We start from the raw sequence: 115,343 nt of genomic DNA, 5'->3' as shown, positions 1-115,343 counted from the left end.
CGATGAGCAAGTTGCCAGACATAGGGGCGAAACCCCACCCCCTGCACTTTACCTTTTATCCGCAGGCACAGGCCGTTTATCTCCACAGAAACTCCTTAGCATATTCGGCACATTTCCCCACTTATCAACCAGTTAATCACCGGTAGCTGCAAGGCCACATGAGATCCCCAAAGTCATTGGAGTTGCAGGTAGGCAGCAAGTAAGCAAATAGCGAACGCAGCTAACACCCCGCGGCTTCAAGGACGCAGGGGATCAGCAAATGCGGGGTAATGGCTCATCTAGCGGCAAATCTAGTCGGCGCGAGACACCAAATGCGCCGCATAAACGCACTTGTTTATGCTCGGTCACCTGCCCGATAACCGCAGCATCGCGGCCCAGTGGGTGGCGCTGTAATTCAGTTAAAACAGCATCTTGCGCCTCAGGTGAGACTACCAGTACCAGCTTGCCTTCATTGGCAAAGTTGAGTGCGTCCAGCCCCAATAACTCGCAAATACCGCGTACCGCCGGTTTCAGCGGCAAATCCGCTTCATTGATTTCCATGCCACAACCACTGGCGGCGGCAAATTCGTGCAGAATTGCCGTTACGCCGCCGCGAGTAGCATCGCGTAGCGCCCGCACACCGCTAATATGATGCAGGGGGGCAATCAAGGGAGCCAGCAGGGCGCAATCACTGACTAACTCGGCCTCCAGCCCCAAACCTTCGCGTAAATTTAAAATAGTCGCGCCGTGATCGCCCAAGGTGCCGCTGACAATGATCCGATCACCCGCACGGATCATCGCGGTTCCCCATTGGATATCCGCCGGGATCACCCCGATACCGGTGGTATTGATGAAGATCTTATCCGCCGCACCGCGCTGCACCACTTTGGTATCACCGGTCACTATCTGAATTCCCGCCTGCCGCGCCGTGGCCGCCATTGAGTGCACAATGCGCTCCAAATCAACCATCGGCAGCCCTTCTTCCAGAATAAAACCACACGAAAGATAACGCGGCGTTGCGCCACTGACCGCCACATCATTCGCCGTGCCGCACACCGCCAATTTGCCGATGTCTCCGCCGGGGAAGAAAATAGGATCAATCACATAGCTGTCGGTCGATATTGCCAGCCGATCCCCTTGGGCCACCAGATCTGCCAGCGCAATACGCGCCTGATCTTCGCGCTCATTCAGTGCCGGGTTAGAAAACGCCGCCAAAAACAGCGATTCGATCAAGCTCTGCATTGCCCGCCCACCACTGCCGTGTGCCAGGGTAATCTCTTGTTTATTCATTTAGTTGTGACCTGATTGATTGGTTTCGATAACCAATATTTATCATTTGGTATCTAGCGGGGCGACTGCACCGATGGGCACTCCGACGGCTTACGCCGTTACGACCCATTCGGTACATTTCCCCGCAAGTCAGCCTTGTCATCACTCTGATATCAAAAACTATCGGTATTGATGATAGGCAGAGCAAGCCCCTTCGGAGGAAACCATCAGCGCCCCAAATGCATTATCTGGCGTGCATTCGCCACCAAACAGCGGGCATTGATCCGGTTTGCAACGCCCGGTCAGTACATCGCCGCAACGGGATCGCGGGTCATCAGCCACCCGCTGCTGTTGTGGAGTAAAACGCCGCTCAGCATCAAAATCCTGATAAGTCGGGCTAAGTTGCACACCGGAATCGGCTATTTCACCCAACCCGCGCCACTCACTGCGCTCTTTGGTTACAAATACCTCGGCCAGCGCTTGTTGCGCTAGCAGGTTGCCGTTGTCGGGTACAATGCGCCGATATTGATTTTCCACCGCACAACGCCCACTGACCCTCTGCTCCAGCAGCATCACCAACCCTTGTAAAATATCCAGCGGTTCAAAGCCGGTGACCACCAGCGGCTTATTGAATTGGCTGCAAATAAAACCGTACGGCGTGGTGCCAATCACCATGCTGACATGGCCGGGCGCGAGGAAACCGTCAATGCGCACATCCGGCTGTTGTAGCAGGCTGCGCAAGGTAGGAATGATGGTGATGTGCTGGCAGAACACCGTGAAATTGGTTAGGCCCAGCCGTTTGGCTTGTTGCAACGTTAGGGCAGTGGCGGGCATGGTGGTTTCAAAACCGAGGCCGAAAAACACCACTTCGCGATCCGGATGCTGCTGCGCGAGAGTCAGGGCATCCAGTGGCGAGTAAACCACGCGGATATCGGCCCCGCGCCGCTTGGCATCCAGCATCGAGCCATTGCGCCCCGGCACCCGCATGGCGTCGCCGTAAGTGCAGAAAATCACCTGTGGGTGAGCGGCAATTTCCAAACAACTGTCGATGCGGCCCATCGGCAACACACACACCGGGCAACCCGGCCCATGGACAAACTCCAGCCCCTCCGGCAGCAGTTGATCCAGACCAAATTTGAAGATCGCGTGCGTGTGACCACCGCACACTTCCATAATTTGCAACGGCAAGCGCTGTTGATCCGGGATTTGCGGCAATAAGTGTTCGATCCGTTGCAATAATGCACTGACCAGCGCCGGATCGCGGAATTCATCAACGTAGCGCATCATTGGCCCCGTTAGCGACATCATCTAAATCCAGCCCCACCGCCTGCATATGCGCTAAGGCCGCCAGTGTCTGCTGGGCTTCTTCTTCATCCAGTAAGCTCATGGCAAACCCGACATGCACCAACACCCATTGGCCGAGCAAGTCAGCCGGTGATGTGTCGCACACCAACGCGATATTGATTTCGCGTTTTACGCCGCTCACTTCTACCCATGCCAGTTGGTGGATATCTTCTCCCACCGCCACTATTTTGCCGGGTACGCCTAAGCACATCGCTGCGCCTCCAGCCATTCCAGCCACAAATCCATCCCCTCGCCGCTGCTGGCCGACAGCGCAATGACCTGAATTTCAGGATTCACCTGACGGGCATAATGAATGCACTGTTCGATATCAAAATCCAGGTACGGCAGCAGGTCGATTTTATTGATAATCATTAGGGTGGAGGCGGCAAACATATGAGGGTATTTCAGCGGTTTATCTTCACCTTCCGTCACCGAAAGCACCGCCACTTTATGACGTTCGCCAAGATCAAAGCTGGCGGGACACACCAAATTCCCAACGTTTTCAATGAATAGCAGACTGTTATTGCTCAGATTCAAGCGGTGCGCGGCATCATGCACCATCTGCGCATCCAGATGGCAGCCTTTGCCAGTATTGACCTGAATCGCTGGCACACCGGTGGCGCGAATACGTTCGGCATCATGAGTGGTTTGCTGATCACCTTCAATCACCGCGCAGGGCACTTGCCCGGCCAGCAGTTGCAGGGTGGTGGTCAACAAGGTGGTTTTGCCAGAGCCGGGGCTGGAAACCAAATTCAGCGCCAAAATATGTTGCTCGACAAAATGCTCACGATTATGACTGGCTAACTGATTGTTTTTGCTCAGGACGTCCTGCTCGATTTGCAACAAGCGGCGCTGCCCCATGCCCGGTGCATGGCTACCGGCTTCACCCTGCCCATAATGCAGCCCCAGCTTGTCAGCATGAACTTGCGGCGTGAAGGGCTCGGCGGCGGGCGCGTCTGTGTCTTCAGGTTCCGTGGCCACCATCGGCTCCGGCGCTTTACCGTGATAGTGATGGTGAACATCACCCTGATGGTAATAATAATGGTGATGAACAATGACCGGCTGTGTCCCCTTGGCAACATATTTGTGTTTATGTTTATGCTGAATCTTTTGCGTCGGGGCCGCTATTTCGTGATGTTCATGCTGGTGCTGATCATGGTGACCGTCATGATGATGGTGATGACCGTCATGGTGGTCGTGGTGGTGATCATCATGTTGATGATGGTCATCGCCCTCGATCTTTCTCTCGCCGCTGGCGCAACCACAAGTCGTACACATAGGAATTCACTCCTTCAGGATTATTCCACTTCTATCTGTTTTACCTGCAAATGGCTGCCACTCTCTACTTGCAGAGCATGGCTGCCGCAATGCGGGCACCCGGCATCATGCCGGTCAATGGCAACACTGTTGCTGCACTCCCAACACCAGGCCACTGCGGGTAAGTAGCTGAGATGCAATTGGCAATTTTCTGCCAGTGTTTTGCGGCTGGCGGCCCCAAAACTGAAGCGCAAAGCGCTCTCTTCAATACAGGAGAGCGCGCCAATTTCCAGCCAGACCGCGGTTATCCGTGAGGCACCGTTAAGCCGAGCCTGTTTCTCAATCAGCTCCAACGTGCTGAGACACAAACTGATTTCATGCATGCTGGTTCTTTATTTGGCTAACTTTATTAAACAAAGCCCGCCGTCGGGGATTTGCGGGGGCATCGGCATCCGTCACCGGCAGGGATAGCGCCATACGCGCACTTTGCTCCGCCAGTTGTAACGCCCGTTCAGCACTGAGCGAGGTGTCCAGCGGTGACATCAATGAGCGGCTCAGATATTGGCCACCACCGGCTATTTCGCTGACGGTAAAATCCATTTCGCTGACAATAAAACCAATGGTGCCGCAAGGTAGTGCCAGCATCAGGCGCTCCCCCACCGCACGGCGTTGCCAGCTCTGCTGCGGCCCCGGTAAAACCACCAAACTCAGCATCCACGGGGTCAATAATGCGCCAATCCATTGCTGCTCAAATAACTGAAACCCACAGGCGCGCAAGGGAATGTGGTCGCGATAAAAGGGCAAGCCGCGCATCTCATCGGCGGCGATTTGGCCGAATATCTGCTCCAACAGTGCGGCTGGATTTTGTTCATGGCCCACAATCACATCAGACATGGCTTTCTTCTCGCGCCTTAAGGGTGATCCCGCTGCTGCGTAATGCTGTCAGAATCTGTTCCAGTGCCGGTTCAATGGCCCGCGTGACTGTCGGCGTCAGACCGATATTCGGTGCCAGAGATTCCGGCACCACCCCCACCAAAGTTAGCTGGCGCGGGAACTCATCGGTCAGTTGCAGTGCCATCAGCACATCACATAATCCCAACTGATGCGGCGACACCTTGCGGCTGAACATCGCCGGTATTTCTTTATCTCGCAATACCGCGACACTGCCAGGTGGTTGCCCGGTCAGCACCGCATCGGCGACAATCAAATGCTCGCGATTAGCCATAGCTTCCATCAATTCCAGACCGGCGGTTCCGCCATCCAGCACCTCAACCCCCGGCGGGATGTGAAAGCGCTGCTCCAGCGCTTCGACAATCCGCACACCGACAGCTTCATCACTGAGTAATAAATTACCTATACCTAATACCAAAATCCCCATCACAGCACCTTGACTTTGGTCACTTCGTTGCCCGTTGTATCAACAATATGTACAGCACAAGACATACACGGGTCGAATGAGTGAATGGTCCGCACCACTTCGAGTGGTTTGGCAGGATCAGCAACCGGTGTGCCCACCAGCGCTTGCTCGTAAGGCCCCGGTTCATCATTATAATTGCGCGGCCCGGCGTTCCAGGTCGATGGCACCACCGCCTGATAGTTGGCTATTTTGCCATCTTTGATAACCACCCAATGGGACAACATGCCACGCGGGGCTTCTTCAAAACCGACACCACGGATTTCGCCATTCAAAGGGATATCCGGCTTAATAAAAGTTTCGACATCACCGGTGCCAATATTGGTGACCAGCGCCGTCCATTGCTGAGCCAAAGTTTCATGCAGCACACAGCAATGCACCGCCCGACCAATAATGCGCCCCAGAGTTGAGGGTAACTGTTCGGCAGTAATGGCCTGCCCGCTGAGTTTTTGGTAAGCCGCGCCGATGTCAGTGAAATGTTGTTTGGTTGGGGCGTGTCCGGCGGCCAACCCGCACATGAGCCACGCCAGCGGCCCTACCTCCACAGTTTTGCCGTAAAAAGTCGGCGCTTTTACCCACGAATATTTGCCCTCTTCCTGCCAACCGGTGTAATTGGGGTTGGTTTTACCCTCCCACGGGGCCAGCGGCTCGTCGTCCTGATACCAGGCGTGCTTGCCGCTCTCGGCAATACCTTTGATCAAGTAAGGATCATTGTGATTGGTAATCGGGCGGAAGGTGCCGTTTTCCAGATAACCGCCCGGCAGCAGGAAAGTTTCCCCTTTGCGGTCAGTCGGCAGCTCCGGCACGCTAAGGTAGTCATCCGCCCCTTTACCCAGATTGAGCCACCCCGGATAGTGAGCGGCGATCACCGCGGTATCCACTTTATAAACCTGCTCGATAAAGCTGCCTAGCCGGTCAATAAAGGATTTCACCAGCATCAGGCGCTCCAGATTGAGCACACTCGGCATATCCAGATTGATTGGGTTGGCAACGCCACCCACGGCAAGGTTCTGAATATGCGGCGTTTTTCCGCCGAGCACCGCCACAATACGGTTGGCATCGCGCTGGCACTCCAGTGCTTGCAGATAATGCGCTACCGCAATCAGGTTAACCTCTGGCGGCAATGCCATCGCCGGATGGCCCCAGTAGCCGTTAGCAAAAATACCCAGCTGCCCGCTGGCGACCAAATCTTTGATTTTCTGCTGCACGCGGGTAAATTCTTCCGCGCTGTTCAACGGCCAACTGGACAAGCCACTCAGCATGGCCGCCGCTTTTTGCGGTGAAGCTTGCAGCGCCGAGGTGACATCCACCCAGTCCAACGCAGATAGTTGATAAAAATGAACAATATGGTCATGAATACTGTGCGCGGCCAGAATCAGATTGCGAATGTGCTGCGCATTAACTGGCACTTCCATCCCTAACGCATTTTCCACCGCCCGTACCGAAGCAATGGCGTGAATGGTGGTGCATACGCCGCAAATGCGCTGCACAATCATCCAGGCATCGCGCGGATCATTACCTTGTAAAATCTCTTCCATGCCACGCCACATGGTGCCGGAGGACCAGGCTTTTATGACCTTGCCGTCCTCAATTTCGCAGTCGATCCGCAAGTGCCCCTCAATGCGGGTGACGGGATCAATGGTGATGCGTTGGCTCATGCTTTACCTCTGTCTGATTATTCTTATGTAACTGGCCGTGAGCAGGAAGCACCGGCAACAGCCGAATCAATAAAATGTAGGCGCAGACCTCAATGGCGACGAAGCCAATAGAGATCAGGATTTCACTGGTGGTGGGGAAGTAGTTGTAGCCGCCGCCGGGGTTGAAGGCCAATAGCGAGTAATTGAGCCGCCATAGCGCCCCACCCCCCATCATGCATAGCGCGCCGATAAACAATAAGCGGCTGTCTTCTCTGGCTCGCCGAATACGGAAAATCAGTAGCGGCAAGGCCATCAGGACAATTTCAGCCCAGAAAGCTATGGCGTAGCGGTCAAAATGCCACAGATATTCCGTCTTATGACGCACCATCACTTCACCGAGACGTAGCACGATAAACAGCAGTAAAAAGACGTCGATGATGGTGGTTAATCGTGTGAATAATGGCGCTTCATTGGCCCCGCGCCCGCGCAATCCCGCCTGTACCAGCGAGCCTTCAAAAATCACAATCGAGAAGCCCAAAATAGCGGCGGTGAGCAGGGAGAATAGCGGCAACATTTCATAGCTTTGCCATAACGGATGGATCTTGGCACCGGCGGCGATCATTAATGATCCCATTGAAGACTGATGCATGGTCGGCAGCAGCGCACCGAGCGCGATGACAAAAAACATCACTTTGTTCAGCCGCTTAAGAGAGATTTTCCAGCCCAGGCGCTCAAACAGCGCTGGGGCAAACTCCAATGCCATCACCCCGATATAAATGGTCATACAGACGGCGGTTTCGAAGAGCACCGAATTAACATTGAAATGGCCGGGAATAAAGAAGTAAGGCAAGTTCCAGTAGCGCCCCACATCAATGGTGATGGAAAGCCCACCGAGCGCGTAACCAAATAAACTGGCGAGTAGCGCCGGGCGCACCAGCGGGTGATATTCGCCCCGATTGAACACGTAAACCGCCCAGGCCAATGCCCAGCCGCCGCACGCCAAACCGGTGCCGACCAGTAAGTCGAAAGCAATCCAGATGCCCCACGGGAAGCCGCCATTCAAATCACTGACTGACCCTAGCCCGAGCACCAAACGTTTGACAATCAATAGCGCGCACAGCACCACAAAAGGCGCTAACAGCATCACTGGCCAACTGACCAGCCGCCCACCTAATGGGCTGGATTTATGCATCGTCATCTTGACCGTCCTTTTTATCGTGCGGGTCAGTGTCATTGTCTTTGCGCTCATCGCGGGTATTGCGGTGTACCAACGCGGTGACACCGGCCAACAGCGCCAGTGGCAAGATCATGCCCTTGTACAGGGTGTGCTGGACATGCTCAGAGCGTGCGCCGGTCGCCAAATCTGCCAACGGCGGCAAATCCAGTTTCTCGGCCGGAATCCCTGCCAGCACTAATACCTGGGTACCGCCCCCCTCTTTCTCACCGTAAACATGGTGGTCATAATGAGCGACTGGATGTTCATAAGTGTCGTTGGCGCTGAGTGTTTGGCGTGGGAAAAGGTAATTCTCGCCCGGTTTGAGGGTCAGCCGATGTTGTGCCTCTGACAGCAGCTCCTCGCGGGTGCCGAATATCACCGCACCGGTCGGGCAGACCTCGACACAGCCGGGTAAGCCGCCTTTATCCAGCCGCTCGATACCTTTCTGATTGCATAATTCACATTTATGAATCTTGCCAAAGGGATTGTGATAATCATATTTCGGCACATTGAACGGGCACCCGACCATGCAGTAGCGGCAGCCGGTGCAGACATCCGGGTTATAGTGAACAATGCCGGTTTTGGCATCTTTACGCAGCGCACTGACCGGGCAAACCGAAACACAATTCGGATCAACACAGTGCATGCATTGCTTTTTGATATAGGCGTAGCCGTCTTCTAATTGATCTTTATGAATGCCCGCGCCGCTAGTCCAGACCTGAATAATGTTGTTGGTATAGGGGCTGAGTTTGTCATTGTCTGACCACAGGGCTTCGCCGCTGGCATAGCTTTTACCGTGATCAAATAATTCACTATGATTGACCTGCTGGCATTTGCTCACGCACGCCTGACAGCCGACACATAACGTGGAGTCATACAACATGCTCAGCGCGCCGGGGATCGGTGGCCGATTTTGCACCTCGGCTTGGGTGCTGGGCGAAAGCCCCGCCAACAGCACACCGCCGGACGCTAATTTGAAAAAGTGACGTCGGTTCACGGCTATTCCTCCCGCGATGAGTGATCGTCATCTTTGCGGCGCTGTTTCTGTTGCCGCCCCAGTTCACGCACTGTCATCAGGCTAACACCGGCGACCAACCCCACCACGCCGCCCAGCAATGCCGTGGCGGTGGTCGAAATTTCGCCGCCCTCAGGGTTATTAATCAGCGGTTTCTCAGCACGCGGTGTTGGGTTCTCGACATTCGCCAATTGGGCGATGCCTTTGGTGAAGCCGATTCCCTCCTCATTACAGCCATAACAAGGGTGCCCAATACCGACCGGCCAGATCCCGCCACCCACATCGCAGAACTCCAGTGTCGGACAGTTGCCGTAAGTTTCCGGCCCTTTGCAGCCAAGATGATAAAGGCAAAAACCTTGACGATGGCCTTCGTCGCCAAATTGACGAGCAAAACGGCCAGCATCAAAGTGTGGGCGGCGCTCGCAGTTTTCATGGATTAAACGGCCATAAGCAAAAGTCGGGCGATTTTTGCTATCCAGTGCGGGCGGCCGCCCGAAAGTAATGATATGGGCCACTGTCGCCAGGAAGTTATGAGGATTAGGCGGGCAGCCAGGAATATTAATCACGGTTTTGCCCGGCAGCGCCGCTTGCAAACTCACCGCACCGGTCGGGTTGCCCCCCGTCGCGGGAACGCCCCCCCAAGCGGAGCACGAACCAATGGCAATTATGGCCGCCGCATGTTCCGCGGCTTCGCGGATATGCTCGACAATAGGTTTACCCGCCACCATGCAGTAAATCCCACCGTCTTTCAGTGGAATCGACCCATCCACCACCAGCACATATTTCCCTTTGTACTGTTCGATGGCCCGATGTTTATTCTCCTCCGCTTGCTCACCAAATGCCGCAGAGAGCACTTCGTGATACTCCATTGAAATAACACTCAACAGCAGGTTTTCAATGGTCGGGTGAGTGGAACGTAACAGTGATTCGGTACAGCCAGTACATTCCTGAGCACCAATCCAGATAACCGGCGGGCGCTGGGGGGAACTGACGTTGCTGGCAATTTCAGCGGCAGCCTTGCTGCTGAGCCCCATGGTGGCCGCCAATGCGGCACAAAGCTTCATAAAATCACGACGGTTAACGCCATGCTGGGAAAGCATGTTTTTTTCCCCTGTCATTATTATTCTATTGTTTACATACCCGATATTGATGACGGGCATACCCTTATAAAAAACATGGTTTTCTGTTAATAGTTTGTAACTCTGTAACTTTAATTAAGTTGATCTCTATCAATGGAAATTGATTGAATTAATGCGAGGGAAATATCTGTGAACTAAAACCGTTTCAGCAAAACATTTCATTTGCCACGAAATAGAAAATCTGTCAGGAGGAGGTTTGGTGAATGCAGATGGAATTGAATATCATTAACCCAACAATGAAACCAATCCCAGTAACTTTAATTAAATATCAGTTATTTTAGTTAGTTAACTAAAAATGAAAATTCCACATCATATAAAAACGAAACAAAAAAAGACGTAAATATAAACCATAAAGCACAATTAATAATGAATAATACTGCAAAAAAAACTTATCATTATTAAGTCAGATAACAATAAGATTTTTATCAATTTCATTAATTTTAAGGGTTTAAAGTTATTTTTTTCCCCTCTAAATCGGCAAACATTAATGTTACAAAATGGATCAGCCCAGCATAATGTTTAAAAAACGACCAATGTGAATTAATTGCATCTTTTGTATATAAATCAAACTTTTGGTAAATAACTCGTGCTATGATTCATTTGCCGGTCAATATTCAACCGGTTATGCGCTAAAAGGGGTCTATATGATAAAACCATTCATTGTTGTTGCTATCGCCGTCGCCACACTCAGTGGTTGCGCAAATAATAACACCCTTTCGGGCGATACGTTCAGCAGCTCTCAGGCTGGACAGGCTCAAACCGTCACTTACGGTACTCTGGTTTCTGTGCGCCCGGTGACTATTCAGGGCGGTGATGGGAATAACGTCGCCGGTGCTGTCGGTGGGGCTGTTGTCGGTGGCTTCCTCGGTAATACGATAGGTGGCGGTACAGGTCGGCGTCTCGGTACTGCCGCGGGTGCTGTTGCCGGTGGTGTTGTCGGCCAACAAGTGCAGAGCATGATGAACCGCAGTAGCGGAGTTGAATTGGAAGTTCGCCGTGATAACGGAACCACCTTCCTGGTGGTTCAGGCTCAAGGTGTGACTCAGTTCCAACCGGGGCAACGAGTCACCATTGCAACCCATGGTAATACTGTCACTGTCACACCGCGCTAATTTTTGCCGCCCAAACGCCGTGTTTGGGTGCTGCTTTTATTAACATTTAGCGCTGTAAGCAAATTTAAGTGCTGCTTGCAGCCGCCGCGAAGAGGCGAAGCCCATGGAAGGGCTTGATAGCAAACGCATTCAGCTTGTAGCATGACGGGCATAATGTAAAAAACACCGCCCAGCCCTAAAAGCTCGAGGGTAAGCTGGACGGTGAAAAAAAGAACATAACTAGCCCGCTTTCTTTGCGGCAGGCTTCACTACATTCTCTCCGTGGTTCCCAAAGAATTGATATAAGGTGTCTGAAGCCGTTTTGGTTAATACCATAATTTCAATACGGCGGTTTTTTGCCGCAAGGGGTTCAGCCGGGTCCAGTAGCATCTGATCTGCCATTGCGTTAATTTGTAATACTCGCCCCTCAGTTAACCCACCTTTTACTAACGCCTTATGGGCCATCAACGCCCGCTCACCAGAAAGATTCCAGTTGTTGTACATCACTTGGTCACGATAGCGGGAAGCATCGGTATGCCCGGTAATAATGATTTTATTGTCCATTTCATTAAATGCCGGCGCCAACTCAGCCAGTAAACGGCCAAAGAATGGAGTCAGCACTGCACTGCTGCGCTGGAACATATCGCGCTGTTTATCATCCTGAATCAAAATACGCAGCCCTTGTGGCACCACCTCCATTTGCAAGTTGGATTGCGCATCGTAGGCGGATGTAATTTGCATAATGATGCGGGATAACTCTTCCATTTCTTTACGTGATTTATCCACCACATCTTCCAGAGACTGTTCTGGATCCGGCACTTCAACGGCCAAATTACTTTTGGTTTCTTTCGCTTGTTCCTTGCCATCAATGCTGTTAGAGAACTTGCCGCCGCCACTTTTGCTTTTAGAGGGAATAGAAATAAAGGATTGCTGCGAAAAGATGGTTTGCCCATTCAGTTGCGCGACAATTTCTTGCCGCTCTTCCTCCGATACCACCCCGACAATCCATAGCACCATAAACAGCGCCATCATCGCTAAGGTAAAGTCAGCAAAAGCCACTTTCCATGCGCCAGAATGCCCGCCACTGTGCCGTTTTCTGGCGGATCGTTTAATTATGGTGGTTTGCCCACCTCGGGCATGACTTCTCATCACGCGCCTGCCATCATCAACTTGTTAATCCAGGAATCCAGTGTGGCAAAGGTGGGCTTGCTGTCCAGTGGCAGCATCTTCCGACCTGCATCTACCGCCAGTAACGAAGGTTTACCCGCCACATGATTGACCAGCACCATGCGCACACATTCAAAGAACGCCAGCTTCTTTTTCATCTCTTGCTCCATAGCATTAGCCATCGGGTCCATCAGGCAATAACAGATAAACACCCCGAGGAAAGTACCAATCAAGGCTGCCGCCACTTTGATACCAATCAGTGCAATCGAACCATCAATAGACTGCATGGTGATGATAATGCCCAATACCGCAGCACAAATACCAAAGCCGGGCATGGCTTCTGCGGTGCGATGAAAGGAGCGCGATGGTACCAACAGCTCCTCTTCAACTGCCGATAGCTCTTGTTCTAAGATCCCTTCCAATTCGTGCTGATTAATTTTCCCCATCGCCATTAAGCGGAAGTTGTCGGAAATAAACGTCACTAAATGGTGGTCTTGCAAAATAAGCGGATAACGTTGGAATAATGGGCTATTCGCCGGAACTTCAATATGTTCATCAAGGCGCTTTAATCCGCCTTCATCGACCATTTCCAGTAATTCATAGAGCAGCATTAATAATTGCTGCTGAAAATCAGCGGTATATTCACTTTTGCGTGTTACTGCAACAATTTGATACCACATTTCTTTTAATACATAACCTGGATTCGCCAATATCATGGCACCAATTCCGGAACCAAAAATAATAATAATTTCCCCAGGCTGCCAGAAGGAAGATAATATTCCGCCTGACATAATATAGCCGCCAATCACACAGATCATAATGACCAGCAGACCAAATAATTTCTGCATAACACCCTCGATAATTTAAAAAAATGATTTGATTTTTTGTACTAGTTTTTTATTGAGCTGACAAATTCGTGCTTCAGTGAGATCTAAGACCTGAGCAATCTCTTTCATACTCATTTCTTGTTGATAATAAAGATGCAGAATCATTTGCTCTCGCTTCTCAAGTGACGCAATAGCATGGTTCAGATTATCTTCAATAATAATACTTTCTTCTAACTCTCTGCTCTGTAACGCATCAGTCGGCGTGTCTAATGACAGTATCTCGTCCAAACTCTCCATACCGCTGGCACTTTCCAAAAGCAGGTATTCTTGATATTCCTCCGCCGTCAGTTGCAGCGCGGTCGCTATCTCCTCAAAGCTCGGTTCATGGCCCAATTTCTTGGCTAATTGCCGTATTGCCTCATTGGTTTTGTGCGTTTTTTGCCTTAACCGGCGCGGCCGCCAGTCATGTTCTCGCAATTGATCCAGCACCGCACCACGAATTCGATGAACGGCATAAGCAGCAAATTGCCCATCAGGGTGACCATAGCGGCGTAATGCCTCTAATAGCCCCATCAATGCAATTTGCTGCATATCCTCCTTGCCGATAACACTGTCTGCCTGAAATGAAAGTTGTCTGACAATACGTTTTACCAGCGGTAAATACGCTTGTAGATATTTCCCTTCCTCCGCAGGAGTCAGTGCTAAATTATCATTAGTTTCCATTATTGCCATATTGATTATTGGAAGACCATTCGGCTAATCACCACATCATCAAATGGCATTGGCGCATTTAATTTTTCAAAGTCTTTTTTATATTCATTCATCAACTGCCGACGTAAATCGACAATAGACGTATTACGCACGGCTTGATAATCCATATGAGAAAGTAAGTTAACTGTGGCCGATTGAATAACTGGCACCATCGCGATAACTTTCTTAATATCATTATCATCACCAGTTGCCATCCCTAACTCCAGCTGTAGGTAGCGCTCGGTTTTGATATCTTTTAGCGTGATAATCATGTTCTTAATTTCAACAAATTGAACTGATTTATTACCACGTATAAACGATTTACTGATAGCGATGGGTTTATTGTTTAATTTTTCCCAAATGACATCATGATATATTACTACCACGGTAACCAATGCAATTAACAATAACAAGCCCCACACTTTCATTGAAAATGTTTTTTTCTGGGTGTTCATTTATAGTCCTTTATACGGTAATGAGGAGCGTACCATCGTCGGCGCTCATATTCTCTTGAGCCTCAATATGACGTGCTGCCAAAATATCGGCATGCGCCTGTTGGTTTTGCTGCTGTCGTTGCTGTTGTTGTTGCTGGCTATTCGCTGATATTTGCACTTCTACAGCAGCACTGTTTTGTCCGGTTAATGTTTGCCGTAACTCCGCGCAACTCTGTTGCAATGCCCGATAAACATCCCCCTGACTTGCATTGATATGAACCTGTAATTTTCCTCCTTCCATATGCACTGAGATATCAATCTTACCCATATCCGGTGGGTCTAGCCGAATAGTGGCATGTTGTACCTTATTCTCAACCTGCATTTGCAGGCGCTCACCGAGCACATTATGTAACTGTTGCGACCACTCTTTCTGGTTAGCCGCCAATGTCAGTTGGCTCTCCATCCGAGGGGCGGCCACTTCCAGACTGTTATTGGCAATATGACTCAGCGTGGTGGGGATAACCGCACTGATTCCCTCCGGCATAATCCGATTAAGAAGCAAACTTTCCCCTACTGGCACTGCCGGTTGAGCCGTAATATCCAATCGTGGGCTAATCAATTTCAGCAGATTCATCAGTGGTGATGATTTATCTGCTGCAAGTTGATCAGTTATCTGTTGGCTATCAGCCGCAGGTCCAAAAGGTGTAATAACCGCCAGTGGTGCAGTTTGTACCGGCAAGTTCTGCCCATGAAATTGCAGCAATACATCAAGCAATTGCTGATTCTGTTCATCAGTCGGCGACAGCATCCCCGCATCATCCGCCCTCAAATTGCCATCAAATTTCGTGATCAAATCCATCACTACTGACGGCCGTAACGAAATCGGTTGATGGGGTACCCATGCTTGTGACAATACCTCATCAAAACCCACCAAATGATCAGTACCGCCCTCTTCTGCATTGCCCGCGATGGGAGCATTCCCTACATCCGCTGCCAGTTGGCTACCCGCCTGAGCAAAGCCGGTTAATGTAATCACCTTGTCTCCTCTTGTTGTGCCATATCTTCATAAGCGGAAATCGCCATGGTGGCGTAGGCGGTGATGCCCACTTGCGCTGCTCTCTGGCGGGCTATTTCATCTTTTAACTGATGCTTTTGCAGACCACAGCATTCATATGCCCGTTGATACATTTCCTTTAAGCGCTGCATCGCCGATTGCTGTTCCAGTGAGAACGAATTCTCAGACCGTTGTGCCAACCACTGAATAACTCGGCTATCTACGGCCTCTATTTGCTCCCAATCTTGTTGCCCAATCGCCAAGTCTAAGGTGGCAATACACTCATTAATTAACAATAAATCATTCATTAGCTCTCCTTGTTTGCTTCCCAGCCTGAACGCAGAGTGACTAATATCTTTTCCACTTCATCAATATATTCCAAGGACATTTTTATACTGGCGTCATATAACCGATAAACGCAGTGGCTATATAAGCTGGCCGTACTCTTGGCGAGTTCCCCGCCATGAGTAAAATCCAATGAACCGGTCAGTGCATTTAATACATCAATACATTTATTAATGCTTTTGGCCTTATGCTCATAACGTTTAGCTGCAATATGTCCTCTGGCCCGAACTAACTCGTCCATTAAGCCATTGAACATAATTAATACTAATTGCTGTGATGTGGCTGCTGCCGTTTGGATACCAATATCCGCTGACTGATAATCATGAAAGTTCTGATCCAATAACATTAAAATCTCGCCTGCTGATCAAACATATCCATGGTGCTTTGCATCTTATCCATCATTTCATTCAAGCGATTAAATTTGAGTAGATTGGTTTTTAATGCTCGCGCATAACTGTTTTCTAACCCTTCCTTGGTTCTTTCCAGTGATGTTTTGCGCATTGCCAACATCTCTGAACGCACTTTTAACGAACCGTCACTGGCATTTAAATAAGGGTCTAACGCTTTATCCAGCTTATTAATTAGTCCATCGGGGCCGCTCATCAAGTCAGTTATTAGTGTTGGTGAGGTCTTCAGTACTTCTGTTAATTTTTTGCTGTCTAACTTCAAATCACCATTACGGTCAAATGACACCCCAATCATGCCAAGGGTTTTGCCGCCATAGAGTTTGCCGACCAGGCTATTTAAATTTTGCTTTAACGCGGTGGATAATGAATCGCTATTATTATTTGAACTGACCGCAGATTTAGCGCCATTAAAAGCATCGATAAATTTCTTGATTTGCGTTTCTGTTTGCGCCGGTTCGACTTCAATTTTCACTTCCAGCAGGGGGTCACCCACCTTTTGCACTTTAACCAGCTCAAGGGTCACACCATCAATGACTTTATCCAAGGTGTTACTGCTACTTTCTATTTTCAGACCTTTCGATGGGTCGCCGATATACACCACGGAATCTTCAGCGAGGGAAAGTTCTTGTTGGTTTGCGGTGCTAAAAATAGCCGGGCGAGAGCCGTCAAATTCTATTTTATTCGCGGCACCGCTTTTATCACTGGTCAGTAATAATATCTGCTGACCATTACTGCGCACCACTGAAGCAGTGACACCGGGGTTGTCATTCGCGTGATTAATGGCGTGGGCCATATCTGCCAAGGTCTCAACACCTTTCAGCTCGACACTAAAAGATTGACCATTGACAGTTAACCCCAATGGGCTCTGTTCAGCTTTAACACTGGCATCCGTCAAGCCGGTATAGGCCAGTTGATGAGCACTAGCTAATTTCTCAACAAAAAATGAATAAGTGCCTTTAAGCGCTTTTTCATTGGCGCTAATCGTGGCGACTTCTTTTATGCTGGTGCTGGTTTTATTTTTCAGTAAACCTTCTTCGACTTTACTTAAATCCTTTAATGCATCACGAAAAGTACTTAAGCCCGACTTTTGTTTATCCAATGCCGCTTGCTGCGTTTTTAATTGCTGCTCCAGCTTATGTTGCTTTTCTTTTCTTTTGGCGAACAGACCTTGGGTAACCTGTTTGCTCAATGCATCTACATCAATTCCCATTTGCGTTTCCCCGATAATTTGTTTTATGCAACCCACTTCAGGATAGAGCGGTTAATACCCTCAACTATCTACAGTTTAGCAATAGTCGTGCCAACATTTATTTAATTGATTTGTATGGATATTATTTTCATCAAGGAAGGATTTCTTCCTTACTATCCTCAAGAGGAAGCAAATTGCGGCCAAAAAAATACCGCCATAAGCAGCGGTATTTTTGAATCAAAAAATGATTAGAACAACTGTGCAACCATCTGACCCATTTGGGTATTTTTGGACAGTGCTTTAATACCGCTGTTCATCAGCAACATTGCGGTGTTTTGTGCAGTAGAAGCGGCAACGGCATCCGCATTCATAATGGAATCTTTAGCGGCCATATTACCATCACGCATATTGGTCAGGTTGTCGCTGGAATAACCCAGACGGTTAATACCTGCCGCCAGTGATGCGGTGACTGAGCTGTAGTCGTTAATAGCGGTGGTCAATTTAGTAATCGCTACTTTTGCACTGTCAGCCGTGTTTAAATCCAAACCGACCAAACCACCAGACTTGTAGCGACCATCATTCGTTTTCAAATGTTCTACTGCCGCGTCGGCTTTAGCCTGGTCAGACACAAGGCCTTGGTAGGTACCATTGGCAGTATTCCAAGTGACAACAGCAGCATCATAAGCAACTTGGCCAGCAACGCCTACAGCATTAAATGTTTTTTGTGCTGCGTCAAACGTAGCCTTTGCTCCGTCAAATGCACCCTGCGCAGCGGTTACAGCAGCTTTTGCAGTATTTGCAGTATCTTCCACATCAAATAATAGCTTTTCAATCGTGCCCGCAGTAGCAGTAGTATTACCGACTGTACCCGCAGATGAAACGGTATCTCTTAAATCCGTAATTTGAGTAGAAATGTCAATTTTAATCACATCTTCAGCGCTGGCACCGGTCTGGAAGACCAGCTCACCATCTAATTTACCACCAGTTGCAAATAGCTTGCCGTCACCAAAAGTGGATTTCTCCAGCGTAGATTGCAATTCTTCGCCCAGTGACGCAAATTCTGCATTCAGCGCGGCACGGTCTTGAACACCATTGGTGGCGTTCGATGCCTGGGTTGCCAACTCTTTCATACGGTTCAGGATACCGTCGGAACCGGCCAGTGCGCCGTTAGCCGCTTCCAGCATCGCGGAGCTTTGTGAGTTATTACGCAGTGCCACATTCTGGCCAGTGATCGCAGCATTCAGGCCAGCAGCAATTTGTGAACCAGCCGCATCATCTTTTGCACTCAGGATACGCAGGCCAGTAGACAATTGGCTGGTAGACTTGTTGTACATGCTCTGTGATTTGTTCAGTGCTTTAGCAGCGATGAAAGCTTGTGACTGGTCGTTGATGCTTAATCCCATGATAATTTTCTCTATTTGGCGAGAGCTACCTATTAGCTCCCTGCCGGTATCTGAGAAAAGCGTCACCGTCACCTGTAAAATTAAATATGAAATTAAAAAAGATAAAATAGTGAAATGAAATTATATTGGCAAGGTAAAAGGCTAATATTGACACGCGCAGATTAGACGACACTATTAATTTTAAAATTAAATTAATATCCTTTTTTTATGACTATTTATTCAATATTGGTCCTTAAATTATTCAATTCGCTACAATTCCGATACTGCCTCATTTTGTTTGTCTTGCTCATAAACACGTAATTTTATATGATGCGCTCCAGTTTAATGGGGGGGTAAGATAATAAATTTGATAGTACGGCAGCATCCTACAAAAATATTTTAATTGAGATCAGTACTATACGGATAAAAATTTTTACTCTAGGTAGATTTTGGTATGCTATTTATCGTTAATGACTAAATAACCTTAACTTTATAATGGTCATCTGCTTCCTCAGATTATTCCTGCGAACATTAAAATGAAAAAGTGCCAATATATTGTTAATAAATGGTCTATTGACCTCTCATCCGGTTTTATCAGTCATCAGGAAACCGGTGAACAAAAGCGCCTGGGCGAATATCAAGTTAAGCTGCTAAGTGTGCTACTGCAACATTCCGGGCAAATTCTCTCGCGGGATGAACTGACCAATTTAGTCTGGAAACGCCGGGTTATTGGTAATAATAGTTTGCCGAATGCCGTCCACACTTTGCGTGTTGCTTTGGGGGATGATAAAAAGCAGCAGCGTATTATTCAAACCATCCCTAAAATCGGTTATTTATTAGACGCGACTTACTGTGAAATTATTGAAGAAGATGAAGCCCCCCCCCGCGTTAAGTGATGTTGAAAGCGCTGATGACCCATTAATGGTTAATCACAATCTTTCCGAGAATGCCGATCAAACCTTACTTAAGACTGTGGCAGAAAATCGTGAAACGCCGCAAGAAATGAATAATTCATCAGCAGAGGGTGCCGGTTTATCTCATCATCAGCTCTTAAGTACGGATAGCGAATCACCAGAAAAAGTCGCCACCGAGTTACCACCGGTTTCCCCTCCGATTGCAATACTGACAACAAATTCTACCCAGCCCCTCGGAACAGCAAAAAAAACTAAAAAGCTATTCGGTTTACTGGCGATTATCACTATTGGCTGCTGCATAGCACTCTATTTAACCTTTCAAGGGCAGAGTGCCGCAACTTATCAAGCAACAGAACAAGAGCAAGGAACTTATAGCAATATCAGGATGTTTCAGATTGATGACAGCCGTTTTGATAAGCAAAATGCCGACAATCTGTATATCCGGCTAAAAGATACGCTGTATATAATCGATAAAGACCTTAAAATTAAAAATGCACATTTGACTATTTATTACCATATATCCCTGCGGCGGCTGGATTACACTATTTCAGTTGAAACGCAATGTGATAAAAAACAGCTTAATATGACGATTTACCATTGGCGGCAAGACGACAATTTGTTGAATAACGTCATCTATGATGAAACTGAGAGAAAAATAAATGAAATTCCTGCCTGCTAAAATTAGCCCTATTTTGCTGATATGTGGTGTGTCATTTACTGCATTGGCGCTCACACACAGCGATGATATCTCTATGACTCCTCATAGCGAGATGCAAATGGGGTTCTATGACCTGTTATCCCATAAAAAAGAGATCTATGATGTCCGTATTACATCAACCCATGGCGCAGTGATCAGTACAATAACTAACCCCAATGATAATAGATTTATTTTTAAGGGGAAATTCACTGTAGAAGCGGCGAAGAACCAACAAGTTAATTTCAAATATACGCCAATATTCTATAACAACCCAACATCGGGCCGCATGATTGATGGTTTTATGGACTATATGACCCATAACAATATATTTATGACACCGATGACAGTAGCTGGCCAGCCATTACTTTACGGATTGAGTGGAATATTTCTGGATGATAGTAATATGACAAAGGGGAAAGATTAATTTCCCCTATATCCATCATACTTAAAGCTGCATATACGTTGGCTACGTTCGTTACTCAGATCACTTACTGATCGTTGACCTTAAAGTAAATAGACTCATCGGGATTAACTGCTCCTCACTCTACCGGCAGTATAAATGCAGTTCAAATCGTTTCCCGGCCGATTTGTCTCTCACTTACCGCTTTCATGAAACTCGAATTATTTAGGCTATATCTCTTTATCTTGTTAAATAACAAGATTATTTTACAAATAAGTTTTTGACAATGGCACTATGAAGATTACCTTGGCCACTGTGTGATAGCGCGGCATAAGACGGGCGATCAGATAATTGCTTGTCCGCCAATCGCTCCGCAATAAATACGGCGCTATTGGGTTGGATAATACCGGCCATTCCTGCCACTCGTTCACGGGCATTATTCTTGAATTTATTCAGTTGGCGTAATTCGCCAGTAATATGTGTCAATGTCTGTTGTAAATATTCAGTATATTCTTTAGCCATAAATGGCTGACCGACGATCTCCTTGAGCTTATCCGCCAATATACTTTCGGCCTGTAATTCAATAGATTGGAATTTGTCTGCTGGATAACGCGAACCTTCGCCGCGCACAATCAAATGCTGGCTTAATCGCTGCCAGTGTTTCTCATCAATCTGGAATGCCAGTTGACCATCATTATCAAGTTTTCCATGAATGCCCAAACGCCCTAACCCTTTATTAAGTTGCAGCATTTTTTGTTTGGCAGAACTTTGCCCAATAAGTTTGACCGCCACAACACTATTGGCAACATCAGATAATGAAAACAGCAAGGTCTCATCTTCTGACGCCAGCAACAGCTTATTAGCCTCCTTAAAGCTAAAATTAACTTTAGGGCTTTCCTCTAAGGATATATTGAGCTGTCGATCAACTGTATCGCCTGAGACAATTCCTCTTTGTTCCAGCCACGATAATAGTTTCAGCGATTGTTGCTTAATTTCCTTAGGATTATGACTGATAGCCTGTTGAAGGTCTGACAATTGACGTTCAGTCGCTAATAAATAGTGATCCGCCTGCTGTAAACTGGTTAATTGGCTATTAAGTTGCACGTTGTAACGCAAAGGTTCTGTCGAAAGGTAGCCAGACTCTGGAAAAGCAGCCGGTGTGACCCGCGGCTTTAGCGGCTTTATCTGCTGAGATTGTTCAACGCCAATGCGTTTATTAACCGCTAGCCCAGCGGTAACGCCGAGACTAACACTGGAGGATCTTACCTGCATAAATTCCTAACCTAAATATAGTTAAAAAGGGATAGCTGACTTATTTTTGCTTGCATACTATGGGCAATTTTTGTTGATAAAAAATTACTTTGCATAGCAGCATTAACCTGAAATATGTCAATTCCCGCCAAATCCTTTTCCAAATTACCATTCACAATTTCCACGTCATCATGAAGATTAGACAGGTGTTCAAGACGATTTTGTTTAGCGCCTAACTCAGTTAACATACCGCCAATCTTTTTAGCCGCAGTTTCGATGGCCGTCAGATTAGTGCTAATTTCCTGGTTATAAGTAGCCGGTGTAATACTCGAATCAATCATTTTATTGGCCAACTTTTTCAAATTAGTCAATATCTCTAAATCATTCGCAGACGTTGAAAGTGAGCTACTCAGATCAGTATTTTCTTGTAAGGTTATACCATTACCCACTACCGCATCGCGTCGCTCACTGTTACCATTGAAAGTATATTTTTGCGTTGTGCTGTCATACTCAACAGGCTTAATATTACTTTTAGTCCCAGAAAATAAATAATTCCCTTCGGAGTTTTTAGTATTGAGATCAGACATCATCCCATCTAGTAACAAGTTTATTTCACGGCCAAATGTCGCAGACTCTGTTGCAGAATGATTACTATTTTTGGCGGCCAACATTTTATCACGCACCACCAGCAATTGTTTATCTAGAGAATTCAAACTTGCTTCTTGTACAGAATAATTCCCGGACAAACGGACAACATTAATTTTATATTGGCTGACATCTGATTTTGAGTTTTCTAATTGAACCAATTGCATACTGGCAACAGGATCATCTGATATTCTATTAACTCGCTTACCGCTGGTGAGCTGTTCATCTAATTTTGAATATTCAATCGTACGATTTGCCATATTGTCCATCATTATTCTTGACAAACTGGTGTTAGTGACTCTCATTATTTACCCCTATTTTAAATAAATATTTTATATTCAGCGCATTAGTGCCAAAAAGTCAGAGAAAAGCTGCTCACCGATAGAAATTACTTTCATATTGGCCCGATACGCTTTGCTGTACTCTAAAATATTGTTTCCTTCTTCATCGCTATCCACACCACTTAAGCTATCGCGATTTAATATCACGCTATTCAGTACATTTTTAGTCTGTGTAATTGACTGCTTATTATCACTACTGGTAAAGGCAACTTTTCCAACCAATGCCGTATTGGCATCTGAAAAACTGGTTTGTCCGATACCAGAAATAGTGATTGATTTATCTTTCAATGCTAATAATGCATGTAGGTTAGTCGCATTTCCCACATTAGTGGCATTATCCGAAAAACCTAATTCGCTTGGTTTAATATCAGTAACAGATAACATTCCAGCCGGATTGGAAGCATCAAATGAAAATAATGCACTACCGGCCGCCCCCCCTAAATCATAGCCAGCAGCTAACTGGGTATTAACCTCAGTGGTTAATAACTGCGCCATTCCTTGTACAATACTTTCAGTCTCTTTTAACAAACCTTGCTCATAATTATTAATAGAACCGAGGCTAGCACCGCAAGACATATTTATTTTCGTACTATTACCAGCAAAATGGATATCGATCTGTGGCTGTGCGCTGCCAGTATTTAACGCTAATGTGGCTACTGTCTGCCCATTAATTAAGGGCAAGCCGTTTTTCATCGAGATATTATAACCACCATCAGTCCCTTTGGTTACGTTAACATCTACCATTTCGCTTAATTTATTGACGAGTTGATCGCGCTGATCTTGTAATACGTTAGTATTGGTCCCATCAGAACCCAGCTTTACAATTTTTTGGTTATATTCGTTAATACTCTGGGTTAACCCATTAACTTGGCTAATTATCGCGCTTCGCTGAGTAGCAATAACCTGTTTCTGCTCCTGAGCAGATTGATGAAAATAATTAAAATTCAGCGCCAGCGATTTAGCTTCATTCACCACTTGTTCACGATAAGCAGGTGAAGACGGGTTATTTGATCCTAATGACAGACTATTAAAGAATGCTCGCATCCCCGCCGCTAAACCAGTTTCTTTATCACCCAGTGAATGCTCCAGTTTGCTAAGAGCATTTTGAGAGGCGCTAAAATATTGATGATTACTACTCGCTTTCCACCCTTCGCTCACCAAATACTGTTCAGATAAACGTTTAAAAGCATCGACATTAACCCCATTACCGGCGCTGTAAGCATTATTTCCGCCGGTGCTAACCGCACTTTGTTCAGCTCGCTGGCGGCTATAACCCGGCGTATTCACATTAGATAAGTTCATTGCAGCCGCAGAGAGACCGGCTTGAGCCGCCTGTAAGCCAGTTTGTGCAATTTTGGTAAAATTCATGATATTCCCTGCTGTAATCAATTAAATAACAGATACACGTTAGTAGCAAAAAGCGGTCAATCAGCGGCTAAACTTAAATATAAATAGCTGGCCCCTGTGGCTCCAATAACCCAGGGAATAATCAGCCGCGCTATTCCCCACCTAACTGATGAATCAGTAAATGAGCAATGCCACTACTGCGCTGCGAGGCCAGTGTGGACGCCAGCTTGTCATCGTAAAAATCTCGCATCATGCGCTGTTGTTTACTGTTAAACGGGTCATCGTCAGCGGCTAAGGCTTCAGCTGCTTTGCGCATTTGTGCCAGTAAGGTACGCATAAATACCGCCTCAAACTGCACTGCGGCCTGCTCAAGATCCTGTGGCAGGAGTTCGCCGGTAAAGCTCCCCGGCACCACCGGGGCTGATTTACTTATTGCGTCAATCATCTGCCATCCTTAAATTACGACCAGTTCGGCATCCAGTGCACCGGCTTCATGCAAAGCTTGTAAAATAGCCATGATGTCATCAGGCGAAGCCCCTAAACTATTGATGGTGTTAACGATACTGCGCAACCGAGTCCCCGTAGGGACGATAACCATTTGATTGCGTCCTTTGGTCACTTCAATGTCACTTTCTGGCGTAGTGACGGTTTTCCCCCCGCCAAGCACATTAGGTTGGCTGACATTTTTCTTCTCACGGATACTAACCGTCAGATTACCGTGCGAAACGGCGGCAGAGTGCACCCTGACACCTTCTCCAATTACCACAGTCCCGGTTCGGGCATTGAAAACCACCCGTGGCGACTGCTTACCGGCATTGATTTGCACATCTTCCAACAAAGACATAAAGGCCACCCGTGCCCCCGCATCTTGTGGTGCATTGACCATCACGTTAGTGGCACTTTGCGCCACCGCGGTGTTAGAGCCAAAAGCACGGTTCAGTGCCAATGCCACATTGTTGGCTGACTTAAAACTCGGCCGTTTCAGGTTAAGCACCACCTGACTGTTGCTCTGGAAATCACTCGGAATTTCGCGCTCAATACTGCCGCCATTGGGAATGCGCCCCACCGTTGCGGTATTGACCGTCACACTGGAACCACTATTCGCTTCGGCTTTCATCCCCCCGACAATCACGTTTCCCTGTGCCAATGCATACACTTCGCCATCGGCACCGCGCAGCTGGGTTAATAGCAGAGTGCCGCCGCGCAAGCTTTTGGCATCACCAATTGATGATACGGTGATATCAATAGATTGGCCGCGCGCATAACCCGGTGGCAGGGTAGCGCTAATCGCCACCGCCGCCACGTTCTTCACTTTAGGATCCATTTTCTCTGGCAGTTGCACACCAAACTGGCGCAGCATGTTGGCCATTGATTGGCCGGTAAATTTCACCTGATTTTTATCACCCGAGCCATCAAGCCCTACCACCAGGCTGTAACCCACCAGTTGGTTGCCACGCACCCCTTGGATATCCACCAATGACCCCAGTGGTTGTGCTATCGCGGCGGGCAGAACGCACCACAATCCAAGCAGCACAAAATAACGTCGTAACATGTTGATTCCTGTTAGATAGGGAATAATGGATGGTTAAAGAAGCGCGTTAACCAACCGGCTGAGTTGGCATCACTGAGCGCACCGCGACCGGCATAGGAAATACGTGCATTGGCGATACGCTGAGAGGAAACAGAATTATCCCGCTCAACATCATCAGCCCGGACTAATCCAGTCACACGCATATATTCATCGCCCTGATTGAGAGTCAGCCACTTTTCGCCACGAATCACCAACACCCCGTTAGGCAATACCTGATGTACTGCCACTGTTATCGAGCCACGCAGCATATTTTGTTGGGCGGAAGTGGCGCTGCCGTCAAAATCACGCTTACCGGATATTGAACCCCCGAGCTTGTTCAGCTTTTTCCCCAATATCTCGGGGATACCCAAGCTCATGTCGTTCTTTTTGCCAAAGTTGGTTTTAGCCTGCTTACTCGATTGAGTGGATTCATCCAACTTGACCGTCAAAATATCGCCAATCCGATAGGCACGCCGGTCCTGCAATAACGACCAGTTGTAAGCGGGCTGAAACAGCCCACCGCCCTCCTTAACCGTGGTGGGCTGTATCAAATTAGCCGGTGGTGCAAAAGCAACATCGTCTTTATGCACCAGCAGTGCCGGAGTTTCACAACCGCTCAACGCCAGCACCACAGGTGTTAATAGTAAAAACCTTTTCATTCATCATTCACTTTTCAACTAGGATGCTGATATACCCAAACAAATTGGAGTTACAGTTTTTGGGTGACAAACTTCAGCATATCGTCGGCAGCAGAGACCATTTTGGCGTTCATCTCATAAGCGCGTTGCACTGTTATCATGTCGACCATTTCTTCAACAACTTGCACATTGGAGCCTTCCAATGATCCATGCTCCAACTGACCGAATGCTTCCTCACCTGGCACCCCCTCCACCGCGGTGCCACTGGCGACCGTCTCTTTATACATATTGCCGCCCACCGCCTCTAAACCGGCCGGATTAACAAAATTGACCAGCGTTATCTGCCCTAACTCAGCGGGCTCCGCCTCGCCTCCCAGACGGGCAGTGACCGTGCCGTCTTTACCGATCGCCAAATCATTGGCACCCGCTGGCAACTCAATTTGTGGAATAAGCGGCATACCTTGAGCATTGGTCAGCACACCATCAGCATTGATGGATAAATTGCCTGCGCGGGTGTATGCCAAACCGCCATCGGCCGTTTCAATTTGGAAAAAACCCTGACCGGCGATAGCGACATCAAATTCGCCTTTGGTGACTTTAATATTGCCGACAGTGAATTGTTTCTGGGTTCCCACCACTTTGACGCCGCTACCAAATTGAATGCCATTCGGCGTGGCGGTATTTTGGTTCAGTGGTGAACCAGGCGAGCGCTGGTTTTGATAAAACAAATCTTCAAACACCACACGGTCGCGTTTAAAGCCGTCGGTATTCACGTTTGCCAGATTGTTGGAGATGGCGTTCATTTTGGCATCTTGTGCTGCCAGGCCGGTTTTACTGATCCATAAGGCTGGATTCATAATTACTGCTCCCTAATTTCTCTATTCATGAGTAACGAACCATGAAATAACGATCCATGAAATAATGTGGTGCTGAAAACGGCATTAGCTGCCACGGATAATCCGGTTACCGGATTGCGCCAATTCTTCTGCCACTTTCATCATTTTGATTTGCGCTTCAAACTGGCGGCTGAGGGAAATACTGGCGGTCATTTCGCTGATAGCGGAAATATTGCTGCTTTCCAAGTGCTTACTCACCAGTTGAACATTCTCGTCTCGTGCTGCAGCACCCCGGCGGTTGACCAATAAGCCACGGTTATTTTTGCTCAATTGATTAGTGGGGATATCCACCAGCTTAATGCGATCAACTTCCGCCGGTGTCTTGATACCGCCATCTTGCGGGATAATGGCAATAGTGCCGTCATCGGCGACCGACACCGAAGAGTAAGGTGGCAACACAATAGGGCCGCCATCGCCTAATACCGCTAATCCATTGATAGTTAAATCGCCGTCCGGGCCAACTGCCATCTGGCCATTACGGGTGTAAACCTCGCGGCCACCACTGAGCACCGCAATCAACCCACGGTCTTTAATGGCAATATCCAATTCACGGCCAGTTTCTTGCAAACTCCCTGCCGTCATATCAACACCGGCGTTTTGGCTGAGCACCGCTACGCGGCTGTTATAACCGCCGCCCGGTACCTGAGTCGCCGTCGCGCGTTCCAGATCTGCCCGAAACCCTTGCGTATTGACGTTAGCCAGGTTATTGGAGTGAATCTGTTGTTGTGTCAGGCTGCGATTGGCCCCGCTGACAGCGGTATAGAGAAGTTTGTCCATTACAACACCTGGAACAGCGCGTTCATCATGCTGTCATTGGTACTAATGATTTTGGTATTCGCCTGGTAATTACGTTGTGCCGTCATCAAACCGACCAATTCAGCGGTTAAATCAACATTGGAAGCTTCCAATGCACCCACTTCGATGCCGCCTAATAACCCTGTACCTGGCGCACCCAATAGTGCTGCGCCCGACTTACTGGTGGCACTCCAAGTGGTGCCATTCTGCGCAGCTAAACCATTAGCATTAGCGAAATTAGCCAATGCTAATTTGCCTTGCAGCATCCGCTCGCCATTACTAAAAGTGGCGAAAACCGAGCCATCGCTTTCAACACGCTCACCGTTTTTAGTGCCCGCGGTGTAACCATTACTTTTATTCACAGTAGGCAAAAACGCAGATTGGAACTGAGTCGTGCCGGTGTAATTGATATCAATACTGAAGTTATCGGCACCGGCGGGGCTATAAGTACCCGAGATATTTTGGGTATTACCGCTCGTTAATACACCTGATGTGTCAAACTTGAGATCGTGCGAACCCGTTTTAAGCACGCTATCAAGGGCGGTGTGCACCTTCCACTCACTTGGAGCTGAACTTTTTACAAAATATTGCGTTAATAAATGTTCACGTCCCAAGGAATCATAAGCTGTCGAGGTGGACATATAGTTGTACGAATCTTCATTGCTCGGGCTGAATATCCGGTTGGTGGGAGGGGTGTCACTGGCGGGCAAGTTAGCCATAAAGTCTAGTTTGCTGCTCGCTTTGGCGGGCAAACCAGAGGTGCTTATCTTCAAATCACCAATAGTGCCAGTTTGTATATTGCCGGTGGCATCAGCAGAATAACCTTGCAATTTCATGCCACTGGCATTGACTAATAAACCATTATTATCCGTGGTGAACATCCCAGCACGGGTGTATGCCTCATCACCGTTGCTATTTTTCACCACAAAAAAGCCGTTACCTGAAATTGCCAAATCCATTGCGTTGCCGGTTCGGTCAATCGAACCTTCTTTTCTGATACTTTGCGAAGTTCCACTGACGCCCACACCTAATGGCTGCGATTGAGCATACATAGAAGAAAACTCAGTTCGGCCCGACTTAAAACCTTTGGTGGCCGAGTTGGCAATATTGTTACTGATGGTGTTCAGCTGTTCAGTCACCGCACTCAGGCCCGTATTGGCAATACTAAAACTCATAAAATAATTCTCTTATAAAATAATGGGTTATTGGGGGATCTACCGCTATGGCGTTAAGCACCAAACTGTTTGATTTTGTGGTAAGGCACATCGCCAATACCGGCGATATTTAATTGCGCTGCACCGCCGCGCTGTGGAATACGCACATTGTTAACGACACCGACTAATTCCAACGGAATGAATTTTTCCGCACTGCTACTGACCGCACTGAGTTTATAGTGACCTGGTTTGAGATTTTGCTTCGTCGGATCGATGGCGAAATCGATACTGCCAGCAGATTGCTCACCCAGATTGATGCGATGCTCCTGCCCCAAGTCATCCGTCAAATGAATCACCAGCGGTGATGCGGCATGTTGTAATTCCAATCGGCCATTTTGAATTTGCGTATCCAATTCAACGTCATCACTTTCCACCATCACCTGTTGCCCCACCAGATTGGCGGTCGCTATAGACTGCATCCTCTCCATCTGCACGGTGTTACTCTTCAACATCTTGGCCATGTTTTCAGTGGATTGAACCTGCGAAAGCTGTGCCATTTGGCTGACAAACTCGGTACCATCCATCGGATTCAGTGGGTCCTGATTCTGAATCTGGGCCACCAACAACGTCATAAACTGGTTATTCAGTTCGTCACCATTAGGCAGGACATCCTGACGGGGACTGACCGCACCAGATTTTGAATTTAACTCACTGTTTTCAATGTAATTACTCATAATTAGCGCTCTCCGAGCTTTAAGACACTTTGCTGCATACTTTTGACACTGTTGAGTACTTCAACATTAGTCTCAAAGCTGCGTGATGCCGACATCATGTCAGCCATCTCAGACACCACATTGACTGCCGGATAAAAGACATAACCTTGCGGGTTAGCCAGCGGATGATTAGGTTCATATCGCTGCACCGTCTCCCTCACTTCAACGACATCCAATACCTGTACTTGCGCCCCATTGACTCCACGAGGATTAGCCGCACTGCGAGGTGAATAAACCGCAGAAAATATCGGGCTGCGTGCTTTATAAGCCTCTGCCGCCGAAGCCGCAGGTGAGTCCGCATTCGCCAGATTACTGGCGATGGTATTGAGCCTGATGGTCTGGGCGGTCATGGCTGAACCTGATATCCGATAAATATTGTTAAAAGACATCCCTATTTCCCTTCAATTGCCTGTTTTAGGCCGACCAACTTCATATTGAGGAATGACAAACTGGTTTGATAATCGAGAGCATTTTTTGAAAACTCTGCCTGCTCGACATTCAATGCCACCGTATTGCCATCTTGTGAGGGTTGATACGGCAACCGGTACTTCATTTGAGGTGAGAGCCTTTGAGAAGTCGCTATCCCGACGCTCCCCTGTTTTGCCCGTTGCATTTCAGCGCCGAAATCAATATCTTTAGCCTGAAAGTTTGGCGTATTCACATTGGCCAGATTGGCCGATAGCAGTTCTGCTCTGGTAAGTCGAAGCTGCATCGCCGCAGGGTGAACCCCTAATGCTTTCTGAAAATCAATGCCCACAAAACACATCCTAATTTGATGTTAAAACACGAGTTTGCACTCACGAACACTCACACTAATGCAAACAACGTGCCAGGTTTATAACATCATGATTAGAAACATATTTTTATTATTCTCTTCGCCTAACGGGAAACACAATTTCCTCTCATTACGGCCCTTGCTCATCCGCTTATCATGCCGGTGGTTCCCGCTGTCTATTGGCCTGATTGCCCTGTATGCAGGAGCAGCAAATAGCGCTGAAACTCACGCTCGAAAACAGATTTATACACAGGCATTACACTCAGCCAGCGCTGACATTAGCCAAACTGCCAAAAATAAAAACTGGCAGGGCTATACGGTAAAAATGAATATTTTTATTCCGTCAGAAGTGAGCCGATATAAATTATGCCGGGGTGATGTCAGGGTGACGGCCCCCGCCAGTGGGCAGCGCGATATCTCGCGTTTACGTTATGACATTAGTTGCACTGATGACCTGGGCTGGGAAGTGTCTGTCACGGTAAAACCCGATATTTATCTGCCGGTTTGGGTGGCAAAAAGTACCCTTGAGCGCGGTAAATTGGTGGCACCTGACGATATTGAATTGAAGAAAAAGAATATTTCGACGGCGCAGGGTGGCTATATTACCAACCCCGATGAGATAGTCGGGCTAACGGTTAAACGCCGCATCCGTGGGTTGCAAGTCGTGACACCCTCCCAATTGGAACAGCCGGTATTAGTGACCCGTGGTCAGCAGGTATTAATGATTGCTGAGCAAGAAGGTATTGAAGCTCGCATGTTAGGTGAGGCGCTGAAAAATGGCCGCAAAGGGGAGCTCATAAAAGTGAAAAATCTCAGCAGCAAACGCACCGTTACCGCCATAGTTGACGATATCGCCAGAGTCAGAATGTTGGGGATTGCCAGCAGTTAAAGTGAAAACACCTTAAATTAAGTTTTGGCTGGGCTGTGACGCTATATCAGGTTGTGAAGGTATGTTCACATTGATATAGACAGACCTAAAATCGTCTTCCATTAACTGACTATAAGGTGACTTCAAATGGAAATTAACGCGCATCGCCGGCAGATAATGGTTGCCGCCCCGGCCGCTAAAACAGAAAATTCCCAAGCTATTCAGGCTATTGCTCCAGTACGATCTGTGGTTAGCACGACACAACATGCTGCATCGGCAGGTGAGTTGCATGCCAAATTACAAAAAATGCCCGAAGTGGATAGCGAACGCGTCGCTATGGCTAAAGCGGATATTCAGGCCGATAAAATCAAACTGAATACCGCCGATATCGCCAGGGCGATGCTGAACTTTCACAGGAGTTAAGGAAATTATGCAGCCGGTAAAAAACAGTCAGCAGCAGAGCACTCAGCAGTTGTTGGTGGCGATTCAGGAAGATCGCAAACGCTATATTGCCTTGGAAAAGTTATTGGTAAAACAGCGCGAGTTGATGATTAACCACAATACTGAAGCTCTGGAAGCGCTCAATCTGCAGTTGATGGAACTGTATAATATGATTGATCAATCTGCCACTGAGCGCCGGCGGCTAATGCAAGATTTACAATTTCCTGCCCATAAAGAAGGTATGCACCAGCTGCTCTCTAGTTTACCGATACATTACCGCGAACATGCTGGCGCATTATGGGCGGACTTGCGTTTACGCGCCGACGCCTGCCGCCAGCAAAACCAGCATAATGGTCTGCTGCTAACCATGCAGATGGACCTCTTGTCTTCATTAACCGAGACCCCGTCAGATTTTTTATATGCGGGCTAAATAAGGTGTTCAGGGAGGGCAAGCAGAGGCTTTGAGAGAAGCTGCGACTCATGGAATAATAGTCGCAGAAATATTATTTATCACTCATTTCAATCCCACTATCATTCTGTAATATGACATTGTTATCGGGTAAATCAGTGCTCTTTATTACAACCTCTTTTTTATTTGGATCAAGCAGCAACCGGGTGACATCAGGCCGAGAATAATGCCCTGCGGGATCGTAAATAAATTTACCCATGGTGATGGACGACAAATCCAATTGTGCATACAAAATCCCCTCTTCGTCGGTCTGAAGTGGTGTGACTAGCAGTTTCCCGTCAGGGCCGAAAATACGGGCATATCCCCCGCCGGTAGATAAGGTTTTTTTCATGTTATTATCAAAGCAAAATAAGGCTACTGCAGCTCTTGATACCGTGGCGCAAGGAACCAGAACGTAACACTGTCCTTCCACCGCATAGACCTGAGAAACCGCGATGTTGACCTCACCAGAGAGAATATGGCTCCCCTCACCTCCCGACAGCGAAAACGCGGGCCACGCAGCAATATGGAGCTGTTCATTCTGCGCATACAGAGCATATTTACTTAACGGTTGAAGATGCTCCCCGCAGCACAGAGAGCCAATATTGCCCAGTGCTGTAGGGCTGACTACCAGACTACTGCCGTCACCTTCCCCGAACAGTACCCTTTCCATACAGGTAGGTTTGAGCTTGCGCCGCGTATAAACCGTTTCCCCCTTATCACTGATTAATACCTGTGCAATATACAAACTAGCAGCATCAAGCTCACTTAATCCAAACGAAATGAAAATATGGTTATCTTTGGCCGCCTGCTGGATCCGCTGATATTCAAGGCTATTAATGATCATCGATTGTTCATGATAACGACGAATAAATGGCGTCATATAGTCCATTGTTCCCAGCCATAAAAACCATGGATAACCTGGGAAAAACAGCTCAGAAAATGCGATAATCTTCGCCCCCTGTCTGGCCGCCTGCGCAATAAGATCGACCGCTTTATTAATGGTGGCATCAAGGTCAAGATAGATGGGAGAAGCTTGAACGACTGCGGCAATATACGCGGTGTTATTCTTATTCATAATAGTTTCCTTCTTTTACAGAAAGGTATAATCATTTATTTGATTATTACTTTACCTCTTAATATATTTCTCATAATTATTAGTTATCCGCCCACTTCAAATAATGGCACTTAGCATAAATACCCCCTTGGGCGGATAAAATAAACCCCCGATGAAATCGTTAATATCGTGGTTATAAGCAGGGTAATAACCGGTATCAGCACTATGACCCTATGCGGGAAACCTTATCCCGCCCGCTGCCGCTGCCAGCATTGCGCAGCCAGGCCATCAGTGTTTTTTTGCTCACGCCGCCCCTGTTCCATCTGACTCTGCTGCTGTTGCTGTGCTAATACCACCGCCACAATCTTTTCCCGACAGGCTTGCTGCTGCAAATGCGTTTGCAACTTGCCCGCTTCAATATTGGCCAATACCTGCTCCTGCTTTTGCCAGTCAATAACGCGCTGAATATTGTGCTTATAGTTGGCGCGGTTAGTCATCAAAGCCGCACCAGACACGGGTATTAATGCAAAATGGGTTAACGATGCTAAAGCATTAATGTTGTTTTGATAACGTTGGCACAGCTGTTTTTGCTGGGCCAATTGACTGGTGGCCTGATTAAGCGCCCGTTGCCGCAACTGTTGTAGCCGTTGCAAGGTATTCATCAGCTTGTCACTCATGATTGGGCCTCAGGTGTTTGAATATCAGATTGTGGATAGAGCGAGTTCAGATGCGCCAGTGTGGCGGGCAGGAGTGAGGGTTGATCGACCTCCTGTCGCAAGAAATCGATAATGGCCGGATAATACTGTACTGCCCGATCTGCCATCGGATCGGCCCCAGCAACATAGCCGCCCAGCGGAATCAAGGGTTTGATCTCCATATAATCGGCATAGCATTGCTTCAGTAAACGGGCAGATTGAACCTGTTCACGGGGTGAGATCTGGCTCATACAGCGGCTGATCGATTGGCCAATATCAATGGCAGGGTAGTGACCGGACTCCGCCAACTGGCGCGATAATACGATGTGACCATCTAATACTGCGCGGGCGCAATCGACGATAGGATCTTGCTGATCATCGCCTTCCGCCAGCACAGTATAAATAGCGGTCATGGTGCCGCTGCCGTAGCTGTTCCCAGCACTTTCGGCCAACCGTGGAATGATACTAAAAGCAGAAGGCGGATAGCCTTTGGTCGCCGGTGGCTCCCCCAATGACAGAGCAATTTCTCGCTGTGCCATGGCATAGCGGGTGAGTGAATCCACCAGCAGTAACACGTCTTTACCTTTATCACGATAATAGGTCGCAACGGAGTGGCAGAGTTCGGTGGCTCTAATGCGCATTAACGGCGATTCATCTGCCGGTGCGGTTATCACCACCGACTTTGCCATACCACAGGCCTGTAAGGAGTTTTCAATAAACTCCTTCACCTCTCGGCCACGCTCGCCAATCAGCCCGACCACCACCACATCTGCCTGGGTATAGCGGGTCATCATGCCCAACAACATACTTTTGCCCACGCCACTGCCCGCCATCAATCCGACCCGTTGGCCTTTGCCAATAGTGAGTAAGCCGTTGATGGCTTTGACCCCCACATCCAATGGCGTGCTAACCGGCTGGCGTTGTAAAGGGTGGATTTGCGGTAATTGCGGTTGCAGCGGAGTCTCTCCACCGAGCAACCCCTTGCCATCAATCGGCTCACCCAAACCATTCACCACTCGACCCAACCAGCTATCACCAATCAGCAGTTCGCCATCCAGTTCACACGGGAATACCCGCGCCCCGCTCATCAGGCCATCCGGTTGCTTAAACGGCATCAGATAAGTGACCTCTCGGTCAAACCCGACCACCTGCGCCTCAATAAAGACGTTTTCAGTGCTCTCGATACGGCAACGCTGGCCAATCGCCAGACGGCAACCGACACTTTCCAGCAAAATCCCATTAACCCGTACTAAGCGTCCAGCGACTCTGGCCAGGTTAATGTTATCTATAGATTTCAATGCATTATCCAGTGCTGCCAGCTCACCCATGGTATTGATCCGGCAGTAAGCTGCTTTTCAATGCTTCAACACACTGATCCAGACGATGTTGGCAACCCACATCAATCTCCGTGGTATCGGTGACCACACGGCATTCACCGCTGGCCATCTCCGGATCGGCTATCAGCCCCCACTGTTTAACTTTCTCCGGCGCAACATCATTGATGCGGCCCAGCTCGGCGGGGTTAAGATAGACTTTCAGTTGCGTGGGAACTGACGGTTGTGCCGCCAGTGCTTCCTCAACTAATGCGAGCAACTGCGCAGGTTGCAGTGCCAATTCACAGCGGATAACCTGACGCGTCACTTTTTCCACTAATTGCACTAGCTCATCGCGACGGCGATTTTCATAACTGCTTAAATAATCATGCATTTTTTCGATGTAGCCGCTAAATGGCTCGATAGCTTCATCAAATCGGTGACTTTCTGATTGTCGCGCTTCTACCCGCCCTTTTTTCAACCCGTCGTCATATCCCAGACGGACACCCTCTTGATATCCTTCCTCTTTTCCCTCAGACAATCCTTTATTAAAACCCTGACTGATCCCTTCCTGAAAACCGTCCATCAGCTGTTTTTGATAGGCCGCCGGATCGAGTGTCATGGTATCGGCGGCTTGTAAGTTCTGGCGGATTTGACGCAATGGCGGGAACTGATGAACCCGTACTTTCGCCCCGCCAAAGCGCAGGCTATTTTTTATCGACATTGCCTTACTCCATGGTCTGTTCAGCAAACAATTGCACCTGGATTTCTCCCGCTTCGGCCAGCGCGCGCACCTGCGCCATTATCTCTTTGCGTATATGCTCTACGCGGCTGACTGGCACCGCCCCCATCCGATTGGTCGCATTTTGCAACTGCTGTATTTGGCGCTTTGGCAGCACGTCATAAATGGCTTGGCGCAGTACCGGCTCAGTGCCTTTCAGCGCTATCGCCCAGTCGCTCATCGGGATATCATCCATCAAGCGTTGCAAAGTGACCTCACTTTGGCGGCTGAGGATAAAGAATTCATACATCTCATCCTTCAGATCATTGAGCACTTCTTCATCACGCTCCCCCAGTTGCTCCAACAACTGCTGCTGGTTGCTGGGAATACGGTTAACGATATTCGCGGCTTGTTTGATCCCCAAAACTTTGGAACCGTGCTCTGACAATACCGCCACGCCGCGCTCAATCAGGCGATCCAGTTCATCCACCACATCGCGGTTGACATCATCGAGCTTGGCAATCCGGTACAACACATCGTCCTGCCGCCCTTTATCCAGGTAGGCCAACACTTCAGCTGCTACATCCGGCGGTAAAAAAGCTAAAAATACCGCCTGTAATTGCAGATGTTCCTGTTCAATCAGCGCCGCCAGTTGTGGTGTCCCGACCCACTGCAAGCGGGTCATCCTATGGCGGATTTCATCACCATAGATGCCATTAATGACACTTTTAGAGATATCACTGCCCAAAGCTTTACTCAGAATGCCTTGCAGATAACTGCGCGATGCGCCGTTGATCCCGCTTTGTTCACGATAATCGACAAAGAAGTCATCCAATGCCTGCCGTGCATGGTTCAATTTGACACCATGCAGGCGAGACATAGTTTGGCTGATACACACCACTTCCTCGCGCGTCAGTTTCTGCATCACCATCGCCGCGGCTTCCTCACCCACACTCAGAAGCAAAATCCCTGCCTGCTCTAAACGGCTGCGTACCGGGGCAGAAGCAGTGGCGCTATCACGCACCATTGCATCATCATTCTGATTGAGGTTTGATTCGTTCATTATTATTAATCCATTGTTTAATGACTTCGGCGACACGTTCAGTTTCTGACTGAGCTAATTGTTGCAAGTGAGCGATTTTGGTATCCAGGCCAGAACCTTGCGGTGGCAGATTGTCATCTTCTTTAAAGGAAGAGGCTGGCAACCTAGATTCTGTTGCTGTGCCGCTTTCACCTGCGGTATTTGTCGCATTCGGGCTATCAGCGTTTTCGGACATCGCCAAAGTAGCGTGCTTATCATCCGGACGTGATAACCGCGCCATCAATGGGCGTACACCGAATAGCAAGAACAGCAGCGACAGTAAGCCAATACCCGCAATTTCCGCCCAACGGAAAGTCGTTGCATCTTGCCACCACGGAATAACAGACTCTTCAATCACTATCGGCGCAGTAAAGGCCAGCATATTCAGGGTCAGGGAGTCACCCCGTTTTACGTCGATACCTGCGGCATCTTCAATTAAGCGCTTCAATTCATTCAGCTGTTCTGCCGTCCATTTATCCAGCGCCGGAGCGGATTTATTCAAAATCACTGCAACCGTCATCTTCTCCAGCTTAAAGCCCGGATGGCGCACATGGCGGATATCACGGTCGTAGGCATACTTACGCTGCGCCTGGCTGCGGCTCATCATGGCCGGCGCATTGGTGTTTCGTGGCTGAGCAGAAGGCTGATTGCTTAATGAACCTGGAATCCCCATCGCCATGTCTTCATTGCCGTTTTCTTGCTGAATATTCTCATCGCTGACACGCGGCTCTGCGCCATAGCGTTCCAGCGTTTCTTCAACACGGCTCAGATCAAGTTGGGTCGCGACACTGATGCGGTAGTTATTGACGCCGACCACGGAGCTAAGCAGATTGGCGATACTCTTCTCGGTGGTGCTCTGCAAATAATGGGCTAATTCAGCCCCACTTTTCACATTTGTCATTCCTTTGCTATTCGCTTGATAGGCTTCTGATAACAGCTCGCCGTGCTGATCAACTACCCGCACATTGGCCGCTTTCATGGCGGGAATACTGCCCGCGACCAACTGGACAATAGCCCCCACCTGCTCGGTTTTCAGCGTTTGACCATATTTCAGGCGCAAAATGACGGACGCACTACTCTCTGAGCGATTGCTGATGGCAAAAGAACTGGCTTCACTCATCCCTAAATGAACCCGGGCATAATCCACAGCGGTTAACGCCATAATGCTCTGTGCCAGTTCCCCCTCCAAACTGCGCTTGTAGCGCACATTCTGAATAAACTGGCTACTGCCGAGCATGGTTTCCTGATCCATCAGCTCATAACCTGTCGGCAATGTGGCAGTAATGCCTTTGGCTGCCAGCAGAATACGCGCTCTGCCCAGTTGATTTTCTGCTACTAATATCTGACCATTATCTGGATTAATACGATAGGCAATCGCCTCGCCATCCAGCACTTCAACGACTTGCGTCACCGGAATATGTTCCTGTGAACCAAACAAGGCGGTATAGCCCTGCGAGCCGCGCCAAAGGCTGAAAATAATCGCACCGGTGACCAAGAGAGCCATCGCGCCCATAAGGATACTTTTTTGATTTTTACCCAACCTAATGGCGGGCAATTGTTGCTTAATTTTATCTAACACCGATTTACCCTACAGCGCAGTATTCATGACTTCGTCGAGTGCAGTGGTAAGTTTATTACGCACCTGCACCATCGCTGAGAAAGCCACACTGGCTTTCTGACTTGCTAGCATCGTGCCGGTTAAATCATCACTGACGCCCATATCCATTGCGGTCTGCTTATCGCTTGCCACATGTTGTAAGTTATCCACACTATTAATCACACCGTTGAACACCCGGGAAAATGAAGGGGAGTTCACCCCGTTAACCTGCGCGAACAAACTACTCCCCGTGGGCTGCGGTAATGCAGTGCTAAACTCAACACGATTACTGGCTATGGCCGCCATCTGTTGCATTTCCGTTATCATCGGCAATTGCATATTTGGCATAGTGATAGCTCCAACTTTATCCATGGTTCTTCCTCTTATGAGTAACACTCAATATCGATACCGTCTTCGCGCATATTAGCCAACCGATAGCGCAAAGCGCGCGGGGTAATACCTAAAAATGCGGCCGTTTTGGATTTACTTCCCTGGTGTCTTTGTAATAAATCCGCGATATATTGGTATTGAGCCAAACGTCCGCGTAATTTAATGTTGCTTTCGCCATGACTGGATTGAATATTGGCAGTAGAAAACACCGGCTTATTTTCTGCCGATTTATTTTCATCTAATGGCCCCTCTGATAGCGGCTCTTCCTTTGTTGCAGACAGGCCTAAATGTGAAATGTCGATAAGCCCATTATTGCTCATAATGATCCCTCGCTGAATAACGTTTTCTAATTCGCGTACATTACCCGGCCAAGAATACGTTTGTAGCTCACACTGCGCTTGCGCAGTAATATTAATTTTCACATCTAAAAAATTACGGTATTTCTTAAAAAAAGCACTCACCAACGGCATAATATCTTCCGGCCTTTCGCGCAGCGGTGAGATATGAATCGGCACCACTGACAAGCGGTAATAGAGATCCTGACGAAAGCGCCCTTCTGCAATCTCAACACTCAAATCTTTATTGGTAGAGGCAATAATACGAATATCTAGCGGGATACGTTTATGTCCACCTAAGCGCTCAACTTCCTGCTCTTGTAATACACGTAATAACTTAACTTGCAAGGCTAATGGCATATCGCCAATTTCATCTAGTAATAATGTACCGCCATTGGCTTGTTCAAATTTACCAGCAACACTGGCAACAGCCCCAGTAAATGCACCTTTTTCATAACCGAATAATATAGCTTCCAGCATACTCTCAGGGATAGCGGCACAATTTACTGCAATATAGGGGGCGCTCTCACCCATTGCTTTATGGTGAATATATTTTGCCACACACTCTTTACCGGTTCCTGTTTCTCCAGTGATTAATACTGGCACATTGAATTCTGCCACCCGACGCGCAAGAGAGAATACACTCACACTGGAGGGTGCATTAGCAACAAAACCATGTTCATTTTTAGATAACACATCCATAGTCATATTCATCATAATGTACTCACTCTCCAGTAAAGCCAACAAATCACATTCAACAGTTAATAACACGACCAACAATGACGTATTATTAAATCTTAATGAAATAAAAATATGCATTCACTTTATTATTTAACAATTAACAAACCAGACAACAGAAAACTGCTGGGTGATAACTATATATTTACTCTTTAAAATAAAGGAGTTAAATAAAAATTAAAAATATTAATCATTTAGAATCATATAGTTAGAGATAAATTATTAATTCAGAAAATAAAAAAGAAATAAATTAATAAAGAAATGCCCATTGTATTGATTTGTAATAGAAGGTTTAATTAACACCCTAAAAAAACATAAGTAACTCACTCATTCCCCATGACCACTGGCGAGTGACGTGAAAAATTAGTCGGACTATGATTTTGGATAAAGCATGAAGCCAAATAAAGCTAAAGTAAGGGTTCACAGCAGTGACTCGCTACCGGAAATAATGACTCTGGACATTAATAAACTTGGGCGTCCTTATCATAAAATACCAAAAATAGTGGGTAGCTATTTTGCTGTAATTGAAAAGCAAGTTAGCCTCTATTTTTTAAGAAAATACAGAATCAATATCACGTTAAAAGATATCAAGTTCAAAACAGATTGCCATTACAATAATTCTCAAACACTCAGTAGCCAAATAGGGAATATTGCCTTTGATATCGACCGCACTCTGCTGCTTAATATTCTTAATGACTACTATGGTTTAACCAAAGAAAAGAGCACTGTTTCCGTCTTGGATAACACACCAAAAACCCAGACAGAAGAGAGACTAAAAAACAAACTAAGCATAGAAATAGCTGATTTGATTCTTAATCAGCCGGTATTTGGTGAGCCATTAGTGATCAAAAACAACAATTCCACACCTATTGTTAGTTGGTCTTATCAGATGGATTTTTTGCTAAAGGATTATGAGAATGTCGGTTTTACATTGCTTATTGATACTCCTAATGTCGACAGATTGCTTAATACATTGCATACCGGAATCAAAGAAGAAAAGAAAACTCAGACATTATCAGTAACCCAATTTAATCAATTGGTAAGCCAATTACCTATTCAGCTTACCAGTCAGTTAAGTTGTAGTGACCTCACATTATTTGATCTGATGGCAATAAAAGAGGGCGATATCATCCCTACTTCTCTACCTGAGCGATTCCCCGTATTTATTGGCAAGCAACCCTTATTTAGCGCTGTCGTTACTGAGAGTCGCGGCAAACTATTTTTATCTGAATTTAATGACAAAACTAATGAGATGAACCATGACTGACCAATCAATTGAACTCAGCAACGATCTAGATTTTAATTTTTCACCACCAGAGAATGAAGTTAATGTGCCATTTTCTGTCCCTACGGCTTCAGTGCCCGCCGTGGATAACAGCCAGCATGAACAGCAACGAAAAATATCGCTGTTCAGTCGTATCCCTGTCACGTTAACACTGGAAGTCGCCTCGGTAGATATTCCACTTTCTGAATTGATGTCAGTGAATAATGATTCAGTAATTGAGTTGGATAAACTGGCCGGTGAACCACTGGATATTAAAATTAATGGCATCATGTTCGGTCAAGCTGAAGTCGTGGTGGTCAATGAGAAATATGGCCTGCGTATTATCAGCTTCAATAGCCAAAGCCTAGGTGAACTCGCTTTATGATCTTGAGTCGCCTGCCAACTATGACAGCTAAAATCATCAGCAGTGGCTTGGTTATTAGCGCATTACTGTATTCCCCTCTTCTCCTTGCGCAGCAGGGGGGGATTACCCTCTTTAGCACGGCACAGACTGCTGCCGGTCAGGATTATAACGTCAAGATTGAAATCCTGATCCTGATGACACTGCTTGGCCTATTGCCCATCATGATGCTGATGATGACCTGTTTTACCCGCTTTATTATTGTACTGGCGATTTTACGTCAGGCACTGGGATTACAGCAAAGTCCCCCCAATAAAGTGCTGACCGGTATTGCGCTAGCACTCACCTTACTGGTGATGCGCCCGGTATGGACTAAGGTCCATCAAGATGCCGTCATCCCCTTTCAGAATGATGAAATCACTTTGCCACAAGCATTGGCCCGCGCGGAAATCCCTCTTAAGAATTATATGCTGGCACAGACCAGCAATAAGTCGCTGGACCAGATGATGGATATTGCTCAAGTCAGCGGCGAGCCGCAACAGCAAGATCTTACCATCGTGACGCCCGCGTATTTGTTGAGTGAATTGAAAACCGCCTTCCAGATTGGCTTTATGATTTATATCCCTTTTTTGGTCATCGATCTGATTGTCGCCAGTATTCTGATGGCAATGGGGATGATGATGCTGTCGCCTCTCATCGTCTCGTTACCCTTTAAATTAATGCTGTTTGTGCTGTGTGATGGCTGGACATTAATTGTCGGGACGCTGACTGCTAGCGTGCAGGGGCTATAGCATGATGACCACTGATATTGCCGGGGACATTATTGCCACAGGGTTGCATCTGGTATTGATCATTTCGGTGGTTGCCATTATTCCCAGTTTATTAACCGGGCTATTGGTCAGCATCTTTCAAGCTACCACACAAATTAATGAGCAAACCCTTAGCTTCCTACCGCGCCTGGTGATGACCATGCTGGTATTAATCTTTGCCGGTAAATGGATGATGACCAAACTGAGTGATTTCACCATCGCTATTTTCCAGCAAGCCGCACAGTTGGTTGGGTAACAGGCAATGGGAATCGATATTCAAACACTCACCACGCCGGTATTTGCACTTTGGCTACCCTTTGTTCGGATTTTAGCATTTTTCCATTTTTGCCCGGTTCTCCAGCATCGCGCTTTTCCCCGTAAAGCGAAGATTGGCACCTCACTGCTGCTGGCGATTTTAATCACCCCAATGCTCAGCCAGCCGGTGACCCTTGGTGAGTTATTATCGATGAATTCACTACTGCTCACCGGCGAACAAATCCTGTGGGGCTGGTTATTTGGCTCCATGATGCAACTGGTTTTTGCCGCCTTACAAGCCGCTGGCCAGATTTTATCAATGAATATGGGTTTAGGCATGGCAGTGATGAATGACCCAACCAGTGGTGCTTCAACCACCGTGATTTCACAAATTATTTTTGTTTTTAGCACACTTATCTTTTTTACGATGAATGGGCATTTGTTGCTGATCACCATCCTGTATAAAAGTTTTATTAGTTGGCCAATGGGCGAAGCTATCAATGATTTCTCCTTACGATCATTGATATTAAGCTTAGGTTGGATCATGTCATCCGCCACACTGCTGGCGCTGCCAACCACCTTTATCATGCTGATCGTGCAAGGATCTTTCGGTTTACTGAACCGAATCTCTCCGACCTTGAACCTTTTTTCTCTGGGATTCCCCATAGGCATGTTGTCCGGCCTGTTGTGCCTACTGCTACTGGCCATCAATGTGCCGGATCATTATCTCAATTTGACCAATGAGATCCTGACGCAGCTTGAACAGATGAAGGTGTACTGATGTCATCGAACAGCGGAGAGAAAAGTGAAAAACCCACCAGCGGTAAGCTGCTGAAAGCGAGAAAGAAAGGGGATATTCCGCGATCTAAAGATGTCACTATGGCGGCCGGATTGGTGACATCATTAGTCACTCTGACGCTATTTTTACCCTATTACAAAGAGTTAATTGGTGAGTCATTTTTGGCGGTTGGCCGTACAGCGGGCAGAATAGATGATCCCGCAGCACTGGAACAATTACTACTAACCAACCTATCGATATTTTTCAAATTTTTGCTCACGTTAACCCCGATCCCACTGGTCAGTATATTGGCAACTTTAGTTCCTAGCGGCTGGAATTTCACACCGGTAAAATTAATCCCGGATTTTAAAAAACTCAGTCCGTTGGCAGGAATTAAAAAGATATTTTCAGCGAGTAATGGCACCGAAGTCCTGAAGATGCTCGGCAAATGCAGCATCGTGCTTTACACCTTATATCTAATGGTCAATAGCTCGCTGGTCGATTTGTTGCGCTTACAAGCATTGCCGCTACAGGAAGCGATTACTGAAGGATTTATTTTATATCACGGCATTTTGGTTTATTTCATCGCCATTATTGTCATTTTTGCCGCGATTGATATTCCACTTAGCAAATATCTTTTCACCAAGAAAATGAAAATGACTAAGCAGGAGGTGAAACTAGAACACAAGAGTAATGATGGTAATCCAGAAATTAAAAATAGGGTTCGTCAGTTACAACGGCAGTTTGCTATGGGACAAATTAATAAAACCGTTCCAAATGCTGATGTTATTATTACTAACCCAACGCATTTTTCAGTAGCATTAAAATATGCTCCGGAGAAAGCCAGTGCGCCTTATATTATCGCAAAGGGGAAGGATGACATTGCATTATACATTCGGACTATAGCTAAAAATAATGATATTGAAATTGTTGAGTTTCCTCCTTTAGCGCGTGCTATTTACCATACTACCAAGGTCAACCAACAGGTTCCAATCCAGCTATATCGCGCCATCGCTCAAGTATTGACGTATGTGATGCAAGTCAAGTCTTGGCGCTCAGGCATGGCTAATAAACCGGTATTAAATACCCACCTTGGTATTCCCAAAGAGATGCAGAAATTCCATGATGAAAAATAAGTTTAGTTATCTTACTCATATATTGAGAGATATGCATGTTACCGTTCCAATATTAATTCTTTGCGTGTTGGCAATGGTTATTTTGCCGCTATCACCTATTGTATTGGATATTTTATTTACCTTTAACATTGTGTTATCTGTATTGGTTTTATTGGTTAGCGTAAACAGTAAACGCCCACTTGATTTTGCAATATTTCCGACTGTACTACTGATTGCGACCTTAATGCGCTTAACATTAAATGTAGCGTCAACACGAGTGGTATTACTCAATGGTCATGAAGGTGTTGGTGCTGCCGGTAAAGTGATTGAAGCTTTTGGTCAAGTGGTGATTGGCGGCAACTTTGTCGTGGGTTTCGTGGTGTTTATCATCCTAATGATCATCAACTTTGTGGTCGTGACAAAAGGTGCCGAGAGAATTTCGGAGGTTTCCGCCCGCTTTACGTTGGACGCGCTACCGGGTAAGCAGATGGCTATTGATGCCGACCTTAATGCCGGATTAATCAATCAGGAACAAGCCCGCCGGCGACGTAAAGAAGTGGCCAGCGAAGCCGACTTCTACGGAGCAATGGATGGTGCATCCAAGTTTGTTCGTGGTGATGCTATCGCCGGTATTATGATTCTGGTGATCAATGTGATCGGCGGCATCTGTATCGGTATTTTCAAATACGATCTCAGTGCTAGCCAGTCATTCCAGCAATATGTATTACTGACCATTGGTGATGGTTTGGTTGCGCAAATTCCTTCACTGTTATTAGCCACCGCAGCGGCAATTATTGTTACCCGGGTAAGTGACGGCGGTGATATGACTGATGAAATTAAAGATCAGTTATTGGCAAAGCCAACCATTTTATATGCTGCAGCATTTGTAATGTTCATTCTCGCCATTGTGCCGGGGATGCCCCATCTTGCCTTTCTCAGTTTCACCGGATTACTCCTGTTCGCCGCTTGGCAGCAAAGTAAAAAAATACAGCAAGCGAATATTGAACCCGATCTTACAACCCTCAGCCAAGCAATTTCAGAAGATAACTCACTCAATATTAATTGGGATAATATACCCGCCGTAGAGCCTATTGGGCTGAATCTTGGCTATAAATTGGTGACACTGGTTGATGAAGCAAAAGGGCGTCCCTTAATTCAGCGATTACGTGGCGTGCGACAAATTATCTCTGAAACCTGCGGAATTATATTACCTGAGGTAAAAGTACGGGAAAATTTTCGCTTAAAGCCCTCTCAGTACTCGATTAATGTCAATGGCGTCAAAGTCGCGGGCGGTGAAGTTTATATTGATAAGCTAATGGCTATTCCTACCACTGAGCAATATGGAGAAATGGATGGTATTTTATCAATAGACCCCACCTATGGCCTGGCGGTAGTGTGGATAGATCCACAAAATAAGGCAAATGCCTTAAACTTTGGCTATCAAATAGTCGATTGCGCCAGTGTAGTGGCAACTCATGTCAATAAAGTGGCGCGCGAGCACCTGCCGGTGTTATTTAATTACGACGATATAACGCAATTACACCAACGGCTTGAGTCATTGTCACCCCGACTGGCAGAAGATTTTGCCGCTGAGTTTAATTTTAGTGAGTTATTAAAAGTCTACCGGCAGTTATTAACTGAAAATGTCTCTCTTAAAGATATTGTGACTATCGCGACCACATTATTAGACAGTGCCAAAATGACGAGAGATTCACTTTTATTAACCTCCGATGTACGGTACGCGTTACGAACCGGGATCGTCAATAGCATCAATGGTGATGATAAGAATCTGTCGGTTTACACCATTAATAACACGCTAGAGAATATGTTGCTTGGCTCACTCAATCAGGCACAGCAAGCAGGAAAAATCGTTCTGGATAATTTCCCTGTCGACCCAAATATTCTGACCCAGTTGCAACAAAATATGCCGATCATCAAAGAACAAATGAAAGCAGAGAATCACCACCCTATTTTGTTGGTCACTCCACAATTACGGCCTTTGATTGCACGCTATGCACGATTATTCTGCAATGGGCTTAACGTATTGTCTTATAACGAAATACCCGATGATATGTCATTGAACGTGATTGGTACGTTAGAATAAAACATTGTTAATTATCATCATAAAAATGGCTACAGTGTCGACACTCATTTCTCGACACCGTAGCCATTTTTTATATGCCTAAAACTTCGCCCCAGATCATGCGTACTGATTCAATTCATCGATTAGGAATAAGAGCACGTCAGCCACTCTTCAGTAACGTTAGCACCTAGGTATATCAGTTATCCATAAAGGTTTGTTGCCATTCAACAATGGTTTTAGGTCTTTTATCTTTGTCTTCAGGCACATTAGTAAAATAATTAACTCGCAGGTTTCCATTCTTATCTGGCGCAACATATGCAGCCCACATCAAGCCGCTACGATTGTACATAATTATTGATGCTCGTTTATTTGCAGCGCCTCGCACCCACGTAGATAATACTTTTGCGCCGCGATTATCCCTGTCTTGGCTATAGATATAAACATTGGCTGAAGCAATAAATTGGGAATAATGTTCACCGACTAAATCACGGAAAATCTTATCATTCTCAGCATCAGTAAAAATACCAATAGAAAGTAAAGTCGGTATTTCGCGTGGATCTTTTTCGGCTCGGACATACTGCCCATCAATAAAGACATCTTTGGGCATTGAGATGCGACACCCCCAACTGCCATTGCTGTGTACCTGTATAGAACCATCTTTTACTGGAATCAGTAATAGCCGACAATTTGCTGTATTTTCAATAAGATCAACCACAGCTAACCCTTCAACCTTACGGGCTTCAGCTCTAAAATTACCGGTATTTTCACCCGACCAGGCACGGCTATCAATACTGAACCCCCACTCTGCAACCCGGGTTATTTTGATAACACCGCCCCGATCATTACCTTTAGTGACATTCCACCATTGACCACGCCAGTCGAAATTTTTATCAATGTCTGACATAGAGGCAATGCCCTGAAAATAAGCTCGCTGGATACAGCTATTACTGGTGCAACTGTTCAGAGATTTTTCCCATGCTTGCCGCTGCTGATAAACTGTTTCAGTGTCATATTTCACTAACATCGCTTGATAAATATCACTGAATGTCTGATCAAGCCAATGAAGATCTTCATCACCGCAAACGGTGTACTCAACCGGTGTTGCTGCTCGCTGGCAGTTTATAGCTAAAGATGAAGATGAGATAATCATCAGCAACAAAAAGAAAACACCGCGAAGATAAACCATATTATTTAGCCCAATGAAAATATATTTTTATTATTAATAAGATAATTTCGAATAGGGTTATTATATCGACTTTATGACTAAAAATCTGTATCTGGCAATAAAAAGCCACCAGACTATGCTGAGTATCCAACACAATCTGATAGCTTATCCATATTATTATTAAGGTAATTATTATATAAAGTTAATATCTCTATGGCACATTCTTAAGCCCTTTCTGGGGTAAATCACCGAGAATAAAATCATGAATGATGTTGTCGAAGTCCTTATCACTGCTAAAACCTAAGGATTTGGCGTAACGCGCATCGAAATTCCCAGGCCAGGAATTCACAATTTTCTCAATGAGCGGATCTTGCTGAACGTTAATTAGATCAGCCACTTCATTACCCGCAATGCGCCGTAATGCATCAATCATTTGTTGCACACGGACAGATAGCCCAGGCAGATTAATCACTCGCCCAGACTTAAGCTGGCTGGCATTCAGTTGGTGCCCATGGATCAGGTTGTTAATCGCCATTTTCGGCGATAACAACCATAAGCGTGTTTGTGGGTTAACCGGACAAATCGCTGCAACCCCCTGTAATGGCTCTCGAATAATGCCGCTGGCAAAGCTAGAAGCGGCACGATTTGGTTTGCCCGGGCGCACCACAATAGTCGGCATTCTCAGGCTACGACCATCAACAAATCCTCGGCGGCTATAATCTGCCAGCAATAAATCATTCAATGCTTTTTGTGTGCCATAGGAACTTTGTGGCGCCCAAACCTGCTCATCTGCTACCACCGCCGGTAACTCACCGCCAAATACTGCCACTGAACTGGTAATAATGACTTTAGGACGGTGCCCCAAGTGGCGCGCCCGTTCTAGTAAACCGCGGGTAGCATCAAAGTTGATGTGCATACCCAGATCAAATTCTTCTTCTGCCTGACTAGAGACGATCGCCGCCAGATGGAAAACCGTGTCAATTTGCTGATCGAAAATACTCGCCAACCATTGTGCGTCAGAGATATCACCACAAAAAACCGCTAACCGCTCATCCGTTATTCCACTCAGCGGCACCACATCACAGGCAATAATTTTGTTGATGCTGCGCTGATGACCTTGGCTGTCCGTCAACGATTCCAGTGTCAGTAAATGTTCTATTAATCGACGCCCCAGAAACCCCGCAGCACCCGTTATCATTATGTTCATGGTCTTATCCTTTTTATTTGCGCAGTTAGCGGTTAACTGTCTTAGCCGGAACTAAAAAGACCAGCCCCGCACCAATAAATAACATGGTGGAAATAATCAACATCCCGATAGTGGTACTTTGCGTCAGATCTTTCAGATATCCCATCATATAAGGGGCAACGAAACCGGCCAGGTTACCCCAAGAGTTAATCAGTGCGATACCCGCAGCAGCGGCAGTCCCCCCAAGGAAGGCGGTCGGTAAGCTCCAGAACAGAGGTAAGGTACTAAGAGCCCCCATAGCGCCTATGGTTAAACCGATCATGGCGATGATGATGTTGTCACTGAAGCTGGCTGAGATAATCATCCCGATCCCCCCCAATGTTGCGGTTAATGCCAAATGCCAGCGCCGTTCCCGCAAGCGGTCGGCACTGCGCGAGACCACAATCATGGTCACAGCCGCTGCTGCATAGGGAATGGCACTCAGTAAGCCAATGGACAGGATATTGGTCACTCCACTGTCTTTAATCAGCGTCGGCAACCAGAAGCCAATGGTGTAAAAACCGGCGATCAGGCAGAAATAAATAAGGGTTAGCAACCAAACTCGCGGTTGCAGGAAAATCTCTTTCAAGCTGCTGTGGACATGATGCTGCGTGTCATTATCGATATTGGTTTGTAAGATTTTTTTCTCTGCGTCGGTTAGCCACTTAGCATGGCCGATCCTGTCCGTCAGTTTAAAAATGACCAAAATACCGATTAATATCGAAGGGATACCTTCCAGAATAAACATCCATTGCCAACCGGCAAAACCGTGGAAACCATTAAAAGAATCCATTATCCAGCCAGATAGCGGTGCACCTATCACCCCAGATAATGGAACAGCGGTGGCGAACAAAGCATACATTCGACCACGGCGGTTAGTCGGGAACCAATAAGAGATATAAAGGATCACCCCCGGATAGAACCCAGCCTCAGCAATCCCTAACAAACAACGCATCACATAAAATGACATCGGCGTGGTGACAAAAGCCATTCCCGCCGAAATAATGCCCCAGGTAATCATGATGCGCGCGATCCACAACCGCGCCCCAACACGATGCAACATCAGGTTGCTGGGAATCTCTAAAAAGAAATAGGCAATAAAGAAGATACCGGCACCAAAACCATACACCGCATCGGAGAATTGTAAGTCATCAGCCATTTGTAACTTAGCGAAACCCACATTCACCCGATCCAGATAAGCCATGACATAGCACAACATCAATAAAGGTAAAATATGCCATGCCGCTTTACGATAGGCATGATTCTCCTCCGGTAACACCTTCGGTATCACTAAAGGTTCGGTCGATAATCCAGACATAGTAGAGCCTCATATTTTAATTATTCGCAGGGAACAGAGGTCAGCCATAATCCTGTCAACTACGGCTGCTGGCGTTGCACATAAATGTTAATTTTAGTTATTTAATGTTTATTAAAGTTAAATCTAAGGGATATATTGAGAAGTAAATGCGATTTAAATCACAATAATTAACATGCAATGATGCATTAAAACACAACAAAATGATTTAAAAGGAATTTTTATTTAATCTTATTCACGGAAAGTAACATCAAGAGCGATAATCGGCAGCAAGTGCCGTTATGAAGAGCAATACCAGAGGGTAAACAGCCAAGTGTGATTCATCCCTCGCAACAAGAAACTATTGCGGTGGGATGTCTCACAAGGAAGCGCTGAGGGATGAAACATGACTTATCAGGCAGACAGCGTTGCGCCGCCGTCTACCACAATATCTTGCATCGTAATATGACTGGCTAAATCTGAGGCCAGAAACACTACGGTGTGGGCAATTTCTTGCGGAGTGGCGATTTTCCCTAACGGGATCCCCAATTTATATTGCTGTGGAAAACCGGCAATCGTCTGCTGCTGAGCATCTTCGCTGCGCCACATGCCGCGCTGCATTGGGGTATCGGTAGATCCGGGGGAGACCACATTGCACCGCACACCGTAGGCCGCTAACTCCAACCCGACACAATGGCTGAAGCTGGTCAATGCAGCTTTAGAAGCACAATAAGCTGACATTTGAATGCGCGGCACATGAGCAGCATTGGAGCTAATAGTCACTACCGCGCCAAAACGCTGCTGTTTGAACTGTGGAATTAACTGGCGCAAGAGATAAAACGTGCCGGAAACATTCACATTAAAACACTGTTGCCAATCTTCGAGACTCAGCGCCTCGGTCTCTGCCAGACGGAGAATCCCAGCACCATTCACCAGAATATCGATACGTGGAACCTGGCTCAATAAATGCTGGCACACCAGTTCCACTTGCTGCGGGTTGCTAATATCCAGTAAAGCCGTGGTGAAAGGAGAGTTTTGCGCCGCCGAAAAGGTTTTATCCAACCCGACGACATCTGCGCCCAGCGCGACAAACTGGCTGGCAATTTGATAGCCAATACCCTGCCCCGCGCCAGTGACCCACACCCGTTTACCGGTAAAATCCATCGGTGTAGCTGGACTGATTGTACGGGTGTTTTTTGCGGATGAAACCTGATTAGCCGCCATTATTCAGCCCCGACCAATGACACATTTTTATCCAGATCGATGAGTTGCGGCTCCAACAGCTTCCACCAACCATTCAAGCTCGGGTTCTTGGCTAACGCGACAAAACTCAGTTCTATACCTTGTTGACGCCACTGTGTGGCTAGCGCCATGATATGCACCGAGCTCAGGCCATAATCGATCAGATTTTCGTTTTCATCGAAATCATCAGCATTCTCATCAATCAGAGCCAATAATTGCTGCTTTAGCTTTTCTTTACTGAAAATGAGTGTGTTTTCGTTCACGTTCGCAACAATTTCATTGGTAAATATCACCCGCCCACTGCGCGTTGCCACATACTTAAGTGCCATCAAATGCTCTTCCAGTGAGAAATCAGCAATAGCATCGGCGACCATAAACGGCTGAATATCTTGCATAAAAGCATCCGTAGCAGTCGTCAGGCAACCGATATGGCCATAAATGCCACAAATAACCAACTGATCACGGCCCTTGTCCGCCATGATTTGGCGTAATGGCGAGCGGTAAAACGCGCTGTATCGCCATTTAACGAGCACTTCATCATCCGTATCCGGTGTCAGTTCTGAAACGACCCGCTGTTTAGCCGGATGATTATTCAAACCCGCGCCCCACATATCATTAAGCAACCCGCGATCCTCAGCACTTTGATGATTAGGCTGAGCAGTATAAATAACGGGTATTCCCTGCTGTTTACAGTAATTTCTCAGTGCAGCGATATTGGCGATAACCTGCTGTATCAAATGGTTATTTTCACCATAAAAGCTCACAAAATAATCCTGCATATCATGGATAAGTAACACGGCACGGGCGGGATTAAACTGCCAATTCACTTTATTCGCCGGAAATTGCCCCACTTTAGGGAGGTCGTAAGCAGAAAGAACCGGAATAGCCATCATAAAATCCTTATTTGCTAAGTGTACTAAGGCGGTCTTGAATATCCTGACGCAACCGTTTTTTATCTATCTTGCCAACAGGAGTCACAGGTAGGTTGGCAACTATTTCAAAACGATCGGGCAATTTGAAATCAGCCACCCCCATCTCACGCAAATATTTACGCAAAGTTACTGGCCGCAAATCGGTATTTGTGACGACAATAAATGCGCAGCTTTTCTCACCCATTATTTCGTCTGGCATAGAAACCAATGCCGCATGAAGAATATCGTTATGGGCCACCAGCAGGTTTTCAATCTCTTCTGCGGCAATCTTTTCACCACCACGGTTAATCTGATCTTTTTCCCGCCCTACTACCCGCAAATAGCCCTCTTCAGTCATCTGTACCAGATCACCGGAATGGTAAAATCCTTCTTTATCAAAGGCATTGGCATTATGGGTTGGACTGCGGTAATAGCCACGGAATGTATAAGGGCCACGAGTCACCAGTGCACCGACCTCTCCGATAGCGACTGGCATCCCATCACTATCCACCACTTTAATTTCGTCATCCTCGCTGATAGGCCGTCCTTGAGTGGTAAACACCAAGTGGTCACTGTCACCAAAGCGGGTGTAATTCACTAACCCTTCCGCCATCCCCAACACCTGCTGCAACTGGCAGCCCAGTATCGGTGGAATACGTCGCGCCAGAGACTCACTGAGTTTTGCGCCCCCTACTTGTAACACCTGCAAACTGGCCAGATCAGCGGCAAAATGCTGTGCAGCTTGTAACCACAGGGCCACAGCGGGAGGAACCAAAGAAGTGAACGTAATTTGGTGGCGCTTAATCAGTGGGAAACAACTCATCGCACTGGGATCTGGGGCCAACACCACACAGCCCCCCACGTAAAATACCCCTAATGCCCCCGGTGAACTGAGCGGGTAATTATGGGCAGCCGGTAAAGCGCAAAGGTAGCGGGTGTGCTCGTCGAGCTGACAAATTTCCGCGCTGGCCCGCACACTGTAGTAATAGTCATTGTGGGTGCGAGGGATCAGTTTTGGTGTCCCGGTGCTGCCCCCAGAAAGCTGGAAAAAAGCCACTTCGTCAGCCGCAGAGGGATGAAATTCGGCAGTTTCATTACCATCCCGATCATTAAATCCCCCCTCGCTATACAACAAGGCCTCCAGCGATTGGGCATAATTTGTGGTTCCTGCCACGATCAGTAATTCCAGCATCGGCATTTTTTTCTGTAGCTCGGCGCAGTAATTCCCTTCGACAAACAGGTTGTGGCTAGCATGAGCAATCAGTAAACGCGGTTGGATCTGTTCAATATAAGCATTTAATTCCAACCGGTTATGACTGAATAATGCATTGACCGGCGCAACACCGATTTTTAATAGTGCAAAGTAAACCAGATAGAATTCAGCACAATTAGGGAGCTGAACCAAGGCGCTATCGCCACGGCGCATGCCCAGATGGGTTAGGCGCACCGCCAACCGCTGAGTTGCCTGCTCGAACTGCGCATAACTGATATGGCGCTCACCACAAATGATGGCCGTCGCCTCCGGCCGCCGCTGGCATTGGCGAGACAAAATCTCCGTCATCGGCTGGTCTGTCCAATAGCCTTTCTCGCGATAGTGACGAGCAAACTCTTCCGGCCAACGGGTAAATTCAATACTCATAGCGGCACTCCTGGCCGGGTGATGGCAATCGCGTTGAGCATGGTGCCCAATTTGGCTTCAGTTTCTGCCCATTCCAGCGCGGGTTGTGAGGCAGCGACAATGCCCGCCCCGGCAAATAGCCGCACTTGTGTTGGGTGTACCGTGGCGCATCGGATAATCACCGCCCATTCACCATTGCCCTGTTCATCGCACCAACCTACAATCCCGCTGAATAATCCCCGCTCAAAAGGCTCTAATTGCTGAATTAACTGGCGGGCTTTTTGCGTCGGTAATCCACACAATGCGGGGGTTGGGTGTAACAGATTCGCCAGCTCTAACACCCGCATCTGTGGGTTTTCCAGCTCGCCACTGATGGCGGAAGATAAGTGCCACAGCGCGGTGGTGCTAAGCAATGAAGGTTGTGAGGGAATATTCAAACTTGAGCAATGTGGCGTCAATAAGCGGCGAACTTCGTCGATAACCAGACGATGCTCATATTGGTCTTTCTCTGAATCCAGTAGTGTCTGGCTAATATCCCAATCATGCTGTGGGTCGGTTTGGCGTTTCGCCGATCCTGCCAACGGATTGGTATAAACCCCAGCCAGATGTTTACGCACCAATAGCTCAGGGCTGGCACCGAGTAATACGCCACCATCCGCAAGCGGCACGCGGAAGTGATGCGCTGTGCTGTTTTGGAGCAGTAAATGATTCATAACCTGATCGCTATCAACCGGGGTATCTGTATCAATTTCCAAAATGCGGGAAAGAACAACTTTATGGATTGCCCCGCACTGACAAGCGGCAACAGCCTCCGCCACAATATGTTTGAACTCATTTTCATCCGGCAAACTGCGACTGGCGAGGGCAGTAACCACCCTACGGCTATCAACACACGCAGCATCCACCAAGGCTTGCCGGTCACAAACCTGATAATGTTCTGGAATAAATAAGCACGATGCCTGACTGGCATCAAAAGGTATTGCCCCGACAATGATAGGCTGTTGTTGCCCGGCATCACGTGCCCGTTGGAACGCTGGTTGTAGGGCTGATTGCAGCGAATTTTCATGGCCAGCACGACTTTGTGCCGCTTGATTAATTCGTTCGAAGATACCCTGAGTTTTGATACTCTGATGTCTTGAAGTAAATAGAAATGTTGAGGATACAGCTGAAAACGGCGAATTAGCGGGCATATCTTCAGAACTGTTATGTTCTTCAGAGCTGCCATGTTCTTCAGAGTTGAAGTACCGCACAAAGACCTCCATCACAATGCAAATGGTAATAATAATTACTATCATTCCCTTTTGTGCGTGGTAAATTACGACCTGGCACTCACATTGTCAATCAATGTAAATGTATTTATTAATAAATCTTATTTATATATCCCCCCAGAACTGGGGCTTAAAATAGAAAGAGAAAATGCCGTTATGTCCTTTGATATCAATTACATTCAGCATAAAAAATGGCGTTCAACATTGACTAAATTGGGTCTTTTTGGCCTTGTTCTCTGCTTGTCTGCCTGTAAACCGGCAGAAGAAACTAAGGATCAACAAGCCCCCTCATCAGGTAGTGAGGGTACAGCTGCATGGACTCGCACCGTAGAAACGGCCAAAGGCCCAGTAGTACTAACACATCCACCCACACGGATTGTGTCCACGAGTATCACCATTACCGGGACTTTACTGGCTATCAATGCTCCGGTGATTGCCAGTGGGGCGACCGTGCCTGACACCACGGTGGCTGATCATCAAGGTTTCTTTACCCAATGGTCAGATGTTGCACAGGCCAAAAAACTGGTGCCAATGTACCAGACAGAGCCAAATGCCGAAGCTGTCGCGGGAATGAATCCGGACTTAATTATTATTTCTGCCACTGGCGGGGATTCGGCGTTGAAGTTGTATGAGCAACTGTCAGCTATAGCTCCCACATTAGTCATTAATTACGATGATAAGAGTTGGCAAGAATTAGCCATCGTGCTGGGGCAAGCAACAGGACACGAGGCCGATGCACAGCAAATTATTGAGAAATTTACTAATCGAATCAATGAAGTAAAGCAGAATATTACGCTACCACCGCAACCGACATCAGCCTTTGTTTATCAAGCGGCGGGCAGCACTGCTAATTTGTGGACCGAGAGTTCCGCGCAGGGAAAACTGTTGCAGGAATTGGGTTTCACACTGGCAGAAGTCCCTGATGCCGTGAAGGGCAACACCAGCATGGGGCACCGCAAAGATATCATCCAACTGGGTGGCGAGAAGCTGGCCGAGGGCCTTAACGGCGAGACTATTTTGCTATTTTCCGGGGATCAACCGGCGATTGACGCCCTGAAAAGTAATAAGTTTTTAGCTCATATCCCAGCAATTGAACATGATCGGGTTTATGCCGCGGGCTATGATACGTTCCGGTTGGATTATTACAGTGCGAGTAATTTATTGGCACGGATCGAGGGGATGTTTAAGACTAAACCTTAATAGTCTTATTTTTTATTAAATGGGTTAGTGCTGGGGCGGCGGATCAGCTTTCGGTTGATAGTCGTTCAGTTATCACTTAATCCCACAGGAGGGCTCGCCGGCCCTCCTGCTCCTGCGGCTTGCGCGAAATATTGCCCTGCGGATAAACCTCCGGCGTCTTTCGGGCTGACCAACCGGAGCACCATCAACCAATCCTATCTATAGCTTAAAAACTAAAACCGCCCTTTCGGTATCACCAATGGCGTATGCGAAACCGGATCATCAATAATCAAACACGGCATACCAAAAACCTGCTCGACTAGATCGGCGGTGATCACTTCGCGCGGTTTACCTTGCGTTACTATCTGCCCATCGCGCATAGCGATAATGTGGGTGGCATAACGGCAAGCATGATTGAGATCATGCAGGACGGCCACTAGCGTATGATTATGTTGTTGATTCAGACTGCTAAATAACTCAAGCAAATCAATTTGATGGGCGATATCTAGATAGGTGGTTGGCTCATCTAACAATAACAATGGTGTTTGTTGCGCCAGCACCATGGCTATCCAAACCCGTTGACGTTGCCCGCCGGATAGCGCATCCACCGACCTGTCCGCCAGTTCACTGACCCCCGTGGCTTGCATGGCATGACTGACGGCCAACCTGTCGGTTTGTGTCCATTGCTGTAACAATTTCTGATGGGGATAGCGGCCTCGCGCGACTAAATCCAGCACACTGATGCCATCCGGAGCTTGCGAACTTTGCGGCAATAAGCCCAAATGGCGCGCAACGTGCCGGGTATCAAGGCTGGCAATATTCTTACCGTCTAAAATCACCTGACCCGCTTGCGGTTTCAGCAAACGGCTCAAGGCGCGCAGCAGTGTCGATTTGCCACAAGCATTGGGGCCGACAATAACGGTAAACTCACCATCAGGAATGGCGACACTCAGGTTCTCGCTGATTATCTTGCCGTCATAACCCAATGTCAGAGCATCGGCCTGTAAACGCGATATAGGTAAGGTGGCAGAGCTAGCATTACTCATGATCGTCCGGACTCTCGGATTAAAAGCCAAATAAGATATAAGCCGCCGATGCTGATGGTGATCACGCCCACGGGCAATTGATTAGGTAAAAATAGGTGCTGAGCGCACAAATCCGCGGCGATCAATAACAATGCCCCCATCAGCGCAGACGCGGTCAACGTCACTGACGATGTGCCCAACAGGCGTTTTGCAATCTGTGGCGCGGCTAATGCAATAAAGGAAATCGGCCCCGCCGCCGCCGTGACCGCTGCCATCAAAATCACACCAATAGCCATCAAGCCCAAACGGGTTTTTTCGACCGGAACGCCCAAAGCGCCCGCCGCATCATCGCCCATTTCCAGCAGCGGCATACGGCGGCTCAATAGCATAGCTATCACCGTGGCGATAATGATGAATATCACCGACGGCAAGCCCTTGGCCCACGTCAGGCCATTGAGCGAACCGGCTCCCCACGCAGCAGCGGTCATCGCTGCCTCTAATGAAGCGGTGATAGTCAGCCAGGTATTGAATGCCGTTAACATGGCACCAATGGCGATGCCGACAATAATCAGCCGAAAGCCCTGAATCCCTTGGCGATAGGCCAACAAATACACCGCGAGGGCAGACAGTAACCCGCCCCCCAGCGCACTACTGGCAACCTCAAAATAGTTGCCGTTGAACAGCGTAATCGCCACCAGTGCACCGGTATAAGCACCGGCGTTAAAGCCGATGATATCTGGGCTACCTAAGGGATTGCGCACTAATGATTGAAATATAGCGCCACTGATACCCAGTGCAGCACCAAAAATCAACGCCATCATGGCGCGGGGCAACCGCCATTGGTTGACGATAATATCCGCTGCACCACTGGCCTGGCCGAATAAGGCTGCAAATACTTGCCCGGAAGAGAGCGGCAAAGTCCCGACCATTAATGCCAGCAAACCCGCCAATAAGCAGGCCAGTAACAGCAAACCGCCAACAATCAAACTACGGGGTTGGATGCGCAGATTTATTGGGCCATCAGGGCGGCCCAATAGCCACGGCGGAGTGGCGGATTTCATAGCGCGGTCATCCTTTTGTTGCGGCGTACCAACCAGATCAACAAGGGCGCGCCAATAAACGCCGTGACAATTGAGACTCGCAATTCACCGGGCACCAGAAAGCGGCCAACAATATCCGATACCAATAACAAAATCGGGGTCATCACCAAGGTGAATGGGAGTATCCAACATTGATTCGGCCCGACAATCCAGCGCGCAATATGCGGCACCATCAAGCCGACAAAGGCAATTGGGCCAACAGCGGCGGTAGCAGCACCGCAGAGTAAGGTCACGGTGACCACTGCCCAAAATTGGGTCTGAGCTATGTGCGCGCCAATTGCGGCGGCTAAATCTTCCCCCATATGCATAGCATTGAGAGGGCGTGCCAGCAACAAGGCAATCACACAGCCGAAAAGAATGGCGGGCGCAACCGCCACGACCACTGACATATCGCGGATATCCAGCGAACCGGCTTGCCAGAAGCGAACGCGATCGTAAACCTGCGGGTGTGTCAGTGATATGCCGCTAGAAATCCCCAGTAATACCGCCCCGATAGCGACACCGGAGAGGGTCAGCCGCAAGGGGTTAACTCGCCCACTGCCCTGTGTTCCTACCCAATACACCACCAGTGTGGTGACCATCGCGCCAATAAACGCAGAAATCATATAGCCATGAATGGCATGAACGCCGAAAACAGTGATGCCAATCACCACGGCAAAGCTGGCCCCAGCATTGACACCCAAAATCCCTGGGTCCGCCAGAGGATTGCGGGTCAATGCTTGAATCACTGCGCCCGATAACCCAAGTGCAGCACCGGCTAGCACACCAATCAAGGTACGGGGTAGGCGGGATTCCAGTATTAAAACGCTGTCGACATTACTGTGTTCGCCCAGCAAACTTTGCCAGACGACAGAGAAAGGGATGGCTTTGGCACCGAGCATTAGGCTGGCAACCATCACGAGCATCAATATAACTATGCTGAGTAACAGCAAAAGTCCCCGACGGGATTGTGCGTTTTCAGCCACAACGGGGCTTGGTTTTAGCTGTTTTGGTAAAGATTGGTTTGGGGAATCAGTCGCTGACATTGTGACTCTTTTTTAACAAACGCCGATTAATTACAAATATTCATTTACAAATGATTGTTATTATCGTTTTGATTATCATTAGTATTTATTTCATGTATTTTAACACGACTTACAATGGGAATGCATTGGCTAAAACCTCTTCCCGGCAAGATTAATGTTCCGTTTGTCACCATGGCAGGTCATTGTTACCTACATTAAAGGATTAAATCATCATGGCAAAATCACCGATTCTTTTGGATTTCAGCCTGTTAAGAGAAAATGCTAATTTTCGAGCCGTATTTTTTGCCCGTTTTATTTCCATTTTAGGGCTGGGAATGCTCACGGTTGCGGTGCCGGTGCAGATACAAATGATGACTGGATCAACCTTGCAAGTGGGGTTGGCCGTCACCTTGGATGGGCTAGGGATGTTTATTGGCCTACTGCTGGGGGGCGTATTAGCGGACAGATTTGATCGACGCAAACTGATTTTATTCGCCCGTTTTACCTGTGGTTTAGGGTTTATTGGCTTAAGTATCAATGCGTTCTCTCTCACACCCTCATTGTGGGTTTTGTATGTTTTAGCGGCCTGGGATGGGTTCTTTGGCGCACTCGGTATGACCGCCTTGATGGCAGCAACCCCCTCACTGGTCGGGCGAGAAAATCTGGCCGCAGCGGGTGGGTTAAGCATGCTGACGGTGCGTTTTGGCTCGGTAATTTCCCCGGCAATTGGTGGCCTGGTGATTGTCTACGGTGGGGTGGGTTGGAACTACGGGATTGCTGCGGTGGGGACGATGTTAACGCTGTTGCCACTGTTAAGTTTGCCCGCAATGAAACCGACGACCAGCCAGCATGAACACCCGTTACGGGCATTGGCGACGGGGATTTCCTTCGTATTGCGGCATAAAGTCGTGGGCTCTGTGGTGTTGCTGGGGACATTGGTCAGCATGATTGGGGCTATTCGTATTTTGTTCCCCGCGCTGGCAGAGAACACCTATCATGTGGGCGCGTCACAGATTGGTTTAATGTACTCGGTGGTGCCACTGGGGGCGACAATCGGCGCCTTTACCAGTGGTTGGGTCAATCAGGTTCACCGCCCTGGAATGGTGCTGATGTACAGTTCTATTGGCGCTTTTTTAGCCATTGGAACATTAGGACTGACCAATAACTTCTATCTGGCCCTGCCCGGTTTGTTGCTATATGGCTATCTGGGGTCTATCAGCGGATTGCTGCAATATACCTTAGTGCAAACTCATACACCGGATGCCTTATTAGGGCGGGTGAACAGCCTATGGAACGTGCAGTTTGTTGCGGGTGAATCATTCGGTGCATTGGGGTTAGGTGTGTTGGCGAAAGTCATGGCCCCGGCGCTTAGCGCCTTGACCTTTGGCATGATCGCGGCCACGGTAGGAGGTGTTATTGCCGTCTGTGGCGGGACATTACGCCGCGCGACCATGGGGGACGAGGTGTCCGATGAGGGGGAAAAGGCCGATCAAGTCGGCGGGTGATAGAGTATTAGATCATTGTTTTGGTTGATATTTGATTTGATGCTCAGGTTCGGTTGATATTCGATTTGGTGCTCAGGTTCGGTTGTTAGATTTTCACGGTTCACTTAATCTCCGATGAACCAACCGCCAAAGGGTGCGGGCGCGCACCCTTGTGGAATCCCGCGCTTCGCACGTATCGCCTGCCCACTACGTGGGTTCCCTCACTCATCATTCCGGCTGACGGACAGCTTTATTCGCATCCCTGCTCATGACGCCTCAACCCACCGTCCATGGCGGGTTGCCTTGCCGACTCTCTTCACTCGGCGGCTCAAATGTGCTTTTAACATCAAGGTCAAAATCATGGTTTTTGGCTTTTGACCTTGAGCGCAATCAGGAATATTACCGACAAAGACGATGGCCCGAGTGAGCGGGCATAGACAAATCTGCCGGAGGGAACTGCAAATAGCAGTGATATTTCGCGCAAGCCGCAGCTGTAGGAGGGCCGGCCTGCCCTCCTGCTCGGTTGAGGCTACTGGGATTAAGTGATAACTGAACAATTATCAACCGAAATATACTCCAATACTCTAACAACCGAACCTGATCACCAAAACCATCCCCCAACTACAATGACCCAATTCCACTAAATACTTTCTGCAAAATAGGCCCCAACACTTTTAATGTCTCCGGCGACATCATCGTGATATGTGAACAATCCAGATGATATGTCCGCAGCTGCTTCACATATGGCCGCCAAATATCTTCGGGAGTTTCACCCGCGGGTAAGGTTTGAGTCGCGACAAATAACGTGGTTTCCCCCTCATAAACCGGTGTTTTAGCCCCTGATAGCAAGCCGACAGAATCGTCGTAGTTTGCCTGAATTTGCGCAAACATCTCTCGCTTCTCTTCCTGCTCGTCCCCTGCTACCGCCATAAATAATGCCCGCTCGCGCTCAACTTCCTCCAATACTTCAGCCTCAATCGGTGCGTTCCAGTCCTGAGTTTCCGGCGGATAGGTATCTAATAGCCCCAAGAAGGCCACTTCCTCACCCTGCGCCTGTAATTTTACCGCCATCGCCTGCGCCACGGTGCCTCCCAGTGAGTATCCCATCAGGTGATAGGGCCCCTGTGGCTGCACCCGGCGTAACGTCGCCAAGTGATGGTCACATAAACTGTCCATATCCTGACAGGTAGCAATGGCCCCATGAGGGCGCGGAGACTGAATTCCCAGCACCGGCCAGCTACCCGGCAAATAACGCGGTAACAAACTGAACTGCCAGGCAAAACCTGAAGCCGGATGGAAACAAAATAGTGGGTTACCGCTGCCATTGCGCAGCGGCAATACTTCACTGAAACCGGCTTTACCCGCCTGTTTATCTGATTGCGGCTGACTCAATGCGGTGGCCAATGCTGCCACCGTCGAGGCCACCATCACCTGCCCCACCGCGACGGGCTGTTGCAGCTCACGGCGCAGGTCAGCCGCTAAGCGCATTGCTAACAAAGAATGCCCGCCAAGTGCGAAGAAATCATCATCCGCACTGACAGATTCTACCCCCAGCAACTGGGCAAATAATCCGGCAATCAGGCTTTCCAAACCGGCTTGTGGGGCGCGCCCACCACTGCCCACCTGATTCACCGGTGCCGGTAATGCCTTGCGATCCAGTTTGCCATTGGCACTCAGTGGGAGAGCACTCAGGCTGACGATAACTACCGGCACCATATGCGCCGGTAAACGTTCACTAAGCTGACTACGCAAAGCCTCCAAATCGATATTTTCTGCCCCGGCAACTGGCACAATATAACCGACCAGCTGACGAGTATCAGCACCGGCCAAGGCCCCTTCTCCCCCCGCCAAGCTGCGGGCATGCACCACCGCTTGCTGGACGGAAGGCAACTCCAATAGCGCGGATTCAATCTCACCTAATTCAATACGTTGCCCACGAATTTTCAGTTGATCGTCACTGCGCCCCAAATATTCTACCGTGCCATCCGGCAGCCAGCGGGCGATATCACCGGTGCGGTACATCCGCTGCCCACGATCATAAGGATCGGCAACAAAACGGCTGGCAGTCAGGTCTGGACGGGCATGGTAACCCTGCGCCAGTTGCACGCCGCATAAGTAGAGATCGCCTGCAATGCCGACCGGGGCTTGCCGCAGCATACTGTCGAGAATACGCAGTTGGGTGTTCCACACCGGCTTGCCGATGGGCACACTGCTGCCGGTCACTCGCGCCAGAGCGTCACCATAGGCCGGTTGATAAGTGACATCCACCGCCGCTTCAGTTGGGCCATATAAATTATGCAATGGAGCAGCAAAAATTTGTTGGTATAGCTCTGATAGCTCGCGCGACAAGGCCTCACCACTGCAAAATACCCGGCGTAAGCTCTGGCAAGGTTGGTGTTGCCCCTGCATGGCGCTGACAAAAGCGGCCAGCATTGAGGGCACAAAGTGAGCGGTAGTGACGCCATAATCCTCTATTAAGCTACGCAGAACTTCTGGGTCACGATGAGCTTCTGGCGGTGCCATGACCAATCTTGCTCCGGTTATCATCGGCCAGAAAAACTCCCACACCGAGACATCAAAACTGCACGGCGTTTTTTGTAATACCACGTCATCGCCGCCCAGCGGATACTCATTTTGCATCCATAACAAGCGGTTAACGATAGCACCATGTGAGACCACCACACCTTTTGGCCGCCCAGTCGAGCCGGAGGTATAAATCAAATAAGCGGGATGGTCTGGTGTTATCTGGACGGCGGGCAACAGCGCCGGTTGATCCTGTACAGACAGCTGATCCAACAGCAAAAGCGGAGCCTGGCCGGTAAAGCGCTCAGCCAATGAGCTGACCGTCATCAGGAGCCGTGGATTGGCATCACTTATCATGTAAGCCAGGCGGTCATCAGGATAGCCGGTATCCAGCGGCAAATAAGCCGCCCCCGCCGCCAAAATAGCCATTAGTGCCAGGCTGAGATTAACTGAACGCGGCAGCGCTACAGCAACCCGGTCACCGGGCTGCACGCCCTGTTGACGTAAATGGGCAGCCAGCAGTTGAACCTGCTGATTAACCTGCTGATAAGTCAGTGTTTCATCTGCATCCAATAAGGCGATAGCTTGGGGGGTCAGCTGTGACTGCTGATTCATCAAATCACATAGCGTCAGCGCAGGTAGGGCAACAGCGGTGTCATTGGCGGCAGCCAACAGTGCTTTCTCATCGGCAGTCAGTAAATTCAGTGCAGATAACGGCAACTCAGGCTGCCAAACCAAATATTCGAGCAACATCACCAAGCGCTGAGCCAGTCTCTGCGGATCGCTGACCGCATCACGGTATTCCAGTTGCAGATGCAACTTCTCGCCCGGCAGCACCAATAGGGTCAGTGGGTAATGGGTATAGCCGCGATTATTCAGTGCATCACACCGCAAACCGTTGAAAGATTTTTGATGCAATTGATTGTTTTCTGTGTAGTTTTCGACCACCAACAAGGTATCAAATAAGGTATTCGCTCCAGCCAGGCGCTGGATCTCCCCCAAGCCCAGACCATCGTGCTCCAGTAATTGGATCTGTTGCTGCTGCAATGCGGCTAACTGCGCTAATAGTGGCAATTGCGGTTGCAATTTCACCCGCACCGGGAGGGTGTTACTGAACAGCCCAACCTGCTGTTCGATACCCTCGATTTCACTAAAACGGCCAGAAACCGGCGAGCCGAATACCACATCATCACGCCCACTGAGCACACCCAATAAGGTTGCCCAAGCCCCTTGCAATAAGGTATTGAGTGTGATGCCCTCACGCCGTTGCAGCTCGGTCAGTGCCGCTTCCAGTTTGCTGTCCAGCGCGATAACCCATTCATGCACCGGGCCTGCGGCATGAGCTTCTGGATACAGAATAGTTGGCACGACACCACGAATAGCCTGTTGCCAGGCCAGCCGTTCTGGTTGCAAGTCACGCGCCGTCATGCGGCGGATTAAATCACCATAACTGACACTCAGCGGCGGCAATTCCGGCGTGTTGCCGTAGAGATGCAGCAAATCATGCAGCAAGATTGCCGATGACCAGCCATCTCCCACCAGATGATGCGCGATGATGATCAACGAATGGCGCTCGGCGCTGTAACGGATCAAAATAGCCATCAGTAAAGGTTTTAATGTCCCTGCCGTCTCACTCATCAGATCCCGTGCCAGCCCTTTGCGCTCCAATTGCTGGGTTTTGGCAATCTGTTGATCCCGTGTCAATGCGCTCAGGTCATATTGCTGCCACGGCCAGCGGCGGGCGCTATCTTGAGTCTGCGGCAGAATTTGTAATGATTCACTGTGCAACTCACTGTCAAAAATAGCCCCCAGTTGCGGGTAGCGCCGCAGTAGGTTTTCCAGTGCATCACGCAAGCACTCAATGTCTAATGCACCTTGAAGGTCAAAACGGCTGATGGCATTGTAATTATTGGCTTCTTGCCCTAACTGAGCATGGAATAGCAAACCTTGCTGGAGCGGCAATACCGGCAGAATATCGGCTATTGGGCCATATTTTTCACCCGCAGCCTGCCACAGTGTTTCTGATAAGGCTACGGTAGCCGCAGAGTGTACCGCCACGGGTGAATCCACCAATGGCTGTAAAGCCAGCGCCATTTTAGCCGGGGTGCGCAAAGCAAAAATCTCTCGCGGAGCCAGGCGGAAACCGGCGCGGCGCAAAGTGCTCCCTAGCGCCATGGCGGAAATACTGTCGCCTCCGAGCTGGAAGAAATCATCTTCCGCCCCAATATTGCCCACACGCAGCAAATTGGCGATAGCATCACACAAAAGCGTTTCCTGCGCAGTCTGTGATGCCCGGCTGCTGAGCTGTTGCTGGTGTTGTGGGGCGGGCAGTGCTTGCCGGTCAATCTTGCCATTGATCGTCAGCGGCATTTCATCCAGCACCATCAGGATCGCGGGCACCATATAATCTGGCAGGGTAACAGCCAGTTGATCCATCAGCCGGGCGTTGAGATCCTCACTATCACGCTGTTGCACATCAGGCACCGTACAGTAACCAATAAGCCGATGGGTTGCGCCGGTAGCTTCGGCGATAACCACCGCGCTACTGACTTCCGGCAAAGCCACCAGCGCATTCTCGACTTCACCCAGTTCAACCCGGAAACCGCGCACCTTTATCTGGTGGTCAGTGCGCCCGACAAAATCCAATTGCCCCTCCGCCGTCCAGCGCATCAAATCACCGCTGCGATACATCACCTCGCCATGACGGAAAGGGTTGGCAACAAAACGCGCCGCCGTTAAATCCGGCCGGTTCAAATAACCACGAGCCAGCCCTTTTCCGGCAATATATAACTCCCCTACCGCGCCAATTGGCACTTTGGTCAGTTGGCTATCGAGCAAATAGACTTCAGTATTTGCTACTGGGCGGCCAATCACCGGCTGCGCCGCCACCTTGGTATTCGCACCAAGAGTATCAATGGTGTATTCCGACGGGCCGTAGAAGTTCACCACATTCAGCTCAGGATGCTGTTTCAGTTGCTCCCACAAACGCGGTGTTGCGGCTTCACCGCCAATCATCATAAAGGCGGGCCGATGACGCCCGGCGTCCAGCAAACCGCTCTCTATCATTTGCGTTAAGAATGACGGGGTAATATCCATGGTGTCGATTGGCGTCTGATCCATCATCTGTACCAATGCATAAGCATCACGGCGCATTTCCTCATCAAAGATAACCATCTCGCAGCCCATCATCATCCAGAACAGCGGTTCCCAAGAAGAATCAAAAGAGAATGAGGCGGTATGCCCTGCGCGCATCCGGCGGGTATTATGCTGCTTAAATTCCGCCATCGCTGGCCCATACAGGTGCGTGCGGTGCGCCACCAGCAAGTTGACTAACCCACCGTGGGTGCTCATCACTCCTTTTGGTCGCCCAGTCGAGCCGGAGGTATAAATCATATAAGCCAGATGGTCGCCGTGCAGGGGGTACCGGCGTTCTGTATCGGTAATGGGCTGAGCAGAGCAAGCCGCACATTCCTGCTGGAAGCGCGATTCATTCAGGCAAACTATGGCTACCAATCCATTGATAGCCAGCGGAGATAGCAAGCTTTCAGTCGATTGATGCGCCAAGAGTAAGCGCGGGCTGGCGTCTTCACACATTAAGGCGAGACGCTCCATTGGGTAATCCAGATCAAGCGGCATGTAAGCTGCTCCACTGGTCAGAACCCCCAAAATGGCCACCAGCGAATCCACAGTTCGCGGAATACCAATCGCGACCACATCATCAGCCCCAATACCTCTGGCGATCAATGTTCGCCCCAGTTGGGCAGCGCGGTCAGAAAGCTGGCGGTAAGTCAGACTTTGCTTGCCACAACTCACCGCAATAGCATCCGGTTGCAGAGTGACCTGCTGCTGGAAAATATCCAACACCGACACCACCCCGGCTGGCAGACTTAATTGCGGGCCTTTAGCCCAACTATCAATGCGTTGTAGCTCTTGCTCTGGCGTCAATATGAGGTCGCCCACCGTGATTTCAGCTTGGGTCGCCAATTGCTGCAACAAGAATTGTATCCGCTCACCATGCTGATGTAAGCAGGCGAGGTCATAGCGCTGCGCATTTGCCAGCATTTCCAACGTCAACTGGCCGTTGTCGAGGTAGAAGTCAAACTCGACATCATCGACCGGACCGGAGGCCAAAGTATGAGTAACACCGGTTATCTCCCCAAAATTCAGGGCGAAATCGAACATTTTAAAATTCAGTACCGGGCCATATAGCGCCCGCTGGGAACCGACCATTCCCAAATCACGCCGCAATTGCTCTGCTTCATAGCGCTGATGTTTGCGCACCGTTTTCAGCTCGCTCGCCACTGCGCGCGCCACATCAACAATGTGCATTTCGCGCCGCAAAGTGACCTGCAACGGCAATACATTCACCACCGGCCCGGTGGCGGTCAAAGCGGCAGATCCCATACGGCGCATAAACGGGCACCCGACCGACAAGCGCATTTCGCCGCTCATACGGGCAAAATAAATCAGCAACAGCGCCATCGCCATCTCTGTGGCGCTCAGCCGTTGCTCTGCGCCCCCCGCCGTTAAAGCGCTAAACAAGTCAGAATCGATATTAATGCGCTGACGTAAGACGCGATTATCCGTTGGTTCGGCCCGGACGGGCGAGTTCATGGGGGCCAGGGAGAGTGCGGCGGGCAAATCCGCCGTATGTTGTTGCCAAAATTGCTTATCGCGTTGCTCGGTTTCTGACCCCACATACGCCAGATATTCACTGACGACCTCGCTAAACCGAGTAAAAGGAGATTCCCCGATAGATTTCCCTTGCAACAATGCGGTGTAAATATCGGCGATACGGCGGGTAATGGCGGTGAAACTAAAGCCATCAAGCAATAAATGATGATAACGCTGATACCAAAGCCATAGCGGCTTCCCATTTTCATCAGGAACACGAATAACCCAATGTCGAGACAGTGGCTCCTCACCATCCACGGGTAACGGGGCATCAGTATCATCCCGCATCAATGTCAGTGCTACCTGTCGCCCATCAGCATGAGAACTGAGATCCAACCACGCCAACTCGGGCATGTCAGCCGCATGACACTGTAAGGGTATGCGCTGCATCGGGCCGTCGTTTCCATCAAAAAAGCGTGCATGAAGCGTATCGGCCTCCGCCAACCCTTGGCTAACAGCGCGGCTAAATAACGCCTGATCCAGCGGCCCCGCCAGTTCAATGTAATGGGCCACGGTAAACATGTTTTTTTGCTGACTTAACTGATCGGCGAACCAAATGCCGGGCTGTGCCGCCACCAAGGGCAGTTCGACAACAGCAACAAGGGAGATTGAATCCTCTGACACGATGGGTATTCCTTTTTTTGGCAACACAGGATTATTGCGGCAAGTGGAGCCGCAATAATCTGATAATTCCTTTAGCCCACGGCCCGCGTTATTGCAGGCCAGCCTCTGCCCGAATCAAACTGGCCGGGCGCATATCGACCCAGTTAGCCTCAAGATATTTCACACAATCGGCCCGGCTTTGCAGGCCATGAACAATCTCCCACCCTGCCGGGATCGCCGTAATTTGGGGCCACAGGCTGTATTGCTGTTGCTCATTGATCAGCACAAAAAAAGGCAGATCTTCATTATCAAACGGGTTGGTGGGTGTTTCTGTTTCATTGTTCATGGCATAAATGTTCATGGCGTAAATATCCTTATTTTGAATCAGAGGAACCTAATAAACAGTGCAATCCATCAATCAAGCCGCCGCGCCAGCACAAGGCGTCGTGGCCCCCTGAATACACTCGATAATGCAGCCGATGCCCGGCCTGTCGCAGTGCTTCACTCATGGCCTCATTGACTTGATAAATCACATCTTCGCGACGGCCCGCTTCCATAAAGATATCTAATGGATGGTCAGCGCCCACACCTTGATAAACCTGTTCTGTCAGCCAGCCCTGCCGCTCGGCAGTCCCGGCAGTCAGTGCTTTGAAATTGTCGACGTCTGGCCACCAAAAGGAACCTGACTGACTCAGCACACAACCAAAACGCTGCGGCCAATGTAATCCGGCATACAGCGAAGCTAACCCGCCAAAACTCTGTCCGGCGACCAGGGTGCGAGAGGCTTTATCAGTGAAAGGTTGCAGCAAGGCCACTTGTGGCAGTAATTCCGTTTGCAGCGCTTGCCAGAAATCCTGATTACAGGGCAATTCCACTGCGCGATGAGGTTGGTCGATGATGTCGATTAAGACATACACACTGGCAGGCAGACGCCCGGCGTCAGTTTCGCTGTCCAGCACGCCAAATATCGATTGTCCATGCGCCCAATATTGACCATCGAGTAAGATAGCCAGCGGCCGCTCAGTCTTATCTTCGGCACCGAGTGTGTGGTAAATCCACACGTTGCGGCTGTTACCGAGCAACGCACTATTCCAGCTAATCCGTTGCAGCCGTTTTGGGTCCGTTGGGAGTTTTTGGCCCGCATCAATGGGCTGCCAGGCCGTCTGGGGCAAAGCATCGGCTAAATGCACCGCCGAAAGTGGTTTCCCGCGATAGCTGTAATGGGGAGCGGTAGGGTTAAACGGATCGTTTTCAGCGAGATCCATCAATGAGAGCCACCAATTGCGCTGCGCTTGACGGCGCTCTTGTGATGTCCCCTCCGGTAAATTCAAACAGTGTTCTTCAACAACAGGAATAAAGCTGTAGCTGCCCCGGAAATCAGATTCCACTTCTGTCTGCCAATACCAAACATTGCTCTGGCCCAAGCGCTGTAGCGTTTCCGGGTTGGGACTGTGGTGATCTGTCACGCCGTTAACATCAATATAGACGCGGCTATAGGCAGTGCCTCCCGCCTTGACTGGCGGCTCTCGCCAGAGAAACGTTAGCTTCACTTTACCCGCAGCGACTGGCTCCACCAGCGGTGTCCCCCACTGCGCAATCTGCTGCCACCATGACTCACTACCAACCAGAGGGTCGGCTAACAAACGCTGGCTATCAAAATGTTCATTTGTCGTGCTCACACTCAATCCTTTTGATTTCATTGCCCAAGTCTCTGTTCACTACACATTAAGGCACCATTCATCAAGCCAATGTATGTCCACAAGCAACCGAGTTAAATATATTTGTAATTATTATATGAATGCAAATAATATTGAGAACCATTAGCATTTGCAATAAGATAGTGCGTATTCTCTCTTGAGTGCCACTTTATTCCCTTAATATGAGTAAGGGCGGTCTGTGGTGTCGAGAAGGAATTGAATGGGCAGAAAGTTTTCTTATCGCCATACCGGATAATAAATAAACCCAATAGATTTCAATAGGTAGGAACGCGGCAAAAGAGATAATCCCGATGAGCTTACGCAAATATGTGATTCGGTTTATTGAGTGCCACCCACTCCCCTGTAATTTGAAAGATGAAAGGTATAAATCCGAATGGACTCCAGCACTTCTATTATTGTGTTTCTAGGTAGGGATAAATCATGTTTGATATTTCAGGCAAGAAGATGCCAGGGAAATTGCCATTCAGGGCAAGCTATGCATCAAAAACCTTATTATTAACCTCTGCACTAACATTAATACCGGTTCTACCGGCTTTCGCGGCGACCACAGCGAAAGAAGCAACAGCGACAAAAGAAGATAAATTAGTGGTGGTTGCCAAAGCAGGTAGCGGGCAACAAGATGATGGCTTCGTCGCTAAAAATAGCTCAACCGGCACCAAGACCGACACCCCGCTGATCCGCACGCCACAATCTGTTTCCGTGATTACCAGCCAGCAAATGCAAGAGCAAGGTGCGACTTCCGTGGCACAAGCATTGCGTTATACCGCTGGTGTTGTGCCGGAATATCGGGGTGGTTCTAACATGAATGACGAAGTTATCATTCGAGGTTTCGGCTACGCACCGCGTTTCCTGGATGGTTTAAGTTATAACTCGCTGGGTGGCGCACGGCGCGGCGGCCAAATTGATCCGTGGCTGCTGGAGCGCGTTGAAGTGGTTCGTGGCCCAGCATCTGTGCTTTACGGCCAAGTCAACCCAGGTGGCCTGATCAATATGGTCAGCAAACGCCCGACAGCCGAAAGTATTCATAAAGTGCAAGTCGGGGCGGGAAATAAGAGTCTGGCAGAAGCCGCCTTTGATTTTGGCGGTGTGTTGGATGATGAGGGTAAAGTTCTCTATCGCCTGAATGGGATTGGCAGAACACAGGATGATGCGGTTAATACCTATAAGCAGGAGCGTTTTGCCATTGCCCCTGCATTGACTTTCATCCCGAATGAAGACACCACTTTTACCTTGCTGACCAGCTATCAGAAAGAACCCAAAGCTGGCTCACGTAACTTCTTACCGGCCATCGGCACGGTGTTTGGCACCCCCTACGGTAAAATACCTTACGATTTCAACGTCAGCGACCCGTCATTTGAGCAGTCTGAACGCGAGCAAACCTCTGTCGGTTATGCCCTCGAGCATTACATCAATGACACCTTTAAATTCCGCCAAAATCTGCGTTACAGCTACAACAAGCAAGATTACAAATATCTGGTCTTTATGGATTTACTGGCTGATAAGCGCACCATGACCCGCCGTCCGCAAATCGAACGGCAGAACACCGGTGAGTTTGCGGTCGACAACCAGTTACAAGCCGACTTCTGGACTGGACAGTTAAATCACACAGTGCTGACCGGGTTAGATTATAAACGCACCCGTATTGATAGCCTGTTCTATATGGGTAAAGTGCTGCCAGCCTACAATTTGGATTGGGTATCCCCCTCTTATGGCCTGAATATCAAGGACAGTGACCTGTCGCTCAATAGCAGTGATTTAACCAAACTCGATCAGGTCGGGGTTTATTTACAAGACCAAATTGAGCTGGATAAGTGGAATTTCTTGTTGTCCGGGCGCTATGACTGGTCGCAGTTAAAAATCATGAACCGTAAAAGTGTCACGCAAGATCAGCAAGACTCCCACGCCTTTACTGGACGGGCTGGCGTGTTGTATGCCTTTGATTCCGGTATCTCGCCCTATGTCAGCTACAGCACCTCATTTGAACCCAACACCGCTAAAGGCGCGCCGGGAACCGGGGCATTGGATCCAAAAACGGCACGTCAGGTTGAGCTAGGGTTGAAATATCAGCCTCCGGGCAGCAGCACCCTGCTGACCACCGCTTTGTATGATTTGCGGCAGAAGAATATCAGCGAATACGACTCAGCACTGGCCTACAGCGTGCCAATTGGTGAAATCCAATCGCAGGGGATAGAAACCCAGTTAAACAGTGAAATTAACGACAATATCAACCTGATCGCCGCTTATACCTACACGAAAGGCAAAGTACGTGAAACCAAGAACGCCGCTGAATTAGGCAAAATGCCATCACGGACACCCAATCATTCTGCCTCACTGTGGGGAATGTATAGCTTTGATAAAGGTGTGGTCGATGGCTTATCTACCGGCGTCGGCGTGCGGTATATCGGCACCAGTTGGGGCGATGGAAAAAACAGCTTTAAAGTCCCGGCGGTAACACTATATGACTGGATGATGCGCTATGAACTGGGGCAAGCACTGCCCGCCATGAAAGGCACCAGTTTGCAGGTTAACGTCAACAACGTGTTCAACAAAGAATATGTGGCCAGTTGCGCACAAATGGCCGCCTGCTTCTATGGCAGTGGCCGTATAGCGACCGCAACAGTCAGTTATTCCTGGTAAGTTTTCACTTTCAGCCGCGCCGGTAGCCCATACTGGCGCATTTTTTGTCTTGGCGGGATAGGAATTGCTTAAAGAAAAGTAAATTTTCGTCCTCTTGCTGCTGTTATTTTAGCAAAAAATCGAATAAATTCAGCCTAATAACATTTTAGAAACCTTTTATTTTATTCCGTGTAACCGGGCAAAACCATTCTAAAAACAGTGAGATAATCCTATACTCGCTAACAGCATTATTTCATCACACCACTGACTCAGGGTAAAAATGCCAGCATTTAAGGGAATATCACAGCTTATGCATCGGACGCGCGCTTGTAAAAAGCGGCTGTGCGGTATGCTGCTGGTGACCTGCTGGTTTTTCCTGAATACCCAACTGGCAATCGCGGGCCATCAGTGTGATATCGCCCCTGCCGACTCGCCGGTTTTTAGTCAGCATCAAGGGCATTTGCAAGCAGACCCGATGCAACAAATGTTGTCGGCGATGGAAATGTCCCACGGCCCGGCGCAAAACTCCCTGTGTGAAAAACATTGTATCCCCGATTCAGTTCAGTCTGACAGCGGGATGCTGGTGTTGGCAGCATTACCAACTCACACTGAGTTAGTGCTGGCGGATCTCCAACAAGCTCCCCGTGTTCATCGCCTCGACTGGCATATGCCGCCCATTGTCGGGCCCCCCACCGAAATCGTTTTCTGCCGATTTAGAGAATAGATCCAGACAGAGTTAACCACATTTTTCAGGCCGCTTTCACGCGGTGTGTTGTGCTAATTCTATTTTGGAGTTATTCCATGAGTTCCTTATTTAATGCTGTATCCACCACTATTAGTGCCTTATTTTTTGCTGTTATTCTTTTCTCTGCCCCCCTGTTTGCCGCTACTCCGTCGATGGCCGACAACATGCCGATGTCCCATAATCATGGGGCCATGATGGCTGAAAACACCGCCACAGACACCAATAGCTACCACTCTAGCGGGCAAATAAAAACCTGGAATGCCAATAGTGTTTCCATCGCCCACGATGCCATTCCGGCCCTAAACTGGCCGCCGATGACCATGACATTCGATCTGCCGAATAATCGGGTTGCCGCCCCCCTCCCGGTCGGCACGCAGGTCACATTCAGCTTCCGCCAGACTGGACAGGGCTATCAGCTCACCGCCATTTCAGCACAACAACCGTAAGGCGGGAGCCATCATGAATCACTTGAATCACCCTCAGCAGGGGCGGCCCACCGCTGCCTTGCGGATAGGATTGATCCGCCTGTTGCTCGCTGCGGCGTTTAGTTTACCCGCCATGGGCTATGCGGCAGACATCACTCTGGAGCAAGCGCTGGTTTCGGCGGAGCGCTATTCAGCCGAGCTATCGGCTAATCAGCATCAGGTTAATGCGCTAGAAAACATGGCCAGTTCTGCCACCCAACTGCCTGATCCCAAACTGAAATTCGGTATTGAAAACCTGCCGGTGGGGGGCAACAATGGCCGCCGCTTTACCCGCGAGGGCATGACCATGCAGCGGATCGGCATCATGCAGGATTATGTAAGCCACGATAAACGGCAAAGAAAGGCCGATACCCTCAGCGCCGAAGCCCGTAAAACCGCAGCGGGCAGCGAAACCATTCGTGCCCGGCTACAAAGGGAAACAGCCCAAGCCTGGCTGGATTTAGCACTCACCGAGCAAGCGGTGACGGATGCCAGGGTTTTAGTGCAAGAAAGCGAAAAACAGGTGGCGCTGCAACGGGCAGGTGTTGCCAGTGGTGGCGCGTTACCCAGCAGTGTGTTGGATGCGCGCCTGACCCTCTCCGCCATGCAAGACAGGTTAACCACCGCACAACGCGATGTGGCTTTGGCGCAAACCCAACTCACCCAATTAACCGGCATCGAGGTTCAGCACGTCAGTGGCACCTTGCCCAAGTTCTCCCGCTTGCCTGCGGATATCAACGTATTGCGCGATGCTATCAAGCAGCACCCGGAAATTCTGCTCGCCAGCCGCGAAGCGGAAGTCGCCAAAGCGCGTTCGGCACAATCTGCTATTGCAGCCATTCCCGATGTTGGCATTGAAGTTTATTACGCCAAACGCGCCGAAGAGTATGAGGATATGGCGGGGGTCATGGTCACTGTCGATTTGCCGCTGTTCCGCTCACAACGTCAGGATAAAGACTATGCCGCCGACGTCTCGCGCTCCATGGAAGCCAATGATCAACTGACATTATTAACCCGCGACCATCGGGCGCAACTCGACACCTTATTGGCACAATATCACGCCACCCAGCAGTTATGGCAGCGACAAACTGACGAGGTTTTACCGCTGCAAAAACAGCGGGTTAACTTGATGATGGCGCAATATCAATCCAATAAAAGTGATTTAAGCAGCGTGTTGGAGGCCCGCCGCGCCTTGCTCGACAGCCAGCTCAATGCCAGCAATGCCGCCAGAGAATTAGCCCGCACCTGGGCCGCCATCCGTTATCTGACCCCGCAGGAGAGCGCACGATGAAAAAGCTATTTAGCCTGACTTTAGTGGCCGTCGCCGTCATCAGCGGCCTCGGCGGTTATCTGCTCGGGAAACCGACAGCAGATTCTACGCCAGCCGCCAGCGCAAACTCTGACGTCACAGCAGAAAGCGGCCGCAAAGTGCTTTATTGGTATGACCCGATGTCCCCCGGACAACGCTTTGATAAACCGGGGAAATCGCCGTTTATGGATATGGAACTGGTGCCGCGCTATGCCGGTGAAACTGTGGAAGATGGCGGCGTGACAATCAGCGCCCGCCAACAGCAAAATCTGGGGGTACGCACCGCGGCGGCAGAAATGCGCACACTTAACTATCGCCTTACCGGCTACGGCACCGTGGCAACTGACGAACGCAGTGTGCAAGTCATTGCGGCGCGGGCAAATGGCATCATCGAGCAATTATATGTGCGCGCCAATCAGCAGCCGGTCACGAAAAATCAACCATTGGCACAGTTATGGGTGCCAGATTGGAGTGCCGCTCAGCAAGAGTATCTGGCTATTCGCCAATTGGGTGACAGCGCATTGACCGCCGCCGCCCGCCAGCGGTTACAACTGCAATTCATGCCGGAAGAGGTGATTCGCAGTGTCGAAAAAAGTGGTCAGCCGCAAACCCGAGTGACTCTGCGCTCCCCGGCCAATGGCTATGTTAATAAACTGGATATCCGCGCCGGTTCGCAAGTGACAGCGACCCAATCACTGTTCGAATTAGCCAGTCTCGATCAGGTGTGGATCTTGGTCGATTACCCACAATCGCAAGCCAGTTTAGTCACGATCGGTAGTGAAATTGCCGCTACCACCGCCAGTTGGCCGGGTGAAACCTTCCACGGCAAAGTCAGCGAGTTATTGCCCAATATGGATCTCGCGACCCGCACCTTAAAAGCACGCATCACCGTGGAAAACCCGCAACAAAAGCTCAAACCGGGGATGTACCTCAATGTGCAATCGGCACAAACTGCCGCGCTTGAGCCGGTGCTGGCTATTCCACAGGAAGCTTTATTGCTGACGGGCAGCCGCAACACCGTGTTGCTAGCGGAAGGAAATGGTCACTTTAAGCCGGTTGAAGTCAGTGCCGGGCAAACTCAGGACGGCTGGGTAGAAATCAAATCTGGGCTGAGTAATGGCCAGCAAGTGGTGACGTCCGGCCAATTCCTGATTGATTCAGAGGCTAGCTTGCAAAGTGCCCTGCCGCAGATGGCTGATACCCCAGAAACCGAAGCGCCCGCAGTGGAAAACACCGCGCAAGCACCGGCCGATATTTACTCAGTACAGGGGGAAGTCAACGCCATTAATGGCACCACAATCACCTTATCTCACGGCCCGATAGCCGCGTTGAAATGGGGCGCGATGACCATGGATTTCCTGCTGCCACCGGGCAAGTTATCACCGGATATCCACGTCGGCAGTGAAGTCAATTTCACCTTTACGCTGAATGAACAAGGCGCGCAGATCCGCCACATCCAGCCGGTAAAAGCTAATAACAGCACGGATATCCATGGGAGCCACTTATGATTGCCGCCATTATCCGTTGGTCGTTGCGTAACCGGCTGTTGGTGCTGCTAGGCGCGGTGATGATGGCGGCCTGGGGAGTTTGGTCACTGCAACAAACCCCGCTGGACGCACTACCGGATCTGTCGGACACACAAGTGATCATTCGCGTCAGTTACCCCGGCAAAGCCCCGCAAGTAGTAGAGGATCAAGTCACTTACCCGCTGACTACCACCATGTTGTCAGTGCCCGGCGCTAAAACTGTGCGCGGCTTTTCTATGTTTGGCGATGCTTACGTTTATGTATTATTTGATGACGGCACAGATCCCTACTGGGCGCGCTCAAGAGTGCTGGAGTATCTCAGCCAGGTGCAATCCACCCTGCCAGCCGAGGCCAAAGCGGCACTGGGGCCGGATGCCACCGGCGTCGGCTGGATTTATGAATATGCATTAATTGATAGAACCGGCAAACACAGTCTGGCCGATTTGCGTGCTTTACAGGATTGGACACTGAAGTTTGAACTGAAAACCGTGCCCAATGTTTCGGAAGTCGCCAGTGTCGGCGGCATGGTGCGCCAATATCAAGTGGTTCTCGACCCGGAAAGAATGCGGGCGCTGAATCTCTCTCATCAACAAATTGCCAGCGCCATTGCCGACAGTAATCAGGAGGGCGGCGGTTCAGTGCTGGAAATGGGGGCCGCCGAATATATGGTGCGCGCCAGCGGTTACCTGAAAACGCTGGATGATTTCAGGAATATCGTGATAACCGTCCGTGAGGGTATTCCGATTTTACTGTCCGATGTTGCCACCGTGCGCATTGGGCCAGAAATGCGGCGCGGTGTAGCTGAACTGAACGGCGAAGGCGAAGTCGCTGGCGGCATCATCGTGATGCGCTACGGCAAAAATGCGCTGGAAACCATCAATGGCGTGAAAGAGAAGCTCCAACAGATTCAGCGCAGTTTGCCCGCTGGAGTAGAAATTGTGCCGGTTTATGACCGCTCGCACCTGATTACTCAGGCCATCGACAGCTTGTCATTTAAGTTGCTGGAAGAGTTTCTAGTGGTCGCGGTTATCTGCTCGCTGTTTCTATTCCACTTCCGCTCGGCACTGGTGGCTATTATCACCCTGCCGCTGGGGATCCTCGGTGCATTTATTGTTATGCACTATCAAGGGGTTAATGCCAATATCATGTCATTGGGCGGCATCGCCATCGCCATTGGTGCCATGGTGGATGCGGCGATCGTCATGATCGAAAATATGCACAAAGTATTGGAACAATGGCGGCGGGATCACCCCGGCCAAACGCCGGTCAGTCAGGATTACTGGCGTATTTCAGAACAAGCGGCCATTGAAGTCGGCCCAGCGCTATTTTGCAGCTTATTGATTATCACTTTGTCATTTATTCCAGTATTTACCTTACAAGCGCAAGAGGGGCGGATGTTTTCCCCACTGGCCTTTACCAAAACCTATGCCATGGCGGTTTCTGCTGGCTTAGCCATCACTTTAGTGCCGGTATTAATGGGCTATTTTATTCGCGGGAAAATTCCTGACGAAAATGCCAACCCGATTAACCGCTGGCTAATTGCGCTTTATCACCCAGTGTTAACTGCCGTGCTGGCACGACCAAAAACCACATTGGCCATTGCGGGTATGCTATTGCTGGCAACGTTATATCCGCTAAGCCGCTTAGGCAGCGAGTTTATGCCCGCGTTGGATGAGGGCGATTTACTGTATATGCCTTCGACCCTGCCGGGGATTTCGGTGCGCGAAGCCAGCCATTTACTGCAACAAACGGATCGCCTGATCAAAACGGTGCCAGAAGTGGATACCGTCTTTGGTAAAGCTGGGCGTGCAGAAACAGCCACCGATCCCGCGCCACTTACCATGATCGAAACCACCATTCGCTTTAAACCCAAAGATCAATGGCGACCCGGCATGACCATGGACAAATTGATCGAGGAACTGGATGCCACTGTTAAGGTCCCCGGTATTGCTAATCTGTGGGTACCGCCGATCCGCAATCGGCTGGACATGCTGTCTACCGGGATCAAAAGCCCGGTGGGGATCAAAGTAAATGGCAAAAATGTGCAGCAAATTGAGCAAGTTGCACAGAAAATTGAGCAGGTAGTGCGCAAAGTGCCGGGCGTAACCTCGGCGTTGTCCGAACGGCTGGCCGGTGGCCGCTATGTGGATATCGATATCGACCGCAAGCGGGCAGCCCGCTATGGTGTTTCAGTCAAAGAACTGCAATCGCTGGTAGAAACCGTGATCGGCGGGCAAAACATTGGCGAAACTATTGAAGGCCGTGAACGCTATCCAATCAATCTGCGTTATCCACGGGAGATCCGCGATTCGCTGCAAAAATTGCGTGATTTACCGGTCGTCACTGCCAGCGGTGGGCAAGTGGCATTATCCGAACTGGCGGATATCAAAGTGACAGAAGGCCCGCCGATGCTGAAAAGTGAAAATGCGCGCTTATCCGACTGGGTTTATGTCGATTTACGTGGGCGAGATTTGAAATCAGCGGTCACGGATATGCAACAGGCCGTCGCTGAGCAAGTCAAACTGCCGGAGGGGGTCTCTCTCAGTTGGTCGGGGCAATTTGAATATCTGGAGCGGGCAACCGCGAAACTGAAAATTGTTCTGCCAGTCACTCTCATGATCATTTTCGTGCTGCTGTATGTCACTTTCAGTAGTGTCCGGGATGCTGCTTTGATAATGGCGACACTGCCTTTCGCGTTGATAGGTGGGGTCTGGTTGCTTTATGGATTGGGCTATAACTTTTCCGTTGCCGCCGCCGTGGGCTTTATCGCGCTGGCGGGAGTGGCTGCCGAGTTCGGTGTGATCATGGTGTTGTATCTGAATCAGGCGGTGAAAAAACATCAGCGACCCGGTATTGCCATGACGGCCAGTGAGATGAGTGCGGCCATTCACGAAGGTGCAGTATTGCGAGTACGGCCAAAGGCGATGACGGTTGCGACCATTATGGCCGGTTTGCTGCCCATTATGTGGGGAGGTGGCACCGGTTCGGAAGTTATGCAGCGAATTGCCGCCCCGATGATCGGTGGGATGGTGAGTGCACCATTACTTTCGATGCTAGTTATTCCGGCGGTGTATATGCTGCTACATAAAAAAGAGAGCAAACAGCAGTAAACCTTAACAAGTATCATCATCGCCCTCAGTTCTGTCTTGCGGGACTGAGGGTTTTCTTATTGATACCTCATAACTTCTCAGAGCGCCCAGTACACCGGAAGGTCAAATTAATCCGATATGCCCCTGCACTGGGAGAAAACCCAGCTTTAACTGGCAATACACCGTGATAATTCAAACGAGATGGCCCGCCCCACACCACCACATCACCTTCGCTCAATAAGACTTTCTGGCATTTAGCCTCACGGGATGCCCCACCAAATTGGAATACGGCAGGTAGCCCCAACGATACTGAGACAATCGGCTGGCGTAAATCCAGCTCATCTTTATCTTGATGCAAAGATAACTTGGCTCCTACCTCATAGCGGTTAATCAAACAGGCATTGGGTTGAAAATGCAGGAAACCGGCTTGCCGCGCAGCAGAAATCGCCAGTGCCATAAAACTTTCGGGCATCGCGGGCCAGCGCATTTCTGTTAACGGATCAATCGGGCTGTAGCGATAACCTCTCGCATCACTGACCCACCCCACTGAACCGCAATTACTCATAGCAACCGACATCCGGTAACCACCTGGGGTAATCAAATGCCGCAAGGGGGCGACGGTGGTAATGGCGGTTACTTCGGCTAACAATGACGGGGCCTGTTCTGATACAAAATGATGCAAAACCAGAGCGCCTGGGGCTAATTCTTCAACCCAAGGCTCATTGGGTAATTGAGAAAACAGATCCATGGTCATAAGGGCCTCACTTTACCTCAGGCGGTGACATAACTAAGAGTAATATAGTTTACTCTAACTCCAACTCAACTTATCACTGCTTCATTTTTTATCGACTCCCTCTCCCTGGATGGCGGAAAAATATTATATTTAATATATTAAAATTAAAAAACATGAATATAATCAAAAAAACAGAAGAATAGTATAATCATATGACAAAGATTAAATAATAAACAAATAAGAAATGATGATAAGTAATAATAGCAAATCACATATTCAGGCTAAATACCTGCTTGTTAAGCTCAATTGCATCGTGCAAGAATACGCCGCGTAGCTATTTAAAGAAATTTGAGGATTAAAATAAACACAGGAAAACAGCGGATTTATAACTCTGACAATAGCTATTACATGGCGTAACTACACTTTCAATGCACACAACATCAAAGAGAAATACTCACTTAGCGTAAGTCTGAGTTACCCAAGACCTTAAAACACTCAAAAAATAAATATACATCTTACACAGGATAGGTAGCCGCCAATATGGAGATAAATGAGATTGTGTTTAAATTAGAAGGAACAGTGCTATTTTCTCCCACACAACGCTGTTTAAATGGCCCTGGTGGTTCAGTGGTAATGTTAACTGAAAATAATCTGAGATTCTTGCAACTGTTGCTTAACGGCGTCACTGAAAAAGAAAAGATTATTAATCAAGTATGGAAAGAACAGCGCGGGGCTGTTAGTGAAAGCAGTTATTATGGGCAACTTTATATGTTGCGTAAGGCATTTCTTCAGGTAGGGCTGAAGGAATCTCTTATTCATACTATTCCCCGAAAAGGCGTCCGTTATACTGGCTCGGTAAGCCAAGTGACCGTTAGCAACGATTCTGATGAACAGCAAAATAATGACGATATTCAGCAGATAACAACGCTCCCTGAACTACCCCAAATAACTACATCTTCTCTACCAGCAGAGAGTGTCACGCCACGAGTTCCGCTAGCAAACAACAAACAAAGCTTTTTGCAAAGTAACGGCTGGAAAAAGTTGATATCTTTACTCGCTTTTTTCTCTTTCTGTTGGCTCTCATTTCTCTCAGTATTAATCATTATTATCTTATTCAATGGGGATACACCAAATCCTTAATCCTCACACTAAAACCAATATGATTTAAAAAGGTAAAATAATGGTAACAAAAAGGATTCCCCCTCCAGAAAGGTATTTAATAGCTACCACTACGAACGAGGCGAATATAAAAAATATCAATTCGAGTAGTAGCGAGATACCTGCTCTGTTCTTAATTTAAAATCGGGAATAATCCCAACACTTTTAACAAGGAAAATAAATAATGATGAACTTAATCACTAAAGGCTACGTCGCTGCACAAGTTAATGCACAAGAATTTATGAAAGATAAACGTGGCACAGTCATTGAATACGTTATGATCATTGCAGTTGCAGCTTTATTACTGTCCTTAGTGAAAACTGATTTGAAGACTATAGTAGAAACAGCGATGACAGATATAAAAGCACTCGTTAAATAAATATAAATTTACCTCATAAGCACGGTAGCCTGATACTATCGTGCTTACTCATATATCAGGGTAGTATATTGGATATCCTTAACGTATTATTAAATACATTTTTAATATTGCAACTACTGTTCGTCTGCTATAGCGATATCCGTCATCGAACTATTAGCAATAATTTTATTATCACTATCGCTATCAATACAGTGGTCTTAGGTTTGGCTACTCATCAAGCGGTTAATATTATTATTCCCCTCAGTGCATTACTAATTGGCTATATCATATTTTATTTCGATCTTATTGGTGGAGGTGATGTCAAGCTAATCACTGTGTTGTTATTTGCACTAACCACAACGCAGTCGCTGAACTTCATTCTCTACACTGCAATTATGGGCGGCGTAGTGATGATAATAGGTATGTTCGTCAATAGGGAGGATATTAAACAGCGCGGAGTTCCTTATGCTGTGGCTATTTCTGCTGGATTTTTATTGTCGTTTGTCATCTAAAATAGCAAACAGATATTTAAACAAAAAAAGGATATTATAATGAATCGTAAGTTTATTTTATTACTTTCGCTTTTAATTGTCGTAGTTGGCATTATAGGCATTCTGATTAATATCGATAATGATGAAAAAAAACCTTATAACTCATCCGAATTGGACAGTGAAAAAGAAGTCAATATAGCATTGGCACAATCAACCCATGACCTCCCCTCAGGAACAATATTAAGAAGACAAGATTACGCCATAAAAAAACTCTCGGTTAAGGAATCAAGTGAATTAGTTGAAAGTAATATATCGAACAGTACCGACATTAACAGCTACTTATTGAAAGAAAATGTTCTCTCTGGATCTTACCTCACTAAAAACATGCTAATTTCACCTAACAGTGATGAGTTTAATCATCTTATTTTAAAAAAAGGTAATGTTATCTATAAATTTAATTTAAAAAAACAAGATGAGTATTTGCTAGATTCATTAAATATTGGGGATTGGCTTTCATTTCAATTGAGAACCCTTGAGACAGATAAGAGAAAGGGCATGGATAATGGAACCACTATTAATAAAAAAGGTATGAACGATAGACAAAGACAAAGTTACTCACTCAGTAAACTCATCCAAAAAATGGAAATAGTAAGAATAAAAAAGTACTCAGAAAGCGAATTATCAGAAATAAACGGTAAGAATCAAAAGACTGAAGAGACGTTATCTGGTTATATAGAGGTCATTATCAACATGCAGGATCTTGATTTAATCTATCTGGCAGAAGCATCCGGTGACATTATTTTGACACCAAGCATTGACGATGAAAAACATAAATCAAAATACTTACATGATATATTGCCAGAGTTGCGTACAATAAGAGAGTTAAGAGGATGAAAGTAGCCAGAACAAAGTATTTAAACCAGAATATACTGTTTTTTCTATTCATTATTATTTCATGTCAAATAGCAGTAAATAGAGCGAATGCCAAACCAGTTTATTTATCTACTGGGGAATCCTACATTATTAAAACACAAGAGGAAATAGATACTGTTTTTGTTTCTGCTGCAGCTATCGCTGACTATGAGTTAGTGGGTAAAAATAGTATTATTGTTTATGCCAAACAGGAAGGGACGGCAGAGTTTATTCTATTCAATCAGAATAATCAGCCTATTAAAAAATCAGCCGTGTTAGTGAATAATACCATTACCGCCGCGAATAAAAGAATACAAATTGAATATCCTGAAAGTGACATTGAAATTAACAAGATAGGCACCAGCTATATCCTGACAGGAATGGCGGAGTCAGAAGAGGCAAAAGATACTATTGTCAGTATCATTGGTGAAGCCATCGGCAGTAAAAAAACAATAGATACTGATAGCCAATATCTTAATACCCCAGAGTATTATGGGATCATCAATAAAATAAAGCTTATGGGTACTAACCAAGTTAATGTGAAATTGACTATTGCAGAAGTCACCAAAGACTTTAGTGAAAACATTGGAGTAGATTGGAGTACTATAGGGGATTTTTCAGGTTCATTTCAATTAGTTAAACTGAACAGTTTAAATAATTTCAGCGCAAGAGGTATTAGCGCATTAGTCCATGCCATTAATGATGACTCCATAGCCCGTGTTTTAGCCGAACCTAATCTATCAGTATTATCAGGAGAAAGTGCCTCATTTTTAGTAGGTGGTGAGATCCCTATGGTTAATACCACGCAAAATAGCACTGTGATTACTTATAAAGAATTTGGCATAAAACTCAATATCGGAGCCAAAGTTAATGAGAAAAAACGCATCCGCATCATGCTGGATGAAGAAGTAAGTAGTATCGATAAAGTGTTTAATATCGATGGAGGAAATGCTTACCCTTCATTCAGGACTCGTAAGGCTGCAACCACCCTGGAACTAGGTGATGGCGAAAGTTTTATTCTAGGGGGTCTGATCAGCAACTCAGAGCGGGAATCGCTGAAAAAAATCCCATTTATAGGTGATATCCCTATTTTAGGCGCATTCTTCCGCAATGCTGAGACTCGGAAAAACCAAACTGAATTGGTCGTTGTGGCTACCGTGAATTTGGTGCGCCCCGTGTCAGAGAGAGAAGTAGAGCTCCCCAATTTCATGCATACCTCAACACTTGAGCGTTTTTTTAACTTTACTCATATCATGGAAGTAAAAAGAGAAAAAATGGCTAAAGAGTTTATACGCAAAGGAGGATTTATAAAATGAAGTTATTAATAATAAGCGGTCTTTTATTATTTTCAAATTATATTTATGCAGGAAGAACAATTGCCCCTCTGGATAATGATCGTGCATCAGTATTAGTAGTAAAAAATAAACCCATTATAAAAAATGCTAACAGATGCAAAGATAATAGATTTAAAATTCAATATAAATCATGCGACTATAATATTAATGATTACCGCACGGATAAAAATAAAAAAATGGGCTGCGCATCAGATATCAATAGAAAAAACTCCAGAGATAATGGTGACATATGCAATTAATCCTCAACAAAGAATTAATCAATAGAAAAGATAATAAAATAAAAAGTAATATTGTGATTGTATCCACTAGAAAATGGGTGATAGAGAAAGTATCTGAAAAAATACGACTGGCCGACATCAACGATATTAAAGAAATTGATAAAGATATTTTTAATTTATCGACAATTAATACTCCTGAAAAAACTGTCGGTTTTATTATTGATATAGGTAATAATGAGGACGTTGAAAAAACATTAAGTTTGATAAAAAGTAATACACCACGAGACTGTTGGTGCGTATTAGTCGGTGATATTGATTCAATTAGTGTCGCACAGAAATTTACTGAACGAGGAATTTTATACTTAAACGTACAATCACAGTCAATTGAACTAACACAACACTTACTCAAAGGCATTCCAATTGAAATGGAAAGAAAAGCTTTTTTTATCAGCATATTAGGATGTAAGGGTGGAATAGGTACCACACTCCTTAGTTATCATTTTTCTTGTGAAATAACTCAAATAAAAAAATCCCCCACTTTGTTATTACAAGGTAATCAAGGGTCTCAAGATCTTGATCTTGTTACAGAGAAAAAGATGACATCAGAGATAAATGAATATCATAAAAACATTGATATTATGCTATGCAAAGGAAACGAGTTAAGTGATATTGATATTAAAATTGGTAGAAAGCATAATTATATTGTGTTTGACCAATCTATCCATAATTCACCAAAGGAAAAACTAACGGGTTACATAGAACACTCTGATTGTATTATTATATTACTCGACAATAGTATGACATCTGTTCGTGTGGCTAAAGATTTCATTGATATTTATGATCGTTTCAAACGAGATAATAGACAAACCACTCGATTAATAGTTTGTTTAAATGAAAGCAGGCCTATAGCAAAAAATATGTTAAATACATCTGACATACAATCTTTATTAGGTCGTAAGATTGACACACAAATACCATATATATCGAAAACAAAAGAGTCATTAGTTGACAAAAATTATTTTGGCAGAAGCAAAGTAAAGATAATTGATTTAGCCAAGAATACATTAGGTATAAATATTCATTTATCAAAAAATGGTAAATCATGGATAAATAAGATAGCAGCATCACTAAAATAAAAAGGGAAAATAAACAGTGAAAGTATCATTGAATACGCAAGAATTAATTAGAGAGAAACTACTAGCCAATATTGATATAGATAAGGTTGAATATCTTGTTGACGATTATAGCAAACTTAGTGAATTACTTTCACAAACACTTGATGATTTATTTAATGATAATGACTATAAGTTAACAACTCAAGATCAGAAAAAAATAATTTCTATAATTGCGGATGAAATTACTGGATTTGGCCCATTAAGAGAACTTATGGAGGATGACTCTATTAGTGATATTATGGTTAATGGCCCCGAAAAAATATTTATTGAACGCTATGGGCTGATCACCTTAACCTCTCGCCGTTTTATTAATAATGCTCAACTGACGGATATTGCCAAACGTTTAATGCAGAGGGCCAATCGGCGTATTGATGAAAGCCGCCCCCTGGCCGATGCACGTTTAATTGATGGTAGTCGCATCAATGTAGCAATAAGCCCTATTACATTGGACGGGACAGTACTTTCGATCCGAAAATTCAGTAGTAACAAACGAAAATTAGAAGACTTGGTCGATATGGGCGCTATGAGCAGTGATATGGCTAATTTTCTGATTATTGCTGCCAGTTGTCGGGTTAATATTATTATCTCTGGAGGAACTGGTTCAGGTAAAACAACATTACTCAATGCACTATCAAAGTATATATCTGAAAATGAAAGGGTGATTACTTTAGAAGATGCAGCAGAACTGAATCTTGAACAACCGCATGTGGTACGGATGGAGACACGACTAGCGGGGTTGGAAAATACCGGACAGATCACAATGCGAGACTTAGTGATTAACTCACTGCGTATGCGCCCTGATCGGATTATTATCGGGGAGTGTCGAGGTGAAGAAACTTTTGAAATGCTTCAGGCAATGAACACCGGTCATAATGGTTCCATGTCAACGCTGCATGCTAATTCCCCCCGAGATGCTGTTGCACGGCTCGAAAGTATGATTATGATGGGCCCGGTTAATATGCCTATATTTACCATTCGTCGTAATATCGCTTCAGCGATCAACCTTATTGTTCAAGTTTCGCGGATGAATGATGGCTCACGAAAATTATGTCACATCAGTGAGATCATGGGAATGGAGGGCGATAATGTTGTATTACAAGATATTTTTTCATTTAAACCCGCTAAAGAACGTGGACAAGAAGGCAAAATTCAAGGGGATTTCGTTAATCATGGCTTACTGAGTCGCTCTTCTGTAAGAATAAATGCCGATATCTATAACTTATCAAATGAATTAAATGGTATTTTTTCTTTGGTGGATAAATGATTTACTACATAATAATATTATCATCAGGTCTACTATTGTTAATATTAAATAACATAAAATGGTTAAAAATAAAAAGATCTGTTATAAAAGAGAAAAGAACAAAGAAAATAAAATCCGACAATGGATATTTTTTTATTGCATTTTCTAAGAGAATACTTAAAGAATGGCTTACTTATTTATCTACAATTCTTAAAGAGAGAAATACATTACACATATTAATCCCGGTAATATACTCAATAGGCATTTATGCAGTTAATTACTTTTGGCTTAATTTCAACACTCTTATTATTTTATTTTTTATAATGATAAGTGTTATATACTTTCAATTGAGGTTGTCAAGAAAAAGACATCACACTCTTTTTAAAAAAGATTTTCCTGAAGCTCTGTTGATGATTAACATGGCAGCGAGTAGCGGTGCCAGTATTAATCAAGTATTAGAACGCTGTGGCCAAGAAATTAGTGGTCCATTAGGGAATGAGTTTAGCCTTATTTGCCGTCGACTGAATGTTGGGGAGTCTCCTGAGGCTGTTTTTTATGATTCTTATCAAAGATTTAAACATCCAGAGTTCTATTTTCTTATTACTATAACTTTACTTAATCTACAGCAAGGTGGGCAGTTAAGAGAGCTAACCAGCCGTTTATCTGAAGTAATTAATAAAAATAAAACTACCGAGCAAAAAAAAGCAGTAATGACTGCACAAGTACGAATGTCAGTAAATATTATATCCATAATGCCTATTGCATTTTCTTTTTTACTTTATTTTCTTGATCCTACTACTATAGAATCCATGTGGGATCACCCTATCGGTAGAATGATATATTACTACATTATCACCAGTGAGATTGTTGGAATTGTTTTAATAAGAAAAATGCTAGGTAAATCGACATGAAAATATTATTGTTTATTATTATACTTGTATTTGGCTGCATCGTTTTCTTTAAAAATAAAAATAAAAATAACAGATTGTCAACTTATAATGCAATAAATAATCAGGAAAGGGTAAATAGTAAAACAAAAAATACCGAAAAAGAAAACTCAAAAGAAAATTATATTTATAATACTATAAGACTACCTTTTTTTTTATATAACATTGCCTATTTTAAGTTGATGATTATAATAATATCTCTGGTAGTAACAGTAGTTTTAACAGCACTAAATTTATTCTCAATCAATCTGAAAAATATTCTTATAGTGGGGGTTATTATGCTTATCATGATGTTATACCTCCCTAAATATATAGTGAAAAATATTATAACTAGCAGAAATAAATCTTTACTAAAGTCGCTTCCATTCTTTATTGATATAACTGCTGCCTGTGTTCAATCCGGGATGACAATTGACAGTTCTCTGAGTTATACAGCAAAAAAATTTGAACTAATTAATGCAGACTTAAGTTTAATTATGCTAAAAGTAACCCGGAGGGCAGAAATTAATGGTTTAGAAAGTGCTATTAAAGAATTCCATCAGTCTTCTACTGAGCTAGAAATAAGAATGTTTTGTAGTGCACTACAATATAGTATCAGTTTTGGGGCCACTGTTTACGAACAACTGATTAAGTTATCTCAAGATATGAGGGAAATGCAGTTATTGGTCACTGAAGAAAAAATAAGTAAATTAACAGCGAAACTGACCATTCCATTATTCTTATTTATTCTTATTCCATTTATTATATTAGTTATATCACCAAGCGTTTTGGAGCTACTTGCATATGAATAAAGAACTTAACACCATAATGATTTTTTTAATTTTTACTTTTATTTTAAGTGGTTGTTCTAATAATAATGTTAGTAATAAAGAATTTTATTATCGTGAAAGTATTTTACTTAAAGCCAATAACCATGCTGGTTTAATTACTTTATATCGCAATAAATTAAAAGTAAAAGAAGATGAATCAATTCGACTAAAACTGGCAAATGCTTACTACCTTACTGGTGATAGTAAGTCCTCTTTATATTACTTGCAACCAATATCCCATAAGGAAAACGCATCAATTTACATGCTACAAGCCAAGAACCTGATCAATAACAATAATAATGACGGGGCTAAAATTGTGGTGAGTAAGTTATTAGCGATTTCACCTAATAATGCAGAAGCCCATAATCTAAATGGCATTATTTTAGCTAATGAGGGTGAAATACATAAATCTGAAATTGCCATTGAAAAATCACGCGCTTTGTTTATTTCTGATGAAATAGCAATGAATAATCTCGCTGTAGTCGCAATGCTTGATGACCGTTACACCGATGCCGTTAGAATATTACTACCAGACTATTTGGCAGGAAAAAGAGGCCGTTTAATGTTACATAATCTGGTATTCTCACTAGTTCAGTTAGGTGATATCCAATATGCTAAAAAAATAATCGTAGCCGAAAAAATGTCTGACAATCCAGACCAGTTAGTATTAGCCCTGAGCCAAGTTGCCAGCCTGCGTCCAGAGAGTTTGACTCGAGAAATAAAATAATGAGTGAAAATATTATGACTTTTTTTCGCTCAAATAGAGGCTCCATTTCGATTGAATTTTCAATATTATTTGTGTTGTTTTTATTTATATTGCTATCAAGTGCTGAGATGGCACGTCTATTTTATATTTCCTCTAACCTAGATTTGGCTGTCTCAGAAGCAACAAAGGCCGCTAAAAACAAAAGCAAGGATGATAGAACAACTTACAATACGATTGTACGACAAAAACTCATCACTCAAACAGGTGTTTTTGGGGCATTTATAACAAATGAAAATATAATTACTCAAGTTGTCTTCAGTAATAGCATTGATGACATCATAAATGATAGCCTTTTCGATAGTATTGGTAATGATATAGGAAATAATCTTAATGAGATTATTTCCGGCGGCAGACATAATGATGATTCACTGCCACTGGCTAAATACACTGTCATCTATTCATATCAACCTATTTTTTTCCCTATCCCCTCTGTTTTTGCCAATACTCTATTAAGACGTGAGGTGATTTTTGTTCAAGAAAATTAATCAAAATGAATTTATTATCAACAATAAAGGGGCTGTAATTCTTGAGCTGGTTTTTATTATTTCAATTATTGCACTATTTATAAAGTTATTATTATCTATGGCTGCATATCAATCTACCGTGGGTAAATTAGATCGTATTTCATATTCTATTGCTGGAATCGTCCGGGAGCGGGCAAGATTATACGACAATGATAATGTATTGACACAGGCACAGGTTGAAAAATTAAAACAGCTAACGGAACAAATGCTATTAAATTCAGGTGCGCATTATAATAATATTGCGATAAAAATAGAAACCTTACATTTTAATGATACTGACTCACCAGACCTAATAGATAAAATTATAGACGAGAGAAATAGTTTGTCACTTAGCGCTGGAACGGTTGCTTGTAACCCCACCCAACCATTGCATGAAATGGATAGCTTATCACCCTATGGGAATACTGGCCGATGGATACCTCTTTATCAGGTGACCTTATGTCTACCGACTATACCTTGGTATAGCACTCTATTTAGCCCCGAAACACCGGCTCCTGCGATCAAATCATCGGCGATTACTATCGGGCGATAACGCGTAATTTATATGATAAAGGCTATTTATTTTGACTAATACAGATATCATTCGTAAGTTTAATCGCCTCACCCAGTTTAAGAAAAATGAACATGGCGCTATCCTAGTGTCTTTCATTATTATATTCCCTTTTTTTATTGCACTTACTTTTATAATTCTTGAAGTTTCAATTTTTTTACAAAAAAAAGCCAAACTATCAGATGCTATTGAGCAAGCCACATTAGCACTAACCGTAGAAAATGATGGAATACCCAATGCGGCTCAACAAACAAAAAACAGGGAATTGGTTTTATCTTATGCTAATGCCTATTTACCCTCTGAGGGGTTTTCAGACCCGATAATTAATATAGATGATAATACCAACTATCTTGGATACAATGCCGCTGTTACTATGACTTATCCTGTCGAATTTTTAGGCCGGAGTCCTCTTACCAACTCCATTAGTAATATACAAACCACAGATAATGGTGAGGCCATAAAAAATAAAACCATAGAAGTCAGTGAGCCGACTGATGTAGTTTTTGTCGCTGACTATTCAGGTTCAATGTTGCTAAGTTTTTCTGATGACGTGAGCATAAAAAATGGCGAACGAATAAATGCCTTAAGATCGGCATTTAGAATATTACATAATACTATTAAAAATAATAGTAATGTTAATACTATAGGTTTTATCCCTTTCGGATCGGGAACAAAAAGAAAAGTTTCAGAAAATGGAGAAAACAAAGAATATTGCCATTTACCTTTTTCACCAAAGATATATAAGCCTAACGGTGATTATCTGTCGGAAAATGCAGAGGCCACAAAGAACGCTTGGACTTTTTTGGATGTAATCGGCGATCATATTGACTATAAAAAGACAATTATGTCAATTACTGAAAATGTACAACCCATTGATATCCCTATGCGTGATATCAAACACAAAGAGATTTGCCTAAGTGGTACAAACTCATACTCACTAGAGAGAGAACAATTTGATTATAGTATAGAAAATATAATAGAAATGGCTCCATTAGGGGGGACGCTAATAAGCTCAGGGATACTCTCGGCTAATAACATATTTAAGGAGACAGCTGATAATGGCCATAAAAAACTAATGATCATTCTTTCAGATGGTATGGATAGCTATAACTCGACAATGTTACCAAATAAAGGATTTTTTATCAGCAAAACACTTATAGATGAAGGAATGTGTGAGATGATTATAAAGAATGGTATTCAAATGGCATTTATTGCCATTGCATATTCACCGGAAAATAATGTAAATGCACCTGAATATATTAACTGGAAACAATGCGTTGGTGAAGATAATTACTACGAAGCTCATAATGCTCATGAGCTGGAACTTGAACTACAACAAGCCGTTAGCGTGTCAGCAACAAGTGAGGTCGGACGTAATACTCCCAAACAATAATCTCCAATCACCAATATCAGGCGCGGTAATAACTACCGCGCCTATTATTGATTATTTTGCGCCACCAGCTTCCATGCCGACTAAACCTACCTTGAGATAACCTGACTTACGCAATGCGTCCATCACACTCATCAGAGTCTCATAATCCACCACTTTATCCGCTTGGAAAAATATGGTGGTTTCTTTGTTCGATTGAGTCACTTTATCCAGCGCAGCCGCCAGTGTATCGCGATCAACCTGCTGATCGCCGACATACAGCTGATTATCAGCTTTCACTGTCAGAAAAACCGGTTTCTCTGGCCGCGGCTGTGGCACCGCTGAAGATGCCGGTAAGTCTACTTTAATATCAACCGTCGCCAAGGGTGCCGCCACCATAAAGATAATCAGCAACACCAGCATGACGTCGATGAAAGGTGTCACGTTAATTTCGTGCAATTCACCACTTTCATCGAGGTTATCGTTCATCCGCATGGCCATAAATCACCCCGCACGCAATTGGTGAGGCTGCTTAGGTGACTTTGCTTCAGCGCTGTTGCTCAAATCAAGATCACGGCTCAGCAATAATAATACCTGTGCAGCAACATCCCCTACCTGAGCGCGATAAGAACCAATAAGGCGAGCAAAGATATTATAGATAACCACTGCAGGAATTGCGGCAACTAAGCCAAGTGCTGTTGCCAGCAAGGCTTCTGCAATACCCGGAGCAACAACAGCCAGGTTGGTCGTCTGTGAGTGAGCAATACCAATAAAGCTGTTCATGATGCCCCAAACCGTACCAAACAACCCGACAAACGGAGAAATAGCACCGATTGTCGCCAGGAAGCCATTACCTTTGCCCATTTGGCGACCAATGGCAGCCACGCGGCGCTCCAGACGAAAAGCAGTACGCTCTTTAATGCCATTGTTATCATCTGATTCTGCCGATAGCAGGCGCTCATTCTGCGCCTCACGCAGCAATAGTCCGCTGATGCTCTCTGGAGAGAAAACCTCTGCTCGCTCAGACGCGGTATCAAGATCAGCGACCGCGCCGATAACTTCGTGTTCTTGCCGTAAACGGCGACGTGCGCGGAATAATTCAGTCCCTTTGGAGAATAAAATAGTCCAGGTCACAATTGAGGCCAATACCAAGCCAATCATTACACCTTTAACCACCACATCAGCATGTTGATACATACCCCAAACTGAGAGGTCCATCGCCAGCCCTTGCGGGGCAGGTTGAATCACCGGTGCTGGCATTGTGGGTGCAACAGCTTCTGCATTAGCAGGGGCTGCTACAGATGTAATTTCCGGTGCAGGTAACGGCGTTGATGTTGCTGTCGTCGTTGGTGTCACAACTGATGCAGCGACTGCGCTACTGTTGCCTGGCGCGGCGAATGCATGACCGGTTAAACCTACCACCAGCAATAATGCCATCGCGCCGTTCATCATTCGGCCTTGCACCAATGATTTATCTTTAATCTTTTTGCCAGCTGTTTTCACGCTGCGCCTCCACCCAATATGCATATCAATTTAAGGACGAAATCAGCTGCCGATCATATCAAACAAATTGGGGATTGATAGTAATTATCATTAGTATTTGCGCCTATTTTTTGAGAAAAAATAAGAATTCCCCTGATATCAGGGACTACGCGGCGTGATCGACGGATCAGCGTTCTGAGCTGTACAGATTGGGTGACACTCTTTGTAAAAATAAAAAAGGATTAATTGCAGAGAGTGCTTTTACATAAAATAGGGCCTCCCCTAACGAGCTCCCCTTAATAAATTTCCTATTTCGTCACTTACACAGCATTTTTCCATGACAAATCTGTGGAAAACAGCGAGTCACCCTCTTTAGTTTTTTTCATGGTGAAAGCTGCCCTCTCATCACAATCATCATGCTAACGTAAGGAATAAATACATCCCAATAATGAATGCTGACCATGGAATAATGGGCATGCTGATAAGAAGGCGGCAAAGCGATTATGTCTGTAAATAAACCCACGACAGAAAAATTGGAAACAATCTTAGTTAGCGCTGGCAGAAGTCAGAAATTCACCCAAGGTTCGGTCAATACAGTCATTCAGCGCGCATCTTCTCTGGTTTTTGAATCAGTGAAAGCCAAAAAGCACGCCACCATTAATCGCGGGAATGGTGCGCTATTTTATGGCCGCAGAGGCACGCTAACCCATTTCTCCTTGCAAGAAGCCATGACAGAACTGGAAGGTGGCGCGGGTTGTGTGCTTTATCCTTGCGGTGCCGCCGCTATCAGCAATGCTATTTTGTCATTTGTTTCCACCGGCGATCATGTGTTGATGACTGGATCGGCCTATGAACCGGCACAAAGTTTTTGCGATAAAATCTTATCGCGCATGAATATCACCACCACTTATTTTGATCCTATGATAGGGACCGAAATAGCCTCGTTGATCACACCGCAAACTAAAGTAGTTTTTCTTGAGTCACCCGGCTCTATCACGATGGAAGTGCAAGATATTCCCGCCATTGTCAAATCCATCCGCGCTGTTTCTCCAGAGATAATCATCATCATGGATAATACGTGGGCGGCTGGCGTACTGTTTAAAGCACTGGATTTTGATATCGATATTTCCATCCAATCAGGTACTAAATATATTATTGGCCATTCCGATGCCATGCTGGGGATTGCTGTCGCCAACTCCCGTTGTTGGGAGCAACTGCGCGAAGACTCTTATCTGATGGGGCAAATGGTGGATGCCGATACCGCCTATCTTGCCAGCCGGGGTTTACGCACCCTGAGTGTGCGTTTAAAGCAGCATGAAAAAAACAGTATCGAAATCGCAAACTGGCTGACTCAACGTCCGGAAGTGGCTGTGGTCTATCACCCTGCACTGCCCGGCTGCAAAGGCCATGAATTCTACAAACGAGATTTCACCGGCTGTAATGGTTTGTTCTCTTTTGAGTTAAAAGAAGAGTTAACGCAACAGCAGTTAGAAGCCTATCTCGACCACTTTACTCATTTCAGCATGGCTTTCTCGTGGGGCGGATTTGAGTCCTTGATTCTGGGCTATCAACCTAAGGATATCAGGGCTATCCGTAAGTATGAGGGCGAGGGAATCAAAGGCACCTTATTCCGTTTACACATTGGCCTGGAAAATGTACAAGATTTGCAGGACGATTTAATGGCTGGGTTTGAACGCATTAAAGCTTCACAGTAGTACTTCTGAGCGATAAGGTTTGTTCATGCGCGGTGATAATCTCCGCGCATTAATCCTCTCTTACACAATATAGTGTCAACGGCGTGTGTGTATATCCTTAAAAATTCTGTTATTGAGGATAAGATCAATGTGGATTAGCGCCATTACCGATACACTAGGTAAAACCTTACAACAATATCCTCACACGATAGGCAAACAGGAACAGAAATGGATGTATTACGCGAAATCCTTCATGCCCTATGGCAGCAGGATTTTAGTAAACTTGCCGACCCGAATGTGATTTGGGTTATTTACGGCATACTTTTTACCACCCTCTTTTTAGAAAATGGTTTACTACCCGCCTCTTTCCTCCCCGGTGATAGCTTGTTGCTATTGGCGGGTGCACTTATTGCCAAAGGTGTCATGGCATTCTTGCCCACCATGATCATCCTGACCGCTGCGGCCAGCTTAGGTTGTTGGCTGAGTTACCTACAAGGGTTGTGGTTGGGAGATACCAAAGTGGTAAAAAGGTGGTTGTTGCAGCTGCCCACTCATTATCGACAACGCGCCCATAATCTGTTTGTTCGCCACGGTCTGGCTGCCCTGATTATTGGCCGTTTTCTGGCTTTTGTCCGGACTTTATTACCCACCTTGGCGGGTATTTCAGGTTTAAATAGCACGCGTTTTCAGTTCTTTAACTGGCTCAGTGGGCTATTATGGGTTGGGAGTGTCGTGGGGTTGGGCTTTGCACTTAGCCATATTCCCCTGGTTAAGCATTATGAAAATCAAGTCATGACCGCGCTGATGATCTTGCCGATTGTTTTATTACTGGTGGGGTTGGTTGGCACACTGGTGTTGGTCTGGTGTAAACGTAAAGGCGTGGCTGAGTAATCTTCTTCGCTCGAACAGCAAAATGGCGCTCAGTGCGCCATTTTGTCTAGATATCGCCTCAGTTAGTGCGTAACTTGGCAACTTCTTCACTGGGAGTGAGGCCGAAATAGCGCTTAAACTCGCGGCTAAATTGTGAAGCACTCTCATACCCTACCTTGTTCGCTGCGGTACTGGCCTTTAGCCCGTCATGTAGCATCATCATTCGCGCACGGTGTAGCCGGTAGGATTTCAAATATTGTAGTGGCGAAGTGTTAGTCACCGCTTTGAAATTATGATGAAACGCGGAAACACTCATGTTCACATCCGCAGCTAATTGTTCAACGTTCAAATTATCTGCAAACTGATTTTCGATACGCCGCAATGTCTTGGTAATTTGATTGAAGTGCCCATGGCGATTAACCAAAGCCTGCAATGCACCACCGCACTGCCCACATAACACGTAGTAGATGATTTCTCTCACAATTTGTGGGCCAAGTACCCTGGCATCACGAGGATTGGCCATCACATCCAGCAGGCGCTCGGTAGCGCATAGCATCTCTTCAGTCAGTGCAGATGAGTTGACACCAGAGGTATTGCCGAAAGGTTTATCGAGTTCGTCATCACCAATATCTATAATTAAATCCTGTAGCATCTGGCTGTCTATATGAATCGAAATCCCGGCCAACGGCACTTCCGGGCTAGCAAACGTTTCACACTCAAAGGGTAACGGCACTGTCAGAATTAGGTAGTTTTTCGGATCATACTGAAACACTTTGCTGCCCAGATAACCCACTTTATGCCCCTGAAATATAATGACCACACTCGGGGTATACATGACGGGTGTGCGCGGTTGATGTACGGTGGAATATAGAATTTTCACCTTTGGTACAGCGCTAGGGGTTAAACCATTGCCCTGCGCCAGACGAGCAATCATCCCAGCCATCTGTGCCTGAATATCAGTAACCTCAACCATTGCACTCTCACCTGCTTCTGTTATCTGAAACGATCTGACATAAATTGTGCATTATTTTGTGGGTTTTCTACAATGATTTGTAGAAATAGGCAAGAGCAAGGCAGAAATGTGCATTGAGGTATAGCCCAAGGTTACCGACAATGACTACCACTGATACAGCGGCAAGCAGCTATTTGCCCACAAGCTATTGCGCCGCAAACTAATCTCTTAGTTCTTATTGTTCCTTACCTAAGCTGGAAGACAAATCATGCAAAATTTTACCCTTCATACCCCCACTAAAGTGTTGTTCGGTACTGGTCAGATAGCGCAACTGAGTAAAGAAATTCCTGCTAATGCTCGTATTTTAATTACCTATGGTGGTGGCAGCATCAAACAAAATGGCGTACTCGATCAAGTTCACCAAGCGCTAAAAGGCTTTGATTACCTAGAGTTTGGCGGCATTGAGCCGAACCCTACTTATGAAACCTTAATGAAAGCCGTTGAGGTTTGCCGAACAGAAAAAATCACCTTCCTGCTCGCTGTTGGCGGCGGTTCAGTATTGGATGGCACTAAATTTATCGCGGCGGCCGTCAATTATCCACAAGACCCATGGCATATTCTGGAAACTACCGGCAGCGATATCAAAGAAGCACTGCCTATGGGTTCAGTGCTGACTTTACCTGCGACGGGTTCTGAAGCTAACAGTGGCGCAGTTATCAGCCGCCGTAGCACCGGTGATAAGCAACATTTCTTCTCGCCTCATGTCCAGCCGCTATTTGCTGTGTTAGACCCAGAAGTGACTTATACCTTACCACCACGCCAGGTGGCTAACGGTGTGGTTGATGCTTTTGTGCATACCATTGAGCAATACCTGACTTATCCAGTGGATGCCAAAGTACAAGATCGTTTTGCTGAAGGTTTGTTGTTAACACTGATTGAAGAAGGCCCGAAAGCCTTGACTGACCCTGAGAATTACAATGTACGCGCCAACATTATGTGGAGCGCCACCATGGCATTAAATGGCCTGATCGGTGCCGGTGTCCCGCAAGACTGGGCGACCCATATGTTAGGCCACGAACTAACAGCGCGTCACGGGCTGGATCATGCACAAACATTGGCAGTGGTATTGCCCGCCCTGTTAGTGGCGAAGAAACAACAAAAACGCGCGAAATTACTGCAATATGCGGAGCGTGTCTGGAATATCCATGAAGGTACTGAGGACCAACGCATTGATGCTGCCATTGAAGCGACCCGTCACTTCTTTGAAAGCATGGGTGTTGCGACTCGTTTATCCGATTACAAACTGGACGGCAGCACCATTCCTGATTTAATCAAAAAATTAGAAGAGCACGGTATGACTGCACTCGGCGAGCATAGTGACATCACTTTGGCCGATAGCAAACGTATCTACGAAGCTGCGGTCTAATAATATAGTTTCGCGGAATACAATGTGATTTTAGCTGAGGAGATCAATATGGCGACGCAACCCATTATCAAATTGCACGATGGAAATCTGATGCCACAACTCGGCCTTGGCGTTTGGCAAGCAAGCATTGAAGAAACACAACTTGCTGTCACCAAGGCACTAGAGGTCGGCTATCGTTCAATCGATACTGCGGCTATTTATAAAAATGAAGAGGGTGTTGGTCAGGCGCTGAAAACAACCAATATCGCCCGTGATGAACTCTTTATTACCACTAAGCTGTGGAATAGCAACCAAAATAATCCGCAACAGGCACTGGAAGAGAGTCTGAAAAAACTTCAGCTCGATTATGTGGATCTCTACCTGATCCACTGGCCAGACCCAGCACAAGACCGCTATGTTAGCGCCTGGCGTGAATTGATCGCCTTGAAAGAACAAGGTTTGATTCGCAGCATTGGCGTCTGTAACTTCCATATCCCTCATTTGCAGCGGTTAATTGATGAAACCGGCGTTGCGCCGACTATCAATCAGATTGAGCTTCATCCCCTGCTCCAACAGCGGCAACTCCATGCCTGGAATGCTACACATCATATTGCGACGGAATCCTGGAGCCCGCTGGCTCAAGGCGGCGACGGCGTTTTCGATCAAGCCGTTATTCGTGAATTAGCGCAAAAATATGGTAAGACTCCAGCGCAGATAGTGATCCGTTGGCATCTGGACAGCGGGCTGATTGTTATTCCGAAATCAGTGACACCGGCGCGCATCAAGGAAAACTTTGAAGTATTTGATTTTAAACTGCACAAAGATGAACTGACGGCAATTTCGAAGTTGGATAGCGGTAAACGACTGGGGCCAGACCCAGATGCTCCCAGGGCCTGACCGCTGATTTATCAGCTTATTAATGATGCTTAGCTTTCCCTCTGGTGACACCAGAGGGTTTATTCACCGGCGCTCTGTTTGTGCCGGTTTTGCTACCTGCGGTCTTGGGCGAGGAACTGCCCGTAGTGGCCTGCGCGGTTTTACTCAAAGGTGCCTTACCCGCAGTAACTTTACCTGCTGAAGCAGCATTTGTGCGGTTACCCGGTTGACGCTGACGAGTGATAGCAGTGTGCTTGGTCAGCGCTGGTGTATGATGACGAAACGCCCGACGTGCTTCACGTTGCTCTTCCAAAGTGGGGGCCGGAACCAAACATTCACGGCGGCTACCAATTAAATGTTGCAGCCCCATATCTTCTAATGCGGTGCGAATCATCGGCCAGTTCGCGGGATCATGATAACGCAGCAATGCCTTATGCAACCGCCGCTGACGATCTCCTTTCGGAACAACGACATCCTCGCTCTTATAATCGACTTTGCTCAGCGGGTTCTTGCCGGTGTAATACATGGTGGTGGAGTTAGCCAGCGGTGATGGGTAGAAGTTCTGCACCTGATCCAAACGGAAGCGGTTTTTCTTCAGCCAAAGAGCCAAATTCACCATATCTTTATCTTCCGTTCCCGGATGGGCGGAGATGAAATACGGAATCAAATATTGCTCTTTACCGGCCTGCTTAGAATAGGTATCAAACAGCTCTTTAAAGCGCTGATAGCTGCCCATTCCCGGCTTCATCATTTTTGAAAGTGGCCCTTCTTCAGTATGTTCCGGGGCTATTTTCAAGTATCCGCCCACATGATGGCTGGCTAGCTCTTTGATATAACGCGGATCTTCTACTGCCAGGTCATAACGAACACCAGACGCAATCAAGATTTTTTTAATCCCTTTCAAATCACGCGCTCGCCGATATAGCGAAATGGTCGGCTCATGATTAGTGTCCATGTGCTGGCAGATTTCAGGGTAAACGCAGGATGCACGGCGGCAGGTTTGCTCAGCTCGTGGCGATTGGCAGCGCAGCATATACATGTTTGCCGTTGGGCCCCCCAGATCAGAGATGATGCCGGTAAAACCTGGGACTTTATCGCGAATTTCTTCTATTTCACGAATAATGGAATCTTCAGAGCGGCTCTGAATAATGCGCCCTTCATGCTCGGTAATTGAACAGAATGAACAGCCACCATAGCAACCGCGCATGATATTGATCGAGAAACGAATCATATCGTAAGCCGGAATAGGCGATTTCCCATAAGACGGGTGCGGCACACGCTGATAAGGCAGAGCAAAAACGCTGTCCATTTCTTCAGTGCTGAGTGGGATAGCCGGCGGGTTAATCCAAATATAGCGGTCACCGTGTTTTTGCATCAAAGCCCGCGCACAACCGGGGTTAGTTTCATGATGTAAAATCCGCGAAGTGTGGGCATACAAGACTTTGTCTGCTTTCACTTTGTCATAGGAGGGCAGCAAGACATAAGTCTTCTCCCATGGTTTGGGTTTAGCGGCCCGCACGGTAATAGGTTTGGCTTCTGGCTCAGGAACACTGTCTGTCGCACACGGCAAATCTTCGCCATAAGGGTTCGGAATAGCTTCAATACGGCCCGGTTTATCCAGCCGAGTAGAATCTACGCCACTCCACCCCGGTAACGGGGTTTTGCGCATCACCACGGTGTTACGCACATCCTGAATATCAGCAATTTTCTCACCCGCAGCCAAGCGGTGTGCTACTTCAACCAGTGGCCGCTCACCATTGCCATACACCAGCATATCGGCTTTGGCATCGACAATCACCGAGCGGCGCACAGTATCAGACCAATAATCATAATGGGCGATACGACGTAAGCTGGCTTCAATTCCGCCCAGCAATACCGGCACGTGGCTATAGGCCTCTTTGCAGCGCTGGCTATACACCAAAGTGGCGCGGTCTGGCCGCTTACCGCTTTGATTATCCGGCGTATAAGCATCGTCATGACGCAACTTGCGATCAGCGGTATAGCGGTTAATCATCGAGTCCATATTGCCCGCGGTGACGCCGAAGAACAGATTCGGTTCCCCCAAGCGCATGAAATCATTTTTATTCGTCCAATCTGGCTGAGCAATGATCCCGACACGGAAGCCCTGAGCCTCCAGCATGCGGCCAATGATAGCCATGCCAAAACTGGGGTGATCGACATAGGCATCACCGGTGATGACAATGATGTCACAGCTGTCCCAGCCCAAGATGTCCATTTCTGCGCGAGACATCGGTAAAAATGGCGCAGTGCCATAGCATTCCGCCCAATAGGGCTGATAAGAAAACAGGTCACGCTCTGGCTGGATCAGGCTGGTACTCATGGCAACACTCTTTGAATTGGGGAAAGTTGAGGTGGTTCGGGTTAAGAAATCATCACCGGGCGGCGATTATACGCATTTATCCATGGAAAGAGGAGGGATAAATCTGTTGATAACATGATTGGCACTATCAATTAGAACAGGATCACCAGACGATTATTCATCGAAACAATTATCTATCGAAACAGTGATCCCATTAATCTTAACCGAGTGTTGGCGCAGCCTGTGTTACCAATTGTCCTGCTGATCCACGATCCGCCATCTCAAGGCTCTGACTGTGGAACAAGAACGGGAAATGCTCGGAAGAAACCTGATTGAAATACACCAGTAACTCCACATCACCATCAATCCAAACTGTATCCTTCCAACCACGATCTTCGGCCATCGCTGGCGCACCATTTACATTTTTCACCAGGAACGAAACACCCTGTATATGAAATGATTGCGGCATGTCAGCATGTATTGTCCAACGTTCCCAAGTACCTTGCTGTGCCTGAGCATCAACCCGATTCATATCCCAGATAACACCATTGATCCCTGGCAAATCATCTCCCAAACGGAAGTCACGAGAACGCACCGCATTACCATCTAAGATCTGATCAGAGAGCAGACGTATTGGTAGATTATCAGTGACTAATGGCAATAAACCGGTCGGTTTTAATGTTAGCACCAAGCTAGAAATCAAAATACTCGATGGCTCAAATAGCCCGCGCAGCCTATCCATAATTCCGGCAGATTCACCCGCCGTAATCGAGACTTCGCTCCCCTGCGACATATCGATAGCCACCTCACGCCGTTCACCCGGCGCTAACGAGAGTTGCTGTACCGCTATCGGCGCAGGCAGGAACCCCTGATCACTGGCGACCACATGCAATGGGCGACCGTCACTCAGTTGCAAGACATAGCGGCGCGCATTGGACGCATTCAATAAACGTAAACGCACCCAACCACGAGAAACTTCAACAAATGGGCTTTGCGCGCCGTTAACTAACAGTGTATCCCCCATAAAGCCCCCATTTGCTGGCGGGTCATATTGTGGAACACCAAAGTTATCCAGCCGTTTATCCTGAATAATAATCGGGAAATCATCAACACCGTAATGGCTTGGTAGTGGCATCGCTTTGCTGACTTCATCTTCCACCAGCCACATACCGGCTAACCCATTGTAAACATGAGGCGCCATCCGGTTAGGTGTATTGGCATGGTACCAGCAGGTTGCCGCAGGTTGCCGTACAGGCAATACCGGTGACCAATCGACACCGGGGGTAATCATACGTGCAGCGCCCCCCATCAATGTGCCCGGAACTTGCAGCCCACTGATAGTCATAGACACCGGCTCAGTCAAACGGTTGCTGTAAATGAGCTTAACATCATCACCGCTGTAAACCCGAACAGTCGGCCCCAGATACATACCGTTGATACCCCACACAGCGGCTTTCTGCTTGCCACTGAATGCCCAATGCGCCCGCTGTAACGTTAAAAACAGCGGTTGTCCACGGCGAGATTCCAGTAAAGGTGGAACAGGTAACGAGGGTTGCTGGGTGCTATTAGCCTGTGCCCTCAATGGCAACGAACCCGCGCCTAGCGCTAAGCCCGTAGCCTGAATGAACTGGCGACGACTGAGTGACATATCTTCTCCGGGAAAACCACAATCAAACCTACTGCAAAATTTTGCCTGACTGCGAATAACGCTGAAGGACGGCAAAACGCTCACGACCAGAGTCGTTTAAATAAAACCCGTCATACTTCAAGCTGCACGTGCGTTAGCTGCACTCAATCACCCGAATCACTTACTTATGTAAGCTCATCGGGATTCATTCGTTTGCCGCCTTCCTGCAACTCGAATTATTTAGGGTATTCTTTATATAGATTATTTTTCAGCTGCTGCCTGCTGGGCAATTTCTGCATCAAGCTGCTCAATTTTAGCCAACATCAGATTACGACAATGCTCCGATAACTCCCGAACGCGATCTTTACCGTAACCGGAGGTATCAACTGGCGGCATGATTTCTACAATAACTTTGCCGTTTGACCAACGGTTTAGCTTGATATTGTTCGTGCTAGACACACAAATTGGCACGATTGGCACACCCGCGGCGATAGCAGCATGGAAAGCACCTGTCTTGAACGGCAGTAAACCGCGCCCACGGCTACGAGTTCCTTCTGGGAACATCCAGATGGAAACATTCTTTTGTTTAACTTGTTCAACTACTTGGGCGATAGTGCCATGCGCCTTAGCACGGTTATCACGATCAATAAGCAGATTACCCGTTAGCCAATATAATGGGCCAAATAAAGGTACCCACAGCAAGCTCTTTTTGCCCACAGTGACAGTACCTGATTGAACAACATTCGACATTGTGACCATATCGTAATTATTTTGATGGTTAGCGATATAAATACACGTGCCATAGTGAGCCGCTTCCTTAGGAATGCGCTGCTCAACCGTAATCCCAAATAATACTGACATCCGGCCAAAAAGATGAGCAAACGTCGCGAGGTTACGCGGATTTCGGGGGCGGAACAGGCAATAAATCGAACCAAACACACACACTAGAAAACAATATAAAACTGCCAATACCGTGCGCAAAATTAATAGCATAACAACCTCTTAAACACTCACTCTTAGATTCGCAATCGGCGCTAGTATAACGGTTTCCAGACAAAACACCGCGCAGATTCCTTACCCTGATCATGCTACGCGACAGCGCGCGCAAATTGCGCACGCTCCCTGTTACATTTACTGGCGACTACTCTTCATTATCTGCTGGTATTACACGCTCTGGCGCATCAACATCAACGCGATCAATACGTTGTAACCCACGAGGCAGTGGTGAACCTTTCCGACCACGTTCGGCTCGGAATTTCTGCAAATCTTCTGGCCGTAAGGTTAACTTACGTTTACCAAAGTGAAGAGTAATTGATGTTTGAGGAGGTAAGACAAACAACCATACCAGCCGATCTTTACCCGCCGCCGCATCCGCAGCAGGGATCGAGACTATCTTATTACCCTTACCTTTTGATAACTCAGGTAAATCTGCTACTGGGAACATCAACATGCGGCCAGCGGCAGTAATGGATAACAGCATGTCATCCGGCCCATATATTTCCAATGGTGGCAATGCCTTGGCATTTTCCGGCAGGGTAATCATGGTTTTGCCAGCACGATTTTTTGCAACCAAATCATTGAAAGTACAAACAAATCCATAACCCGCATCCGATGCCATTAACAATTTCTGGTCATCCGGTGCCATCAATACCTGCTCAATGGTTGCTCCCGGTGGCGGGGTCAACTTACCGGTCAGCGGCTCCCCTTGCCCACGCGCAGACGGCAGTGTCAGCGGATCTAATGCGTAGCTACGACCAGTTGAGTCAATAAACACCACAGGTTGGTTGCTCTTACCGCGAGCCGCAGCACGGAAACTATCACCCGCTTTATAACTTAGCCCACTAGGATCAATATCATGGCCTTTGGCACTGCGCACCCAACCCATTTCAGACAGCACGATAGTCACCGGCTCAGAAGGCACAATATCATGTTCACTCATGGCTTTGGCTTCGCCACGTTCAGTCAGCGGCGAACGGCGATCATCACCATACGCAGCCGCATCAGCCTGAATTTCTTTTTTAATCAGAGTATTAAGCTTACGTTCTGATGCGAGTAATGCCTGTAACTGATCGCGCTCTTTGGCTAACTCATCTTGCTCACCACGGATCTTCACTTCTTCCAGCTTGGCTAAATGGCGGAGTTTCAGCTCGAGGATGGCTTCTGCCTGAGTTTCAGAGATCGCGAAATGCTGCATCAACAGCGGTTTGGGTTCATCTTCGGTGCGGATGATATGAATAACTTCATCAATATTCAGGAAGGCAATCAATAAACCTTCTAAAATATGTAACCGCTTCAATACCTTTTCCAGACGATAATTCAGCCGGTTACGCACAGTTTGGCGTCGGAATACCAACCACTCCGTCAGGATCTCCACCAGCCCTTTCACTGTAGGGCGATGATCCAGACCGATCATATTCATGTTGATGCGATAACTTCTTTCCAGATCCGTGGTAGCGAACAGATGGTTCATCACTTGATCCAAATCGACACGATTGGTTCGCGGAACAATGACCAGCCGAGTCGGATTTTCATGGTCAGATTCATCGCGTAAATCTTCAACCATCGGCAGCTTCTTGGCGCGCATCTGGTTGGCAATCTGTTCCAACACTTTGGCACCCGAAACCTGATGCGGCAGGGCGGTAATCACTGCGCTGCCATCTTCTTTCTTCCATAAGGCCCGCATCCGCACCGAGCCACGACCATTCTGGTAAATTTTACGAATCTCATCACGCGGAGTGATGATTTCAGCTTCCGTCGGGAAATCAGGCCCTTGCACGAACTCCAGCAACTCTTCCAGTGAGGACGTTGGCTTATCAATCAGCGCCAGCACCGCCTGTGCAATTTCGCGCACATTATGGGGGGGAATATCTGTTGCCATGCCCACAGCAATACCGGTGGTACCATTAAGCAAAATATTAGGCAGGCGTGCAGGCAGCATTTTCGGCTCCTGCATGGTGCCGTCAAAATTCGGCACCCAATCAACGGTTCCCTGCCCCAACTCACCCAGCAACACTTCCGCATACTTGGATAAGCGAGATTCGGTATAACGCATTGCCGCAAAGGATTTAGGGTCGTCCGGCGCCCCCCAGTTCCCTTGCCCATCAACCAAGGGATAGCGGTAAGAGAATGGCTGTGCCATCAATACCATAGCTTCATAACACGCGCTGTCGCCATGCGGGTGATATTTACCCAGCACGTCACCTACAGTACGAGCAGATTTTTTGAATTTTGCGCTATTGTTCAGCCCCAGTTCGGACATTGCATAGACAATGCGCCGCTGTACCGGCTTCAAACCATCGCCGATAAACGGCAACGCCCGATCCATGATGACGTACATGGAATAGTTCAGATAGGCGTTTTCAGTAAAGGTGTGCAGCGGTAAGCGTTCTGCACCGTCATGAGTCAAATCACTCATTACTTAATTATCCTCAGACTCTGGAGGCGATCACTGTCAGTCAGCAGATCGGCACCGCAAGTTCATTGTCGATTTCTGCCCGCGATAGTACCTCATCTGCGGGGTGACTGTCACAACCCACAGATAATCTCAATCTTTCAGTCTTGCAACATTATCTTTCAGCCTTGCAACATTGGCCGCCCTTTCTATCAGCGGGGTAACAAAACGATATCATCATGTAGCCTACTGCTTCTCTTCCTTTCATATACTGGCTATGCGCTGGAGTTCCTCCCACTTTTATTCGCTCCCCCGATAGCCATTGCCGGGACGACGGCGTGCAAATCAATACACAGCGACAATATCGGTTTGCTTGCAATAAATGTCGTTTCGCTTGCAATAGAAGTAGGAGAATACCCATGGCATCACCCAACATTCTGCTGTTACGCATCGACAATCGGCTGGTTCACGGCCAGGTTGGCGTAGCATGGTCCTCATCTCTTGGGGCAAACCTGTTATTGGTTGCCGACGACGGCGTCGCGCAGGACAAACTCCAACAACAAATCATGTCAATGACAGCTGAATCCATGGGGTTGGGGATCCGTTTTTTCTCCATCCAAAAAACCATTGATGTCATTGGCAAAGCTTCCGCTGAACAAAAAATTTTTATCGTCTGCCGCACTCCGGATGAAGCTCGCCGCTTGGTAGAGGGCGGGGTTCCCATTCGCGATGTGAATGTCGGGAATATGCATTTTTCGGAGGGCAAACGTCCGCTGACCAAAAAAGTGTATGTCGATGATAATGATTTGGCCAACCTGCATGCAATTCAACAGCATAACGTAAATGTCTTTATTCAGGACACACCGAGTGACGGCAAAGATAAAGTCCAGTAAATAGCCGCCGCATCAGGGTATATCAATCCGCCAGAGCTTAATTCAAGAATGCGGAAGCCGGTAATACCCTGCCCTACAACACCTTTGGTGACGGAATTATTTATGCATGAAATAACAATGATGCAAGGTATTGGGCTGGCAATTATGGCCCTGATTGTTGGGATCGATTTTTGGTTGGAAGCGCTGTATATCTTCCGTCCCCTTATCGTGTGTACCTTAACTGGTGCCATCCTCGGTGATATCCAAACCGGTTTGATTACCGGCGCACTGACTGAACTGGCTTTTACTGGCCTAACTCCAATTGGCGGCACCCAACCCCCCAATCCGGTGCTGGCGGGTATTATGACCACCGTGATTGCCCACAGCACGGGGGTTGATGCGAAAACAGCCATCGGACTCGGTTTGCCCTTTAGCTTCTTAATGCAATATATCATTCTGTTCTATTACTCGGCTTTCTCGTTCTTTATGCAAAAAGCGGATCGTTATGCCGAAGAGGCCGATGGTGCGGCTCTCGGGCGGCTAAATCTATTACTAACCGCCATTGTTGCCGTAACTTACGCCGCAGTGACTTTCCTGTGCGCATATGTCTCTCAAGGTGCGATGCAGAGCCTGGTGCGCTCGATGCCCGTCTGGTTAACCCACGGATTTGAAGTGGCTGGCGGTATCCTGCCTGCGGTTGGTTTTGGCTTGCTATTGAAAGTCATGATGAAAACGCCATTCACCCCTTTCTTCATTATTGGTTTCCTGTTTGTCACCTTTATACCGGTACAAAATCTGTTGCCTGTCGCGCTACTGGGGACAGCTTTCGCTATCTACGAATATTACAACCAACAGAAAAAAGCCGCCCAAGCCGCTGCCGCACCTGAGGAGATGAATGATGGAATCTAATATCTTGCCAACAACAACCGATGTCAGCGCAGAGCCAACCACCAAGTTGACGCGCCGAGATATCACCAAGTTAGGTTTCCGCTCGGCGCTGTTACAGTCAGGTTTTAACTACGAACGGATGCAGGCCACCGGCTTTGCCAGTGCTCAAGCCCCATTATTGAAAAAAATTTATGGCAATGACAAAGCGGCGCTGTCGGCAGCCATGAAAGACAATCTGGAGTTTATCAATACCAATACCAACGCCGTTGGTTTCTTGATGGGGTTATTGATTTCTCTGGAAGAACGCCACGAAAGTCGTGATCTGATAAAAGGGCTGAAAGTGGCATTATTCGGGCCACTGGCAGGTATTGGTGACGCGATTTTCTGGTTCACCTTACTGCCGATTGTCGCCGGGGTTTGCGCCTCTTTTGCCAGTCAGGGCAGTATATTAGGACCTATTATCTTCTTCGTGGTTTATCTGGCGCTATTTTTACTGCGCGTGGTGTGGACTCATCTGGGTTACACCTTGGGGGTAAAAGCCATTGATAAACTGAGGGCCAGTTCGGGGGCTATTTCCAGAGCAGCGACCATCCTCGGTGTGACCGTCGTTGGTGGACTGATTGCTTCATATGTTCATATAACAGTGGCGGCGAAAGTCGCGGTGACAGCGGGACATGAGGTCTCCATTCAGGAGGCATTCTTTGACAAAGTCTTCCCTAACCTACTGCCGATGGTCTACACCTTGCTGATGTATTACTTGCTGCGAGCCAAGAAAGTCAGCCCGGTGACACTCATTCTGGTGACGTTCGTCTTGTCTATCGCGCTGTCATGGCTTGGTGTGTTGTAACTCCGCAATCCGTTTTAATCTTTACTGCGCTGGCTAATTGCCAGCGCCCAAGGACCTTTTATGGTAAGCATTATCATCACGGGCCACGGGCGTTTTGCCAGTGGGTTGTATAGCGCCCTGGAGCAAATCATTGGCCCCCAACAACAGATTATTGCTATCGATTTTCCGGTCGGCATGAGTACTCAACAGTTAGACCAAGCATTACAACAAGCACTGGATGCATTACCTGTGGAGCAGGGAGTCATATTCTTCACCGATTTACTGGGTGGTTCCCCTTTTCGCAGTGCAGTCCAATTGAGTGTGCAGCAACCTCAATTTGAAGTTATTGCTGGCACAAATATGCAGATGCTGGCAGAAACGGTGTTAGATAGAGATGAAATCCCCACTGCGAGCGAGTTTGTCCAGCAAGCACTGGCTGCCGGGAGCAGAGGAATCGTTCATTTTGTGCTTGAGAGTGACACACCAGATAATGAGAGCAATGAGGAACCGGAAGGAATCTAGGAGTAACCCTCTGATATTTTGTGATTTCCCATTTTAAAGAAGGGCACTTCGCCCTTCTGCTCCATGAAAGCCGCAATAATCTAACCTGCAATATCCCTCTATAAACTCAGCCACTTTATTTGATGCGCCACTCTTAAGATTTCACCGCGATTAATGCAGTATTCAACTGTTGCACAGCCTGCTGCGGTGTCTGCTCTGGATGGGTAAAAAAGTAGTTCAGGACGTGGAAAAAAATCTCTTTAGTTTGGGCATCTGTCGCCATTGAATGCGCCATACTTGGCAGCAATTTCCCCGATGCTTCAGCTTGGCGGAATGCTTTGCTCGACTGCTGGGCACAAGAGTCAAAATCCTGCAATGAAACATCCATCCGCGCGGGGATTGAGCCTTTTAATTGATTAAAAGTCACCTGGAACTGCTTATCCATCAGTACGTCAGCTAAATGGCGCTGACCAGAGACCATCACTGGGTTACCGTTTTGCTGCAAAATAGCAAAACTGTCAGTGTTATAAATAAAGTAATCCTGAGTGCCGGGAGCCAACACACATAGAAACTCTTTACCAGGTCGATCACCATCTTGCATCATCTCGCCTTTAGCCCAGTCACCCATAATCATCATCGCAGCTTTGCCGCTGCGCAACATTTCTACCGACTCATGCCACGGACGATTAGCGGCATCTGGGTCAATATATCTTTTAATTTGACGAAACTTTTCCAGCACTAGCATCATCTTTGCGCTCGTAATTGCGCTGCTACGCTGTTCCATAAACACCTGACGGTAGAATTCCCCACCTTCCATGCCTAATAGCAGATTCTCAAACACGGTAGCGTCTTGCCATGCTTGCCCACCATGGGCTAGTGGAATGTATCCCGCAGCTTGTAGCTTATCCGCCACAACAAAAAACTCATCCCAAGTGGTAGGGACAGCTAATTTCAATTTGGCGAATGGTTTGGGGTTAATCCACATCCAATTGATTCGATGTATGTTTACCGGCACAGCGACATATTCATCGTGGTATTTAATATTAGTTTTGAGGGCGGGAGGCAAAACCTGATCCCACTCAATAGTTTGCTCCGGTGTATAAGGGCTGGAGAGAAAACCAAGTCTGGCCCACTCTTCAATAGCTTTCCCCTCAAGCAGAGCAGCCCCTGGCGGGTTACCGGCGATAGCACGGGTTTGCAAAACACTATAGGCGCTCTCTCCCGCGCCACCCGCAATAGCAAAATCCTGCCAATTATCCCCTTTTTCGGCCAGCGCCTGTTTTACCGAGCGTAATGCCGCCTGCTCACTAGACGAAGTCCAATAATGTAAAACTTCCACATTTATTGCAGCAACATGGGTCGTGACCAGCAGTAAAGTAATGACAAATAGCGTCTTCAACATAGTGAATAGACTCAGTTATAGCGTTGTAAACGGACTTCCACTATCAGGCCACTGGAGGGATGATTGTGTAATGTCACTTCCCCACCGTGCGCTCTGGCAATGCTACGTGAAATAGCCAGACCCAATCCGCTGCCACGATTGTCCTGCTGCAAACGATAGTAGGGCTTAAAGACTTTCTCCCACTGATCCTCAGGGATCCCTGGACCAAAATCACGGATAAACAGCATGATGTAATCCCGATGGTCTGATAAAACTATTTCTACCCGCCGACCATAATTCAGCCCATTATCCACGATATTATTCAGTAGGCGTTTAATCGCCAGCGGGCGACCAAAAATGGGGCTGGCTTTACCGGAAACATTGACATTAAGATAGGCATCCATTGTTTTTCTTAGTAAATTCATGATATCTATGGATTCCAAATTCTCATGTAAATCAGTGTCTTTCATACTTTGCAGCGCACCTTTGACCATCATTTCTAAGTCAGCAACATCCTGCTCAAACTTTTTCCCTAATTTGTCATCTTCCAGCATTTCTACCCGTAACCGCAGCCGTGTAAGTGGGGTTTTCAAGTCATGGCTGATAGCAGTAAACAGCATTTCCCGGTTATGCAGATAAGCTCTCAGGCGGCTTTGCATTTGATTAAAAGAGCGGGTAGCCGTAACCAGCTCTGCACTGCCTTCTTCCGGTAAAGGTTCACTGTCCAATGAACTGTTGAGTTCAAGTGCACCATGGGCTAACCGCGCTAATGGTTTTAGCTCACGACGAATCAACCACCAAGTGAAAAGCAGCACCAAGAGCAAGCTACACAAGGTAAAACCCACCTGACGTAAGCTAAATAATGGGCTTTCCAGCTGGTCATAAGGGGGCGGCAGAGGAGCGGCGAGAAATAGCCATTCATTGGTATTAAGTTGTAACTGAATGACTAATACCGGCGCATCTTTGTGGGATGTCGTGATACCAAAGCGCGCCCATGCCGGGGGCAAATTTTCGACCAATACTCCGGCATTAAAAACTTTCAGTTGATCCGCAGGTGTCAACGAAATAATCGCCGCCTGCCGTTCCCCTAGTTGTGTTCGCAGTTCCTGTTTTGCTTGCGAGACAACTGTTTTGGCTGCTTGGCTGCTGAGTAATTGCACTTCGTCCAACACATGATTATTGATCGAAATAAAAAACTGCGATCCCCCTAATGCTAGCTGTTGTTGCAACACCAAATGGCGATAATTATAAGGGAGGGAGGACATAAAGTTGTAACTGGTCAACATGCCCTGCACCAGCCCTTTAATTGTACTTTCCAGGCTGGCCTGATTCCGCAAGCTGAACTGGCGATACCAGATTGAACCAGAGATACTTTCTGCCAGCAACAGGGCGATCACCAGCATACATAGCATGCGGCTCAGCAGTGAACGGGGCCACAGTAGCCGGAACATGTCCTGCAGCCAGCGGATATAACGGCCCGAATCAATATTCACGACTGACATCGCAACAGAGCATGTAGCCCTGATTACGCAGAGTGCGCAGCAGCAAACGCTGGCTATCTTGCAGGCGTTGACGCAAGCGACTGATTTGTACATCAATCCCCCGCTCCAGCGGGTTATTTTCCCGGCGGCGGGTTATTTCAGAAATCTGGTCTCGGTCGAGGATCTGATTCGGATGGCGCAAGAATAGCGAGAGTAAAGTAAACTCAATCCCCGACAAGGGTTCACTCTGCTTTTGCGGATCAATAAGCTCGCGCCGGACTAAATCCAGTTTCCAGCCGTTAAAGCACAAAAAACGCGCCTCCGTGCCAGGACTTTGTACTATTTGATTACGACGTAATAATGCCTTAACCCGCGCCAGTAGCTCACGAGCGCTGAAGGGTTTCGCCAGATAGTCATCTGCACCCAACTCCAGCCCAATCACTTTATCACTTTCATCAGATGCCGCCGTCAGCATGATGATCGGCACCGCCGAGACTTGCCGTGCTTTACGACAAAGGGTGAAGCCATCATCGCCAGGCAGCATGACATCCAAAATGACTAAATCCACGGATTCCTGCTTCAATGTTGCCAGCAAGTGTTCACCATCAGGTAGCGAAAGCACACGAAAATTCGCTTTGGTGAAGTATTCCGTCAGCAAGCTACGGATCTCTTCGTCATCATCAATTACGAGCAAAGTATGAGGGGACATAATGGCGCTGACCTGAGTAAACGAGTGTCGCTGATAGGCAAGCAGTGTACCGCTATAACTCAGTGTGCAGCTATATGAGGCGAGGTTTTAACTACATTCTGCGAGCGGCCTCAAAACTGTTGCCCTGTTGTTTCGGTGATATGAAGTTCAATGCGGGGAGCTTCGCAAGTTTGCAGCTAAAACAGTTTAATTGCGGTGTTTTGTTGCTTACTAAGCA

108 protein-coding genes and 2 pseudogenes (1 of these 110 running past the window's edge) are annotated in these 115,343 nt (G+C 47.2%); 44 read left to right on the top strand and 66 right to left on the bottom strand.

All coding sequences use genetic code 11. The features are described 5' to 3' along the window. The 12 genes and pseudogenes from hypF to hybO form a co-directional block, all read right to left on the bottom strand. Positions 1–86 (bottom strand): annotated as a pseudogene (hypF, locus tag DX162_RS09320) (carbamoyltransferase HypF); it reaches 2,192 nt to the left of the window's first position. 166 nt (positions 87–252) lie between these two features. Continuing rightward, the gene (gene hypE / locus DX162_RS09315; RefSeq protein ID WP_004389969.1) at positions 253–1,269 is read right to left on the bottom strand and encodes a hydrogenase expression/formation protein HypE; all 1,017 of its coding nucleotides are present in this window, start codon (positions 1,267–1,269) and stop codon (positions 253–255) included. A 159-nt stretch (positions 1,270–1,428) separates the two neighbouring features. Beyond that, positions 1,429–2,532, bottom strand: a complete 1,104-nt coding sequence (hypD, locus tag DX162_RS09310) for a hydrogenase formation protein HypD (RefSeq protein ID WP_032819563.1) — start codon at positions 2,530–2,532, stop codon at positions 1,429–1,431. After that, entirely contained in the window at positions 2,519–2,803 is a 285-nt protein-coding gene (gene hybG, locus DX162_RS09305) for a hydrogenase maturation factor HybG (RefSeq protein WP_032819564.1), read from the bottom strand. Before hybG ends, hypD begins: the two co-directional genes overlap by 14 nt. After that, entirely contained in the window at positions 2,794–3,870 is a 1,077-nt protein-coding gene (gene hypB, locus DX162_RS09300; protein WP_004389973.1) for a hydrogenase nickel incorporation protein HypB, read from the bottom strand. Before hypB ends, hybG begins: the two co-directional genes overlap by 10 nt. A 20-nt stretch (positions 3,871–3,890) precedes the next feature. Continuing rightward, positions 3,891–4,232, bottom strand: coding sequence for a hydrogenase maturation nickel metallochaperone HypA (hypA, locus tag DX162_RS09295; protein WP_032819565.1), 342 nt, complete (start codon positions 4,230–4,232; stop codon positions 3,891–3,893). Next, positions 4,225–4,743, bottom strand: coding sequence for a hydrogenase-2 assembly chaperone (gene hybE, locus DX162_RS09290; RefSeq protein WP_032819567.1), 519 nt, complete (start codon positions 4,741–4,743; stop codon positions 4,225–4,227). Before hybE ends, hypA begins: the two co-directional genes overlap by 8 nt. After that, a complete protein-coding gene (locus DX162_RS09285) occupies positions 4,736–5,227 on the bottom strand; it encodes a HyaD/HybD family hydrogenase maturation endopeptidase (RefSeq protein ID WP_032819569.1) in 492 nt (163 codons plus the stop codon). The genes hybE and DX162_RS09285 overlap by 8 nt, the downstream gene beginning before the upstream one ends. Further along, positions 5,227–6,921 (bottom strand): hydrogenase 2 large subunit, encoded by a 1,695-nt coding sequence (gene hybC / locus DX162_RS09280; protein WP_032819570.1) that lies wholly within the window; start codon positions 6,919–6,921, stop codon positions 5,227–5,229. Before hybC ends, DX162_RS09285 begins: the two co-directional genes overlap by 1 nt. Beyond that, positions 6,899–8,098, bottom strand: coding sequence for a Ni/Fe-hydrogenase cytochrome b subunit (gene hybB, locus DX162_RS09275; protein ID WP_032819571.1), 1,200 nt, complete (start codon positions 8,096–8,098; stop codon positions 6,899–6,901). The genes hybC and hybB overlap by 23 nt, the downstream gene beginning before the upstream one ends. Then, positions 8,085–9,113 carry a hydrogenase 2 operon protein HybA gene (gene hybA, locus DX162_RS09270; RefSeq protein ID WP_032819573.1) on the bottom strand — a complete coding sequence of 343 codons (1,029 nt, stop codon included), beginning with the start codon at positions 9,111–9,113 and terminating at the stop codon, positions 8,085–8,087. Before hybA ends, hybB begins: the two co-directional genes overlap by 14 nt. A gap of 2 nt (positions 9,114–9,115) precedes the next feature. Next, the gene (gene hybO / locus DX162_RS09265; protein ID WP_098081085.1) at positions 9,116–10,249 is read right to left on the bottom strand and encodes a hydrogenase 2 small subunit; all 1,134 of its coding nucleotides are present in this window, start codon (positions 10,247–10,249) and stop codon (positions 9,116–9,118) included. 665 nt (positions 10,250–10,914) lie between these two features. On the opposite strand from hybO, the gene DX162_RS09260 reads away from it, so the two are divergent. Further along, positions 10,915–11,382, top strand: coding sequence for an outer membrane lipoprotein (locus tag DX162_RS09260; protein WP_032819574.1), 468 nt, complete (start codon positions 10,915–10,917; stop codon positions 11,380–11,382). Between the two features lie 219 nt (positions 11,383–11,601). On the opposite strand, the gene lafU is transcribed toward DX162_RS09260, so the two are convergent. The 9 genes from lafU to DX162_RS09215 all read right to left on the bottom strand — a co-directional run bounded on the left by lafU (position 11,602) and on the right by DX162_RS09215 (position 18,937). After that, positions 11,602–12,510 carry a putative lateral flagellar export/assembly protein LafU gene (gene lafU, locus DX162_RS09255; RefSeq protein ID WP_004389989.1) on the bottom strand — a complete coding sequence of 303 codons (909 nt, stop codon included), beginning with the start codon at positions 12,508–12,510 and terminating at the stop codon, positions 11,602–11,604. Then, positions 12,510–13,376, bottom strand: coding sequence for a flagellar motor stator protein MotA (gene motA, locus DX162_RS09250; RefSeq protein ID WP_032819576.1), 867 nt, complete (start codon positions 13,374–13,376; stop codon positions 12,510–12,512). The genes lafU and motA overlap by 1 nt, the downstream gene beginning before the upstream one ends. Positions 13,377–13,391: 15 nt before the next feature. Next, positions 13,392–14,078: a FliA/WhiG family RNA polymerase sigma factor gene (locus tag DX162_RS09245; RefSeq protein WP_080548265.1), complete on the bottom strand. Its 687-nt coding sequence runs from the start codon at positions 14,076–14,078 to the stop codon at positions 13,392–13,394. 14 nt (positions 14,079–14,092) lie between these two features. Further along, positions 14,093–14,560, bottom strand: a complete 468-nt coding sequence (locus DX162_RS09240; RefSeq protein WP_004389992.1) for a flagellar basal body-associated FliL family protein — start codon at positions 14,558–14,560, stop codon at positions 14,093–14,095. A gap of 10 nt (positions 14,561–14,570) precedes the next feature. Beyond that, positions 14,571–15,575 (bottom strand): flagellar hook-length control protein FliK, encoded by a 1,005-nt coding sequence (locus DX162_RS09235; RefSeq protein WP_032819577.1) that lies wholly within the window; start codon positions 15,573–15,575, stop codon positions 14,571–14,573. Further along, positions 15,572–15,901: a hypothetical protein gene (locus tag DX162_RS09230; RefSeq protein WP_032819578.1), complete on the bottom strand. Its 330-nt coding sequence runs from the start codon at positions 15,899–15,901 to the stop codon at positions 15,572–15,574. Before DX162_RS09230 ends, DX162_RS09235 begins: the two co-directional genes overlap by 4 nt. Then, entirely contained in the window at positions 15,901–16,284 is a 384-nt protein-coding gene (fliS, locus tag DX162_RS09225) for a flagellar export chaperone FliS (protein ID WP_032819579.1), read from the bottom strand. The genes DX162_RS09230 and fliS overlap by 1 nt, the downstream gene beginning before the upstream one ends. Continuing rightward, positions 16,284–17,555, bottom strand: a complete 1,272-nt coding sequence (fliD, locus tag DX162_RS09220; RefSeq protein ID WP_032819580.1) for a flagellar filament capping protein FliD — start codon at positions 17,553–17,555, stop codon at positions 16,284–16,286. The genes fliS and fliD overlap by 1 nt, the downstream gene beginning before the upstream one ends. Before the next feature lie 227 nt (positions 17,556–17,782). Next, complete coding sequence (locus DX162_RS09215) at positions 17,783–18,937, bottom strand: flagellin N-terminal helical domain-containing protein (RefSeq protein WP_032819581.1); 1,155 nt, start codon at positions 18,935–18,937, stop codon at positions 17,783–17,785. Positions 18,938–19,452: 515 nt separating this feature from the next. Between DX162_RS09215 and DX162_RS09205 the strand changes: the two genes are divergently transcribed. From DX162_RS09205 to DX162_RS09195, 3 genes are read left to right on the top strand one after another with little or no spacing between them, the layout of a single operon-like run. After that, on the top strand, positions 19,453–19,812 hold the full coding sequence (locus tag DX162_RS09205; RefSeq protein ID WP_004389997.1) for a winged helix-turn-helix domain-containing protein: 360 nt from the start codon (positions 19,453–19,455) through the stop codon (positions 19,810–19,812). After that, positions 19,787–20,509 (top strand): hypothetical protein, encoded by a 723-nt coding sequence (locus DX162_RS09200; protein ID WP_098081082.1) that lies wholly within the window; start codon positions 19,787–19,789, stop codon positions 20,507–20,509. The genes DX162_RS09205 and DX162_RS09200 overlap by 26 nt, the downstream gene beginning before the upstream one ends. Continuing rightward, complete coding sequence (locus tag DX162_RS09195) at positions 20,490–20,951, top strand: hypothetical protein (protein WP_032819582.1); 462 nt, start codon at positions 20,490–20,492, stop codon at positions 20,949–20,951. The genes DX162_RS09200 and DX162_RS09195 overlap by 20 nt, the downstream gene beginning before the upstream one ends. 237 nt (positions 20,952–21,188) lie before the next feature. Here the strand turns inward: DX162_RS09195 and DX162_RS09190 are convergent, their stop codons facing one another. From DX162_RS09190 to flgB, 12 genes are all read right to left on the bottom strand, one after another. Further along, positions 21,189–22,199: a hypothetical protein gene (locus DX162_RS09190; RefSeq protein WP_004390010.1), complete on the bottom strand. Its 1,011-nt coding sequence runs from the start codon at positions 22,197–22,199 to the stop codon at positions 21,189–21,191. 11 nt (positions 22,200–22,210) lie between these two features. After that, complete coding sequence (locus DX162_RS09185; RefSeq protein WP_071777592.1) at positions 22,211–23,128, bottom strand: flagellin N-terminal helical domain-containing protein; 918 nt, start codon at positions 23,126–23,128, stop codon at positions 22,211–22,213. 33 nt (positions 23,129–23,161) lie between these two features. Then, a complete protein-coding gene (gene flgK / locus DX162_RS09180) occupies positions 23,162–24,532 on the bottom strand; it encodes a flagellar hook-associated protein FlgK (RefSeq protein WP_032819586.1) in 1,371 nt (456 codons plus the stop codon). 130 nt (positions 24,533–24,662) lie between these two features. Then, positions 24,663–24,956 (bottom strand): rod-binding protein, encoded by a 294-nt coding sequence (locus tag DX162_RS09175; RefSeq protein ID WP_004390014.1) that lies wholly within the window; start codon positions 24,954–24,956, stop codon positions 24,663–24,665. A gap of 9 nt (positions 24,957–24,965) precedes the next feature. Continuing rightward, positions 24,966–26,063, bottom strand: a complete 1,098-nt coding sequence (locus tag DX162_RS09170) for a flagellar basal body P-ring protein FlgI (protein ID WP_004390015.1) — start codon at positions 26,061–26,063, stop codon at positions 24,966–24,968. Between the two features lie 11 nt (positions 26,064–26,074). Next, a complete protein-coding gene (gene flgH, locus DX162_RS09165; protein WP_032819587.1) occupies positions 26,075–26,740 on the bottom strand; it encodes a flagellar basal body L-ring protein FlgH in 666 nt (221 codons plus the stop codon). Positions 26,741–26,790: 50 nt separating this feature from the next. Then, the gene (flgG, locus tag DX162_RS09160; protein WP_004390017.1) at positions 26,791–27,576 is read right to left on the bottom strand and encodes a flagellar basal-body rod protein FlgG; all 786 of its coding nucleotides are present in this window, start codon (positions 27,574–27,576) and stop codon (positions 26,791–26,793) included. Between the two features lie 84 nt (positions 27,577–27,660). Then, positions 27,661–28,392 (bottom strand): flagellar basal-body rod protein FlgF, encoded by a 732-nt coding sequence (flgF, locus tag DX162_RS09155; protein ID WP_032819588.1) that lies wholly within the window; start codon positions 28,390–28,392, stop codon positions 27,661–27,663. Further along, positions 28,392–29,585, bottom strand: a complete 1,194-nt coding sequence (gene flgE, locus DX162_RS09150; RefSeq protein WP_004390018.1) for a flagellar hook protein FlgE — start codon at positions 29,583–29,585, stop codon at positions 28,392–28,394. The genes flgF and flgE overlap by 1 nt, the downstream gene beginning before the upstream one ends. 53 nt (positions 29,586–29,638) lie before the next feature. Further along, positions 29,639–30,298: a flagellar hook assembly protein FlgD gene (flgD, locus tag DX162_RS09145; RefSeq protein ID WP_004390023.1), complete on the bottom strand. Its 660-nt coding sequence runs from the start codon at positions 30,296–30,298 to the stop codon at positions 29,639–29,641. 2 nt (positions 30,299–30,300) lie between these two features. Then, entirely contained in the window at positions 30,301–30,726 is a 426-nt protein-coding gene (gene flgC, locus DX162_RS09140; protein WP_004390025.1) for a flagellar basal body rod protein FlgC, read from the bottom strand. 2 nt (positions 30,727–30,728) lie between these two features. Continuing rightward, complete coding sequence (gene flgB, locus DX162_RS09135) at positions 30,729–31,094, bottom strand: flagellar basal body rod protein FlgB (protein WP_032819589.1); 366 nt, start codon at positions 31,092–31,094, stop codon at positions 30,729–30,731. Positions 31,095–31,182: 88 nt separating this feature from the next. Here flgB and flgA point away from each other — a divergent pair, with 88 nt between their 5' ends. The 3 genes from flgA (at position 31,183) to flgN (ending at position 32,851) form a co-directional block, all read left to right on the top strand. Continuing rightward, complete coding sequence (flgA, locus tag DX162_RS09130) at positions 31,183–32,001, top strand: flagellar basal body P-ring formation chaperone FlgA (protein ID WP_086017127.1); 819 nt, start codon at positions 31,183–31,185, stop codon at positions 31,999–32,001. Between the two features lie 126 nt (positions 32,002–32,127). Continuing rightward, positions 32,128–32,403, top strand: a complete 276-nt coding sequence (flgM, locus tag DX162_RS09125) for a flagellar biosynthesis anti-sigma factor FlgM (protein ID WP_004390030.1) — start codon at positions 32,128–32,130, stop codon at positions 32,401–32,403. Between the two features lie 7 nt (positions 32,404–32,410). Then, positions 32,411–32,851 carry a flagellar protein FlgN gene (flgN, locus tag DX162_RS09120; protein WP_004390032.1) on the top strand — a complete coding sequence of 147 codons (441 nt, stop codon included), beginning with the start codon at positions 32,411–32,413 and terminating at the stop codon, positions 32,849–32,851. Between the two features lie 73 nt (positions 32,852–32,924). On the opposite strand, the gene DX162_RS09115 is transcribed toward flgN, so the two are convergent. From DX162_RS09115 to DX162_RS09080, 9 genes and pseudogenes are all read right to left on the bottom strand, one after another. Continuing rightward, the gene (locus DX162_RS09115) at positions 32,925–33,947 is read right to left on the bottom strand and encodes a carbon-nitrogen hydrolase family protein (protein WP_004390033.1); all 1,023 of its coding nucleotides are present in this window, start codon (positions 33,945–33,947) and stop codon (positions 32,925–32,927) included. 224 nt (positions 33,948–34,171) lie between these two features. Continuing rightward, a complete protein-coding gene (gene fliJ, locus DX162_RS09110; protein ID WP_032819592.1) occupies positions 34,172–34,603 on the bottom strand; it encodes a flagellar export protein FliJ in 432 nt (143 codons plus the stop codon). After that, complete coding sequence (gene fliI / locus DX162_RS09105) at positions 34,600–35,949, bottom strand: flagellar protein export ATPase FliI (RefSeq protein ID WP_032819595.1); 1,350 nt, start codon at positions 35,947–35,949, stop codon at positions 34,600–34,602. The genes fliJ and fliI overlap by 4 nt, the downstream gene beginning before the upstream one ends. After that, positions 35,942–36,658, bottom strand: coding sequence for a flagellar assembly protein FliH (fliH, locus tag DX162_RS09100; RefSeq protein WP_004390044.1), 717 nt, complete (start codon positions 36,656–36,658; stop codon positions 35,942–35,944). Before fliH ends, fliI begins: the two co-directional genes overlap by 8 nt. A gap of 4 nt (positions 36,659–36,662) precedes the next feature. Further along, positions 36,663–37,718, bottom strand: coding sequence for a flagellar motor switch protein FliG (locus DX162_RS09095; protein WP_032819596.1), 1,056 nt, complete (start codon positions 37,716–37,718; stop codon positions 36,663–36,665). After that, complete coding sequence (gene fliF / locus DX162_RS09090) at positions 37,690–39,315, bottom strand: flagellar basal-body MS-ring/collar protein FliF (protein WP_004390047.1); 1,626 nt, start codon at positions 39,313–39,315, stop codon at positions 37,690–37,692. The genes DX162_RS09095 and fliF overlap by 29 nt, the downstream gene beginning before the upstream one ends. 9 nt (positions 39,316–39,324) lie before the next feature. After that, positions 39,325–39,705, bottom strand: a complete 381-nt coding sequence (gene fliE, locus DX162_RS09085) for a flagellar hook-basal body complex protein FliE (protein WP_004390049.1) — start codon at positions 39,703–39,705, stop codon at positions 39,325–39,327. An 11-nt stretch (positions 39,706–39,716) separates the two neighbouring features. Beyond that, positions 39,717–40,043 carry a helix-turn-helix domain-containing protein gene (locus DX162_RS22925; protein ID WP_408642848.1) on the bottom strand — a complete coding sequence of 109 codons (327 nt, stop codon included), beginning with the start codon at positions 40,041–40,043 and terminating at the stop codon, positions 39,717–39,719. Next, positions 40,022–40,775 (bottom strand): annotated as a pseudogene (locus tag DX162_RS09080) (sigma-54 interaction domain-containing protein); the annotation flags it as partial. The gene DX162_RS22925 and the pseudogene DX162_RS09080, both read right to left, overlap by 22 nt. Positions 40,776–41,187: 412 nt before the next feature. On the opposite strand from DX162_RS09080, the gene DX162_RS09075 reads away from it, so the two are divergent. From DX162_RS09075 to DX162_RS09045, 7 genes are read left to right on the top strand one after another with little or no spacing between them, the layout of a single operon-like run. After that, complete coding sequence (locus DX162_RS09075; protein ID WP_004390052.1) at positions 41,188–42,063, top strand: FliM/FliN family flagellar motor switch protein; 876 nt, start codon at positions 41,188–41,190, stop codon at positions 42,061–42,063. Next, on the top strand, positions 42,056–42,445 hold the full coding sequence (gene fliN / locus DX162_RS09070; RefSeq protein WP_032819598.1) for a flagellar motor switch protein FliN: 390 nt from the start codon (positions 42,056–42,058) through the stop codon (positions 42,443–42,445). Before DX162_RS09075 ends, fliN begins: the two co-directional genes overlap by 8 nt. Before the next feature lie 20 nt (positions 42,446–42,465). Further along, a complete protein-coding gene (gene fliP / locus DX162_RS09065; protein WP_004390056.1) occupies positions 42,466–43,212 on the top strand; it encodes a flagellar type III secretion system pore protein FliP in 747 nt (248 codons plus the stop codon). A 1-nt stretch (position 43,213) separates the two neighbouring features. Continuing rightward, positions 43,214–43,486, top strand: a complete 273-nt coding sequence (gene fliQ, locus DX162_RS09060; RefSeq protein WP_004390057.1) for a flagellar biosynthesis protein FliQ — start codon at positions 43,214–43,216, stop codon at positions 43,484–43,486. Positions 43,487–43,492: 6 nt separating this feature from the next. Then, positions 43,493–44,266 (top strand): flagellar biosynthetic protein FliR, encoded by a 774-nt coding sequence (gene fliR / locus DX162_RS09055; RefSeq protein ID WP_032819599.1) that lies wholly within the window; start codon positions 43,493–43,495, stop codon positions 44,264–44,266. Continuing rightward, positions 44,266–45,399 (top strand): flagellar type III secretion system protein FlhB, encoded by a 1,134-nt coding sequence (gene flhB / locus DX162_RS09050; protein WP_004390059.1) that lies wholly within the window; start codon positions 44,266–44,268, stop codon positions 45,397–45,399. Before fliR ends, flhB begins: the two co-directional genes overlap by 1 nt. Further along, entirely contained in the window at positions 45,386–47,482 is a 2,097-nt protein-coding gene (locus DX162_RS09045; protein ID WP_071777593.1) for a flagellar biosynthesis protein FlhA, read from the top strand. Before flhB ends, DX162_RS09045 begins: the two co-directional genes overlap by 14 nt. 175 nt (positions 47,483–47,657) lie before the next feature. Here the strand turns inward: DX162_RS09045 and DX162_RS09040 are convergent, their stop codons facing one another. The 7 genes from DX162_RS09040 to DX162_RS09010 form a co-directional block, all read right to left on the bottom strand. Further along, positions 47,658–48,647 carry a lysozyme inhibitor LprI family protein gene (locus DX162_RS09040; protein WP_004390062.1) on the bottom strand — a complete coding sequence of 330 codons (990 nt, stop codon included), beginning with the start codon at positions 48,645–48,647 and terminating at the stop codon, positions 47,658–47,660. 190 nt (positions 48,648–48,837) lie between these two features. Continuing rightward, complete coding sequence (gene denD / locus DX162_RS09035) at positions 48,838–49,833, bottom strand: D-erythronate dehydrogenase (RefSeq protein WP_032819601.1); 996 nt, start codon at positions 49,831–49,833, stop codon at positions 48,838–48,840. Positions 49,834–49,858: 25 nt separating this feature from the next. Next, positions 49,859–51,169: an MFS transporter gene (locus DX162_RS09030; protein ID WP_032819603.1), complete on the bottom strand. Its 1,311-nt coding sequence runs from the start codon at positions 51,167–51,169 to the stop codon at positions 49,859–49,861. Between the two features lie 390 nt (positions 51,170–51,559). Continuing rightward, the gene (gene dhbA, locus DX162_RS09025) at positions 51,560–52,309 is read right to left on the bottom strand and encodes a 2,3-dihydro-2,3-dihydroxybenzoate dehydrogenase (RefSeq protein WP_032819659.1); all 750 of its coding nucleotides are present in this window, start codon (positions 52,307–52,309) and stop codon (positions 51,560–51,562) included. Positions 52,310–52,368: 59 nt separating this feature from the next. Continuing rightward, complete coding sequence (locus DX162_RS09020) at positions 52,369–53,277, bottom strand: isochorismatase family protein (protein WP_032819604.1); 909 nt, start codon at positions 53,275–53,277, stop codon at positions 52,369–52,371. Positions 53,278–53,287: 10 nt separating this feature from the next. Further along, the gene (locus DX162_RS09015) at positions 53,288–54,937 is read right to left on the bottom strand and encodes a (2,3-dihydroxybenzoyl)adenylate synthase (RefSeq protein ID WP_032819606.1); all 1,650 of its coding nucleotides are present in this window, start codon (positions 54,935–54,937) and stop codon (positions 53,288–53,290) included. Continuing rightward, on the bottom strand, positions 54,934–56,106 hold the full coding sequence (locus DX162_RS09010) for an isochorismate synthase (protein ID WP_004390071.1): 1,173 nt from the start codon (positions 56,104–56,106) through the stop codon (positions 54,934–54,936). Before DX162_RS09010 ends, DX162_RS09015 begins: the two co-directional genes overlap by 4 nt. Before the next feature lie 234 nt (positions 56,107–56,340). On the opposite strand from DX162_RS09010, the gene fepB reads away from it, so the two are divergent. Beyond that, complete coding sequence (gene fepB / locus DX162_RS09005; protein ID WP_032819608.1) at positions 56,341–57,384, top strand: Fe2+-enterobactin ABC transporter substrate-binding protein; 1,044 nt, start codon at positions 56,341–56,343, stop codon at positions 57,382–57,384. A 212-nt stretch (positions 57,385–57,596) separates the two neighbouring features. On the opposite strand, the gene DX162_RS09000 is transcribed toward fepB, so the two are convergent. From DX162_RS09000 to fepD, 3 genes are read right to left on the bottom strand one after another with little or no spacing between them, the layout of a single operon-like run. Further along, complete coding sequence (locus tag DX162_RS09000) at positions 57,597–58,409, bottom strand: ABC transporter ATP-binding protein (protein WP_049559498.1); 813 nt, start codon at positions 58,407–58,409, stop codon at positions 57,597–57,599. Beyond that, complete coding sequence (fepG, locus tag DX162_RS08995) at positions 58,406–59,449, bottom strand: iron-enterobactin ABC transporter permease (protein WP_032819610.1); 1,044 nt, start codon at positions 59,447–59,449, stop codon at positions 58,406–58,408. Before fepG ends, DX162_RS09000 begins: the two co-directional genes overlap by 4 nt. Continuing rightward, the gene (fepD, locus tag DX162_RS08990; protein WP_032819612.1) at positions 59,446–60,513 is read right to left on the bottom strand and encodes a Fe(3+)-siderophore ABC transporter permease; all 1,068 of its coding nucleotides are present in this window, start codon (positions 60,511–60,513) and stop codon (positions 59,446–59,448) included. Before fepD ends, fepG begins: the two co-directional genes overlap by 4 nt. Positions 60,514–60,725: 212 nt before the next feature. Between fepD and entS the strand changes: the two genes are divergently transcribed. Further along, positions 60,726–61,997: an enterobactin transporter EntS gene (gene entS / locus DX162_RS08985; protein ID WP_004390077.1), complete on the top strand. Its 1,272-nt coding sequence runs from the start codon at positions 60,726–60,728 to the stop codon at positions 61,995–61,997. 600 nt (positions 61,998–62,597) lie between these two features. Here entS and DX162_RS08970 read toward each other — a convergent pair. The 3 genes from DX162_RS08970 to fes all read right to left on the bottom strand — a co-directional run bounded on the left by DX162_RS08970 (position 62,598) and on the right by fes (position 71,455). Next, complete coding sequence (locus DX162_RS08970; protein ID WP_004390078.1) at positions 62,598–69,797, bottom strand: non-ribosomal peptide synthetase; 7,200 nt, start codon at positions 69,795–69,797, stop codon at positions 62,598–62,600. Between the two features lie 88 nt (positions 69,798–69,885). Further along, the gene (locus DX162_RS08965) at positions 69,886–70,137 is read right to left on the bottom strand and encodes an MbtH family protein (RefSeq protein ID WP_004390079.1); all 252 of its coding nucleotides are present in this window, start codon (positions 70,135–70,137) and stop codon (positions 69,886–69,888) included. A gap of 13 nt (positions 70,138–70,150) precedes the next feature. After that, on the bottom strand, positions 70,151–71,455 hold the full coding sequence (gene fes / locus DX162_RS08960) for an enterochelin esterase (protein ID WP_032819664.1): 1,305 nt from the start codon (positions 71,453–71,455) through the stop codon (positions 70,151–70,153). 459 nt (positions 71,456–71,914) lie between these two features. On the opposite strand from fes, the gene DX162_RS08955 reads away from it, so the two are divergent. The 6 genes from DX162_RS08955 (at position 71,915) to DX162_RS08930 (ending at position 81,264) form a co-directional block, all read left to right on the top strand. Continuing rightward, positions 71,915–74,131, top strand: a complete 2,217-nt coding sequence (locus tag DX162_RS08955) for a TonB-dependent siderophore receptor (RefSeq protein ID WP_004390081.1) — start codon at positions 71,915–71,917, stop codon at positions 74,129–74,131. 289 nt (positions 74,132–74,420) lie between these two features. After that, entirely contained in the window at positions 74,421–74,834 is a 414-nt protein-coding gene (locus DX162_RS08950) for a hypothetical protein (protein ID WP_115155855.1), read from the top strand. Between the two features lie 77 nt (positions 74,835–74,911). Continuing rightward, positions 74,912–75,301 carry a copper-binding protein gene (locus DX162_RS08945; RefSeq protein ID WP_032819614.1) on the top strand — a complete coding sequence of 130 codons (390 nt, stop codon included), beginning with the start codon at positions 74,912–74,914 and terminating at the stop codon, positions 75,299–75,301. 13 nt (positions 75,302–75,314) lie between these two features. Then, on the top strand, positions 75,315–76,610 hold the full coding sequence (locus DX162_RS08940; RefSeq protein ID WP_004390084.1) for a TolC family protein: 1,296 nt from the start codon (positions 75,315–75,317) through the stop codon (positions 76,608–76,610). Continuing rightward, a complete protein-coding gene (locus tag DX162_RS08935) occupies positions 76,607–78,136 on the top strand; it encodes an efflux RND transporter periplasmic adaptor subunit (RefSeq protein WP_032819616.1) in 1,530 nt (509 codons plus the stop codon). Before DX162_RS08940 ends, DX162_RS08935 begins: the two co-directional genes overlap by 4 nt. Continuing rightward, a complete protein-coding gene (locus tag DX162_RS08930) occupies positions 78,133–81,264 on the top strand; it encodes an efflux RND transporter permease subunit (RefSeq protein WP_032819618.1) in 3,132 nt (1,043 codons plus the stop codon). Before DX162_RS08935 ends, DX162_RS08930 begins: the two co-directional genes overlap by 4 nt. 67 nt (positions 81,265–81,331) lie before the next feature. Here DX162_RS08930 and alkB read toward each other — a convergent pair whose 3' ends face one another. Further along, positions 81,332–81,997 carry a DNA oxidative demethylase AlkB gene (gene alkB / locus DX162_RS08925; protein ID WP_004390087.1) on the bottom strand — a complete coding sequence of 222 codons (666 nt, stop codon included), beginning with the start codon at positions 81,995–81,997 and terminating at the stop codon, positions 81,332–81,334. Positions 81,998–82,516: 519 nt separating this feature from the next. On the opposite strand from alkB, the gene DX162_RS08920 reads away from it, so the two are divergent. From DX162_RS08920 to DX162_RS08855, 14 genes are all read left to right on the top strand, one after another. After that, positions 82,517–83,116: a winged helix-turn-helix domain-containing protein gene (locus DX162_RS08920; RefSeq protein ID WP_004390088.1), complete on the top strand. Its 600-nt coding sequence runs from the start codon at positions 82,517–82,519 to the stop codon at positions 83,114–83,116. Positions 83,117–83,318: 202 nt separating this feature from the next. Next, positions 83,319–83,513: a hypothetical protein gene (locus tag DX162_RS08915; protein ID WP_004390089.1), complete on the top strand. Its 195-nt coding sequence runs from the start codon at positions 83,319–83,321 to the stop codon at positions 83,511–83,513. Positions 83,514–83,581: 68 nt separating this feature from the next. Then, positions 83,582–84,004, top strand: a complete 423-nt coding sequence (locus DX162_RS08910; RefSeq protein WP_032819620.1) for an A24 family peptidase — start codon at positions 83,582–83,584, stop codon at positions 84,002–84,004. A 39-nt stretch (positions 84,005–84,043) separates the two neighbouring features. Further along, entirely contained in the window at positions 84,044–84,877 is an 834-nt protein-coding gene (locus DX162_RS08905) for a hypothetical protein (protein ID WP_004390091.1), read from the top strand. Continuing rightward, a complete protein-coding gene (locus tag DX162_RS08900; protein ID WP_032819621.1) occupies positions 84,874–86,211 on the top strand; it encodes a type II and III secretion system protein family protein in 1,338 nt (445 codons plus the stop codon). The genes DX162_RS08905 and DX162_RS08900 overlap by 4 nt, the downstream gene beginning before the upstream one ends. Continuing rightward, positions 86,208–86,489, top strand: a complete 282-nt coding sequence (locus DX162_RS08895) for a hypothetical protein (RefSeq protein WP_098081079.1) — start codon at positions 86,208–86,210, stop codon at positions 86,487–86,489. Before DX162_RS08900 ends, DX162_RS08895 begins: the two co-directional genes overlap by 4 nt. Further along, positions 86,480–87,604 carry a CpaE/TadZ family protein gene (locus tag DX162_RS08890; protein WP_032819622.1) on the top strand — a complete coding sequence of 375 codons (1,125 nt, stop codon included), beginning with the start codon at positions 86,480–86,482 and terminating at the stop codon, positions 87,602–87,604. The genes DX162_RS08895 and DX162_RS08890 overlap by 10 nt, the downstream gene beginning before the upstream one ends. 16 nt (positions 87,605–87,620) lie before the next feature. Further along, entirely contained in the window at positions 87,621–88,907 is a 1,287-nt protein-coding gene (locus DX162_RS08885; RefSeq protein WP_172460429.1) for a TadA family conjugal transfer-associated ATPase, read from the top strand. Beyond that, positions 88,904–89,797, top strand: coding sequence for a type II secretion system F family protein (locus DX162_RS08880; protein WP_032819623.1), 894 nt, complete (start codon positions 88,904–88,906; stop codon positions 89,795–89,797). The genes DX162_RS08885 and DX162_RS08880 overlap by 4 nt, the downstream gene beginning before the upstream one ends. Next, the gene (locus tag DX162_RS08875; RefSeq protein WP_032819624.1) at positions 89,794–90,624 is read left to right on the top strand and encodes a type II secretion system F family protein; all 831 of its coding nucleotides are present in this window, start codon (positions 89,794–89,796) and stop codon (positions 90,622–90,624) included. Before DX162_RS08880 ends, DX162_RS08875 begins: the two co-directional genes overlap by 4 nt. After that, complete coding sequence (locus tag DX162_RS08870) at positions 90,617–91,369, top strand: tetratricopeptide repeat protein (protein WP_032819625.1); 753 nt, start codon at positions 90,617–90,619, stop codon at positions 91,367–91,369. The genes DX162_RS08875 and DX162_RS08870 overlap by 8 nt, the downstream gene beginning before the upstream one ends. Then, positions 91,369–91,893: a TadE/TadG family type IV pilus assembly protein gene (locus tag DX162_RS08865; protein WP_032819626.1), complete on the top strand. Its 525-nt coding sequence runs from the start codon at positions 91,369–91,371 to the stop codon at positions 91,891–91,893. Before DX162_RS08870 ends, DX162_RS08865 begins: the two co-directional genes overlap by 1 nt. Beyond that, entirely contained in the window at positions 91,877–92,464 is a 588-nt protein-coding gene (gene tadF / locus DX162_RS08860) for a tight adherence pilus pseudopilin TadF (RefSeq protein ID WP_032819628.1), read from the top strand. The genes DX162_RS08865 and tadF overlap by 17 nt, the downstream gene beginning before the upstream one ends. Positions 92,465–92,495: 31 nt before the next feature. Next, positions 92,496–93,875, top strand: a complete 1,380-nt coding sequence (locus DX162_RS08855; RefSeq protein WP_004390101.1) for a vWA domain-containing protein — start codon at positions 92,496–92,498, stop codon at positions 93,873–93,875. A 51-nt stretch (positions 93,876–93,926) separates the two neighbouring features. Here the strand turns inward: DX162_RS08855 and exbD are convergent, their stop codons facing one another. Then, positions 93,927–94,352, bottom strand: a complete 426-nt coding sequence (gene exbD, locus DX162_RS08850) for a TonB system transport protein ExbD (protein ID WP_004390102.1) — start codon at positions 94,350–94,352, stop codon at positions 93,927–93,929. A 3-nt stretch (positions 94,353–94,355) separates the two neighbouring features. Next, positions 94,356–95,354, bottom strand: a complete 999-nt coding sequence (gene exbB, locus DX162_RS08845) for a tol-pal system-associated acyl-CoA thioesterase (RefSeq protein WP_004390103.1) — start codon at positions 95,352–95,354, stop codon at positions 94,356–94,358. Between the two features lie 482 nt (positions 95,355–95,836). Here exbB and metC point away from each other — a divergent pair, with 482 nt between their 5' ends. Next, positions 95,837–97,048 carry a cystathionine beta-lyase gene (metC, locus tag DX162_RS08840; protein ID WP_004390105.1) on the top strand — a complete coding sequence of 404 codons (1,212 nt, stop codon included), beginning with the start codon at positions 95,837–95,839 and terminating at the stop codon, positions 97,046–97,048. Between the two features lie 207 nt (positions 97,049–97,255). Next, positions 97,256–97,918: a DedA family protein gene (locus tag DX162_RS08835; RefSeq protein WP_004390106.1), complete on the top strand. Its 663-nt coding sequence runs from the start codon at positions 97,256–97,258 to the stop codon at positions 97,916–97,918. A gap of 58 nt (positions 97,919–97,976) precedes the next feature. Here the strand turns inward: DX162_RS08835 and DX162_RS08830 are convergent, their stop codons facing one another. Next, entirely contained in the window at positions 97,977–98,870 is an 894-nt protein-coding gene (locus DX162_RS08830) for an AraC family transcriptional regulator (protein WP_004390107.1), read from the bottom strand. A gap of 247 nt (positions 98,871–99,117) precedes the next feature. Between DX162_RS08830 and yqhD the strand changes: the two genes are divergently transcribed. Then, complete coding sequence (gene yqhD / locus DX162_RS08825; protein WP_004390108.1) at positions 99,118–100,275, top strand: alcohol dehydrogenase; 1,158 nt, start codon at positions 99,118–99,120, stop codon at positions 100,273–100,275. A gap of 48 nt (positions 100,276–100,323) precedes the next feature. Beyond that, positions 100,324–101,151, top strand: a complete 828-nt coding sequence (dkgA, locus tag DX162_RS08820) for a 2,5-didehydrogluconate reductase DkgA (RefSeq protein WP_032819631.1) — start codon at positions 100,324–100,326, stop codon at positions 101,149–101,151. Between the two features lie 19 nt (positions 101,152–101,170). Here the strand turns inward: dkgA and DX162_RS08815 are convergent, their stop codons facing one another. The 4 genes from DX162_RS08815 to parC all read right to left on the bottom strand — a co-directional run bounded on the left by DX162_RS08815 (position 101,171) and on the right by parC (position 108,492). After that, complete coding sequence (locus DX162_RS08815) at positions 101,171–103,471, bottom strand: YgiQ family radical SAM protein (RefSeq protein ID WP_004390111.1); 2,301 nt, start codon at positions 103,469–103,471, stop codon at positions 101,171–101,173. A gap of 199 nt (positions 103,472–103,670) precedes the next feature. Then, positions 103,671–105,098: a cell division protein FtsP gene (gene ftsP / locus DX162_RS08810; protein ID WP_004390112.1), complete on the bottom strand. Its 1,428-nt coding sequence runs from the start codon at positions 105,096–105,098 to the stop codon at positions 103,671–103,673. A 240-nt stretch (positions 105,099–105,338) separates the two neighbouring features. Beyond that, positions 105,339–106,070, bottom strand: coding sequence for a 1-acylglycerol-3-phosphate O-acyltransferase (locus tag DX162_RS08805; protein ID WP_004390113.1), 732 nt, complete (start codon positions 106,068–106,070; stop codon positions 105,339–105,341). A 148-nt stretch (positions 106,071–106,218) separates the two neighbouring features. Further along, positions 106,219–108,492 (bottom strand): DNA topoisomerase IV subunit A, encoded by a 2,274-nt coding sequence (gene parC, locus DX162_RS08800; RefSeq protein ID WP_004390115.1) that lies wholly within the window; start codon positions 108,490–108,492, stop codon positions 106,219–106,221. 395 nt (positions 108,493–108,887) lie between these two features. On the opposite strand from parC, the gene agaB reads away from it, so the two are divergent. From agaB to agaF, 4 genes are all read left to right on the top strand, one after another. Beyond that, complete coding sequence (gene agaB / locus DX162_RS08795) at positions 108,888–109,361, top strand: PTS galactosamine transporter subunit IIB (RefSeq protein ID WP_004390117.1); 474 nt, start codon at positions 108,888–108,890, stop codon at positions 109,359–109,361. A 102-nt stretch (positions 109,362–109,463) separates the two neighbouring features. Further along, the gene (gene agaC / locus DX162_RS08790) at positions 109,464–110,249 is read left to right on the top strand and encodes a PTS galactosamine transporter subunit IIC (protein ID WP_032819632.1); all 786 of its coding nucleotides are present in this window, start codon (positions 109,464–109,466) and stop codon (positions 110,247–110,249) included. Further along, positions 110,239–111,075, top strand: coding sequence for a PTS galactosamine transporter subunit IID (agaD, locus tag DX162_RS08785; protein WP_032819633.1), 837 nt, complete (start codon positions 110,239–110,241; stop codon positions 111,073–111,075). The genes agaC and agaD overlap by 11 nt, the downstream gene beginning before the upstream one ends. Before the next feature lie 60 nt (positions 111,076–111,135). After that, positions 111,136–111,576, top strand: coding sequence for a PTS galactosamine/N-acetylgalactosamine transporter subunit IIA (gene agaF, locus DX162_RS08780; RefSeq protein ID WP_004390120.1), 441 nt, complete (start codon positions 111,136–111,138; stop codon positions 111,574–111,576). 133 nt (positions 111,577–111,709) lie between these two features. Here the strand turns inward: agaF and DX162_RS08775 are convergent, their stop codons facing one another. The 3 genes from DX162_RS08775 to DX162_RS08765 are packed head-to-tail and all read right to left on the bottom strand — an operon-like array spanning position 111,710 to position 115,126. Next, entirely contained in the window at positions 111,710–112,957 is a 1,248-nt protein-coding gene (locus DX162_RS08775; RefSeq protein ID WP_004390121.1) for an ABC transporter substrate-binding protein, read from the bottom strand. An 11-nt stretch (positions 112,958–112,968) separates the two neighbouring features. Continuing rightward, positions 112,969–114,429, bottom strand: coding sequence for an ATP-binding protein (locus DX162_RS08770; protein WP_227744195.1), 1,461 nt, complete (start codon positions 114,427–114,429; stop codon positions 112,969–112,971). Then, on the bottom strand, positions 114,419–115,126 hold the full coding sequence (locus DX162_RS08765; RefSeq protein ID WP_004390123.1) for a response regulator: 708 nt from the start codon (positions 115,124–115,126) through the stop codon (positions 114,419–114,421). The genes DX162_RS08770 and DX162_RS08765 overlap by 11 nt, the downstream gene beginning before the upstream one ends. Positions 115,127–115,343 lie beyond the last annotated feature (217 nt).

The sequence above is a fragment of the Yersinia kristensenii genome, from assembly GCF_900460525.1.
In the GTDB taxonomy this organism is placed as follows: domain Bacteria; phylum Pseudomonadota; class Gammaproteobacteria; order Enterobacterales; family Enterobacteriaceae; genus Yersinia; species Yersinia kristensenii.
Note: the sequence above shows the minus strand (reverse complement) of the source record. Positions and strands in the feature narration are given on the sequence as shown.

Bases quoted from the DNA above. Each gene is read 5' to 3' on its own strand.
- DX162_RS09205 (WP_004389997.1), top strand. From the start codon at position 19,453: ATGAAAAAGTGCCAATATATTGTTAATAAATGGTCTATTGACCTCTCA.
- agaB (WP_004390117.1), top strand. From the start codon at position 108,888: ATGGCATCACCCAACATTCTGCTGTTACGCATCGACAATCGGCTGGTT.
- yqhD (WP_004390108.1), top strand. From the start codon at position 99,118: ATGCAAAATTTTACCCTTCATACCCCCACTAAAGTGTTGTTCGGTACT.
- DX162_RS09190 (WP_004390010.1), bottom strand. From the start codon at position 22,199: ATGCAGGTAAGATCCTCCAGTGTTAGTCTCGGCGTTACCGCTGGGCTA.
- DX162_RS09170 (WP_004390015.1), bottom strand. From the start codon at position 26,063: ATGTTACGACGTTATTTTGTGCTGCTTGGATTGTGGTGCGTTCTGCCC.
- entS (WP_004390077.1), top strand. From the start codon at position 60,726: ATGGCAAAATCACCGATTCTTTTGGATTTCAGCCTGTTAAGAGAAAAT.
- DX162_RS09010 (WP_004390071.1), bottom strand. From the start codon at position 56,106: ATGCCCGCTAATTCGCCGTTTTCAGCTGTATCCTCAACATTTCTATTT.
- DX162_RS09000 (WP_049559498.1), bottom strand. From the start codon at position 58,409: ATGAGTAATGCTAGCTCTGCCACCTTACCTATATCGCGTTTACAGGCC.
- fliE (WP_004390049.1), bottom strand. From the start codon at position 39,705: ATGGATAAAGTTGGAGCTATCACTATGCCAAATATGCAATTGCCGATG.
- flgK (WP_032819586.1), bottom strand. From the start codon at position 24,532: ATGAATTTTACCAAAATTGCACAAACTGGCTTACAGGCGGCTCAAGCC.
- DX162_RS09040 (WP_004390062.1), bottom strand. From the start codon at position 48,647: ATGGTTTATCTTCGCGGTGTTTTCTTTTTGTTGCTGATGATTATCTCA.
- DX162_RS08765 (WP_004390123.1), bottom strand. From the start codon at position 115,126: ATGTCCCCTCATACTTTGCTCGTAATTGATGATGACGAAGAGATCCGT.
- parC (WP_004390115.1), bottom strand. From the start codon at position 108,492: ATGAGTGATTTGACTCATGACGGTGCAGAACGCTTACCGCTGCACACC.
- DX162_RS08965 (WP_004390079.1), bottom strand. From the start codon at position 70,137: ATGAACATTTATGCCATGAACAATGAAACAGAAACACCCACCAACCCG.
- DX162_RS08830 (WP_004390107.1), bottom strand. From the start codon at position 98,870: ATGGTTGAGGTTACTGATATTCAGGCACAGATGGCTGGGATGATTGCT.
- DX162_RS09095 (WP_032819596.1), bottom strand. From the start codon at position 37,718: ATGAACGAATCAAACCTCAATCAGAATGATGATGCAATGGTGCGTGAT.
- lafU (WP_004389989.1), bottom strand. From the start codon at position 12,510: ATGAGAAGTCATGCCCGAGGTGGGCAAACCACCATAATTAAACGATCC.
- fliP (WP_004390056.1), top strand. From the start codon at position 42,466: ATGACAGCTAAAATCATCAGCAGTGGCTTGGTTATTAGCGCATTACTG.
- DX162_RS09260 (WP_032819574.1), top strand. From the start codon at position 10,915: ATGATAAAACCATTCATTGTTGTTGCTATCGCCGTCGCCACACTCAGT.
- fepD (WP_032819612.1), bottom strand. From the start codon at position 60,513: ATGTCAGCGACTGATTCCCCAAACCAATCTTTACCAAAACAGCTAAAA.
- DX162_RS08835 (WP_004390106.1), top strand. From the start codon at position 97,256: ATGGATGTATTACGCGAAATCCTTCATGCCCTATGGCAGCAGGATTTT.
- DX162_RS08875 (WP_032819624.1), top strand. From the start codon at position 89,794: ATGAAAATATTATTGTTTATTATTATACTTGTATTTGGCTGCATCGTT.
- DX162_RS09200 (WP_098081082.1), top strand. From the start codon at position 19,787: ATGAAGCCCCCCCCCGCGTTAAGTGATGTTGAAAGCGCTGATGACCCA.
- flgH (WP_032819587.1), bottom strand. From the start codon at position 26,740: ATGAAAAGGTTTTTACTATTAACACCTGTGGTGCTGGCGTTGAGCGGT.
- hybC (WP_032819570.1), bottom strand. From the start codon at position 6,921: ATGAGCCAACGCATCACCATTGATCCCGTCACCCGCATTGAGGGGCAC.
- flgF (WP_032819588.1), bottom strand. From the start codon at position 28,392: ATGGACAAACTTCTCTATACCGCTGTCAGCGGGGCCAATCGCAGCCTG.
- agaC (WP_032819632.1), top strand. From the start codon at position 109,464: ATGCATGAAATAACAATGATGCAAGGTATTGGGCTGGCAATTATGGCC.
- DX162_RS08905 (WP_004390091.1), top strand. From the start codon at position 84,044: ATGAATCGTAAGTTTATTTTATTACTTTCGCTTTTAATTGTCGTAGTT.
- fliH (WP_004390044.1), bottom strand. From the start codon at position 36,658: ATGTCGATAAAAAATAGCCTGCGCTTTGGCGGGGCGAAAGTACGGGTT.
- flgM (WP_004390030.1), top strand. From the start codon at position 32,128: ATGGAAATTAACGCGCATCGCCGGCAGATAATGGTTGCCGCCCCGGCC.
- hypA (WP_032819565.1), bottom strand. From the start codon at position 4,232: ATGCATGAAATCAGTTTGTGTCTCAGCACGTTGGAGCTGATTGAGAAA.
- hybB (WP_032819571.1), bottom strand. From the start codon at position 8,098: ATGACGATGCATAAATCCAGCCCATTAGGTGGGCGGCTGGTCAGTTGG.
- fliS (WP_032819579.1), bottom strand. From the start codon at position 16,284: ATGTTATTGGATCAGAACTTTCATGATTATCAGTCAGCGGATATTGGT.
- DX162_RS09285 (WP_032819569.1), bottom strand. From the start codon at position 5,227: ATGGGGATTTTGGTATTAGGTATAGGTAATTTATTACTCAGTGATGAA.
- DX162_RS08900 (WP_032819621.1), top strand. From the start codon at position 84,874: ATGAAAGTAGCCAGAACAAAGTATTTAAACCAGAATATACTGTTTTTT.
- DX162_RS08945 (WP_032819614.1), top strand. From the start codon at position 74,912: ATGAGTTCCTTATTTAATGCTGTATCCACCACTATTAGTGCCTTATTT.
- agaD (WP_032819633.1), top strand. From the start codon at position 110,239: ATGGAATCTAATATCTTGCCAACAACAACCGATGTCAGCGCAGAGCCA.
- flgE (WP_004390018.1), bottom strand. From the start codon at position 29,585: ATGAGTTTTAGTATTGCCAATACGGGCCTGAGTGCGGTGACTGAACAG.
- DX162_RS09245 (WP_080548265.1), bottom strand. From the start codon at position 14,078: ATGGAAACTAATGATAATTTAGCACTGACTCCTGCGGAGGAAGGGAAA.
- DX162_RS09030 (WP_032819603.1), bottom strand. From the start codon at position 51,169: ATGTCTGGATTATCGACCGAACCTTTAGTGATACCGAAGGTGTTACCG.
- flgD (WP_004390023.1), bottom strand. From the start codon at position 30,298: ATGAGTAATTACATTGAAAACAGTGAGTTAAATTCAAAATCTGGTGCG.
- flgN (WP_004390032.1), top strand. From the start codon at position 32,411: ATGCAGCCGGTAAAAAACAGTCAGCAGCAGAGCACTCAGCAGTTGTTG.
- DX162_RS08815 (WP_004390111.1), bottom strand. From the start codon at position 103,471: ATGAGTACCAGCCTGATCCAGCCAGAGCGTGACCTGTTTTCTTATCAG.
- flgA (WP_086017127.1), top strand. From the start codon at position 31,183: ATGATTAGAAACATATTTTTATTATTCTCTTCGCCTAACGGGAAACAC.
- dhbA (WP_032819659.1), bottom strand. From the start codon at position 52,309: ATGGATTTTACCGGTAAACGGGTGTGGGTCACTGGCGCGGGGCAGGGT.
- fliD (WP_032819580.1), bottom strand. From the start codon at position 17,555: ATGGGAATTGATGTAGATGCATTGAGCAAACAGGTTACCCAAGGTCTG.
- hybG (WP_032819564.1), bottom strand. From the start codon at position 2,803: ATGTGCTTAGGCGTACCCGGCAAAATAGTGGCGGTGGGAGAAGATATC.
- motA (WP_032819576.1), bottom strand. From the start codon at position 13,376: ATGCAGAAATTATTTGGTCTGCTGGTCATTATGATCTGTGTGATTGGC.
- exbD (WP_004390102.1), bottom strand. From the start codon at position 94,352: ATGGCCATGCGGATGAACGATAACCTCGATGAAAGTGGTGAATTGCAC.
- agaF (WP_004390120.1), top strand. From the start codon at position 111,136: ATGGTAAGCATTATCATCACGGGCCACGGGCGTTTTGCCAGTGGGTTG.
- DX162_RS09045 (WP_071777593.1), top strand. From the start codon at position 45,386: ATGATGAAAAATAAGTTTAGTTATCTTACTCATATATTGAGAGATATG.
- DX162_RS09240 (WP_004389992.1), bottom strand. From the start codon at position 14,560: ATGAACACCCAGAAAAAAACATTTTCAATGAAAGTGTGGGGCTTGTTA.
- DX162_RS08930 (WP_032819618.1), top strand. From the start codon at position 78,133: ATGATTGCCGCCATTATCCGTTGGTCGTTGCGTAACCGGCTGTTGGTG.
- DX162_RS09175 (WP_004390014.1), bottom strand. From the start codon at position 24,956: ATGATTGACGCAATAAGTAAATCAGCCCCGGTGGTGCCGGGGAGCTTT.
- fliR (WP_032819599.1), top strand. From the start codon at position 43,493: ATGGGAATCGATATTCAAACACTCACCACGCCGGTATTTGCACTTTGG.
- DX162_RS08955 (WP_004390081.1), top strand. From the start codon at position 71,915: ATGTTTGATATTTCAGGCAAGAAGATGCCAGGGAAATTGCCATTCAGG.
- denD (WP_032819601.1), bottom strand. From the start codon at position 49,833: ATGAACATAATGATAACGGGTGCTGCGGGGTTTCTGGGGCGTCGATTA.
- DX162_RS08865 (WP_032819626.1), top strand. From the start codon at position 91,369: ATGAGTGAAAATATTATGACTTTTTTTCGCTCAAATAGAGGCTCCATT.
- flhB (WP_004390059.1), top strand. From the start codon at position 44,266: ATGTCATCGAACAGCGGAGAGAAAAGTGAAAAACCCACCAGCGGTAAG.
- DX162_RS08935 (WP_032819616.1), top strand. From the start codon at position 76,607: ATGAAAAAGCTATTTAGCCTGACTTTAGTGGCCGTCGCCGTCATCAGC.
- hybE (WP_032819567.1), bottom strand. From the start codon at position 4,743: ATGTCTGATGTGATTGTGGGCCATGAACAAAATCCAGCCGCACTGTTG.
- DX162_RS08950 (WP_115155855.1), top strand. From the start codon at position 74,421: ATGCATCGGACGCGCGCTTGTAAAAAGCGGCTGTGCGGTATGCTGCTG.
- DX162_RS09230 (WP_032819578.1), bottom strand. From the start codon at position 15,901: ATGAATGATTTATTGTTAATTAATGAGTGTATTGCCACCTTAGACTTG.
- fepG (WP_032819610.1), bottom strand. From the start codon at position 59,449: ATGAAATCCGCCACTCCGCCGTGGCTATTGGGCCGCCCTGATGGCCCA.
- hypB (WP_004389973.1), bottom strand. From the start codon at position 3,870: ATGTGTACGACTTGTGGTTGCGCCAGCGGCGAGAGAAAGATCGAGGGC.
- flgC (WP_004390025.1), bottom strand. From the start codon at position 30,726: ATGTCTTTTAACAATATTTATCGGATATCAGGTTCAGCCATGACCGCC.
- DX162_RS08915 (WP_004390089.1), top strand. From the start codon at position 83,319: ATGATGAACTTAATCACTAAAGGCTACGTCGCTGCACAAGTTAATGCA.
- DX162_RS08870 (WP_032819625.1), top strand. From the start codon at position 90,617: ATGAATAAAGAACTTAACACCATAATGATTTTTTTAATTTTTACTTTT.
- DX162_RS08880 (WP_032819623.1), top strand. From the start codon at position 88,904: ATGATTTACTACATAATAATATTATCATCAGGTCTACTATTGTTAATA.
- DX162_RS09015 (WP_032819606.1), bottom strand. From the start codon at position 54,937: ATGAGTATTGAATTTACCCGTTGGCCGGAAGAGTTTGCTCGTCACTAT.
- fliJ (WP_032819592.1), bottom strand. From the start codon at position 34,603: ATGAGTGACAAGCTGATGAATACCTTGCAACGGCTACAACAGTTGCGG.
- DX162_RS09195 (WP_032819582.1), top strand. From the start codon at position 20,490: ATGAAATTCCTGCCTGCTAAAATTAGCCCTATTTTGCTGATATGTGGT.
- flgG (WP_004390017.1), bottom strand. From the start codon at position 27,576: ATGAATCCAGCCTTATGGATCAGTAAAACCGGCCTGGCAGCACAAGAT.
- DX162_RS09185 (WP_071777592.1), bottom strand. From the start codon at position 23,128: ATGAGAGTCACTAACACCAGTTTGTCAAGAATAATGATGGACAATATG.
- DX162_RS09020 (WP_032819604.1), bottom strand. From the start codon at position 53,277: ATGGCTATTCCGGTTCTTTCTGCTTACGACCTCCCTAAAGTGGGGCAA.
- DX162_RS22925 (WP_408642848.1), bottom strand. From the start codon at position 40,043: ATGAGCAATAATGGGCTTATCGACATTTCACATTTAGGCCTGTCTGCA.
- DX162_RS08920 (WP_004390088.1), top strand. From the start codon at position 82,517: ATGGAGATAAATGAGATTGTGTTTAAATTAGAAGGAACAGTGCTATTT.
- fliQ (WP_004390057.1), top strand. From the start codon at position 43,214: ATGATGACCACTGATATTGCCGGGGACATTATTGCCACAGGGTTGCAT.
- hypE (WP_004389969.1), bottom strand. From the start codon at position 1,269: ATGAATAAACAAGAGATTACCCTGGCACACGGCAGTGGTGGGCGGGCA.
- dkgA (WP_032819631.1), top strand. From the start codon at position 100,324: ATGGCGACGCAACCCATTATCAAATTGCACGATGGAAATCTGATGCCA.
- fliI (WP_032819595.1), bottom strand. From the start codon at position 35,949: ATGGGTGAGCTGGCAGCACTGGATAATGCATTGAAATCTATAGATAAC.
- metC (WP_004390105.1), top strand. From the start codon at position 95,837: ATGTCTGTAAATAAACCCACGACAGAAAAATTGGAAACAATCTTAGTT.
- DX162_RS09215 (WP_032819581.1), bottom strand. From the start codon at position 18,937: ATGGGATTAAGCATCAACGACCAGTCACAAGCTTTCATCGCTGCTAAA.
- ftsP (WP_004390112.1), bottom strand. From the start codon at position 105,098: ATGTCACTCAGTCGTCGCCAGTTCATTCAGGCTACGGGCTTAGCGCTA.
- hypD (WP_032819563.1), bottom strand. From the start codon at position 2,532: ATGCGCTACGTTGATGAATTCCGCGATCCGGCGCTGGTCAGTGCATTA.
- fliN (WP_032819598.1), top strand. From the start codon at position 42,056: ATGACTGACCAATCAATTGAACTCAGCAACGATCTAGATTTTAATTTT.
- DX162_RS08805 (WP_004390113.1), bottom strand. From the start codon at position 106,070: ATGCTATTAATTTTGCGCACGGTATTGGCAGTTTTATATTGTTTTCTA.
- hybO (WP_098081085.1), bottom strand. From the start codon at position 10,249: ATGACAGGGGAAAAAAACATGCTTTCCCAGCATGGCGTTAACCGTCGT.
- DX162_RS08890 (WP_032819622.1), top strand. From the start codon at position 86,480: ATGCAATTAATCCTCAACAAAGAATTAATCAATAGAAAAGATAATAAA.
- DX162_RS08940 (WP_004390084.1), top strand. From the start codon at position 75,315: ATGAATCACTTGAATCACCCTCAGCAGGGGCGGCCCACCGCTGCCTTG.
- DX162_RS08775 (WP_004390121.1), bottom strand. From the start codon at position 112,957: ATGTTGAAGACGCTATTTGTCATTACTTTACTGCTGGTCACGACCCAT.
- DX162_RS09075 (WP_004390052.1), top strand. From the start codon at position 41,188: ATGAAGCCAAATAAAGCTAAAGTAAGGGTTCACAGCAGTGACTCGCTA.
- DX162_RS08895 (WP_098081079.1), top strand. From the start codon at position 86,208: ATGAAGTTATTAATAATAAGCGGTCTTTTATTATTTTCAAATTATATT.
- alkB (WP_004390087.1), bottom strand. From the start codon at position 81,997: ATGACCATGGATCTGTTTTCTCAATTACCCAATGAGCCTTGGGTTGAA.
- fepB (WP_032819608.1), top strand. From the start codon at position 56,341: ATGTCCTTTGATATCAATTACATTCAGCATAAAAAATGGCGTTCAACA.
- DX162_RS09115 (WP_004390033.1), bottom strand. From the start codon at position 33,947: ATGAATAAGAATAACACCGCGTATATTGCCGCAGTCGTTCAAGCTTCT.